General features: G+C 70.2%; 103 protein-coding genes and 3 pseudogenes (1 of these 106 only partly in view). 56 read left to right on the top strand and 50 right to left on the bottom strand.

The window, feature by feature from the left end:
* Positions 1 to 106: 106 nt before the first annotated feature.
* On the bottom strand, positions 107 to 907 hold the full coding sequence (locus E1288_RS06610) for a sensor histidine kinase (RefSeq protein ID WP_132482256.1): 801 nt from the start codon (positions 905 to 907) through the stop codon (positions 107 to 109).
* Positions 908 to 1,324: 417 nt separating this feature from the next.
* Here E1288_RS06610 and E1288_RS06605 point away from each other — a divergent pair, with 417 nt between their 5' ends.
* Positions 1,325 to 4,540, top strand: a complete 3,216-nt coding sequence (locus E1288_RS06605; RefSeq protein ID WP_132482254.1) for a right-handed parallel beta-helix repeat-containing protein — start codon at positions 1,325 to 1,327, stop codon at positions 4,538 to 4,540.
* Positions 4,541 to 4,956: 416 nt separating this feature from the next.
* A complete protein-coding gene (locus tag E1288_RS06600) occupies positions 4,957 to 6,102 on the top strand; it encodes a S8 family serine peptidase (protein WP_132482252.1) in 1,146 nt (381 codons plus the stop codon).
* 243 nt (positions 6,103 to 6,345) lie between these two features.
* On the opposite strand, the gene E1288_RS06595 is transcribed toward E1288_RS06600, so the two are convergent.
* Positions 6,346 to 7,269, bottom strand: coding sequence for a DMT family transporter (locus tag E1288_RS06595; RefSeq protein ID WP_132482250.1), 924 nt, complete (start codon positions 7,267 to 7,269; stop codon positions 6,346 to 6,348).
* A gap of 217 nt (positions 7,270 to 7,486) precedes the next feature.
* Here E1288_RS06595 and E1288_RS06590 point away from each other — a divergent pair, with 217 nt between their 5' ends.
* The 3 genes from E1288_RS06590 (at position 7,487) to E1288_RS06580 (ending at position 9,593) form a co-directional block, all read left to right on the top strand.
* A complete protein-coding gene (locus E1288_RS06590; protein ID WP_132482248.1) occupies positions 7,487 to 8,104 on the top strand; it encodes a superoxide dismutase family protein in 618 nt (205 codons plus the stop codon).
* 197 nt (positions 8,105 to 8,301) lie between these two features.
* The gene (locus E1288_RS06585) at positions 8,302 to 8,910 is read left to right on the top strand and encodes a TetR/AcrR family transcriptional regulator (protein WP_132482246.1); all 609 of its coding nucleotides are present in this window, start codon (positions 8,302 to 8,304) and stop codon (positions 8,908 to 8,910) included.
* Positions 8,907 to 9,593, top strand: a complete 687-nt coding sequence (locus E1288_RS06580; RefSeq protein WP_132482244.1) for a YqeB family protein — start codon at positions 8,907 to 8,909, stop codon at positions 9,591 to 9,593. The genes E1288_RS06585 and E1288_RS06580 overlap by 4 nt, the downstream gene beginning before the upstream one ends.
* 6 nt (positions 9,594 to 9,599) lie before the next feature.
* On the opposite strand, the gene E1288_RS06575 is transcribed toward E1288_RS06580, so the two are convergent.
* Complete coding sequence (locus tag E1288_RS06575; protein WP_456320499.1) at positions 9,600 to 10,622, bottom strand: WXG100-like domain-containing protein; 1,023 nt, start codon at positions 10,620 to 10,622, stop codon at positions 9,600 to 9,602.
* Positions 10,623 to 10,630: 8 nt separating this feature from the next.
* On the bottom strand, positions 10,631 to 10,945 hold the full coding sequence (locus E1288_RS06570; protein WP_132482240.1) for a hypothetical protein: 315 nt from the start codon (positions 10,943 to 10,945) through the stop codon (positions 10,631 to 10,633).
* A gap of 333 nt (positions 10,946 to 11,278) precedes the next feature.
* Here E1288_RS06570 and E1288_RS50320 point away from each other — a divergent pair, with 333 nt between their 5' ends.
* The 10 genes from E1288_RS50320 (at position 11,279) to E1288_RS06515 (ending at position 20,080) form a co-directional block, all read left to right on the top strand.
* Positions 11,279 to 11,491, top strand: coding sequence for a type II toxin-antitoxin system HicA family toxin (locus E1288_RS50320; protein WP_207954215.1), 213 nt, complete (start codon positions 11,279 to 11,281; stop codon positions 11,489 to 11,491).
* The gene (locus E1288_RS06555) at positions 11,488 to 11,862 is read left to right on the top strand and encodes a hypothetical protein (RefSeq protein ID WP_132482238.1); all 375 of its coding nucleotides are present in this window, start codon (positions 11,488 to 11,490) and stop codon (positions 11,860 to 11,862) included. The genes E1288_RS50320 and E1288_RS06555 overlap by 4 nt, the downstream gene beginning before the upstream one ends.
* An 83-nt stretch (positions 11,863 to 11,945) precedes the next feature.
* The gene (gene dusB, locus E1288_RS06550) at positions 11,946 to 13,085 is read left to right on the top strand and encodes a tRNA dihydrouridine synthase DusB (RefSeq protein WP_132482236.1); all 1,140 of its coding nucleotides are present in this window, start codon (positions 11,946 to 11,948) and stop codon (positions 13,083 to 13,085) included.
* Between the two features lie 78 nt (positions 13,086 to 13,163).
* Positions 13,164 to 13,559 carry a hypothetical protein gene (locus E1288_RS06545; RefSeq protein WP_235883378.1) on the top strand — a complete coding sequence of 132 codons (396 nt, stop codon included), beginning with the start codon at positions 13,164 to 13,166 and terminating at the stop codon, positions 13,557 to 13,559.
* 298 nt (positions 13,560 to 13,857) lie between these two features.
* The gene (locus tag E1288_RS06540; RefSeq protein WP_132482234.1) at positions 13,858 to 14,730 is read left to right on the top strand and encodes a GGDEF domain-containing protein; all 873 of its coding nucleotides are present in this window, start codon (positions 13,858 to 13,860) and stop codon (positions 14,728 to 14,730) included.
* A 254-nt stretch (positions 14,731 to 14,984) separates the two neighbouring features.
* The gene (locus E1288_RS06535) at positions 14,985 to 15,374 is read left to right on the top strand and encodes a hypothetical protein (protein ID WP_132482232.1); all 390 of its coding nucleotides are present in this window, start codon (positions 14,985 to 14,987) and stop codon (positions 15,372 to 15,374) included.
* Between the two features lie 397 nt (positions 15,375 to 15,771).
* Positions 15,772 to 17,598, top strand: a complete 1,827-nt coding sequence (locus E1288_RS06530; protein ID WP_132482230.1) for an LCP family protein — start codon at positions 15,772 to 15,774, stop codon at positions 17,596 to 17,598.
* Between the two features lie 99 nt (positions 17,599 to 17,697).
* Entirely contained in the window at positions 17,698 to 18,345 is a 648-nt protein-coding gene (gene phoU, locus E1288_RS06525) for a phosphate signaling complex protein PhoU (protein ID WP_132482228.1), read from the top strand.
* A 151-nt stretch (positions 18,346 to 18,496) separates the two neighbouring features.
* Positions 18,497 to 19,336, top strand: a complete 840-nt coding sequence (locus tag E1288_RS06520; RefSeq protein ID WP_132482226.1) for a helix-turn-helix domain-containing protein — start codon at positions 18,497 to 18,499, stop codon at positions 19,334 to 19,336.
* Positions 19,337 to 19,522: 186 nt separating this feature from the next.
* A complete protein-coding gene (locus E1288_RS06515; protein WP_132482224.1) occupies positions 19,523 to 20,080 on the top strand; it encodes a Uma2 family endonuclease in 558 nt (185 codons plus the stop codon).
* Between the two features lie 43 nt (positions 20,081 to 20,123).
* On the opposite strand, the gene E1288_RS06510 is transcribed toward E1288_RS06515, so the two are convergent.
* Positions 20,124 to 20,933, bottom strand: a complete 810-nt coding sequence (locus E1288_RS06510) for a helix-turn-helix domain-containing protein (protein ID WP_132482222.1) — start codon at positions 20,931 to 20,933, stop codon at positions 20,124 to 20,126.
* 106 nt (positions 20,934 to 21,039) lie between these two features.
* On the opposite strand from E1288_RS06510, the gene E1288_RS06505 reads away from it, so the two are divergent.
* Positions 21,040 to 21,396: a nuclear transport factor 2 family protein gene (locus tag E1288_RS06505; RefSeq protein ID WP_132482220.1), complete on the top strand. Its 357-nt coding sequence runs from the start codon at positions 21,040 to 21,042 to the stop codon at positions 21,394 to 21,396.
* 57 nt (positions 21,397 to 21,453) lie between these two features.
* Here E1288_RS06505 and E1288_RS06500 read toward each other — a convergent pair whose 3' ends face one another.
* On the bottom strand, positions 21,454 to 22,347 hold the full coding sequence (locus E1288_RS06500; RefSeq protein WP_132482218.1) for a TIGR03564 family F420-dependent LLM class oxidoreductase: 894 nt from the start codon (positions 22,345 to 22,347) through the stop codon (positions 21,454 to 21,456).
* Position 22,348: 1 nt separating this feature from the next.
* A complete protein-coding gene (locus E1288_RS06495) occupies positions 22,349 to 23,233 on the bottom strand; it encodes a zinc-binding dehydrogenase (RefSeq protein ID WP_165968006.1) in 885 nt (294 codons plus the stop codon).
* 87 nt (positions 23,234 to 23,320) lie between these two features.
* Here E1288_RS06495 and E1288_RS06490 point away from each other — a divergent pair, with 87 nt between their 5' ends.
* The gene (locus E1288_RS06490) at positions 23,321 to 23,908 is read left to right on the top strand and encodes a TetR/AcrR family transcriptional regulator (RefSeq protein WP_207954214.1); all 588 of its coding nucleotides are present in this window, start codon (positions 23,321 to 23,323) and stop codon (positions 23,906 to 23,908) included.
* A 76-nt stretch (positions 23,909 to 23,984) separates the two neighbouring features.
* Here E1288_RS06490 and pstB read toward each other — a convergent pair whose 3' ends face one another.
* The 5 genes from pstB to mshD form a co-directional block, all read right to left on the bottom strand.
* A complete protein-coding gene (gene pstB, locus E1288_RS06485) occupies positions 23,985 to 24,761 on the bottom strand; it encodes a phosphate ABC transporter ATP-binding protein PstB (protein WP_132482216.1) in 777 nt (258 codons plus the stop codon).
* Between the two features lie 10 nt (positions 24,762 to 24,771).
* Positions 24,772 to 25,686 (bottom strand): phosphate ABC transporter permease PstA, encoded by a 915-nt coding sequence (gene pstA, locus E1288_RS06480; RefSeq protein ID WP_132482214.1) that lies wholly within the window; start codon positions 25,684 to 25,686, stop codon positions 24,772 to 24,774.
* Positions 25,683 to 26,738, bottom strand: a complete 1,056-nt coding sequence (gene pstC, locus E1288_RS06475) for a phosphate ABC transporter permease subunit PstC (RefSeq protein WP_132482212.1) — start codon at positions 26,736 to 26,738, stop codon at positions 25,683 to 25,685. Before pstC ends, pstA begins: the two co-directional genes overlap by 4 nt.
* 70 nt (positions 26,739 to 26,808) lie before the next feature.
* Complete coding sequence (pstS, locus tag E1288_RS06470; RefSeq protein WP_132482210.1) at positions 26,809 to 27,924, bottom strand: phosphate ABC transporter substrate-binding protein PstS; 1,116 nt, start codon at positions 27,922 to 27,924, stop codon at positions 26,809 to 26,811.
* Between the two features lie 218 nt (positions 27,925 to 28,142).
* Positions 28,143 to 29,096 carry a mycothiol synthase gene (mshD, locus tag E1288_RS06465; RefSeq protein ID WP_397527796.1) on the bottom strand — a complete coding sequence of 318 codons (954 nt, stop codon included), beginning with the start codon at positions 29,094 to 29,096 and terminating at the stop codon, positions 28,143 to 28,145.
* 112 nt (positions 29,097 to 29,208) lie between these two features.
* Here mshD and E1288_RS06460 point away from each other — a divergent pair, with 112 nt between their 5' ends.
* Entirely contained in the window at positions 29,209 to 30,438 is a 1,230-nt protein-coding gene (locus E1288_RS06460) for an APC family permease (protein WP_132482206.1), read from the top strand.
* A 315-nt stretch (positions 30,439 to 30,753) separates the two neighbouring features.
* Here E1288_RS06460 and E1288_RS06455 read toward each other — a convergent pair whose 3' ends face one another.
* Entirely contained in the window at positions 30,754 to 31,497 is a 744-nt protein-coding gene (locus tag E1288_RS06455) for a winged helix-turn-helix transcriptional regulator (protein WP_132482204.1), read from the bottom strand.
* Between the two features lie 187 nt (positions 31,498 to 31,684).
* On the opposite strand from E1288_RS06455, the gene E1288_RS06450 reads away from it, so the two are divergent.
* The 7 genes from E1288_RS06450 to E1288_RS06425 all read left to right on the top strand — a co-directional run bounded on the left by E1288_RS06450 (position 31,685) and on the right by E1288_RS06425 (position 35,973).
* Positions 31,685 to 32,443 (top strand): alpha/beta hydrolase, encoded by a 759-nt coding sequence (locus E1288_RS06450; protein ID WP_132482202.1) that lies wholly within the window; start codon positions 31,685 to 31,687, stop codon positions 32,441 to 32,443.
* A 48-nt stretch (positions 32,444 to 32,491) separates the two neighbouring features.
* Complete coding sequence (locus tag E1288_RS06445; protein WP_132482200.1) at positions 32,492 to 33,295, top strand: LmeA family phospholipid-binding protein; 804 nt, start codon at positions 32,492 to 32,494, stop codon at positions 33,293 to 33,295.
* The gene (locus E1288_RS06440) at positions 33,292 to 33,735 is read left to right on the top strand and encodes a TlpA family protein disulfide reductase (protein WP_132482198.1); all 444 of its coding nucleotides are present in this window, start codon (positions 33,292 to 33,294) and stop codon (positions 33,733 to 33,735) included. Before E1288_RS06445 ends, E1288_RS06440 begins: the two co-directional genes overlap by 4 nt.
* 386 nt (positions 33,736 to 34,121) lie before the next feature.
* Positions 34,122 to 34,196, top strand: a complete 75-nt coding sequence (locus E1288_RS50315; protein WP_350945149.1) for a putative leader peptide — start codon at positions 34,122 to 34,124, stop codon at positions 34,194 to 34,196.
* A gap of 110 nt (positions 34,197 to 34,306) precedes the next feature.
* Positions 34,307 to 34,756 (top strand): DUF4395 domain-containing protein, encoded by a 450-nt coding sequence (locus E1288_RS06435; protein ID WP_132482197.1) that lies wholly within the window; start codon positions 34,307 to 34,309, stop codon positions 34,754 to 34,756.
* Between the two features lie 30 nt (positions 34,757 to 34,786).
* Positions 34,787 to 35,635, top strand: coding sequence for a sulfurtransferase (locus E1288_RS06430; protein WP_132482195.1), 849 nt, complete (start codon positions 34,787 to 34,789; stop codon positions 35,633 to 35,635).
* Between the two features lie 38 nt (positions 35,636 to 35,673).
* Positions 35,674 to 35,973: a DUF1416 domain-containing protein gene (locus E1288_RS06425; RefSeq protein WP_132482193.1), complete on the top strand. Its 300-nt coding sequence runs from the start codon at positions 35,674 to 35,676 to the stop codon at positions 35,971 to 35,973.
* A 64-nt stretch (positions 35,974 to 36,037) separates the two neighbouring features.
* Here E1288_RS06425 and E1288_RS06420 read toward each other — a convergent pair whose 3' ends face one another.
* Positions 36,038 to 36,784 carry a class I SAM-dependent methyltransferase gene (locus E1288_RS06420; protein ID WP_132482191.1) on the bottom strand — a complete coding sequence of 249 codons (747 nt, stop codon included), beginning with the start codon at positions 36,782 to 36,784 and terminating at the stop codon, positions 36,038 to 36,040.
* A 247-nt stretch (positions 36,785 to 37,031) separates the two neighbouring features.
* On the opposite strand from E1288_RS06420, the gene E1288_RS06415 reads away from it, so the two are divergent.
* A complete protein-coding gene (locus E1288_RS06415; RefSeq protein ID WP_132482189.1) occupies positions 37,032 to 37,673 on the top strand; it encodes an FABP family protein in 642 nt (213 codons plus the stop codon).
* Positions 37,674 to 37,753: 80 nt separating this feature from the next.
* Positions 37,754 to 38,266, top strand: a complete 513-nt coding sequence (locus tag E1288_RS06410) for a DinB family protein (RefSeq protein WP_132482187.1) — start codon at positions 37,754 to 37,756, stop codon at positions 38,264 to 38,266.
* A 177-nt stretch (positions 38,267 to 38,443) separates the two neighbouring features.
* Here E1288_RS06410 and E1288_RS06405 read toward each other — a convergent pair whose 3' ends face one another.
* Entirely contained in the window at positions 38,444 to 39,292 is an 849-nt protein-coding gene (locus E1288_RS06405; RefSeq protein ID WP_132482185.1) for an aminodeoxychorismate lyase, read from the bottom strand.
* 154 nt (positions 39,293 to 39,446) lie between these two features.
* Between E1288_RS06405 and E1288_RS06400 the strand changes: the two genes are divergently transcribed.
* From E1288_RS06400 to E1288_RS06385, 4 genes are all read left to right on the top strand, one after another.
* Complete coding sequence (locus E1288_RS06400) at positions 39,447 to 39,887, top strand: Fur family transcriptional regulator (protein WP_132482183.1); 441 nt, start codon at positions 39,447 to 39,449, stop codon at positions 39,885 to 39,887.
* A complete protein-coding gene (gene ygfZ, locus E1288_RS06395) occupies positions 39,884 to 41,026 on the top strand; it encodes a CAF17-like 4Fe-4S cluster assembly/insertion protein YgfZ (RefSeq protein WP_165968005.1) in 1,143 nt (380 codons plus the stop codon). The genes E1288_RS06400 and ygfZ overlap by 4 nt, the downstream gene beginning before the upstream one ends.
* A 127-nt stretch (positions 41,027 to 41,153) precedes the next feature.
* Complete coding sequence (locus tag E1288_RS06390; protein WP_132482181.1) at positions 41,154 to 41,714, top strand: RsiG family protein; 561 nt, start codon at positions 41,154 to 41,156, stop codon at positions 41,712 to 41,714.
* A 163-nt stretch (positions 41,715 to 41,877) separates the two neighbouring features.
* On the top strand, positions 41,878 to 42,687 hold the full coding sequence (locus E1288_RS06385; protein WP_132482179.1) for a methyltransferase domain-containing protein: 810 nt from the start codon (positions 41,878 to 41,880) through the stop codon (positions 42,685 to 42,687).
* 95 nt (positions 42,688 to 42,782) lie between these two features.
* Here E1288_RS06385 and E1288_RS06380 read toward each other — a convergent pair whose 3' ends face one another.
* Positions 42,783 to 43,670: a hypothetical protein gene (locus E1288_RS06380; protein ID WP_408013032.1), complete on the bottom strand. Its 888-nt coding sequence runs from the start codon at positions 43,668 to 43,670 to the stop codon at positions 42,783 to 42,785.
* Between the two features lie 237 nt (positions 43,671 to 43,907).
* Here E1288_RS06380 and E1288_RS06375 point away from each other — a divergent pair, with 237 nt between their 5' ends.
* Positions 43,908 to 44,096: a DUF3073 domain-containing protein gene (locus E1288_RS06375; protein ID WP_093264158.1), complete on the top strand. Its 189-nt coding sequence runs from the start codon at positions 43,908 to 43,910 to the stop codon at positions 44,094 to 44,096.
* A gap of 531 nt (positions 44,097 to 44,627) precedes the next feature.
* On the opposite strand, the gene purM is transcribed toward E1288_RS06375, so the two are convergent.
* From purM to E1288_RS06345, 6 genes are all read right to left on the bottom strand, one after another.
* Positions 44,628 to 45,740, bottom strand: coding sequence for a phosphoribosylformylglycinamidine cyclo-ligase (gene purM, locus E1288_RS06370; RefSeq protein WP_132482175.1), 1,113 nt, complete (start codon positions 45,738 to 45,740; stop codon positions 44,628 to 44,630).
* A 107-nt stretch (positions 45,741 to 45,847) separates the two neighbouring features.
* Positions 45,848 to 47,434 (bottom strand): amidophosphoribosyltransferase, encoded by a 1,587-nt coding sequence (gene purF / locus E1288_RS06365; RefSeq protein WP_408013030.1) that lies wholly within the window; start codon positions 47,432 to 47,434, stop codon positions 45,848 to 45,850.
* Positions 47,435 to 47,565: 131 nt separating this feature from the next.
* Positions 47,566 to 47,955 carry a sterol carrier family protein gene (locus E1288_RS06360; RefSeq protein ID WP_132482173.1) on the bottom strand — a complete coding sequence of 130 codons (390 nt, stop codon included), beginning with the start codon at positions 47,953 to 47,955 and terminating at the stop codon, positions 47,566 to 47,568.
* A gap of 302 nt (positions 47,956 to 48,257) precedes the next feature.
* Positions 48,258 to 49,058, bottom strand: a complete 801-nt coding sequence (locus E1288_RS06355; protein WP_132482171.1) for a helix-turn-helix domain-containing protein — start codon at positions 49,056 to 49,058, stop codon at positions 48,258 to 48,260.
* 303 nt (positions 49,059 to 49,361) lie between these two features.
* Positions 49,362 to 50,534 carry a S8 family peptidase gene (locus tag E1288_RS06350; protein ID WP_132482169.1) on the bottom strand — a complete coding sequence of 391 codons (1,173 nt, stop codon included), beginning with the start codon at positions 50,532 to 50,534 and terminating at the stop codon, positions 49,362 to 49,364.
* Positions 50,535 to 50,773: 239 nt separating this feature from the next.
* Complete coding sequence (locus E1288_RS06345) at positions 50,774 to 51,196, bottom strand: PRC-barrel domain-containing protein (RefSeq protein WP_132482167.1); 423 nt, start codon at positions 51,194 to 51,196, stop codon at positions 50,774 to 50,776.
* Between the two features lie 173 nt (positions 51,197 to 51,369).
* Here E1288_RS06345 and E1288_RS06340 point away from each other — a divergent pair, with 173 nt between their 5' ends.
* The 3 genes and pseudogenes from E1288_RS06340 to E1288_RS48630 all read left to right on the top strand — a co-directional run bounded on the left by E1288_RS06340 (position 51,370) and on the right by E1288_RS48630 (position 53,867).
* Positions 51,370 to 51,951, top strand: coding sequence for a type VII secretion system-associated protein (locus E1288_RS06340; protein ID WP_132482165.1), 582 nt, complete (start codon positions 51,370 to 51,372; stop codon positions 51,949 to 51,951).
* 24 nt (positions 51,952 to 51,975) lie between these two features.
* Positions 51,976 to 52,341: pseudogene (locus E1288_RS48635) on the top strand (trehalase-like domain-containing protein); the annotation flags it as partial.
* A 320-nt stretch (positions 52,342 to 52,661) separates the two neighbouring features.
* Positions 52,662 to 53,867: a glycoside hydrolase family 15 protein gene (locus tag E1288_RS48630; RefSeq protein ID WP_235883380.1), complete on the top strand. Its 1,206-nt coding sequence runs from the start codon at positions 52,662 to 52,664 to the stop codon at positions 53,865 to 53,867.
* 164 nt (positions 53,868 to 54,031) lie between these two features.
* Here the strand turns inward: E1288_RS48630 and E1288_RS06330 are convergent, their stop codons facing one another.
* Positions 54,032 to 55,954 (bottom strand): putative bifunctional diguanylate cyclase/phosphodiesterase, encoded by a 1,923-nt coding sequence (locus E1288_RS06330; protein WP_235883377.1) that lies wholly within the window; start codon positions 55,952 to 55,954, stop codon positions 54,032 to 54,034.
* A gap of 791 nt (positions 55,955 to 56,745) precedes the next feature.
* Between E1288_RS06330 and E1288_RS06325 the strand changes: the two genes are divergently transcribed.
* The 3 genes from E1288_RS06325 (at position 56,746) to E1288_RS06315 (ending at position 59,924) form a co-directional block, all read left to right on the top strand.
* Complete coding sequence (locus tag E1288_RS06325; protein ID WP_397527780.1) at positions 56,746 to 57,483, top strand: lysozyme; 738 nt, start codon at positions 56,746 to 56,748, stop codon at positions 57,481 to 57,483.
* Between the two features lie 199 nt (positions 57,484 to 57,682).
* A complete protein-coding gene (locus tag E1288_RS06320; protein WP_132482163.1) occupies positions 57,683 to 58,846 on the top strand; it encodes a pentapeptide repeat-containing protein in 1,164 nt (387 codons plus the stop codon).
* The gene (locus E1288_RS06315; protein ID WP_132482161.1) at positions 58,839 to 59,924 is read left to right on the top strand and encodes a pentapeptide repeat-containing protein; all 1,086 of its coding nucleotides are present in this window, start codon (positions 58,839 to 58,841) and stop codon (positions 59,922 to 59,924) included. Before E1288_RS06320 ends, E1288_RS06315 begins: the two co-directional genes overlap by 8 nt.
* 97 nt (positions 59,925 to 60,021) lie before the next feature.
* Here the strand turns inward: E1288_RS06315 and E1288_RS06310 are convergent, their stop codons facing one another.
* Both E1288_RS06310 and E1288_RS06305 read right to left on the bottom strand, forming a co-directional pair.
* The gene (locus E1288_RS06310; protein WP_132482159.1) at positions 60,022 to 60,240 is read right to left on the bottom strand and encodes a hypothetical protein; all 219 of its coding nucleotides are present in this window, start codon (positions 60,238 to 60,240) and stop codon (positions 60,022 to 60,024) included.
* A gap of 82 nt (positions 60,241 to 60,322) precedes the next feature.
* A complete protein-coding gene (locus E1288_RS06305; protein ID WP_132482157.1) occupies positions 60,323 to 60,556 on the bottom strand; it encodes a hypothetical protein in 234 nt (77 codons plus the stop codon).
* A 114-nt stretch (positions 60,557 to 60,670) separates the two neighbouring features.
* On the opposite strand from E1288_RS06305, the gene E1288_RS06300 reads away from it, so the two are divergent.
* Both E1288_RS06300 and E1288_RS06295 read left to right on the top strand, forming a co-directional pair.
* On the top strand, positions 60,671 to 61,507 hold the full coding sequence (locus E1288_RS06300; RefSeq protein WP_132482155.1) for a helix-turn-helix domain-containing protein: 837 nt from the start codon (positions 60,671 to 60,673) through the stop codon (positions 61,505 to 61,507).
* Entirely contained in the window at positions 61,507 to 61,752 is a 246-nt protein-coding gene (locus tag E1288_RS06295) for a DUF397 domain-containing protein (protein WP_132482154.1), read from the top strand. The genes E1288_RS06300 and E1288_RS06295 overlap by 1 nt, the downstream gene beginning before the upstream one ends.
* A 66-nt stretch (positions 61,753 to 61,818) precedes the next feature.
* On the opposite strand, the gene purL is transcribed toward E1288_RS06295, so the two are convergent.
* The 3 genes from purL to purS are packed head-to-tail and all read right to left on the bottom strand — an operon-like array spanning position 61,819 to position 65,017.
* Entirely contained in the window at positions 61,819 to 64,107 is a 2,289-nt protein-coding gene (gene purL, locus E1288_RS06290) for a phosphoribosylformylglycinamidine synthase subunit PurL (RefSeq protein ID WP_132482152.1), read from the bottom strand.
* Positions 64,104 to 64,781: a phosphoribosylformylglycinamidine synthase subunit PurQ gene (purQ, locus tag E1288_RS06285; RefSeq protein ID WP_132482150.1), complete on the bottom strand. Its 678-nt coding sequence runs from the start codon at positions 64,779 to 64,781 to the stop codon at positions 64,104 to 64,106. The genes purL and purQ overlap by 4 nt, the downstream gene beginning before the upstream one ends.
* Positions 64,778 to 65,017 (bottom strand): phosphoribosylformylglycinamidine synthase subunit PurS, encoded by a 240-nt coding sequence (purS, locus tag E1288_RS06280; protein WP_132482148.1) that lies wholly within the window; start codon positions 65,015 to 65,017, stop codon positions 64,778 to 64,780. Before purS ends, purQ begins: the two co-directional genes overlap by 4 nt.
* A 263-nt stretch (positions 65,018 to 65,280) precedes the next feature.
* On the opposite strand from purS, the gene E1288_RS06275 reads away from it, so the two are divergent.
* The 3 genes from E1288_RS06275 (at position 65,281) to E1288_RS06265 (ending at position 67,742) form a co-directional block, all read left to right on the top strand.
* A complete protein-coding gene (locus E1288_RS06275; RefSeq protein ID WP_132482146.1) occupies positions 65,281 to 65,685 on the top strand; it encodes a hypothetical protein in 405 nt (134 codons plus the stop codon).
* 559 nt (positions 65,686 to 66,244) lie between these two features.
* Positions 66,245 to 66,823 carry a Rossmann-fold NAD(P)-binding domain-containing protein gene (locus E1288_RS50110; protein WP_328592440.1) on the top strand — a complete coding sequence of 193 codons (579 nt, stop codon included), beginning with the start codon at positions 66,245 to 66,247 and terminating at the stop codon, positions 66,821 to 66,823.
* Between the two features lie 283 nt (positions 66,824 to 67,106).
* Positions 67,107 to 67,742 (top strand): MBL fold metallo-hydrolase, encoded by a 636-nt coding sequence (locus E1288_RS06265; RefSeq protein ID WP_132482144.1) that lies wholly within the window; start codon positions 67,107 to 67,109, stop codon positions 67,740 to 67,742.
* A 209-nt stretch (positions 67,743 to 67,951) separates the two neighbouring features.
* Here the strand turns inward: E1288_RS06265 and E1288_RS46770 are convergent, their stop codons facing one another.
* From E1288_RS46770 to E1288_RS06250, 3 genes are all read right to left on the bottom strand, one after another.
* Positions 67,952 to 68,359: an ATPase gene (locus E1288_RS46770; protein WP_165968004.1), complete on the bottom strand. Its 408-nt coding sequence runs from the start codon at positions 68,357 to 68,359 to the stop codon at positions 67,952 to 67,954.
* Between the two features lie 91 nt (positions 68,360 to 68,450).
* Positions 68,451 to 69,164, bottom strand: coding sequence for a DUF2334 domain-containing protein (locus E1288_RS06255; RefSeq protein ID WP_132482142.1), 714 nt, complete (start codon positions 69,162 to 69,164; stop codon positions 68,451 to 68,453).
* 173 nt (positions 69,165 to 69,337) lie between these two features.
* Positions 69,338 to 70,231, bottom strand: a complete 894-nt coding sequence (locus E1288_RS06250; RefSeq protein WP_132482140.1) for a phosphoribosylaminoimidazolesuccinocarboxamide synthase — start codon at positions 70,229 to 70,231, stop codon at positions 69,338 to 69,340.
* A gap of 104 nt (positions 70,232 to 70,335) precedes the next feature.
* Between E1288_RS06250 and E1288_RS06245 the strand changes: the two genes are divergently transcribed.
* Positions 70,336 to 70,986, top strand: coding sequence for a TenA family protein (locus E1288_RS06245; RefSeq protein WP_132482138.1), 651 nt, complete (start codon positions 70,336 to 70,338; stop codon positions 70,984 to 70,986).
* Between the two features lie 161 nt (positions 70,987 to 71,147).
* On the opposite strand, the gene E1288_RS06240 is transcribed toward E1288_RS06245, so the two are convergent.
* The gene (locus E1288_RS06240) at positions 71,148 to 71,750 is read right to left on the bottom strand and encodes a TetR/AcrR family transcriptional regulator (protein WP_132482136.1); all 603 of its coding nucleotides are present in this window, start codon (positions 71,748 to 71,750) and stop codon (positions 71,148 to 71,150) included.
* Between the two features lie 239 nt (positions 71,751 to 71,989).
* Between E1288_RS06240 and E1288_RS06235 the strand changes: the two genes are divergently transcribed.
* Entirely contained in the window at positions 71,990 to 73,399 is a 1,410-nt protein-coding gene (locus tag E1288_RS06235; RefSeq protein WP_132482134.1) for a DHA2 family efflux MFS transporter permease subunit, read from the top strand.
* A pseudogene (gene mca / locus E1288_RS06230) lies at positions 73,396 to 74,279 on the top strand (mycothiol conjugate amidase Mca). Before E1288_RS06235 ends, mca begins: the two are co-directional and overlap by 4 nt.
* A 154-nt stretch (positions 74,280 to 74,433) precedes the next feature.
* On the opposite strand, the gene purB reads toward mca, so the two are convergent.
* The 4 genes from purB to E1288_RS06210 form a co-directional block, all read right to left on the bottom strand.
* A complete protein-coding gene (gene purB, locus E1288_RS06225; RefSeq protein ID WP_132482132.1) occupies positions 74,434 to 75,867 on the bottom strand; it encodes an adenylosuccinate lyase in 1,434 nt (477 codons plus the stop codon).
* A 172-nt stretch (positions 75,868 to 76,039) separates the two neighbouring features.
* The gene (locus tag E1288_RS06220) at positions 76,040 to 76,705 is read right to left on the bottom strand and encodes a hypothetical protein (protein WP_132482130.1); all 666 of its coding nucleotides are present in this window, start codon (positions 76,703 to 76,705) and stop codon (positions 76,040 to 76,042) included.
* A gap of 93 nt (positions 76,706 to 76,798) precedes the next feature.
* Positions 76,799 to 77,629 (bottom strand): hypothetical protein, encoded by an 831-nt coding sequence (locus E1288_RS06215; protein ID WP_132482128.1) that lies wholly within the window; start codon positions 77,627 to 77,629, stop codon positions 76,799 to 76,801.
* Positions 77,629 to 78,171 carry an RNA polymerase sigma factor gene (locus E1288_RS06210; RefSeq protein ID WP_132482125.1) on the bottom strand — a complete coding sequence of 181 codons (543 nt, stop codon included), beginning with the start codon at positions 78,169 to 78,171 and terminating at the stop codon, positions 77,629 to 77,631. Before E1288_RS06210 ends, E1288_RS06215 begins: the two co-directional genes overlap by 1 nt.
* A gap of 340 nt (positions 78,172 to 78,511) precedes the next feature.
* On the opposite strand from E1288_RS06210, the gene E1288_RS06205 reads away from it, so the two are divergent.
* From E1288_RS06205 to E1288_RS06195, 3 genes are all read left to right on the top strand, one after another.
* A complete protein-coding gene (locus E1288_RS06205; RefSeq protein ID WP_132482122.1) occupies positions 78,512 to 78,778 on the top strand; it encodes a hypothetical protein in 267 nt (88 codons plus the stop codon).
* 67 nt (positions 78,779 to 78,845) lie between these two features.
* Positions 78,846 to 80,411: an ABC transporter transmembrane domain-containing protein gene (locus E1288_RS06200; RefSeq protein ID WP_132482119.1), complete on the top strand. Its 1,566-nt coding sequence runs from the start codon at positions 78,846 to 78,848 to the stop codon at positions 80,409 to 80,411.
* Positions 80,408 to 82,156: an ABC transporter ATP-binding protein gene (locus tag E1288_RS06195; protein ID WP_132482116.1), complete on the top strand. Its 1,749-nt coding sequence runs from the start codon at positions 80,408 to 80,410 to the stop codon at positions 82,154 to 82,156. Before E1288_RS06200 ends, E1288_RS06195 begins: the two co-directional genes overlap by 4 nt.
* Positions 82,157 to 82,357: 201 nt before the next feature.
* On the opposite strand, the gene E1288_RS06190 is transcribed toward E1288_RS06195, so the two are convergent.
* The 4 genes from E1288_RS06190 to E1288_RS06175 all read right to left on the bottom strand — a co-directional run bounded on the left by E1288_RS06190 (position 82,358) and on the right by E1288_RS06175 (position 84,813).
* A complete protein-coding gene (locus E1288_RS06190) occupies positions 82,358 to 82,942 on the bottom strand; it encodes a TetR/AcrR family transcriptional regulator (RefSeq protein ID WP_132482113.1) in 585 nt (194 codons plus the stop codon).
* Positions 82,943 to 83,070: 128 nt separating this feature from the next.
* Entirely contained in the window at positions 83,071 to 83,394 is a 324-nt protein-coding gene (locus E1288_RS06185; RefSeq protein ID WP_132482110.1) for a DMT family transporter, read from the bottom strand.
* A gap of 241 nt (positions 83,395 to 83,635) precedes the next feature.
* Positions 83,636 to 84,283: a hypothetical protein gene (locus E1288_RS06180; protein ID WP_132482107.1), complete on the bottom strand. Its 648-nt coding sequence runs from the start codon at positions 84,281 to 84,283 to the stop codon at positions 83,636 to 83,638.
* 14 nt (positions 84,284 to 84,297) lie between these two features.
* Positions 84,298 to 84,813 carry a SigE family RNA polymerase sigma factor gene (locus E1288_RS06175; RefSeq protein WP_132482104.1) on the bottom strand — a complete coding sequence of 172 codons (516 nt, stop codon included), beginning with the start codon at positions 84,811 to 84,813 and terminating at the stop codon, positions 84,298 to 84,300.
* A 162-nt stretch (positions 84,814 to 84,975) separates the two neighbouring features.
* On the opposite strand from E1288_RS06175, the gene E1288_RS06170 reads away from it, so the two are divergent.
* Both E1288_RS06170 and E1288_RS06165 read left to right on the top strand, forming a co-directional pair.
* Positions 84,976 to 85,998, top strand: coding sequence for a threonine aldolase family protein (locus tag E1288_RS06170; RefSeq protein ID WP_235883376.1), 1,023 nt, complete (start codon positions 84,976 to 84,978; stop codon positions 85,996 to 85,998).
* 19 nt (positions 85,999 to 86,017) lie between these two features.
* Positions 86,018 to 86,617, top strand: a complete 600-nt coding sequence (locus E1288_RS06165) for an HAD family hydrolase (protein ID WP_132482098.1) — start codon at positions 86,018 to 86,020, stop codon at positions 86,615 to 86,617.
* A gap of 57 nt (positions 86,618 to 86,674) precedes the next feature.
* On the opposite strand, the gene E1288_RS46765 is transcribed toward E1288_RS06165, so the two are convergent.
* The 6 genes and pseudogenes from E1288_RS46765 to purD form a co-directional block, all read right to left on the bottom strand.
* Positions 86,675 to 86,839 (bottom strand): hypothetical protein, encoded by a 165-nt coding sequence (locus E1288_RS46765; RefSeq protein WP_165968003.1) that lies wholly within the window; start codon positions 86,837 to 86,839, stop codon positions 86,675 to 86,677.
* A gap of 230 nt (positions 86,840 to 87,069) precedes the next feature.
* Complete coding sequence (locus tag E1288_RS06160) at positions 87,070 to 88,239, bottom strand: pyridoxal phosphate-dependent aminotransferase (RefSeq protein ID WP_132482095.1); 1,170 nt, start codon at positions 88,237 to 88,239, stop codon at positions 87,070 to 87,072.
* Positions 88,240 to 88,287: 48 nt separating this feature from the next.
* Positions 88,288 to 88,470 carry a PspC domain-containing protein gene (locus E1288_RS06155; protein ID WP_132482092.1) on the bottom strand — a complete coding sequence of 61 codons (183 nt, stop codon included), beginning with the start codon at positions 88,468 to 88,470 and terminating at the stop codon, positions 88,288 to 88,290.
* A gap of 35 nt (positions 88,471 to 88,505) precedes the next feature.
* A pseudogene (locus E1288_RS06150) lies at positions 88,506 to 88,679 on the bottom strand (transglycosylase); the annotation flags it as partial.
* Positions 88,680 to 88,816: 137 nt separating this feature from the next.
* Positions 88,817 to 89,365: a hypothetical protein gene (locus tag E1288_RS06145; RefSeq protein ID WP_132482089.1), complete on the bottom strand. Its 549-nt coding sequence runs from the start codon at positions 89,363 to 89,365 to the stop codon at positions 88,817 to 88,819.
* 171 nt (positions 89,366 to 89,536) lie between these two features.
* Positions 89,537 to 90,799, bottom strand: coding sequence for a phosphoribosylamine--glycine ligase (purD, locus tag E1288_RS06140; RefSeq protein ID WP_132482086.1), 1,263 nt, complete (start codon positions 90,797 to 90,799; stop codon positions 89,537 to 89,539).
* A 222-nt stretch (positions 90,800 to 91,021) separates the two neighbouring features.
* Between purD and E1288_RS06135 the strand changes: the two genes are divergently transcribed.
* Entirely contained in the window at positions 91,022 to 92,131 is a 1,110-nt protein-coding gene (locus E1288_RS06135) for a glycerophosphodiester phosphodiesterase (RefSeq protein WP_132482083.1), read from the top strand.
* Positions 92,132 to 92,295: 164 nt separating this feature from the next.
* Positions 92,296 to 93,909, top strand: coding sequence for a Na+/H+ antiporter (locus E1288_RS06130; protein WP_132482080.1), 1,614 nt, complete (start codon positions 92,296 to 92,298; stop codon positions 93,907 to 93,909).
* A 63-nt stretch (positions 93,910 to 93,972) separates the two neighbouring features.
* On the opposite strand, the gene E1288_RS06125 is transcribed toward E1288_RS06130, so the two are convergent.
* Positions 93,973 to 95,259 carry an adenylosuccinate synthase gene (locus E1288_RS06125; RefSeq protein ID WP_132482077.1) on the bottom strand — a complete coding sequence of 429 codons (1,287 nt, stop codon included), beginning with the start codon at positions 95,257 to 95,259 and terminating at the stop codon, positions 93,973 to 93,975.
* 103 nt (positions 95,260 to 95,362) lie between these two features.
* Between E1288_RS06125 and E1288_RS06120 the strand changes: the two genes are divergently transcribed.
* From E1288_RS06120 to E1288_RS06110, 3 genes are all read left to right on the top strand, one after another.
* Positions 95,363 to 96,064 (top strand): hypothetical protein, encoded by a 702-nt coding sequence (locus E1288_RS06120; protein ID WP_235883375.1) that lies wholly within the window; start codon positions 95,363 to 95,365, stop codon positions 96,062 to 96,064.
* Between the two features lie 258 nt (positions 96,065 to 96,322).
* Entirely contained in the window at positions 96,323 to 96,961 is a 639-nt protein-coding gene (locus E1288_RS06115; protein ID WP_132482074.1) for an HNH endonuclease family protein, read from the top strand.
* A gap of 157 nt (positions 96,962 to 97,118) precedes the next feature.
* Positions 97,119 to 97,409, top strand: coding sequence for a hypothetical protein (locus tag E1288_RS06110; RefSeq protein WP_132482071.1), 291 nt, complete (start codon positions 97,119 to 97,121; stop codon positions 97,407 to 97,409).
* Positions 97,410 to 97,412: 3 nt separating this feature from the next.
* Here the strand turns inward: E1288_RS06110 and E1288_RS06105 are convergent, their stop codons facing one another.
* The 3 genes from E1288_RS06105 to fbaA form a co-directional block, all read right to left on the bottom strand.
* Positions 97,413 to 98,516 (bottom strand): FUSC family protein, encoded by a 1,104-nt coding sequence (locus E1288_RS06105; protein ID WP_207954212.1) that lies wholly within the window; start codon positions 98,514 to 98,516, stop codon positions 97,413 to 97,415.
* 91 nt (positions 98,517 to 98,607) lie between these two features.
* Positions 98,608 to 99,018: a DUF3151 domain-containing protein gene (locus E1288_RS06100; protein ID WP_132482068.1), complete on the bottom strand. Its 411-nt coding sequence runs from the start codon at positions 99,016 to 99,018 to the stop codon at positions 98,608 to 98,610.
* A 112-nt stretch (positions 99,019 to 99,130) separates the two neighbouring features.
* Positions 99,131 to 99,240, bottom strand: partial view of a class II fructose-bisphosphate aldolase gene (fbaA, locus tag E1288_RS06095; protein WP_132482065.1) — the end only. 925 nt of this gene lie beyond the right edge of the window; the window shows 110 of its 1,035 coding nt (coding positions 926–1,035); its start codon lies beyond the right edge, outside the window; its stop codon occupies positions 99,131 to 99,133.

Raw genomic sequence — 99,240 nt, 5'->3', positions numbered from 1 at the left:
CGGCCCACCCCGGTGACCGGGCGCGATACCCCCGACCCCACGCGCCCGGTCACCGTTGACCAGACTCCGCAGGCCGTCGAGCCGCACCCGGCCGCCCGCCGCTACATCACGAAATGCCCGCCGGGACGCGGGCGATGAAGCGGCAGCCGTCGGTGACCTGGTCGATCCGGATGTCTCCGCCGTGCGCCCGGATCAGGCCACGGGTGATCGCCAGGCCCGTGTCGCCCGGCTCGGCGGAGTCGCCGAGGTCCATGAGCCCTCCGCAGCCGTCGACCACGATCACCTCGATCTCGTCGCCAGACACCACCGCCGTCACCGTCACCGGCTCGCCAGGCACCGTGTGCCGCACCGCGTGCATCACCAGGTTCGTCAGGGCCCGCGTCGTCACCGCGATGTCGACCAGCACCGGATCGGTCGCGCTGTCCAGGCCGACGCCGTGCAGCCGCACTCCGCGGTCCAGGGCGACCGGCAGTGCCGTCGCCAGCGCCGAATCCAGCAGGTCCGCCAGCCGGGTCGGCATCCGCTCCACCGGCGCCGCCTGGATCCTGGCCAGCTCGAAGAGGTCGCCGGTCACCCGGTTCAGCCGCTGCGCGCCGCCGACCAGGCTTTCCAGGTATCGCTCGGGTTCCTGCGCCACGCCGTCCTGCAGCGCTTCCGCCGCGGCGCGGATGGTCGCCAGCGGGGTGCGCAGCTCGTGGGAGATGGCGGTGATCAGTTCGCGCTGCGCGCGCCGCAGGTCGGCCCGGCCCTGCTCCGCTTCGATCAGCGCGTTGCTCGCGGCCGTGAGTTCTTGCCGCAGCCAGCGGAGTTCCGGCTGCGGGTAGCGGCGGGTCCAGCGGCCGAGCGCCCACCCGACCGCGCCCGATGCGAGGCACACCGCAGCCAGCGCCTTGCTCACCCTGGCCACGTCTGGTCACCCCTGAGATCTGTTCCTTCGGCGGCGGTGGCCGCTCGCGGTGCGGGTCGCGGCTCGCGCCGCCGCGGGTTCTCGTGGACCTGCCCGCGGGGTTCTCCGCGAGCGCGGTCCTTCCTGCTTTCGGGGATCCCACGCCGGGGTTCCGCCACCCGCACCGCTGCGCAAGCCACTCTCGAAACAGTCCTCAAGTGCGTTCGCCAGGTCCGGGTGGGACGGCCGGCTCTCCGAATCGTCCGTTCCATTTAACCTCCCGGCAACCACGCTCCGGGAGTCCCATGAAAAGGGGTCGGCGGGCGACGTTGTTGGGACTAACGCTCGCGCATCGCGCAGGGCAGGCTGGGAACACCGTTTCAACGCAAAGCGGGTTTAGCGGTCGTTGGATCCGCGCGGTCGATGGAGGAGAGTGGCGTGGCACGGCCTGTGCTTTCGGTCCGCCCGGAGGGGCCCGACGGTCATCGGACCATCACGGCGGCATTGGAGCAGGCCCGCCCGGGAGCGGTCATCTCGGTGCACCCAGGCCGCTACCAGGAGAACCTGGTGATCACCAAGGTCGTCACCATCACCGCCGCCGAGGGCTCGCGCACCGTGGAGCTCGTCCCGGTCCGCGGCAGCGCGGTGCGGGTGGTGTCCGAGGCCGTGCAGCTCAGCGGCCTGGTGCTGCGCGGCCGCGACCCCGAACTGCCCACTGTGGACGTTCCGCGCGGCCAGGCCGCGATGGACGACTGCGAGGTCACCGGCTCGGCCTGGACCGCCGTGCTGGCGCGGGAATCCGGCTCGCTGGCGATGCGCGACTGCCGGGTCACCAACTCCTCCGGCGCCGGCATCGTCGACACCTCCGAAGCGGGCAGCGTCGTCGAGGACAGCGTGATCGAGCACCTCGGCAGCTCGGCGATCGTGATCAGCGACCGCGCCGCGCCCACGATCCGCCGCTGCGTGCTCCGCGACAGCCGCGGCAACGGGATCTGCGCGAACGCCGAATCCCGCGGCACCGTCGAGGACTGCCAGATCTCCCGCACCGACAAGCCCGCCATCGCACTGGAAGGCTCCAGCAGCACCGCCATCAGCAACACCTCCGTCAAGGACGTGGCGATCGGCGCCTACCTGAACAGCACGGGCCGCCCGACGCTGCGGGACTGCTCGATCACCGGCACCCGGGAGCACGGCATCGTGGTGCTCGGCGGCAGCGAGCCGGTGCTGACCGGCTGCCGCGTCGGCCGCAGCAAGGCGCACGGCCTGCTGATCACCGACAAGGCCAAGGGCAGCTACGAACAACTGCGGGTGTTCGGCACCAAGCAGGCCGCCATCCACGTCGGGGAGTTGGCCGGGCCAAGCTTCCGCGAGACCACCGTGCACGACAGCACGAAGGAAGGCGTGGTGCTCACCGACGAGTCGGTCGCGGAGTTCGACCGGCTCGAAGTGCGCGACGTCGAGGGCACCGGGATCAGCGTCGGCGCCGGGGCGAACCCGATGCTGCGCCGCGTGACCGTGCAGGAGGCGCGCGGCGACGGGATCGCGGTGTTCGGCGGCGGGCACGGCCGGCTGGAGGAGTCCGAGATCGGCGACGTCGCCAAGGTCGGCCTGCGGATCGGCGAGGACGCCGACCCGTACGTCAGCGGCACCGTGATCCGGGCCGCCACCGGCGTGGCCGTGGAACCCGGCGGCACCGGCATGTTCCGGGACTGCGAGGTGCGCGACTGCACCGGCGACGGCGTGACCGTCGCCGACCACGCGGAACTGACCATGCTGCGCAGCAAGATCCGCAAGAACGACGGCCACGGCGTGCTGGTGAGCAACGGCGGCCGCGCCACGCTCGACGAGTGCGAACTGGTCGACAACACCCGCGACGGCGTCCGCGTCGAGACGACCGAACCGGTCTCGGTGACCAACTGCACGGCCACCGGCAACGGCGGCTCGGGCGTCAACACGCCGAACAGCACTAGCAGCGGCGGCGACCGGCTGGAGATCGAGAACCTGGACAGCCGCGACAACGCCAACACCACCGACGCCGAGGCCGGGCCGCTGGTCGAGCTGACCGCGCTGGTCGGCCTGGACGGGGTGAAGGAGCAGGTCACGACGCTGGTGAACCTGACGGAGATGGCCAAGCGCCGCGAGGCGGCCGGGCTGCCCGCGCTGCCGATGAGCCGGCACCTGATCTTCGCCGGGCCGCCCGGCACCGGCAAGACGACCGTCGCCCGCCTCTACGGCGAGGTGCTCGCCTCGCTCGGCGCGCTGCGCAGTGGCCACCTGGTGGAGGTCGCGCGCGCCGACCTGGTCGCGCAGATCGTCGGCGGCACCGCGATCAAGACCACCGAGGCGTTCAACAAGGCGCTCGGCGGCGTGCTGTTCATCGACGAGGCGTACACGCTGAACGCGCAGGAGGGCGGCGGCCCAGACTTCGGCCGCGAGGCGGTCGACACGCTGGTGAAGCTGATGGAGGACCACCGCGACGACGTGGTGGTCATCGCGGCGGGGTATTCCGAGCAGATGCAGGGATTCCTGGCGTCCAACCCGGGCCTGGCCTCGCGGTTCAACCGCACCATCGAGTTCGAGAACTACTCGGTGCCCGAGCTGGTCACCATCGTCGGGAAGATGTGCGAGGCGCACAGCTACGAGCTCGGCGAAGGCACTCGCGAGGCCCTCGAACAGCACTTCGGGCGGATGCACCGCGGCGCCGACTTCGGCAACGGCCGCGCCGCCCGCAAGCTCTTCGAGGAGATGATCGACCGGCAGGCCGTCCGGCTGGCCGCGCTGCCGGACGCCAACGGGCCGGAGCTGTCCCGGATGCTGCCCGAAGACGTGGGCGCCGAGCCGGAACCCGAAGCGGACGACAAGCCGTCGGCGCTGACCCGGCTGCGCGAGATGATCGGCATCGGCTCGGTGAAGTCGGCGGTGGAAGACCTGGTCAACCTGCTGGAGGCGAACAAGCGGCGGGCCGCCGCGGGCCTGCCGACGCCGAAGATCAGCAACCACCTGGTGTTCGCCGGGCCGCCCGGCACCGGCAAGACCACGGTGGCCCGGCTCTACGGCGAGGTGCTGGCCGGGCTGGACGTGCTGCCGACGGGCCAGCTGGTGGAGGTCGCGCGAGCCGACCTGGTCGGCAAGTACATCGGGCACACCGCGCAGCTGACCCGCGAGGCGTTCGAGCGGGCACGGGGCGGCGTGCTGTTCATCGACGAGGCGTACACGCTGACGTCCTCCGGCGGCAACGACTTCGGCCGCGAAGCGATCGACACGCTGGTGAAGCTGATGGAGGACCACCGCGACGAGGTGGTGGTGATCGTCGCGGGCTACCCGGCGGAGATGCAGGACTTCCTGGACTCGAACCCGGGCCTGGGCTCGCGGTTCTCCCGCCACGTGCAGTTCGAGGACTACACGGCATCGGAGCTGGTCAGCATCTTCGAGCGCACGGCGGAGACAAACGGCTACGAGTGCAGCGAGGCCGTCCGAGCGGCGCTGCTCGACCACTTCGAGCAGGTGCCGCGAGACCGGAACTTCGGCAACGCCCGCTACGCCCGCCAGCTCCTGGAGTCGACGATGACCCGCCAAGCGGGCCGCATCAGCACCCTCCAGTCGCCAACCCTCGAAGACCTCCGGAACCTCCAACCCTCCGACCTCCCACTCTGACCGGCAGAACCCCCGGGCCTGCACAAGAAACCCCGCAAGGCCCAAGCCCCCGTCCCGCGTCCACCAACACCCGGAAGCGAACGGCCTGTTCACTCCGCCTAGCGAGACAAACGGGCCGTTCACTCCACCCCCACCGCATCAGCCACCAACTTGAAGCGAACGGCCTGTCCACTCCACCTACCGAGACAAACGGGCCGTTCACTCCACCCCCACCGCATCAGCCACCAACTTGAAGCGAACGGCCTGTCCACTCCACCTACCGAGACAAACGGGCCGTTCACTCCGAACACCCCCGTGGGCTGGACGGAGTAAACGGGCCGTTCGCTCCGTCCAGTGGGGCGTACGGGCCGTTCGCTTCGGGGCGATCCCCTTTTCGGGACGTGTTGCCTTCGAGCGCCAGGGCATAGCTTCGAGGCGTGCGAACTTGTGCCAAGTGGGCGGCCGTTTTCGGGGTCATCTCGGTGCTTTCGGCTCCGGCGGCGAGCGCCGCGCCGGACCTGCCACCGATCACCCCGGTCCTGTCGAGCTACCAGGGCTGCCGCACGGCATCCACAGTGGACACCAATGACATCCCGTGGGCACAGGCGATGCTCCGCCCCGACCGCGCCTGGCAGCACGCGAACGGCGCAGGTGTGACGGTCGCGGTCGTCGACACCGGCGTGGACGCGACGTCCCCGGCCCTGGCCGGCCGGGTCGCCAACGCCGGGGAGGACTGCGTCGGCCACGGCACCTTCGTCGCGGGCCTGATCGCCGCCACACCCCGCCAAGGCGGCGGATTCACCGGCATCGCCCCCGGCGCGCGCATCGTGGCCGTCCGCGCCACCGACCAGGCGGGCAACGCCACGGCGGACGGCGTGGCCAACGGCATCCGCTCGGCCGTCGCGGGCGGGGCGCGGGTCATCCAGGTCTCGGCCGCGGTCACCGGGGGCAACGGCGCCCTCGCCGCCGCCGTCCGGGATGCCACGGCGGCCGGAGCCGTCGTCATCGCGCCCGCTTCGACCGGCGACCCGGACAAGGCGGTCCCGTCGTTCCCGGGCGCATATCCCGAGGTGATCGCGGTGTCGGCGATCGCCCCGAACGGCGCCCCGGTCCGCGCCTCGGCACCCGAGATCAAGGTCGACCTCGCAGCCCCGGGCGCGATGATGACCGGCATCGGCCCGCGCGGCAACGGCCTGTTCGTCTCGGGCGGCGACGCGGTGGCGGCGGCGCAGGTCTCGGGAGCCGCAGCGCTCGTCCTGTCGTACCGCCCGGCGCTGTCCCCGCAAGACGTGGCGCGCCGGCTGCGCGACACCGCCTACCCGCCGCCCGGCAACGCCCCGGACCCGCTGCTCGGCAGCGGAGTCATCGATCCGGAGGCGGCGCTGACGGCGGAATTCCCCACCGCAGGAGGAAAGCCGCCCGCCGTCCCGGCAGCAGTCCACATGCCACCGCCCGTGGACACAACGCCAGAGGTGACGGCGGCAGTGGTGGCAACGGCGGCGGCGGTCGTGATCGCGGCGGTGACGATCGCGGCGGTGATCATCCCCCGAGGCCGCAAGCGCGGCTGGCGCGCAGCCCCCTGAACCCGCCGCCCACACCTCCGGCGGCGAGTGCTGTCGAAACGCCGTTTTCGCGCGAAAACGGCATTTCCCACGCCTGCCGGGCGCCGGTTTCGCGCGAAAACGCCGCCCCGCACCCGGGCGGTGGCTCCACCACGTCGAGAACACCGGTCCGAACCGCCGCCACATCTGAGACCGCCGTAGCGCCCCAAGGAATCCATGGCCCGGCACCAGCAATCTCCGTCCAACGCGGACGGTCCGCTGTGGTCAGACCCGCGTCGGTTCCGGGACCTCGACGAGCTTCGTGGTGCTGACCCGCTCGTGCCAGCCGAGCCCGGCCACCATCGCCACCACGATCACGAACCCGACCCACTGGGTCGCGCTCAACTCCGCCCCCAGCACGAAGACGCCGACGATCGCCGCCGTCGCCGGGAACGACAGCTCGGCGAGCGTCGCCCGCGCAGCAGGAGTGGTGCTCAAACCGATGTAGTAGAGCCAAAGCGCGAGCAACCCGGGGATCAGCGCAAGCAGCACCAGCCCGAACGCGTTGTGCCAGCCCACCGCCACCGGCGACCCGCTGAACAGCAGGATCACCGACGCCGCCGGCAGCCCGATGGCGAACCGCAGGGTGGTGACGTCCCGAGCGGGAACGCTGCGGCTGACGAACCGCCCCAGCACCGTCCCGGCCGCCCAGAGCACCGCGGCGCCCAGCGCCAGCAGCGCGGGCACCACCTGCGAAACCTCGATGTGCAGCGGGTTCTTGAACGCCAGCAGCCAGGCCCCGATCAGGGCCGGGATCGCGAAGGCGAAGTAGCGCCCGCGCAACTTCTCGCGCAGCAGGGCGAACGAGGCGACGGCCGCGAAGATCGGTTGCAGCTTCTGCAGGACCAGCGGCGTCACCGGGTCGCCGTACTTGAAAGCGGTGGTGAACAGCGCGGTCGCGAGCGCGGACGAACCGACCCCGACGACGACGACCGCGACGCGTTCCCGCCAGCCGCAGGCCCGCAGCGCACGCAAAGCGCGCGGCAGGAACGGCGCCAGCAGCACCACGATGATCACGTGCTCCCAGAACACCACGCTCGCCGACGGCAGGCTCGTCGCGAGCGGCTGCCGCCACAGGGCATCGGTGCCCCACATCGCGGTGGCCAACGCCACCAGCCAGGTCCGATCCGCGCCCCGCGATAACCCCATGCCCACAATCTATGATCTCGCCCCGCCCGCCCGGTCGGCCGCTCGCCATCTGGGACGCGATCCGCGGCTTTCGTACCCCTGTTCATACGACAGGACATGCGCCACCCGCGGCCATACGCTCGATCCGGGCCACCGCTGGACGCCGGTTTCGGCGCGTCGGCGATCACGGGCAGAATCGGCGTCGATTCGGACAGTGACGACAAAGGACGGATACCTCATGCTTCACCAGAGCTCTCGCCTGACCGGCTCGGTCCTCGGCCTGTGCACGGCGGCCGTGCTGATCGCCGGATGCGGCGGCGGGCAGGCCCCTGCGCCGTCCGAGCAGCCCGCGACGCAGGAACACGGCGAGCACCAGGCGGCCAAGCAGACGTCGGCGACCTTCGAGCCGTACAAGGAGGGCGCCACCGCGATCACCTACAACCCCGAGCAGGTCCCGGCCGGTTCCCGCGTCGACCTGTCCTCGGAGCGTACCAACGGCCAGACCAAGATCACGGTGAACGTCGAGGGCCTGCAGCCGAACCGCGACTACGGCGCCCACGTGCACACCAAGCCCTGCGGCCCCACCGGCGAAGACGCGGGCCCGCACTTCCAGGAGAAGGCCGACCCGGTGAAGCCGTCGGTCGACCCGGCCTACGCGAACCCGCAGAACGAGGTGTGGCTGGACTTCCACACCGACGCCCAGGGCAACGGCACGGCCACCGCGGAGGGCAACTGGTCCTTCGACAACCGGCAGGACGCGAAGTCGTTCGTGATCCACGAGATGCACACCCACACGGAGCCCGGCAAGGCCGGCACGGCGGGCGGCCGCCTGGCCTGCACCAACGCCACGTTCTGACCGGACCGCGCTGCGGCGGAACGCAATTTCAATGGAAATCAGAGGTCCGATTTCCATTGAAATTGCGGAAACGGAACCAGGGTTCCGCGATACGAGAAGGTAGCTAGCGGGGCGCCTCGCGGCCATCCGACCGGAGGCGCCCTTCTTCCGATCCGATTCTTTAACTGATCACTCAGTTAATTTGCTAGCCTGGTGGCATGGCTCGAACAGTCGACCCGGAACGCTCCGCAGCGCGGCGCAAGGCGATCACGCAGGCGGCCGCGACGTTGTTCGCGGAGCGGGGCTTCGAGAACACGTCCGCGGCGGAGATCGCGAAGGCCGCGGGCGTCAGCTCGGGGAGCGTCTTCTACTACTTCGCCGACAAGCGCGCCGTGTTCCGCTCGGTGTTTGAACAGGACCTGCCCGCGTCCCGCGAGCTGGTGCGGCGGGGCACCGCGGGCGAGGACCCGGTTGCGTCGATCCTCACGATGGTGGACGAGCTGGCGGTCGAGGCGATGGATCCGATCGCCCCCGGCCTCCTCGTCGAAATCCTGCGGCAGGCCGGCAAGGACCCCGAGTTGGCGCAGGTCATCGGCCAGAACGCGGCGATCCTGCGCGCGGGGTTCGCGGAACTCGTCGAGCGCGGCATCCGCGCCGGAGCCATCGATCCGGCGCTGGATCCGGATGAGACGGCGGAGGCGATCGAGGTCGTCATCGACGGCGCCTTCGTCAACGCCGACCCCGACCGCGACCCGCGGCCGATGCTGCGCCGGATAGTCGCGAAATTGCTCGCCCACCCGTGCGAACCAGCTGGAGAACCCGCATGACCACCACCGGAACCTCCGTGACCCTCCGCATGCCCAACGCCGTGCTGTGGCTGCTCGGAATCGGCTGCGGCGCCGCAGGATTCGGCCTGGGATTCCTCGTCAAACCGGTCGTGGAGTGGATCGTCGACGCCGTGGGCGATGCGCCCGGCCCGCTGCGGCTGGCCGCCGCCCTGCCGACCGTCTGGGCGGTGCCCGTCCTCACCCTCGTCGGCCTCCTGATCGGCGCCTGGCTGGCGAGCATGGCGCAGAAGGAAGCCCTGGTGCTGACGGTCAACTCCGCGTGCGTCGGCCTGCGGCAGGACGGGGCCGACCGCCACATCCCGCGCGACGCGATCGGCTCGGTGTTCCTGGACGGCAAGGAACTGGTGTTCCTCGACGCGCAGACGAAGCAGATCGCCCGTCACAAGGCCTCCGACCTCTCCAAGACCGCCGTGCGCACCACCTTCGAACGCTTCGGCTACCCGTGGGCGGGCATGAGCGATCCGCACGAGCGGGAGTTCCAGCGCTGGACGGACGGGCAGCCGGGCCTCGACGAGCACGCCAACGGGCTGCTGCGCGCCCGCGCCCGGGCGCTGATCGACGAGCAGGCGGGCGCGGCTGCGGACCTGGCCGACCGGCTCCAGGCGGCGGGCGTGGTGCTCCGCGACCGCGACGACGCCCAGCAGTACCGCCAGATCCGCTGATCAGGGTCACATCGGACGGATCACGCCGGACCGGACCAGGTCGTCGTAGTTCGCGACGATCTCCTGCTGCACGATTTCGGGCGTGAGCTCCTCCGGCCCGTACTTCTCGTGCAGGTCGATGCCGAACTGCACGGCGGCCTGGTCCGTCGGGTCGGTCCGGTCCTGCGTGCCGTAGTCGGCGACGTTCGCGCCGGCGTGCAGCTCGTCCTCGCTGAACCCCGCCTCCAGCCCGACGTAGCCGTAGTGGATGTTCGACCACGTGTCGTACCGGATCTCGCCGGGCACCCCGGGAATGGGCGTGTACGTGTTGTCCTCGACCGTCATGCCCAGGATCTTCGACTTGTGGTCCCATTCCCCGCCGGGTTTGACGAGGTTGCCCCAGTCCACATAGGCGCCGGCCTTCTCCAGACCGCTCAGGACTCCGTCGGACCGGTTCTGCTCCTGCAGGTCGAGCACCCTGGAATCCTTGGAGTTGTTGACCATCTCGTCGGTCATGTACTCCACGATGTCGCCGAACTCCCCGAACGCGTCCCCGGGTTTGCGCTGACTGGTCACACCGGAATCGAGGTACTCGACGGCCTGGGTGGCGTCCGCCATGATCTGCCGGACCTTGATGGCCACGTCCGCGGCGAACGAGGCGAGCCTCTCCCGCATCTTCGGGAGCGCTCCGTACGCCTCGCTGTTGCTGAGGATGAGGTTGCTGATCTTGTTCTTGGTGTCCTCGACGATGTTCGCGAACAAGGCGACATGATTGCTCTGCTGCACACAACTCAGCCGCACCACACCGGTCGCGGCAACGATGTGGCCGACGTGCGTGGCGAATATATCTCCCGCCGAGTCCGGCCACGCCTCGCCGAATTCGCCGGAATGGACGGGCGGCGTGGTGAACGCCAGCGAGGCATCGCGCCAGGATCCGGCCAGGTCGCGCATGCGGTCCTGGTCGGTTTCGGGCCACCACCAGAACTCGGCATCCGTCGATTTCACGGCATTCCAGAGTCCGTTCGGATCGGCCGGTTCCGGGATGAACACGATCCCTCCTATCGAGGAAAGCAGCCGGTGGCGTCCTGCTGGGCGAGGAAGTAGAGCGCCACCGCGTCCGTGCCGTTCTTCCCTTGCGTGAGCCACCGCCCCGGCAACGGATCCGCCAGGGCCAGCACGGATTCCCGGGCTGGGCCGTATTCGCGCCGGAACGCACTCCCCAGCGGATCGCGGCCGATGCGCGACTCGCTCGCCTCGATCGCCGCCCGGTGCCGGTTCCACCCGGTCTGCATGTCCTCGCCGACCGCGGTGAGCACCCGGGACAGGTGCTCGAAGTCCTCGGGCTTCATGTGAATGCAGTTGGGATCCGCCATGTTTGAAAGCGTGAACCGCCGGAAGCCCCGCCGCGGGCGACTGACCGCTTCCGGCCAGGGCCGCGAATGATCGGGCGATCACCCGCGGGATAAACCCCGAACTCCCCGGCGCGGTGCGGCGGTCCGCAACAACCGGAGGACCGCGAGGGCCCTTTCGCCTCGCCTTCCCGGCATCAGCACCGCGACGACCCCGCGAGCAGAAAGACCAGCGCCGATGGCCCGTATCGGAGCAGCAGGGCCAGGTCTCGGCTGATCAACGTCGGCTTCACTCGATCGACTCGATCTATCTAGAGGGACTTTATATTGACTATCTAGCCCCCCTAGATTAGCGTCATGGTGTTCAAGCCGATGAAGCGAGCGGGTGTTGTCGCCGCCCTGATGTCCAACGGTTGCGAGCCTCTCCGCAATAGAGGAGGACACGAGGTGTACATGTGCCCCTGCAGACGACATCGCACCGCAGTTCCCAATCATCGCCTGATCACCGCTGGCGTCTGCCGCAGTATCGGCAAGCAGATGGCGTGTCTTCCGGAAGGATGGTTGCAATGAGAACGTACCGAGCAACGGCGCGCCGTGAAGGCAAGTGGTGGGTCGTCGAGGTGGACAGGGTAGGCGCCACGCAGGGTCGCTCCACGGCCGAAGCTCAGCGCATGGCGGCGGATCTGGTCGCCGTCATGGAAGAGATCCCGCTCGAAGAGATCAGCGTGCAGATCGAATTCGACCTTCCGGGCCCCCTGGGTGACGAGGTGAGACGCGCCAAAGAAGCGACCCGCGACGCCGACCAAGCGCAACGGAAGGCCGCGGAAAAAACGCGGCAAGTCGTGCGGCACCTGCTGAGCAGTGGGATGTCCAAGCAAGACGCCGCCCGCATCCTGCGCGTTTCGCCGCAGCGGATCAGTCAGCTTGTGAAGACCAGCTGACACCCGCCCGACCACAGGTTTCAGCCGCCACCCACGACGCAGGTCTCGACTGATCAGGAACCGGCGTCAGCGACAATGGCGGGATGACCGCGACGCTGAGCAAGCCCGCCTTGAAGATCGGCCCCTACGAGGTCGATCCGCCGGTGGTGCTCGCGCCGATGGCCGGCATCACCAACGTCGCCTTCCGGCGGCTGTGCCGGGAGTACGGCGCCGGGCTGTACGTGTGCGAGATGATCACCAGCCGCGCGCTGGTCGAACGGCACCCGAAGACGCTCGAGATGATCACGTTCGACGCGGACGAGCACCCCCGCTCCATGCAGCTCTACGGCGTCGACCCGGTGACCATGGGCAAGGCCGTGCAGATGATCGTCGACGAGAACCTCGCCGACCACGTCGACATGAACTTCGGCTGCCCCGTGCCGAAGGTCACCCGCAAGGGTGGCGGCTCCGCCCTGCCGTACAAGCGGCGGCTGTTCGCCGAGATCGTCTCGGCCGCGGTCCGCGCGGCCGAACCGGTGGGCGTCCCGGTGACGGTGAAGTTCCGCATCGGCATCGACGACGACCACATCACCTACCTCGACGCGGGCCGCCTCGCCGAGGAGAACGGCGCCGCGGCCGTCGCGCTGCACGGCCGCACCGCGGCCCAGCGCTACTCCGGCACCGCCGACTGGACCGCCATCGCGCGGCTCAAGGAGCACGTCAAGACGATCCCGGTGCTGGGCAACGGCGACATCTTCAGCGCCGACGACGCGCTCCGGATGATGGCCGAGACGGGCTGCGACGGCGTGGTGGTCGGCCGCGGCTGCCTCGGCCGCCCGTGGCTGTTCCGCGACCTGCAGGCCACGTTCGCCGGCCGGCCGATCCCGCCCGGGCCGAAGCTGGGCGAGGTCGCCGCCGTGCTCCGGCGGCACGCCGAGCTGCTCGCCGACCACATGGGCGAGGAGAAGGGCCTGCGCGACCTGCGCAAGCACATGGCGCAGTACCTGCGCGGCTTCCCCGTCGGCTCCGACCTGCGCCACCAGTTCGGCCTGGTGTCCAGCCTCGCCCAGCTCGACGACCTGCTCGCCGGGCTCGACCCGGACGTGCCGTTCCCGGCCGACGGCGAGGGCCCGCGCGGCCGCCAGGGATCGGCGGGCAAGGTCGTGCTCCCGGAGGGCTGGCTGGACGACCCGGAGGACGCCACCGTGCCGGTCGGCGCGGAGATCGACAGCAGCGGCGGCTGAGTGGCCGCGCAGCGCACCACGACCCGCGATTCCGTTGCGGCGCGCCGAATTCGCCACCGATCGGTTTTCCTCGTCGGCGTGTCGGCGCTGCTTTTCGCGGCCGGATGTGCCCAGCCGCCAACCGAATCCGAGTCGCTGCGACTGTCCGAGCAGTACTTCGCGGAGAACAACTCCGCTGCGGCGCAAGGACCCCAGGCGCAACAGGAGTTCTTCCGCCGCACGCAACATCCCGATTTCCAGGACCAGACCTGCGATCTCGGAACGATCACGGTCGAACTCGACCCGGCATTGTCGACGCTTCGGCCGGACCCGGGTTTCGCCCCGGACGGCGCCAAGCCGCGCGGCGAGATCTGGGTGGTCGGAGTCGAGGTGACCACCAGGTCGGCGGGCAGCACCACCGGCCACCAGATCGGTTCGCAACACCTGGTGCTGATGGACGGCCGAATGCACGGATTCGCGCCTTGTCCAAGCTGATAATTGTTGCGCGCTCAAGCGCTGTAACGCGAAGGACGGGCGTAACCGATGAACTTGCAATGCAGTGATGAGAAACACACACTGGTCTGCTCGTCCGTGCGGGTGGGTCCCATCCGTTTTGCTTCCACACACACCCCTCCGCCCGGTACACATCCAAGGCAGCTGCAGATTCGCGCGGCGCTCGCCAATTCGGACCAGGCCAGGGTCAGCCGGTCGAGCGAATTAGGGCGGTGCGCGAGTCAGAGCAGCTCAAGCGATCCGTCCCACCCGACGACACCACGGACGGGAGGTGAGTGCGATGACCGGGCTGCGCAACGGTTTCGCCGGGCCGGAGCCACTGCGTGACGACGAACCGCCCACCGCGCTGCCTCCTGGCAGGCGCTCCCGGCAGGACCTGGCCAACGGGACCGGGATGGCCGAGCTGCACGAATCGATCGCGAACCTGCTCGCGTCGCGCGGCCAGTGGCGGCAGGCGTACCACCACCTGCGGTCGGCCCTGGACCTCAAGTCCACCGCGGACCCGCCGCGGGTGCCGGAGCAGCTGCGGCACGAGGTCAACCGGCTGCGCCGCGAGCACGCCGAGGCCCGCGAGCAGAGCCTGCGGGACAGCCTGACCGCCAGCTACAACCGCCGCTACCTCGACGAACGACTGGCCGACCTGCTGGCCGACCACGTCGGCACCGACCACGGGCTGGCCGTGGCGCTGGTCGACCTGGACTGGTTCAAGCAGGTCAACGACACCTACGGGCACCTGCTCGGCGACCGGGTGCTGCAACGCGTCGTGGACCTGCTGCAGGAGGTGCTGCCGACCGGCGCGTTCTGCGCCCGCTACGGCGGCGAGGAGTTCGTCCTGGTGCTGCCGAACATCGAACCCGCGGCGGCCGTCGCGGTGTGCGAAACCGCACGCTCCCGGGTGGAGCGGTTCCCGTGGGCGCAGATGGCACCGGGGCTGCGGGTGACGGTCAGCGCCGGCGTGGCGCACGAGCACACCACGGCCGATTCCGCGCCGGTGTCGGCCGAGCAACAGCTGATCAGCGCGGACGCTCTGCTCTACGCCGCGAAGCAGTCGGGGCGCAACGCGGTCGCGTACCGGACCGGAGCGGAAGTCCGTTTGGCCGGAATTGCGGCGGGACGGCGCGGTGCCGCGGCTCGGCGGGGTGCCGGCTACTGATCGCGATCACGCGAAAGCACAGGGTGTATCCGAGAAACGTTTACTCCGGTCAACCTGCATAGCACAGTTGGCCGCATTCGACGAGGTCCAGGGCGTGATCGTGCACTGATTGTGAAGAAATTGTCGCCCACTATCGTCAATTCGGGCGATCGGCCGTACTATCTCGTAGGCGCCGACCGATACGCGTCGGGGGGTATCGAGCGCGTCGGCAGTAGTCGTAGACCGTTGGCTTTCGCAGGTGGGAGGGAAAACGCGTGCCGCAAGACCCCCGGCATGGCGAATTCGGGCACCGGCGTTCCCGCCCCGACGAGGACGTCGCCGACAACGCCACCGCCGCTTCGACCGGTCGACGCAGGCGCGCATTGAGCGACGACGGCACGGGCGGCACCCGCGTCATCGACCTGCTCTCCAAGCACGGCAAGGCCCCGGGCAACGGCTCCAACCACCGGCGCGCCGCCGAGCCGGAACCCCCGCAAGCACCCCAGGCACCGCAGCCGCCGCAGGCGTCGAAACCGCGCCGCGCCGCGCGACCGCCCCAGAACATCCCGCCGGGCCCGGCGGAGCAGTCGGACCCGCGCGGCTGGACCGCGCCGGAGGGCGCGTCGCGCCGCTCCCGCCCCGCGCCGCCGCCGCGCGCGCCCTGAGGGCCCTGCGCAGCCCGCCGACGGCCCTCCGGGCCGCGCTCGCCCGAACCTCGGCGGTGCCGCCGCAGCGTTCGCCGGCGGAGCGGCCGCGCGCAATGGCGCCCCCGCCGACCTCCCGACTCGCAACGGCGCCCCCGCCGACCTCCCGACTCGCAACGGCGCCCCTGCAGAGCCGCCTGTTGGCCGCAATGGCGCCCCAGCAGAGCCGCCTGTTGGCCGCAACGGCGCACCGGTCGAGCCGCCCGCCGGCCGCAACGGTGCTCCCGTAGAGCCGCCCGCCGGCCGCAACGGCGCTCCGGTCGAACGGCCGGGTCGCAACGGCGCCCCGGTAGAGCCACCGGCCCGCAACGGCGTGCCGGAGCGGCCCGTCGGCAACGTCGCTCCGATCGAGCCGCCCATGCGCGGCGGAGCCCCCGGCCAGCCGCCCGCCCGCAACGGCGCGCCCGCCGAGCCTCCCGCTGCCGAGCCGACCCGAATAACCCAGGCGCTGACCGGCGAGGCCGCCCCCGCGCCCGCCAAGCCGCCGCGCCGCGCCCCGCGCCCCGCTGCGGGCCGCCCGGTGCCGCCTCCGGTGAACGAGGACCTGGAAGCCACCACCCAGCACCCGGCCGTGCCCGCGGGCCCGCCGCAGGCCGAGAAGACCGCGATGGTCGCGCGCCCCAAGCGGGACGACAAGACCACCATCGCCAAGCCGGTGGCGCCGCCGACCTCGGACGCCGAGGAGACGGCGATCGTCGCGCCCGCCGAGCTCGACGGCCTCGACGACTTCGACGACTTCGATGACCTGGACGACGTCGACGACCTCGAGGACGCCGACGAGCCCGGCGAGACGGGCGAGGAGCGCAAGAACGACATCAAGGAGATCGACGCCACGCTGGCGCGGTTCTCCGCGGTCCACGACGAGATCGCCGCCGAGGAAGAAGCCCGGCGCAAGAAGTACTCGTGGCTGCTGGGCAAGCGCCGCGAGCCGGAGCTCGGCACCGACATCCCGTTCGACTTCGTCGAGGGACGCGACGGCCAGTCCCGGATGGAGTGGAAGAAGAAGCAGCGCAAGCGCCGCACGAACCTGATCGTGATGGCGGTGGCGATGGCCGCGTCGCTGACCGTGTTCCTAACCCTCGGCATCGCCTGGGGCGCCACCACGCTCTGGGGCCCGCCATCGGTCCAGGCGCTGGACCCGAACTCGGATTCCATCAAGGAGATCGCGAAGCAGACCGGCGACCAGAACTTCCTGCTGGTCGGCTCGGACACCCGGGCGGGCGCCACCGCCGAGGACGGCGTGGGCAGCGAGCAGGACGAGCCCGGGGCGCGCTCGGACACCACGATCATCGCCCACATCCCGGCCGACCGGAGCCGGGTCGTGCTGGTGTCGTTCCCGCGCGACCTCAAGGTCGACCGGCCCACCTGCGAGCGCTGGGACGCGACGACCGGCAAGTACACCGGCGAGCAGGTTCCGGCGGACAAGGGCGTGCGGCTGAACTCGGCCTACGCCGTCGGCGGTCCGCTGTGCACGACGAAGGTCATCCAGCAGATCTCCGGCCTGCGCGTGAACAGCTTCCTGGGCATCGACTTCCAGGGCTTCAAGTCCATGGTGGACGCGGTGCAGGGCGTCGAGATCTGCACCGAGAAGCCGATCATCGACTCCACGCTCGGCACCGTGCTTCCCCAGGCCGGCCGGCAGACCCTCACCGGCGAGCAGGCGCTGAACTACGTGCGCGCCCGCCACGTCAAGGGCGACCCGACCTCGGACTACGGCCGGATGCAGCGCCAGCAGCTGTTCCTGTCGGCGCTGCTGCGCAAGACGATGTCCAGCCAGGTGCTGCTCGACCCGGGCAAGCTCGGCGACTTCGTCAAGGCGGTCAGCGCGAACACCTTCGGCGAGAACATCGGCGTCGACCGGCTGATGGACCTGGGCCAGCAGATGCAGGGCCTGGACGCCAGCCGGGTGACCTTCATCACCGTGCCCACGACCGGCTACGCCGACGAGCAGGGCATGGAGGTGCTGCGGGAGGGCGACACCAAGTCGCTGTTCCAGGCGATCCTCGACGACGCCCCGATCATGTCGGGCAGCGGCGGGCCCGCGGCCGTCACCGCCACGCCCAGCGGCGGGGGTGCCGCGGCGGCGAACGGCCTGGTGCAGCAGCAGCCCGCGGACCCGAACCAGCCGCCGGCCGTGCCGGACGGGCTGTCCACGGTGAACGCCGGAACGGACCTCTGCGGCTGAACCGCTCCGAGCCGCGAGTACGGGTTCATCACGGCCCGTTCACCGCCGGTTCACCACAGGGCATTCTGTCCGATTCCGGCTGGAAGTACCCTGGTTGTCATGCGTGAGGTTTACCAGGAACAGCTCGGCGTGCTGGCCGATGAACTCGCTTCGATGTCGACCATGGTCGGCACCGCCATGGAGCGCGCCACCAAGGCTCTCCTGGAGGCCGACCTGTCGCTCGCCGAGCAGGTCCTCGACGAGGACGTGCAGGTGGACGAGGCACGGGCCCGCGTCGAGGAGCACGCCTTCGGCCTGCTGGCGCTGCAGGCGCCGGTGGCCGGCGACCTGCGCACGGTCATCTCCGCCATCCACGCCGCCGAAGACCTGGAGCGGATGGGCGATCTGGCGCTGCACGTGGCCAAGACCGCGCGCCGCCGCCACCCGAACGCCGTGCTGCCGCAGGACGTGCAGCCGTACTTCGCCGAGATGGGCCGGATCGCCGTCAAGCTGGCCGGCCGGGTCCGCACCGTGATCCGCACGCAGGACGTCGAGGCCGCGCGCGGGCTCGAAGAGGACGACGACGAGATGGACGACCTCCACCGCCACCTCTTCACCGTGCTGATGAGCCCGGAGTGGTCGCACGGGGTGGCGGCCGCGGTGGACGTCACGCTGCTGGGCCGGTTCTACGAGCGCTTCGCCGACCACGCCGTCTCGGTGGCCCGCCGAGTGGTGTTCGTCGTGACCGGAAAGATGCCGACCGGCTGAGCCATCGTCGCAGGTCACGAGCCACTTGGCCGGAAAAGTATTAATACTCGGTCTCAGTACTCGATGTTGCGATCGTCGTGTGCGATGCTCGTTCGGGTGAGAAGGTTCCGAACAGCTTCCGACGGGGTGTCCGGTGCGTAGGAGTCCGACCGTGCACCGACGGCGGCTGGGCAGCGAGTTGCGACGACTGCGCGAATCCGCCGGCCGCACGCACCGCGAAGTCGCCGCTCATCTGGACTGCTCCCAGGGCAAGATCAGCCAGATCGAACTCGGCCGGGTGCCGGTGCGCACCTCCGACGTGCGGCTGATGGCCGAGTTCTACGGCGCCACGACCGACCAGCTCTCGACGCTGGTGGACCTCGCGCAGGACTCCAAGCAGCGCGGCTGGTGGCAGCAGTACCCGAGCACCGCGCAGCGGCCCGGCCTGCAGACCTACCTCGGCCTGGAGACGTCGGCGAAGGCGGTCAGCTGCTACGGCTCGGATCCGCTGCCGGAGCTGCTGCAGACCGCCGAGTACAGCCGGGCCCTGCTGACCTCCGGCGCGCAGCCCTACGGGGCGGACGAGCTGCAGGAGCGGCTGACGGTGATCTCCACCCGGCAGCAGCGGCTGCTCGGGGAGAGTCCGCTGGAGCTGTGGGCGGTGCTCGACGAGGCGGCGCTGCGGCGCGCCGTCGGCGGCCCCGCGGTGATGCGCCAGCAGCTGGAGCACCTGGTGCTGCTGGGTTACCGGCGCAACGTCACGATCCAGGTGCTGCCGTTCCGCACCGGTGGGCATCCGCTGATGGGCGACCGGATCGCGGTGTTCTCCTTCCCGGACGACGCCGACCCGCAGGTCGTGCACCTGGGCGACTCGGCGAACTCCCGGTTCCTGGACAAGCCCGAGGACACGGCGGACTACCTCAAGTCCTTCGAGCAGGTCTGCACCCGCGCCCTGAACCCCAAGGACTCCAGCGCCTTCATCTCGGCCATAGCCGACGAATCCCCTGCCTAGCGCACGTTCGGTTTCCTCTGGTCAAATGCCATGCGCTGCACGTTCGGGCCGCTACCAGCGCCAAAAGGCACAGTACGGCCGCCAACACTCGGGCCTTTGCGTCGACGTCGCTTGCCGCAGCTGGGACACTGAGCCAGTGCAGAACCTTGCGGGTTCTGCACCTGCCAGCCAGGAAGGAGTCGAGCCGTGAGCCTCGCGCACGCCGTCCCCGCAGCGCTCGGGCCGCACACCGTGTCCGAGTGGCACGAGATGCCACAGCCCGGCAATGGGCGGCGGTTGGAGCTTCTGGCAGGCTGGTTGATCATGTCCCCTGCCCCGACCCGCCGGCACCAGCGCATCGGCGATCTCGTGCGCACCGTTCTCGAGGACACTTTCCCCGAGAACCTGGCGGTCACCGCCGCCGCGGTCGACGTTTCCACGCCCCGGCGCGACGGGCTGATTCCGGACGTCATGCTCATGACCCACGACACCGACGACGACCCGGCGCGAGCCGAAGACGTGCTCCTGGTCGTCGAAGTCTGGTCGGACGGCAATACCGCGCGGGAGCGGGTGGAAAAGCGCCATGCCTACGCAACAGCGGGCATTCCGTTCCTGTGGGAGATCACCTTCGACGCCACCACTGCCGAACTCGTCGGCCAACGCAACGACCACGGCCGATGGCTCGAACTCGACCGCCTCCCGCTCGGGCCTGACCCGATCGCGGTGACCGCCGCGCCGAAACCCCTCACGCTCGCACTGACCTGAGCCGGCGCGGCACAGCGGCCGACAGGAGTGAAGTCCCCCGATTTCAGGCAAATTCGGCGGATTCCGACCTGGATCGGAGGAAGTCCGCTGTGGACTGGTCTGCCGGGAAGAAGGACTCGATCGCCAGTTCCGCGACCGTCACGTCCAGCGGGGTGCCGAAGACCGTCGTCATGCTGAGCAGCGACAGCTCCCGGTCGCCGTGGCGGAGGCGCAGCGGCACCACGACATCGCTCGCCCCCGGTAGCTCGACCTCCGGTTCCGGCTGGTCGCACGGGTAGTCGCGGAGCTCCGCGAGCAGCTCGGCCAGGGCCGGGTCCGCGGTCGCCGCGGCCTGGCGGCGCAGCCGGCCGAGGACGTGGGCGCGCCACTCGCCGAGGTTGGCGATGTTCGGCGCCACGCCCTCGGGGTGCAGGCTCAGCCGGAGGACGTTCACCGGCGGTACCAGCAGATCCGCGGCCGCGCCTTCGAGGAGCAGCTCGACGCTGGCATTGCTCTCGACCAGCTGCCACGCCCGGTCGACGACCAGCGCCGGATAGGGCTCGTGCCCGGCGAGCACTTGGCGCAGCGCCGCTCGCACGGCCGCCAGCTCCGGCACGTCCAGGCCGCTCGCCGGGTAGGCCGGGGCGTAGCCGCCCGCCAGCAGCAGGCTGTTGCGCTCCCGCAGCGGCACGTCGAGCCGTTCGCTGAGCCGCAGGATCATCTCCTTGGTGGGCTTCGACCGGCCGGTCTCGACGAAGCTGAGGTGCCGCGTCGAGATGTCGGCGTCCAGCGAGAGCTGGAGCTGGCTCAGCCTCCGCCGCTCCCGCCATTCCCGGAGCAGCACACCCACCTGGCGCTGTTTCACCGTTGTCACACCACGACATTAGCCACCGGGGCCATTACCTCCCGGGTAATCGACGCGATGACCCCCGCATCGCACAGTGGTGCTCACCGAACCGCAGAACGGAAGGGTTTCCACCATGAACGAGCTCCTCGACCGCTACCTCGCCACCTGGAACGAGCGGGACGCCGACAAGCGCCGCGCGATGGTCGACGAACTCTGGGCCGACGGCGGCACCTACACCGACCCGCTGGCCGACGTGCGGGGCCGGGAGGCCATCGACGCGACGATCGCGGCGGTGCAGGCCCAGTTCCCGGACTTCGCGTTCCGCCCGGGCGAGGTCTTCGACGCCCACCACGACATCGCCCGCTTCACCTGGGAGCTCGGCCCGGCGGGCGGCGAAGCCGTGGTGATCGGCTTCGACGTCGCGGTCCTCGACGAGAACGCCCGGATCCGGGCGGTGCACGGCTTCCTCGACAAGGTCCCGGCGATGTGACGCGACCGGTCGTGAGTGGCTGTGGCCGCTCCAGCGACCATTGCCACTCACGACCGGTCAGGCCGCGCCGTTCAGGGCCGCCATGAGCCGCCGGGTCCGCCGCTGCTCCTCGTCGGCCCCGAAGGGCGCCGCGATGAGCTCGGTGGCTCCCGCCGCCGCGTAGCGGCGCAGCGCGCGTTCCACCGCCGCGTCGTCGCCGATGACGGCGACGTCCTCCGGGCCCGCGAGACCTTGGCGGTCCAGCACCGCCCGGTAGGCGGGCAGTTCGCCGGCGATCGCGAGTTGCGCGGCGAACCGTTCGCGAGCGTCGTCCACATCGGACACCACCGACACCGAGACCATCGCGACGACGCGCGGTTGTGCCGCAACCGCCCGGATCGTCGGCACGATGTGCTCGTCGAGAGCCCGCGGCCCGGCCCAGACCGTGATCGTGCCGTCCGCGAGCTCGCCCGCGATCCGCAGCATCGTCGGCCCCAGCGCCGACACCAAGAGCGACGGCGGCTCGGCGCCCGGGACCTCGACCCGCCCGGCCGCCCGCAGCGTCGCGCCGCGGAAGTCGACGGTTTCGCCGCGCAGCAGCGGCCCCAGCGCCGCCAGGTACTCCCGGACGTGCCGCGCGGGTTTGTCGTAGGAGTAGCCGAACTGGTCCTCGACGATCACCCGGTGGCTCGGCCCGATGCCGAGGTCGAGCCGACCGCCGGTGATCGCCTGCACCGTGAGCGCCTGACCGGCGAGCATCAGCGGATGGCGCGGATAGGTGGGCACGACCGCGGTGCCGAGCCGGATGCCCGGCACCTCCGCCCCGATCGAGGCCAGCGAGGTCAGCACGTCCCACGAGGCGTGCTGGCCCAGCCAGAAGCTCCCGAAACCGTCGGCCGCGGCGTCGCGAGCCACTGCCAGCAGTTCGCCGTGCGAGAGCTCCCGCTCGTCGACGCAAAGCCCGATCTGCATGTCAGCCCCTCACGTCCAGCACGGCCTTGCCCGAAACCCGCCGCTGCAGCAGCGCTTCGGCGGCCTCGTCGAGGCGTTCCCACGAGCCCCGCCAGCTGACCTCCGGCGAGATCCGGCCCGCCGCCAGCAGATCGGCCAATGTGGACAGATCTTCGGCGGGCGCGGCGACGTCGCCGAAGGTGTTCAGCGACTTCGACGGCCCGACCGCGAAGATCGAGTAGGGCTCGAAGACCGCCGGTTCGCCGGAGGTCCAGCCGATGTTCTGCACGCTCCCGCCCAGCTTGACCAGCTTCCAGGCGTCGACCAGCAGCTGTCCACCGACGTTGTCCAGCACCAGGTCGACCGGCCACACGCCGGTCAGGTCGGACACCACCTCGTGCGCGCCCAGCTCCGCCAGGCCGTCCTGCCTGTTGGCCTGTGCGATGACGTGCGCCCCGCCGATCGCCGCGAGCTGCACGGCGAAGCGCCCGACGCCGCCGGAAGCCCCCGTGATCAGGACCCGCTTGCCGAGGATCGGCGCGGTCCGCAGCGTGCGCAGCGCGGTCAGGCCCGCCATCGGCAGCGCCGCCGCGTCGGCCAGGTCCACCGCCGCCGGAACCTCCGCCACCGCGCCGGCGTTCACCGCCATGCGCTCCGCCCAGGCGCCCGCCCCGAAGGCGATCACCCGCGCACCGACCGGAGGGCTCCCCTCCGCCGCCCGCACGACGACGCCCGCGGCGTCGTAGCCGTGGACGGTGCCCGGGGCGAGCCGCCCGGCGAAGGCGATCTCGCCGTGGTTGAGCGAGATGTGGTGGACGTCGAGCAGCACCTGCCCGTGGTCCGGCTCCGGGACCTCGCCGAGGCGCAACTTCGCGGGTGCCGCCGGGTCGGCGACGAGTGCTCGCATGTTCCCTCCAAGCAGTAACCGGACCGTCGGTCCGTTTAATCGACGGTAGCATAGGCGGACCGACGGTCCGGTTCTTCAGGAGGGGATGTGCCGAAGCAGGAGCGAGCCGACGCGGCGCGCAACCGCCAGGCGGTGCTGGAAGCGGCCGAGCGGCTGCTGGCGGAGCGCGGCCACGTCTCGCTCGACGAGGTCGCGGCCGAGGCCAGGGTCGGCAAGGGCACGGTGTTCCGCCGCTTCGGCAGCCGCGCGGGCCTGATCAGGGAAATCCTGGAGGAGCGCTCCAGGGCGCTACGCGAGAACGTCACCACCGGGCCGCCGCCGCTGGGCCCGGGCGCGCCGCCCCACGAGCGGCTGATGGCGTTCCTGGCGGAGCTGACCGGCATCGGCGAGCAGAACGCCTCGCTCCTGTCGGCGCACGAAGCGGCCTGCGCCGACCACAAGCACGAAGACCCCAGCTACCGCTTCTGGGCCCAGCACATCGCGGACCTGATCACGGCGGAGCGCCCGGACCTGGACGCGGACTTCCTGAGCCACGCGATCCTGGCGACCTTCGACGCCGACCTGATCCGCCACATGCGGACCCGCGGCCCCGGCGCCTTCACGAGCGCAGTCCAATCCATGGTCACCGCACTGCTCGACACACCCCGAAAGCAACAAGACCCCAGTTTCAATTGAAACCAGGGTCCTGCTTCTGGCACCCACACCAGTTTCAATTGAAACTGGGACACCCGGGCAATTGAACCGGGGACGATCAGCCGAAGCGGCCGGAGATGTAGTCCTCCGTCGCCTTCTGCGTCGGGTTGGAGAAGATCTTGCCCGTCTCGTCGATCTCCACCAGCTGGCCCGGCTCGCCGACCGCGCGCAGGTTGAAGAACGCCGTCTGGTCGCTCACCCGCGCCGCCTGCTGCATGTTGTGGGTGACGATGACGATCGTGTAGTCCTGCTTGAGCTGCGAGATCAGGTCCTCGATCGCCAGCGTCGAGATCGGGTCCAGCGCCGAGCACGGCTCGTCCATCAGCAGCACGTCCGGCCGCACCGCGATCGCTCGCGCGATGCACAGCCGCTGCTGCTGACCGCCGGAGAGGCCGCCGCCCGGCTTGTTCAGCCGGTCCTTGACCTCTTCCCACAGGTTCGCGCCGCGCAGCGCCCGCTCCGCGACGTCGTCGAGCTTCTTCTTGTTCTTCTCGCCCGCCAGCTTCAGGCCGGCCACCACGTTGTCCCGGATGGACATCGTCGGGAACGGGTTGGCCCGCTGGAAGACCATGCCGATGGTCTTGCGCACCTGCACCGGGTCCACGTCGCTGGCGTAGATGTCCTCGCCGTCGAGCATCACCTTGCCCTCGACCCGAGAGCCCGGGATGACCTCGTGCATCCGGTTCAGCGAGCGCAGCACGGTCGACTTGCCGCAGCCGGACGGGCCGATGAACGCGGTGACGCTGCGGGCGGGCACCTGCAGGGTCACGTCCTGCACGGCGTGGAACTTGCCGTAGAAGAGGTTCAGGTCCTTGATGTCGAGACGCTTGGCCATGTTTCGGTCCCTACTTCGTCTTGATCGCGAGCAGCTTGGACAGCAGCGACGCGACAAGGTTGATCAGCATGATGACGAGCACGAGGGTCAGCGCGGCGCCCCACATCCGGTAGTCACCGGCCACCGTCCCGGTGCTGCGCTCCATGTAGATCACCAGCGGCAGCGACGCCATCTCACCTCCGAAGAGGTTGTGGCTGATCGAGCTCGAGTAACCCACCAAGATCAGCAGCGGCGCGGTCTCGCCGAGCACGCGCGCGAGGCCGAGCATCACGCCGGTCAGGATGCCGGACAGCGCGGTCGGCAGCACGATGCGCAGGATCGTCTTCCACTTGGGCACACCCAGTGCGTAAGACGCCTCGCGTAGCTCGTCCGGCACGATCAGCAGCATCGTCTCGGTGACGCGCACGACCACCGGCAGCATCAGCAGCACCAGCGACAGGGCCACCGCGAAGCCGCTGCGGCTGAACCCGAAGGTGGTGATCCACAGCGCGTAGATGAACAGGCCGGCGACGATCGACGGCAGGCCGCTGAGGATGTCGACCATGAAGGTCGCGATCCGCGCGAACCGGGACTCCCGGCCGTACTCGATCAGGTAGACGCCGACCATGATGCCCAGCGGCACCGAGATGACCGCGCACACCAGGCCCTGCAGCAGGGTGCCGATCAGGGCGTGGTTGATGCCGCCGCCGAAGTCGTTGGGCAGCAGCCCGTTGAACGAGTTCGTCCACCAGGTGGAGGCGAACATCGGCTTGAGGCCCCGCTCCAGCAGCGTCCACAGCACCCACAGCAGCGGGACCACCGCGACCACGAAGGCCGCCCCGAACAGCGTGGTGGCCAGGTTGTTCTTGAACTTCCGCCCGAAGCTGATGCGCTGGAACGCCGGTGGGGTGGCGAGCTGCTCCACGTCAGCGGTGTCGGTCCTCATGCTTTCCCCTTACCGCTGGAGTTCTCGATCCAACGGGCGAGCGCGTTGACCGCGAAGGTGATGATGAACAGCACCAAACCGGCCGAGATGTAGGCGCCGACCTGCAGGTTGTTGTTGAACTCCCCGGAGCCGAGCGCGATCTTGGAGGCGAAGGTGGCGCCGGCGTCGAAGACGCTGTAGTTCGGCGGCGCGGTGCTCATGCTCAGGATGATCGTCAGCGCGACGGTCTCGCCGAGCGCGCGCCCCAGACCGAGCATCGACCCGCCGATGAACCCGTTGCGGCCGAACGGGAACACCGTCGTGCGCACGACTTCCCACTGGGTGGCGCCGAGCGCCAGGGCGCCTTCGATGTGCATGTTCGGGGTGCGCTGGAAGACCTCGCGACTCACCCCGGTGATGGTCGGCAGGATCATCACGGCCAGCACGATGCCGGCGGTGAAGACGTTCGCGCCGGAGTCGGTCGGCGCGTTGCCGTCGGCGAAGATCGGGACCCAGCCGAGGTTCTGGTTCAGCCACAGCGCGACGGGCTTGAGCACCGGGCCCAGCACCAGGTAGCCCCACAGGCCGTAGATCACCGACGGCACCGCGGCGAGCAGGTCGACAATGTAGGCGAAGGGGCGGGCCAGGGCCCGCGGCGCGTACTGGGTGAGGAACAGCGCGATCCCGCAGGCGATCGGCATCGCGATGACCAGCGCGACCACCGAGCTGGCCACCGTGATCCAGGCCAGGTCGATGATGCCGAAGCTCATGTCGTTCGGGTTCGAGGTGTTCCACTCCCTGCTGAACAGGAAGTTCACCTGGTCGACCTGCAGCGCGGGGACGGCGCGGATCAGCAGGAAGATGCCGATCGCGGCGATGAGCGCGACCACGAACGCGCCGGAGGCGGTCGCAACCGTGGAGAACACCCGGTCGCCGATGCGGACCTTCGTGCCCGCGGTGGTTTCGGGAGCGGAAATGGGAGCCTCCGGTCCGGAACTGGGCGCCGAAGCGCCCCGCGGCGCACCGTTGTCGGTGTCCGCGGGGCGCTGATCGGCTCTAGTCGAGTCGGTCACTGCTGTTTGCAGCCTCTCACTTCGTCCGTTCGACCCTTGTTTCACCCTGGGTATGTGCGACCCGGGTTACTCACGAGATGGCGTTGACGGCAGTCAGGACCTTGTCCTTGAAGGACTCCGGCAGCGGCACGTAGCCGGCCTTCTCCAGCTCCGCCGGGTTGGCGTTGGCCGCGACCGTCAGGAACGCCTTGACGGACTTCGCGGTCTCCGCGTCGTAGCCCTTGGAGCAGACGATCTCGTAGGTGTTCAGCACGATCGGGTAGACGCCTGCGGCCTTGTTGCCGTAGATCGAGTCGAGGTTGACGCGCAGGTCGTTGCCCTCGCCCTTGATCTCGGCGTTCTCGATGGCCTTGCCGACGTTGGCGGTGGTCAGCTCGACCGGGCCGGCGCCGCTGTCGATCTTGGCGATGCTCAGGCCGAGGTTCTTCGGGAAGGACCACTCGACGTAGGTGATGCTGCCTTCGGTGGCCTTCACCGACTGCGCGACCTGGTCGCTGCCGTCGCGGCCCTGGCCGATGCCGGCGCCGCCCTGGAACTGCTTGCCCTTGCCGGTCCAGGTGCCGCCGGTGGCGGTGGTCAGGTACTTCTGGAAGTTCTCGGTGGTGCCGGACTCGTCCGAGCGGAAGAACGGCACGATGTCCTTGGCGGGCAGCTGCGCGTTCGGGTTCAGCGCCTTGATCGCCGGGTCGTCCCACTTCTTGACCTGGCCCTGGTAGATCTTGGCGATCACGTCGGCGTTGAGGGTCAGGTCGGTGACGCCGGGCAGGTTGTAGGAGATGGCGACCGGGCCGAACACCATCGGCAGGTTCCAGGCCGGGTTGCCCTGGCAGCGCTCGGCGGCCTTGGCGACCTCGCCCTTCTCCTCGCTCAGCGGCGAGTCGGAGCCGCCGAAGTCGATCTGGCCGGCGGTGAAGGCGGCGACGCCCTTGCCGGAGCCCGACTTCGTGTAGTTGAGCTTCTGGCCCGCGCACTTCAGGCCGTAGTCACGGGCGAAGACGTCCATGGCGTTCTTCTGCGCGGAGGAGCCCTCACCGGAGACCGGCTTGGTGCCGCACTCGACCTGGAGGGCGTCCAGAGCCGGGTTGCCGCCACCCTGCGGGGTGTTCTGGTCCGATCCGCAGCCGGCGAGCACGAGCGCGCCCGCGGCGAGAACGGCGAACGCAGCGCTGTGCCGCTTGATCTTCACTTCGTTCCTCCAGTTGGAAACCCTGCGGTTGCGCGGCCGAGCAGGCGCAGGCCCGTGTTTTGCCGCTCGCCAGGGACGCTAGGGAGTCGGGGTGGACGGCCTTCGCCATCGAAGTGAACGGGAGGTGAACAAGGCACGCTAAGTAAGCAGGCCCACAGTCGAACGGGGGATTGGCGGCCCGGTTCTCAGGTGACCCGGTGACTCAGGGCAAAGATCGATCAGCGCCCAAATTGCACGTCCGTGTCCCATTTCTCGAATCCCAACCGCTGGTAGACCTTGATGGCGGGCGCGTTGTCACCCTCGACGTAGAGCATCACCTGGCGGGATCCAGTGTCGCGGAGGTGACGCAATCCGGCCACCGTGAGTGACCGACCCAACCCGCCGCCCTGCGCGGCCGGATCGACGCCGACGACGTAGACCTCGCCCATGCCGCCGGGGTGGACCTTGGTCCAGTGGAAGCCCAGCAGCCGGTCCTTGCCGTCCACGGCGAGGAAGAACCCGGCGGGGTCGAACCACTCCTCGCGCTCCTTGGCCCGAAGGTCCTGCTCGGTCATGCCGCCCTGTTCGGGGTGCCAGGCGAACGCCCGATGGTTGACCTCGACCACGGAGGGTTCGTCCCGGCCGGCCCGGAAGGTGCGGATCCGCACGCCTTCCGCGAGCTCCGGCTCGGGCAGCTCCGGGGCGGCGAGGTCCCGGCCCATCCGCCACAGCTCGCGGGGCCGGCTGAGACCGAAGCGCTCGGCCAGCCGCACCGCGCCGGGGTGCTCGCCGTGCGACCAGATCCGCAGGCGGCCCAGGTCGGGCGCGGGTTCCGGGGAGAGCTCGGCGCGGTCCAGCAGCGCCTCGACCAGGCGGGCGCCGACGCCCTTGCGGCGGTGATCGGGGTGCACGGCCAGCTCGGCGACGAGCTGACCGGCGGTCTTCTCGTGCTCGGTGTCCAGGTGCGCGTACCCGATGAGGACGCTCCCGGCGTCGCGCACCACGAAGTGCTCGGAGCGCACGTCGGCCTGCACCGGCTCGATCTGGTGGATGACGTCGCGATGCGCCTTCAGTCGCAAGATCACGTGTTCGCCGACCGGGGCCACCCCGTCGGCCTGCTCGGCCTTGTCGAGGAGGGCCATGACCTCGGCCGCTTCACTGCTGTCCAGTCCGTTTCGCCAAGTCAGCTGCACGCCACCGACGTTACCCACGAACCTTGCGGTTGACGCGAGCAGAACGCTAAGACTTGTCCGCGAACTCCTCTCACCGGGCGGTGCAGGTGCCGAAACCCAGCAGGAACATCACGTGACCGAGCTCCGCCGACGCCTGAACACCGCGGACGCGGTGACGATCGGGCTGACGGCCATGATCGGAGCGGGCCTGTTCAGCGCCTTCGCCCCGGCGGCGGCAGCGGCCGGATCGGCCCTGATCATCGGCCTGGTCATCGCGGCGATCATCGCGTTCTGCAACGCGAGCAGCTCGGCGGTCCTCGCGGCCCGCTACCCGGCGGCGGGCGGCACCTACGTCTACGGCCGCGAACGGCTCGGCCCGTTCTGGGGCTACCTCGCGGGCTGGGGCTTCGTGCTCGGCAAGACGGCCTCGTGCGCGGCGATGGCCCTGACGGCCGCCGAGTACCTCGCCCCCGCCGCCGCCAAGCCCGTCGCCGCGGCGTTCGCCGCGGCTCTGGGCGCGGTGAACTACGTCGGCGTCACCCGCACCGCCAAGCTCGCTCGCATCCTGCTCGCGGTCACGCTCGCGGCGCTCGCGTGCACGCTGCTCGCGATCTGGCTCGGGGGTGCCTCGGCTGCCGCCTCGGCGTCCCCGTCGCCTGCGCCGCTGGGCGTCCTGCAGTCCGCCGGGCTGCTGTTCTTCGCGTTCGCGGGCTACGCCCGCATCGCGACGCTCGGCGAGGAGGTCCGCGATCCGCGGCGGACGATCCCGCGCGCGATCCCGGTCGCGCTCGGGATCGTGGTGTGCCTGTACTTCGTGGTGGCGGTTTCGCTGCTGGTGGCGCTCGGCCCGGCGGGCCTCGCGGCGTCGTCGGCTCCGCTGGCCGATGCGGTGCGCGCCGGCGGTTTGTCGCAGCTGGCGCCGGTTGCGGCGGTCGGCGCCGGGGTTGCCGCGCTCGGCTCGTTGCTCGCGCTGCTCGCCGGGGTGGGCCGGACGACGTTGGCGATGGCCCGGGAGCGCGATCTGCCCGCTCCGCTGGCCGCGGTGCACCCGCGCTTCGCGAGTCCGCACCGCGCGGAGCTGGTGATCGTCGCGGCTGTCGTCGTGCTGGTGCTCGTCACGGATCTGCGGGGTGCGATCGGCTTTTCGTCGTTCGGCGTGCTGGTGTACTACGCGATCGCCAACGCTTCGGCGTACACCTTGCCTAGCGACCAGCGCTGGTTCCCGCGCGCGCTCCCCGTGCTCGGCGTCGTCGGCTGCGTGGTTGTGGCGTTCGCGTTGCCGTGGGCCTCGGTGCTCAGCGGCCTCGCCTGCTTCGCGCTCGGCGCCGCCGTCTGGGCCTGGCGCCACCGCGCCCGCGCCTGACCTCGATCACCCCGCGTGGCCGTCGCTGGCCGCAGTCACCCTGGGCGGTCGCATTTCGCGAGAAGTTGACCATCATCCGAGCGCATGAAAATTTCTCGCGAAATTGTGCCCATCTGCGGCGAATCACCACCAAACAGTTCCGCAATGCGGAATTGAAGTTCGGAAGTTTCCGATTTTGCCTAAAATCGGACGCCCCAATTTTAGGCAAAATCGGGAACCCGGCACCGGACGAAGATCAACAATTCGACCGGGGATCGACCGGAATGCGCGAAGGCGCCTCCGGCCGGATCGGCCGGAGGCGCCTTCGCGGTTGGATCAGTACGCGTCGACCGTCTCGCGCTCGATCGCTTCGAGCTCCGGGTGCGCCTGCTCGGCCGCCCGCGCGGAGCCGCTGCGGCTCGGGCGGACGAACTTGTAGCCCACGTTGCGGACCGTGCCGATCATCGAGTCGTGCTCCGGGCCGAGCTTCGCGCGCAGCCGCCGCACGTGGACGTCGACCGTGCGGGTGCCGCCGAAGAAGTCGTAGCCCCACACCTCCTGCAGCAGCTGGGCCCGGGTGAACACCCGGCCCGCGTGCTGGGCGAGGTACTTGAGCAGCTCGAACTCCTTGTAGGTGAGCTCCAGCGCCCGCCCCTTCAGCCGCGCCGTGTAGGTCGCCTCCTCGATCACCAGGTCGCCGACGCTCAGCGAACCGTCGCCGCCGGAGCCCGCGCTGGTGCGCCGCGACACCAGCAGCCGCAGGCGGGCGTCGATCTCCGCCGGGCCGGTGGTCGGCAGCAGGATGTCGTCCACGCCCCACTCGGCGCTGATCGTGACCAGTCCGCCCTCGTTCACCAGGGCGACCACCGGCACGTCCCCGGCCGCCAGCAGGCGGCACAGGTCGCGCGCGCCGACCAGGTCGTTGCGGGCGTCGACGATGATCACGTCGTGCGCGCCGCCGGAGAGGATCGCGCCTGGATCTGCGGGCAGGGTGCGGACCCGGTGCGGCAGCAGCGCCAGCGCGGGCAGCACCGCTTCGCACTCGGATTCACTGGTAAGCAGGAGCAGTTCGGAGCTCATCAGAGGGGCCTCCGTCCCAAGGCGAGAAACACCGACGACCGGCGGGAGAGCGGCCATCCGCAATCGGGGGACGGCCCGGCGTCGTTGCCTGTGGATGGCAAGGAGAATAACCGAAATGCGGCGGAAAAACCCAGGTCCAACCGGCGGCATCACATTTGTGAACGGTGGGCGACCATTTGTTACGGGCATGTGTCGGGTGCGCCACGTCACGCTCACCGCCTCCGACGGCACGCCGCTGCGCGGGTTGCTCTACCCCGGCCCGGGCCTGCCTGCGGACCTCGGTTTCGTGGTCGGCCACGGCTTCACCAACCACGTGCGCAAGCCCGCCGTGCGGCGGGTGCTGGAACGGCTGGCGAGCCACGCCCCGGTGCTCGCGGTCGACTTCCGCGGGCACGGCCGCTCCGGCGGCCGCACCACCGTCGGGCCGGCCGAGGCGCTGGACATCGCCGCCGCCGTCGAGCGCCTCCGCGAGCTCGGCTGCCGCAAGGTGGTCACCGTCGGGTTCTCGCTGGGCGGCTCGGTGGTACTGCGGCACGCGGCGCTGTCCACGCCGCCGGACGCGGTGATATCGGTGAGCAGCCCGGCGCGCTGGTGGGTCCGCGATACACCCGCGATGCGCAGGGTGCACTGGCTGCTCGAGCAGCCGCACGGCCGCTGGAGCGCCCGGCTGCTCGGCGTCCGCCTCGCCCCGCCCTGGCCGGACGTGCCGATCTCGCCGATCGAACTGGCGTCGCGCATCCCGGTGCCGCTGCTGGTCGTGCACGGTGACCAGGACCACTACTTCCCGGTGGCCGATGCGGTGGCGCTCAGCGAGGCAGGCGGCGGCGAGTTCTGGCTGGTCCCGGGCATGCGACACGCCGAGAGCTCGACCAGCGCCGAATTGGTGGACCGCATCGCCGGCTGGGCGGCCGATACAGTGGGCCCACCCGATCGTGGTGGCCGCTAGGTCCCGAAGGCCACCGGCCCGCTGCCCCGACGAGAAACGGACCGCTCGGTGAAGAAGCTCGCCATCGCCCTCGTGATCATCGTCGGACTCCTGGTGGGCGCCGACTTCGGCGCTGCCGCGATCGCCGAGTACCAGGTGTCGAAGCGGCTCGCCGAGCAGATGCGGCTCCGCGAGAACCCGGACGTGCGGATCAACGGGTTCCCGTTCCTCACCCAGGCCATCGCGGGGAACTACCGCGACGTGCAGCTGGCCGCCAACGCGGTGCAGGTCGGGCAGCTCAACGAGGTCGGCATCGAGGCCGACCTGCACGGCGCGCGGGTGTCCACCGCCGACGTGATCTCCGGCACCGCCGACCACATCACCGTCGACCAGCTCATCGGCCGGGTGAAGCTGAAGGCCTCCGACATCGCGCGGCTGATCGGCATCCAGGACCTGACGATCGAGCCGGCCCCCAAGGACGCGCTGGCCGACGACGACGGCAACATCAGCAGCGCCGACGAGCAGCTCGCGGCGGGCACCGACGACACCAAGGCCGTGGTCCAGCTGGACGGCACCGTGAACATCGCGGGCTCCGACAACAAGGTGCGGGTCATCGCGGTCTTGTCCCTGGTCGACGACAAGATGAAGATCGAGCCGCGGAAGCTGGACCTGAACAACAGCGCGCTGGGCCGCATCGAGCTGCCGAAGCTGTTCGAGCAGTCGGTGCTCAAGCAGTTCAGCACCACCCTCGACCCGGGGATGCTGCCGTTCGAGATCAAGCCGACCGCGGTGCGCGTCGAGCGGGGCGCGCTGGTCATCGAGGGCATCGCCGAGAACGTCACCATCAACGCCGGCGGGGTGAGCACGGGGTGAACGCGGGTACCTGGGCACTGCTGATCGCCGTCGCCGTCGCCGCGGTGTTCGGCCTGGTGTGGCGGGCCAGGGAAGGCAAGGTGCGCAAGGCGACCGGCGGCGAGGAGAGCATGTTCGACAAGCTTCCCGAGGGCCTGCGGCAGCAGCTCGCCGACGCCCCGGACACCGACGCCAAGGTGACGCTGCTGCAGCTGTCCACCACGTTCTGCGCGCCCTGCCGGCACACCCGCATCCTGCTGTCCGACTTCGTCGGGCGCACCGAAGGCGTGCGCCACGTGGAGGTCGACCTCACGGATCACCCGGAGTGGTCGACGCCGCTGGGGGTGCACCGCACCCCGACGACGCTCGTGCTCGACGACGCGGGCCGGGAGCTGTTCCGCGTCGGAGGAGTCCCGCGCCGAGACGAACTCGCCACCGCCCTGCAACCCCACCTCGCGTGACCTCTGGCCCGCCTGGAGCTTCGCGGTTCGCGCTGGTCACGGGGCCGTGAGCGCTTTGGGTGCCATAGCGCCCCAAAACACTCACGGCCCCGTCCTCAACCGCCGCTGCGAAGCCGAACGCTGCCTGTCGAGGGCTGCCGCAAGCGGCGAAGCCGCTTAGCCCACCTACGCAACTCGCACCGCCGCGGGTTCTCAGACGTCGTCTGGCGAGGACAGCCCCGATGCCGTGTATTGGGCATACATAAATCGGGGATTCCACAGTCCAGACGACGTCTGAGGTTCCGCTACCCGCACCGCCATGCAAAACGAGCCTGGAAATCGATCCACGGCGTCTCACCCTTTGAACGACCTTCCCGCCGATCGGTCTAGCCGGTAACCTCCGATCCGTGCATGTACTGCTGACCCGGAGGCGCGCGGTGGATCTTTGCCGCGTGGGTAGCAGCCTGTGTTGCGGGCACTGACCGGGCGGTAGTACGTCTTGCACATCGCACGGCCGCGCCGCGGCTGGGGTGTGCTCTCCGAAACCGCCTGACGGACTCGGCAGTCGAAGTCCACTGAGTCAGGAGGCCCCATGTCCGCCGCAACGCTCGACCCGCGTGGCGTCCGCTTCACCGCCGCGATGACCAGCGTGATCCTCGCGCTCGGGCTGGTCACCGCGAGTTGGCGGGTGCTCGCAGCACAGATGGTGCTGTTCGGGATGTGCGCGTTCCTCGGAATGCGGCTCAACCCGTGGGGTTACGTGTTCCGGCAGGCAGTGCAACCGCGCCTCGCGCCCGTCGATCCGGCCGAACGCGAAGAACCGGCACCGGTCCGGTTCTCCCAGGGGGTCGGTTTCGCCTTCGCGCTGGTGGCCACCATCGGCTACGCCGCCGAGTGGACGGCGCTGGGCCTCGTCGCGAACGCGTTCGCCCTGGTGGCGGCGCTGCTCAACGCGGTGTTCGGCTACTGCCTCGGCTGCCAGATGTACCTCTTGCTCCGGCGCGTCGCGCCCGCCGGGGCGTCCACATCAGACACCCGCTGAACCACCGAAGATCAACGAAGGAGTCGCTCGATGAGCCGCGCAGAGGTCCTGGTTTCCACCGAGTGGGCCGAACAGAACCTGAACACCGCCGGCGTGGTGTTCGCCGAGGTGGACGAGGACACCACCGCCTACGACGGCGGGCACATCCCGGGCGCCATCAAGCTGGACTGGAAGAACGAGCTCCAGGACCACGTCCGCCGCGACTTCGTCAACCGCGAGGGCTTCGAGAAGCTGCTGTCCGCCAAGGGCGTCAGCAACGACGACACGGTGATCCTGTACGGCGGCAACAACAACTGGTTCGCCGCGTACGCGTACTGGTACTTCAAGCTGTACGGGCACGGTGACGTCAAGCTGCTCGACGGCGGCCGCAAGAAGTGGGAGCTCGACGGCCGCGAGCTGACCAAGGACGAGCCGAACAAGGCCGCGACCACCTACAAGGCGCAGGAGCCGGACACCTCGATCCGCGCGTTCCGCGACGAGGTCGTGGACGCCATCGGCAACAAGAACCTGGTCGACGTCCGCTCGCCCGACGAGTTCGCGGGCAAGCTGCTGGCCCCGGCGCACCTGCCGCAGGAGTCGGCGCAGCGCGCCGGGCACATCCCGTCGGCGATCAACGTGCCGTGGAGCAAGGCCGCGAACGAGGACGGCACCTTCAAGTCCGACGACGAGCTGACCGAGATCTACCAGGACGCCGGGCTCGACACGTCGAAGGACACCATCGCCTACTGCCGGATCGGCGAGCGCTCCTCGCACACCTGGTTCGTGCTCCGCGAGCTGCTGGGCAACGCCAACGTCAAGAACTACGACGGCTCGTGGACCGAGTACGGCTCGCTCGTCGGCGTCCCGATCGAAAACCCGGCCGAAGCGGCCAAGAACTGACCATCCCGGTCTCGTTTTCCAGGTGAGGAGAGTTGAGCATGAGCGGATGCGGAGCGCCGCAGCAGTCGGGCACGGCGGTCGCCGAGGACACCGACCAGGTCATCGTGACGGGCAAGGTGCGGGCCGGTAGCGCGCCGGTCGGCGGGGCTTTCGTCCGCCTGCTGGACTCCTCGGGCGAGTTCACGGCGGAGGTCGTCTCCTCCCCGGAGGGTGACTTCACCTTCTACGCCGCCCCGGGCGACTGGACGGTCCGGGCCCTCCACCGCGAGGGCAACGGCCAGGCCGCGGTCACCACCAGCGGACCGGGCGTGCACGCGGTGGACATCGCCGTCGCCTGAGTTCTTCCCAACGCGAAGGGCGCCCCGCACCGGTTCGGTGCGGGGCGCCCTTCGTCCACTGTGGTCAGCGGGCGGACTTGGACCGGAGGAGGGCGAAGGCCCGTTCGTCGCGGTCCTGGGAACGCGGGTCGGAGTCCTCCTGGCAGCCGACCGTCGTGAAGTCCACGACCTCCCAGCCGGTGCGGTCGAACAGCCGGCGCAGGCCCGTCTCGCTGAAGATCCAGAAGTTCGTCGCGTCGTTGTTGGCCTCGGCCGGGTCCAGCAGGTACGCCACCGGCAGCTGCTGGATCCGGGTGCCGTCCGGCGCGACCTGCGCGACCCGGGTCGACACGAAGCACAGGTCGGCGCGCTTGGCCAGCTCCTCCAGCACGAAGTACGGGTTCTTCAGGTGGTAGAGCAGGCCGAGGAAGAACACCGCGCCGTAGTGCTCGGCGGGCAGCCGGAACTGCGCGTCCAGGTCGATCTCGTGTACCTGCACGCCGGAGTCCAGCTCCTCGACGAGCCGGCGGGCGCCGCGCAGCCCGTTGAAGTTCGTCGGCGCGTTGTCGATCACGTCCACCTGGCAGCCCAGCTCGGCCTCCAGGAAGAAGCCGAAGTCGCCGTCGGCCGCGCCGATGTCCGCGATGCGGGTGCCCGCGATCCGGTCGAACACCGAGCGCTGCTCGCCGGTCAGCAGCACGTCCAGGTGGAAGATGTTCGCCATCGTGTCGTACGGGTACCAGCCGAAGTCGGCGGGCGCGATCTTGTCCTTGCGCGCCAGCAGATCCTCGCGGAAGGCCAGCGCCCGCTCGCGCAACGTCTCGAAGTCCATGTGATCCCCGTCCCTGCTGTCGGCCCGTCGCAGTTCGGCGCGGTATCCGCCCGCAGATCATGCCCGACGCCACACTCCGGACGGGCGCCGCGGTGGTTATCCTTTGCGCGTGGAACTTATCGACTTCCTGCACTACGGTCTCGTCACCCTCGTCGGGCTCGCCGCGCTGGCCACCATCTGGTTCGCCTGCTACGTGGTGTACCGCCTGCACAGCGACTGATCCGGGGCTCCCGGTAATCTCGACGCGATGACTGCTACGCCGAACGAACCACAGCGCGGCAGCGGCGACGCCGCGGTCGCCGCGGCCGAGGAGCGCGCCAAGCTGACCCGGGACCGCAACGTCCCGGAGTACGACGACCTGCCCGGCGTCGGCGACACCGCCAACCTGCGGATGGGTCCGTCGCTGAACGACGCCTGCCTCGCACTGCTGCCGCTGGTCGGCGTGTGGCGCGGCGAGGGCGAGGCGTCACACCCGTCGCTCGACGAGTCGTACTGGTTCGTCCAGCAGGTGACCATCGCGCACGACGGCCGCCCGTTCCTGACCTACGAGAGCCGCGCGTGGCGGCTCGACGGCGAGGGCGGCAAGGTCGTCGCGCCCGCGTTCCGCGAGGTGGGCTTCTTGCGCCCCCAGGCGGACGACACCATCGAGCTGATGATCCTGCACGAGACCGGCGTCGCCGAGATGTTCTTCGGCAAGCCGCAGGGCCAGACCACCTGGCACTTCGGCACCGACGCGGTCCTGCGCACTCCGACCAGCGAAGACGTCACGGCGGCCACCCGGCTCTACGGCGTCGTCGAAGGCTCGCTGGCCTACGTCGAGGAGCGGGCCACCTCGGAGCACGAGCTGCAGCCGCGCCTGTCGGCGAAGCTCGACCGCATCGTCGGCTGACGCTCCCGCTCGGCCGTTCCTTGTCAGACCCCCGGGCTACGTTCTGGTCAGCTGACCGACGAACCCGAGGCAGGCAGAGCATGACCAGCACCCTCACCGGCGAGCGCGCCGACATCCTGGAACTCCTGCGGGCGCACCGCGGCTTCCTGCGGCACACGGTGCAGAACCTCACCGACGAACAGGCCCGCCTGCGGCCGACCAAGAGCGAGTTGTGCCTCGGCGGGCTGATCAAGCACGTGACCGAGGTCGAGCGGAGCTGGGCCGACTTCATCCGCAACGGCCGCAAGTTCGACGCCTACGACGAGGCGGCGTTCGCCGAGCAGGCGGCGACCTTCCACCCGACCGACGAGGAAACGCTGGAATCGCTGCTGGCGGAGTACGCGGAGGTGGCGGAGCGGACCGACGAGATCGTCGCGACCCTGCCGGACCTGGACCTCTCCCACCAGCTGCCGGACGCCCCCTGGCAGGAGGAGAAGGGCCAGCGCTGGACGGTGCGCCGGGCGCTCCTGCACATCGCGGCGGAGACCGCCCAGCACGCGGGCCACGCCGACATCATCCGCGAGACCATCGACGGCCAGAAGACCATGGGCTGACCTAGTTGGACCGCAAGTTCCATTGAAATCGAAGGTCCAATTTCAATGGAACTTGCGGGAGTCATCCACAACCTTCGGCGTGTCGCGGACCGACACGCCCTCCAGCCGCAATTTCCATTGAAATCGAAGGTCTGATTTCCATGGAAATTGCGGCCGGTCGGCCACCGGTGCCGGTGATCAGTAGTTGGACTCGTAGAGGCGGTTGATCTCGGCGTGCAGGTCGGCATCGGTCTTGACCGCGGTGCCGTCGATGGTGTGCACCTGGGTCACCAGCCGGACGCTCGACGCCAGCCACACGCCGTCGCTTTCGAACAGCGCCGAGGCCGGGAACTTCGCCACCTCGGTCTTCCAGCCCGCCTTCTCCGCGGCGCGGAACAGCGCGCCCTGGGTGGTTCCCTTGAGGATGCCCGAGCTGGGCGGCGTGGTCAGCAGCGTGCGGCCCTGTGCGAGCACGACCGTCGAGGTCGGCCCCTCCAGCACCGAACCGTCGGTGGCGGTGAAGATCACCTCGTCCGCGCCGCGCGACTCGGCCTCCCGCATCGCGGCCATGTTCACCGCGTACGACAGGGTCTTCGCGGACAGCAGCAGCCAGGGCGCGCGGTCCATCAGGTCCGGCGCGTAGCCCCGCTCCAGCGTCACCGCCGCGACGCCCTCGGCGCGCTTGCGCAGCGTGTCGGGGCCGATCTGCATGCCCATCGCGAAGCCGTTGGGTGTGCCGTCGCCGCCGTCGACGCCGCGGGTGCACACGAGCTTCAGCGCCATCTGCGGGTCGGTGTCCCACGGCCAGTTGTCGATGACCGCCTGCACGACGCGCTCCCACGCGGCGCGCTCGGGCAGCCGCATCTGCATCAGGCCGGCGGAGCGCTCCAGCCGGTCGAGGTGTGGCCCGAGTTCCCTCGGCTTCCGGTCCGCGACCAGGATCGTCTCGAAGATGCCGTCGCCGCGCATCACGCCGAGGTCGTCGGCGCGGAACAGCGGCGCCTCCGGATCAACGAGGGTCCCGTCCAAAAGTGCCAGTACGCGCATGCCGGAAGCCTAGAACCTCCATGCCGACGACAACGGCCGCCCCGCGCCACGCGGCCGGCAACATCACCCGCCCCGCTCAACGAGCCGATCCGAGCATTCCGGCACGGAGTTACGATCGAAGGAACTACAAGCGCGCCGAGCACAGGAGCGGGCATTGAGCGACCAGGGATCGCTGCGCAGCACCTTGCACCAACGCGGCATGCGGATGACACCGCAGCGCCAGCTGGTGCTGGACGCGGTGCGCGAGCTCGGGCACGCGACGCCGGAGCAGGTCTGCCGGCGCGTGCAGGGCACCGCATCGACGGTCAACATCACGACGATCTACCGCGCCCTGGACCTGCTCGAGGAGCTGGGCCTGGTGCGGCACACGCACCTGGGGCACGGCGCGCCGACCTACTCCGTCGAGGAGCACGAGCACGTCCACCTGGCGTGCCACCGCTGCGGGACCATCGACGAGGTCTCGACGGAGCTGCTGGACGACCTGTGCCGCGACCTGCTCGCGCGGTTCGGGTTCGCCCTGGACGCCACCCACCTGGCCCTGTCCGGCACATGCCGGAACTGCCGCAACGCCGACGCCGCCGAGGAGCGCAGATGAGCTCACCCCTGTTGGACCTGCCGGGTGCGGTGCCCGCGCCGGACGATGCGGTGGACGCCGGTGTGCCCTGGCACTTCGGCGACCCGTTCGCCGAGCAGCGGTCGGCGACCCGCTCCGCGGTGCTGGTGGACCGCTCGCACCGGCAGGTCATCGCGGTGCCCGGCGAGGAACGGCTGAGCTGGCTGCACCTGGTGCTCTCGCAGCACCTGACGGAACTGCCGGACGGGCAGGGCACCGAGGCGCTGGTGCTGGACAGCCAGGGCCGTGTCGACTGCCACGTGCTCGTCGCGCACCTCGACGAGGTCGTCTACCTGGACGCCGATGCGGGGGCCCAGGCCACCAGCGCGTTACCGACGATGGGCGTGGACGGCAGGCAGTCGCTGCTGGAGTACCTCGACGCCATGCGCTTCTGGTCCAAAGTGGAGCCTCGGGACGCCACCGAGGAGTTCGCGGTGCTGACCGCCGTCGGCCCGGACGCGGGCGGCATCCTCGCCCAGTTCGCGCCGGTGCCGTCGAAGCCGTACGAGGTGAAACCCCTGCCCGGCGGCGGTTTCAGCCGGTACGTGCCGTTCCGCGCGCTGCCCACCATCGACCTCGTGGTGCCGCGCGCATCGCTGGTGGAGTGGTGGACGAAGCTGACCGACGCCGGCATCCGGCCCTCCGGCACGCTCGCCTTCGAGGCCCTGCGGGTGGAGGCGCTGCGGCCGCGGGTCGGGCTGGACACCGACGAGCGCGCGATCCCGCACGAGCTCGGCTGGGTGCACGTGGCGGCGCACGTGGCCAAGGGTTGCTACCGCGGTCAGGAAACCGTCGCCAAGGTGCACAACGTCGGCAAGCCGCCGCGGCGGATGGTGCTGCTGCACCTGGACGGCTCGGCGGAGATCCTGCCGGAGACCGGTGATCCGGTGTGGCTCGGCGAGCGCAAGGTCGGCCGGGTGGGCAGCGTGGTGCAGCACCACGAGCTCGGGCCGGTGGCGCTGGCGCTGCTCAAGCGGTCGGCGCCGGTGGACGGCGAGCTGGTCGCCGGCGATCCGGAACAGGATCGCGCGGTGGCGGCCGCGGTGGATCCGGACTCGGTGCCGCCGGACACCGGCGAGCCGCCGGGACGGATCGCGGCCCAGGGGCTGCGCGGCCGGTAGTTGACGAGGCGGGTATGCCTGGAGGCGCCACCCCTCGCGTGATCCAACGCGGCGGGGGAGCACCGTTGTTGCAACAACATCACCCGAACTGTTGGCGAACTGCACAGAATTGCCGGAGGATGGCCACGTGATCGAAGTCCGCCCGGGTGGACGGCGCCGAATCGACAGGGTCCTGGCCCCGGACTACACCAGCGAAATCGAACAGCGCACGCTCGGCGAGGTGCGCGCGTTGCGGGACGAGGCGGCGCAGGAGGAAACGGATCTCTCCTACCTGCGCCGGGTTCTGCATGCGCGGATCGACATCGTGCGCGCCGAGCAGCGGCGGCGCCGCGAGGGCGGATCCGCCTCGGTCGTCGAGCAGCTGGTGAACATCCTGTCGGACAACGCCGTCGGGCCGGCGGCCGGTTCCGGCCGCTACCAGACGACCGAGCCGTCGCGGGCCGAGGCGCACCGCAGGCACGTCGAGGCGCTGATCTCCGATGTCGACCTCTCGGACGTGATGTCGCTGTCGGAGGCCAAGCTCGACCAGGCCCTCGGCGCCTACACCGCGGAGGAGGACTCGGTGTCCCAGCGCCGCCGGGAGGTGCAGGGCGTGGTGGACCGGTTGAACGCGGAGATCGCCCGCCGCTACCGCGAGGGCGCGGCATCCGTGGACGACCGGCTCGCGGAGGAACGCGACCGGCCCTGACCGCCGAACGGCGTCCTAAGTAGACGCTCGGAACGCAGCTCGTGAGCGTTCGATCCGGTTCTTACCGGATCGAACGCTCACGAGTTTTTTTCTTCCCAACTGGGATTTCCCTGGAGTACGCTCACATATTGGTACTGATCTCCCATATGTTGAGATGGATGTCATGAGTGCGCAGCCGGACACCTACACCCACGGACACCACGAGAGCGTGCTGCGGTCGCACCGCTGGCGGACCGCCGAGAACTCCGCCGCCTACCTGATCCCGCACCTGCGGCCGGGCACCCGCGTGCTCGACATCGGCTGCGGGCCGGGCACCATCACGCTGGACTTCGCCGCCCTGGTCGGCCCCGGCGAGGTGCTGGGCATCGACAACGTCGACGAGCCGCTGGAGATCGCCCGCGCCGGAGCCGCCGAACGCGGCCTGGACAACATCGCCTTCGCCAACGCCGACGTCTACCGCCTGCCCTACGCCGACGACTCCTTCGACGTCGTGCACGCCCACCAGGTGCTGCAGCACCTGACCGATCCGCCCGCCGCCCTTCGGGAAATGCGGCGCGTGTGCAAGCCGGGCGGCGTCGTGGCGGCCCGCGACGCGGACTACGGCGGCATGCGCTGGTCGCCGGACAACCCGGGCCTGGACCGCTGGCTGGAGCTGTACCGGCAGGTGGCGCAGAGCAACCAGGCCTTCCCCGACGGCGGCCGGTACCTCAAGGCTTGGGCGCTGGAGGCGGGCTTCGAGGACATCACATGCACGGCTTCGGCGTGGTGCTTCGCAGCGCCCGAAGAGCGCTCCTGGTGGGGCAACCTGTGGGCGGACCGCATCCGCCGGTCGTCCTTCGCCGAACAGGCCCTCACCCACGGCCTGACGACGCGCGAGGAGCTGGAGGAACTGGCGGCGGCCTGGCACGCCTGGATCGCCGCCGAAGACGGCTGGTTCGCCGTCCTGAACGGCGAGATCACCTGCCGCCCCTGACCTTCGTCCGTGAGCGTTTTGGCTTGCTGTAGCGCCCCGAAACGCTCACGGACCCGCTAGCGCCGCCGCGAGGGAGGCGCGTGGTGCGTTCGTCGTCAGTTGTGGCGTTCGCGGGCCGCGAATTCCGCCCAGAAGTCCCGCAGGGTCTCGTAGTGGGTCGCGACGTCTTCGGCGTCGTCGGCTTCCATCGCGTCGACGATCGCGTGCACGTCCTCCGCCGACGTGTCCGCGTCCAGGTCGCTGGACGTCATCAGCTGCACCAGGCCGCCGTAGTCCAGCTCCACCGCCGAGTGCGGGTGGAAGCGCTCCAGCCAGCGGCCGGTCTCCCGCAGGATCCGCGTCGGCCCTTCCTCGCCGATGGACTTCCGGCCGATCGAGTGCGCCCGGGCGACCCGGCGCCGCGCGTCGGCCATCGCCGCCCGCCAGCACACCCGGCGCCGGCCCGGCTCGGTGAACACGCAGCGCTCCGCCGGATCGATCAGCACGAACCACGGCAGCGGGACGGTCCAGGTGGACGACAGCACGTGCACCCCGCCGCCCGCGAGCTCGCTGACCACCGCGGTGGCGCGCACCTTGGCCTTCTCCGCGGGCACCTGCAGCGCCGCGGTCCGCAGCGGGACCTCCGCATCGCCCAGGAAGCCGACCAGCGCCGCGGCGGACCGCCCGCGCAGGTCCAGCGGGCAGACCAGCGGGCCCGGCCCCACCGTGGCCGACGGCGCGCTCGGCACGTCCGCCGGATCGAGCACCAGCACGTCGCCGACGCCCGCGACCGCGCCGTCGGCGGTTTCGCCGGGCAGCAGCCGGGGCGGCGAGGCGAGCTGGCTGCGCAGCCAGACATCCTGCTCCCGCACTCCGGCGTCGAACGGGTCGACCGGCCCCTGCTCCACGGCCGCCTCGAGCTCCTCGCGCAGCGGCGAGTCGAAGGCCGACAGGGGCTCGTACACCCTCAGGTAGGCGACGAACGGCTCTGGCACAGCCAGCATCGTGTCATGCGTCCCGGGACCGCCTGCGGCTGGCTCTCCGGGCAGCGAAAACAGGTGCGGGAAGGGCCCTCGGAGGGGGAGAGTTGGACGTCACCCAAGACACGGGCACTCAGTCATGGCACCACGTCGCGTTGAACCGCCTCGACACGGTACGGTAGTTACAGGAAAAGTTGTCGAGATCATGCGGGGCCGACATTCCCCTGTCCGCCCCGCAACCCTGTGCGAGGGGGTCGAGCCATGGGGCGCGGCCGGGCTAAGGCCAAGCAGACGAAGGTGGCCCGCGAGCTGAAGTACAGTTCCCCGTCCATGGACATAGAGGCGTTGCAGCGCGAGCTGTCCGTCTCGGAGTCCGGCGAGTGGTCCCGTGAGGACCGCGATGACTCGCGCGACGATGGGTACGACGACTACGACTACGACCGACGTTGAAGCACTTCTCCACGGGGACAGCGGTTGAACGCTGTTCGCTCGATGGCGAGGTATGTCGGAGTCGTTCGTCTGACCCGATGTCAAGGAGCGGGTGGGGTTGACGAGTTCGCAAGTCCCACATAGGAGGAGCACCGCGAGTGGCGTTGCCGGGTTCACCGGCGACGCCACTCACGTCTGTGTGCTGCCGTCCGAAAAGGCCTGAGCGAGAAGGCGAACGCGCGCGCGGAAGTCCGGCGGGCAAGACGAAGCCGACGCGCGCGGGCCGCCTCTCGGCGGGTGACACTGCTGGGCTCCAGCCGAACGGTATTCCCAGCAGGCGATAGTTGGAGCCCGGGGGCACACGCGCACGCCGGCAATCGGTTCAACGACCGAAACCCCATCAGGATTCCCGGCCGCGATCACATGTTTCGGGCGCGGCCCGGGACAGAACCCGAACCGCGCCCGGCGTCAGCTAGATCTTTGAAGCGGCGTAGCCGCTTAGCTCACCTACGCAGCTTGCACCGCGCAAGACGAGCCTGGAAACAGGCTTTCTCAGAAGCGCGGGTGGTTGCCGCGGAGGATCACTCGGTCTTCTTCGGTGGTGCCTTCGACGGCGGGCTGCTTGGCGATCTCGCCGAGGACCCAGGCTGGCACGTGGCGGGCCGTGAGCACCGCGAGGGCGCGGTCCACGTCTTCGGCCGTCACCACCGCGACCATGCCGATGCCCATGTTGAAGGTGCGTTCCATCTCGTCGGCCTCGACCCGGCCGCGCTGGGCGATCAGCCGGAACACCGGGTCCGGCGTCCAGCTGCCCCGGTCCAGCACCGCGGTCAGGCCCGACGGGATCACCCGCGCCAGGTTCTGCGCCAGCCCGCCGCCGGTGACGTGCGCGAACGTCCGCACGCCCGCCTCCGCCGCCAGCGCCATGCAGTCCTTGGCGTAGATCCGGGTCGGTTCCAGCAGCTCCTCGCCGAGGGTCCGGCCGAACTCCTCGACGTGGCCCTCCAGCGGCATCCGGGCGATGTCCAGCAGCACGTGCCGGGCCAGCGAGAAGCCGTTGGAGTGCAGGCCCGACGAGCCCATCGCGATCACCACGTCGCCCGGGCGGACCTTGTCCGGGCCGAGCATCGCGTCCGCCTCGACCACGCCGACGCCGGTGGCCGAGATGTCGTACTCGCCGGGCGCCATCATGCCGGGGTGCTCGGCGGTCTCCCCGCCCAGCAGCGCGCAGCCGGCCTGCACGCAGCCCTCCGAGATGCCCTTGACGAGGTCGGCGATGCGGTCCGGCACGACCTTGCCGACCGCGATGTAGTCCTGCAGGAACAGCGGCTCGGCGCCGCACACCACCAGGTCGTCCACCACCATCGCGACCAGGTCGATACCGACCGTGTCGTGCACGTCCATGGCCTGCGCGACGGCCAGCTTGGTGCCCACGCCGTCCGTGGAGGAGGCCAGCACCGGCTCCTTCCAGCGGTCGAGCTTGAGCTGGAACAGCCCGGCGAAGCCGCCGAGCGAGCCGATCACCTCCGGCCGGGTCGCGCGCTTCGCCCACGGGCGCATCTTCTCGACCGCCTCGTCACCGGCCTCGATGCTCACGCCCGCGGCGGCGTAGGTGGCTTTCGGACTACCGGTCTGGGCAGACCCTGCGAGCAGGTCTTCGGACACGACTGGCTCCACATCTTGGTGCGAGTTTCGGTTCGCCGGACGCGCATGTGTAGCACGGACAACGCTACGCGCCGATGGCGAACCCGGGTGCGGGAACGGTGCGATTCTCAGGGCCGCTGCAGCGCGTCGGCCGCGCCGTAGCTGCTCGGCAGCACCGGTTCGGCCGGCCCTGCGACACCGCGTTCGGCCTGGCTGAGGCCCTCCAGCAGGTACTTGCCGATCCGGGCGTCCTCCGGCAGCGGGATCGGGTATTCCCCGTCGAAGCAGGCCGCGCACAGCCGGGTGCGGGGCTGTTCGGTGGCGGCGACGAGCCCGTCCAGCGAGACGTGGCCGAGGCTGTCCGCGCCGATGGAGCGGCGCACCCCGTCCATGTCCAGGCCGTTGGCGACTAGTTCGGCGCGGGAGGCGAAGTCGATGCCGTAGAAGCACGGCCACTTCACCGGCGGCGAAGCGATCCGGACGTGCACCTCGATCGCGCCGGCCTCGCGGAGCATCCGGACCAGGGCGCGCTGGGTGTTGCCGCGGACGATCGAGTCGTCCACCACAACCAGCCGCTTGCCGCGGATCACCTCGCGCAGCGGGTTCAGCTTGAGCCGGATGCCGAGCTGGCGGATGGTCTGCGACGGCTGGATGAAGGTCCGGCCGACGTAGGAGTTCTTCACCAGGCCGTTGCCGTAGGGGATGCCGGAGGCCTGCGCGTAGCCGATCGCGGCGGGCGTGCCGGACTCGGGCACCGGGATCACGAGGTCGGCGTCGACCGGGTGCTCCTTGGCCAGCCGGCGGCCGATCTCGACGCGGGTGCCGTGCACCGAGCGGCCGGAGATCGTGGTGTCGGGGCGGGCCAGGTAGACGTACTCGAAGATGCAGCCCTTCGGCTTCGGGCTGGCGAAGTGCTGGGAGCGCAGCCCGTCCCCGTCGATGGCGAGCAGTTCGCCGGGCTCGACCTCGCGGACGAACGACGCGCCGACGATGTCCAGCGCGGCCGTCTCGCTGGCCACCACCCAGCCGCGTTCCAGCCGGCCGAGCACCAGCGGGCGGACGCCCTGCGGGTCGCGCGCCGCGTAGAGCGTCTGCTCGTCGCAGAAGACCATCGAGAACGCGCCGCGGACCGTCGGGAACAGCTCCATCGCGGCCTGTTCGAGACCCTTGTCCACGGCGAGCGCGGCCAGCAGGCCGGTCACCAGGTCGGAGTCGCTGGTGGCCCGCTCGCAGCCGTTGGCCGGCGAGGACGTGTTGGCCGTGGTGTCGACGCCCTCGGCGACGACCCGTTCCAGCAGCTCGGCGGTGTTGACCAGGTTCCCGTTGTGCCCCAGGGCCAGACCGTTGCCGGTGGCCGTGGTGCGGAAGGTCGGCTGGGCGTTCTCCCAGCTGCCGCCGCCGGTCGTCGAGTACCGGGCGTGCCCGACGGCGACGTGGCCGCGCAGCGACGCCAGGGTCTGTTCGGTGAAGACCTGACTGACCAGGCCGAGATCCTTGTAGACGAGCACCTGCGAGCCGTCGCCGACGGCGATGCCGGCGGCTTCCTGCCCGCGGTGCTGGAGGGCGAAGATCCCGTAGAAGCTGAGCTTGGCTACTTCTTCGCCGGGTGCCCAGACGCCGAAGACGCCGCATTCCTCGCGGGGGATGTCGCGCTCGAGGCTGGAGAGGTCCGTTGGGGTACTTGCGTTTGCCGGTTCGGGCCGGTCGGTGACCACCGAGAACTCCCTGAAGGACGAAGCCGGAGTTACACCTCAGTGTAAACAGGTGGCAACCGGCCCAACTCCGCCCCGATGCGTGTCCGCCATCTCATCCTCGGACCGGCCGTTGACGCGACGTGCAGGTTCGGTCACGGCTCGTCGATCCGGACCAGCGGAAGCCACTGCGAGACGTCCGAGCGGGAACCGGAGGCGGTGAGCGCCCCGCGCTCCAGGGCGGCGGCCCAGTCGAGCCGCCCGGTCGCCAGCAGCAGCCAGGTGCGCGGGTCGGTCTCGACGACGTTCGGCGGCGTGCCACGGGTGTGCCGCGGGCCGGTGACGCACTGCACGGCCGCGAACGGCGGCACCCGGACCTCGACGCTGTTGCCGGGCGCGACCTGCTCCAACGTCCGCAGGCTCAACCGGACGGCGGCGGCGAGCTCGGCGCGCGCCGGCTGCGCCGCCACGCCGTCCAGCCAAGACCGAACGGCCAGCACGGCATCGCGCATTTCCCCGGGATCAACGGCACGGCGACTGGGCATGCCCAAAGCCTACGAACGCACCCGATACCCAAACCCCCGACTCCAGGCCCGGGACCCCACGCACCCCGACTCCCGACTCCAGGCCCGGGACTCCAGGCGCCAGGCACCCGACTCCGGGCCTCGGACTCCGGACTCCCGGCACCGGGCACGGGCCTCCTCGGGACCGGGGACACGCAATTTCAATGGAAATCGAAGGTCCGATTTCCATTGAAATTGCGGAAGTTGTCCACAGGCGTCGGCGTGTCGGGGTGCGACACGCCGATGATCCGCAGTTTCAATTGAAACTGCGGATCACCCCGGGCTCAGAGCCAGCCGAGCTTGACCGCTTGCATGCCCGCCTGGAAGCGGGTTTCCACGCCCAGCCTCGAGATCAGCTCCCGCACCCGGCGATGCGCCGTGCGCGCGCTGAAGCCCATCAGCCTGCCGATCGTGTCGTCCGTGGCGCCGGAGGCGAGCAGCGACAGGATCCACCGCTCCTCCTCCGTCGGCTGGAGCTCGTGCCCCGACAGGTCCTGGTCCGCGGTGAACGGCGCCGCGAAGCGCCACAGGTCTTCGAAGATCCTGGCGATCGCCGCCAGCATCGCCGAGCTGCGCACCACCACGGCGCTCTCCACCGAGGTCTCGCTCACCGTCAGCGGCAGCAGCGCGATCTCGTTGTCCACCATGATCAGCTTGGTCGGCGCCACGTGGATCACCCGCGCCTGCTCGCCCATCGCGACCAGCTTGGTGGTGATGTCCAGCTGCGGCGGGCGCGCCAGCGCGGACCGGTCGTAGAGCACTTGGTACTGGACGCCCTCGGCGAGCTTGCGCGATTCCAGCGAGTCCAGCGGACCCGTCGTCACGTACGGCGGCTTCGCCACGCCCTGGACCAGCTGCGTCGCATTGCGCTGCAGCTCGTACGCGGCCCAGCCGACTCGCTTGGCCCCGTGCACGACCTGCAGCACGCCGCCGTTGCCCGACTGGGCCCGGGCGGCTCGCGTCACCGACGCGACCTGCGCCCGCACGGCCCGCTCGGTCAGCGGCTCGGTCGTGGCGGTGTCCCTGGCCGGCTCGTCCACCGCAGTCGGCGACTGCGTCAGCTCCTCGGTGTATCCGGGTAACACGGCACACCCCTCCTCGATGTGCCCCCAGCAGCACCGATTAGGCATCGGCACCGCGACGGACACTGAAACACCCCCGTGTTGGCAACGTATCCACCGGGAACGACCGCAGGAACCGACTTTCGCCGGATGCAGCGGATCGACCTTCGATTGACCCCTTTTGGCCGCATCCCAAGATCACCCGAATGGAGCAATCGACGCCAGGCGGCCACTCGGCTGGAAAGCTCCCCGTGCGGCTCGACGTCAAGCGCGGACGGGCCCTTCCTGGCGATCCAGGAAGGGCCCGCGTGTCGCACTGCTACCGGATCAGAGGTCGCCGATCTGCAGCAGGTCGGTGATGGTGCCGTCCGGGGCGCTCTGGATCACGCCCTTCGAGGCCTGGCCCTGCAGCCCGGTGATGACGTCCGCGGGCTTCGCGTCCGGGTTGGCCTGCAGGAACAGCGCGCCGACGCCGGCCACGTGCGGGCTGGCCATCGAGGTGCCGCTCATCGTCTCGGTGCCACCGCCGGGCACGGTCGACACGATGTCCACGCCGGGGGCGTAGCCCTCGACGCTGGCGCCGAAGTTGGTGAACGAGGCGGAGCCGTCGGCGTTGTCCGAGGCCGCGGTGGTGAACACACCCTCCGCGCTGGCCGGGGACACGTTCTCGGCGTCCTGACTTTCATTACCGGCCGCCACCGCGAGGAAGACACCGCTGTTGACCAGGTTGGTCGCGGCCTCGTCCAGCGCCGGGTCCTTCGGGCCGCCCAGCGACATGTTCGCCACCGACGGGCCGGAGTGGTTCTGCGCGACCCAGTCGATGCCGGACACGACCTGCTCGGTGGTGCCGCTGCCCTGGTCGTCGAGCACCCGGACACCGACGAGCTTGGTGCCCTTGGCGACGCCGTAGGTGTCGCTGCCGATGGTGCCGGCGACGTGGGTGCCGTGGCCGTGCTTGTCGGAGCCGTCGCCACCGGTGGCGTCGAAGCCGATCTCGGCGCGCCCGCCGAAGTCGGGGTGCGACGGGTCGATGCCGGTGTCGATGATGTAGGCGGTGACGCCCTCACCGGTGCCCTTGGGGGCGTAGCTGTCGTCCAGCGGGAGCGCCGGCTGGTCGAGCCGGTCCAGGCCCCACGAGCCGACGGCTTGCTTCTTCGCCGGCTCGACCTGGATGCGGTAGCTCTGCGAGATGTTCTCGACCTTGCCGCTGGCGCGGACGGCCTCGAGCGCCTCGGGGCTCAGCTTCGCCGAGAACCCGTTGATCGCGGTGTTGTAGACGACGCGCGGCTGAACGCCGAGCTCTTCGGCGACGCCCTGCGCCGCGATGCCGTCCTTGAGGTTGACGATGTAGACGTCCGACTCCGCGCCCTGCACCTGTGCCTGCGGGTGCAGCGCCAGAGGCGCCAACTCGATCTGCGGCTGCGCGCCTGCCGGTGCACCGGCGAACACGAGCGCCGCCGCGGCAACCCCTGCCCCGGTGCCGTAAAGCAGCTTCCTCATGTGTCCCCTCCTACGTTCATTCGCTCGGGTGGGGCCGAGCGAAAGGCGGTTCACGGCGGAACGTAACCAGGGAAAACACTCGTCCGGGTGATGTTGGCGATTTGTCGCCACACAATCGGGCGACGGGGTGAACGAATTCCCAGCTCTGGGCGGACTACCGGGAATGAGCAGGTAAAACCGCACCCGCCGGGATTTCCGACGGGTGCGGCGATTTGTTCCCTCAAGCCTGATTTGCGCGTTTACGTAGCGGCTACCCAGCGTCGCAGGCGGAGGCGAACGGCCTCGACGTACTCGGGTTCGACCTCGGAAATCTCGTCGATCGACTCGGCGCCGTCGGGGGCGACGCCGTAGGTCATGCCGTAGTAGAGGTACAGCGCGCGCTCCTGCTCCAGCGGGAGATCGCCCTGCAGCAGGCTGACCCGCGGCGCGCGCCGGACCGCGTCCTTGTCGACCGCAACGGTGAGCGTGTCGCCGTCGAAGGCCGCGCCCTCCAGCGGCGCGAAGCTCTCGTTCGTCCCGAAAAGTCCAGTTTGGACGGTTATCCAAGCGGGCTGCTCGGTGTCGTCGTCGATGAACAACTGGCCGACGATGCCGATCCGCTGGCCCTCCGGATCGAAGACCTCGCACCCGAACATCCGCAACGCTTCCCGCTGGCCGATCATCGCCGCCTCCTCCCCCTCGCCCTCCCAGGTCAGTCTGCGCCCGGAACGGTCGCGGCGGCACCTCGGAACGGCTGCATCTCCGACCGTCCACCGAGTACTCCGCCGGGGCTGGCACCCTCGGAGGCGAGCCCCGGCACTCCCGCCGGGACCCGAACAGACCTACGGAGCTCCCGATGTCCCAGCCCGCCGACCGTCCCGCCCCGCCGATCAGCGCCGAAATGCGGGAGCACGCCAAGCAGAACCCCAACAGCTGGCTGTACATCGCCGATCCCGGCTACGCCGCCGACGGCGAGGAGGTCCCGCCGGAGGGCATCGTGGGCGCCTACCGCATCGACGCCGACGGCGAGATCGACGAAGACTTCCAGTTCAACGACAAGTACCAGCCGTCCGAGATGACGGCGAACCAGCTGGAACCGGCCAACGAGCTGGAACACGTGCTGGTGCGGATCGCCGCCGGCCAGCTGCCGGAGTCCGAGCTGCCCGCGGCGGTGCTCGACGGCGAGGTGCTGCTCTACGCGCCGAGCGCGGACGACCCGATGCTCTACACGGCGGAGCTGTCCGACGGCAGCCAGCTGGTGCCGGCCTGCACCTCGGCCGCCCGGGTTCCCGCGGACTGGCCGGGATTCCGCCGGGTGCCCGGGTCCGCGCTGCCGGACCTGCTCGGCGGGCTCGACTTGGGCCTGAACATGCACGACGCGATCCAGGCCGTGATCCCGAACCGCGTCCTGACCGAGGCCGCCGAGAATCGCGGCTGAGAGCGGTGGCCAAAGCCGGGTGAGATGCCTAGCCTCGGCAGGGTGACGGGCGATCAAGGACCAGGGCTCATCGAGGACTACGCCCTGCTGTCCGACCTCCGCACGGCCGCGCTGGTCGGCAAGGACGGCTCGATCGACTGGCTCTGCCTGCCCCGCTTCGACGCGCCGTCGTGCTTCGCGCGCCTGCTCGGCGACGGGCGGGACGGCCACTGGCAGATCGCGCCGACCGCGCCGGTGCACGAGGTTCGCCGCCGGTACCGGGACAACACCCTGGTGCTGGAGACGGAATTTCACACCGACGGCGGCGCGATCCGGTTGATCGACAGCATGCCGCCGCACGAGAAGAACCAGCACGACCAGCCCTGCCTGGTGCGGATCGTCGAAGGCATCGACGGCGAGGTGGACATCAAGCTCCGCTGGGTGGTCCGCTTCGCCTACGGCGACGCGGTGCCCTGGGTGCGCCGGGTGCGCGAAACCGAGCCGGTGCTGGACGAATACATCCTCGCCGTCGCCGGCCCGCACACCGCGGTGCTGCGCGGCGACGTCCTGCCGCAGCGCGTCGATCACGAGCGGGCGCACGAGGTGGTGCTCACGGTGCGCGCCGGGGAGCGGCTGTCCTGGGTGATGCAGTGGTCGCCGGACGCGTGGGACCTGCCCGCGCCGATGGATCCGGAGCAGGAAACCCAGGACAGCGAGGACTTCTGGCGGGAGTGGACCGGGAAGATCGATTACGACGGGCCGCACTCGGCCGCGGTGTACCGGTCGCTGGCCACCCTCAAGGCGCTGACCTACGCGCCGACCGGCGGCGTCATCGCCGCGTCGACCAGCTCGCTGCCGGAAGCCTGCCGGGCAACCGGAACTGGGACTACCGCTACTGCTGGCTGCGCGACGCCACCTTCGTCCTGCTGGCGCTGGACAACTTCGGTTGCTCCGAGGAGGCCGCGGCGTGGCGCGACTGGCTGGTGCGCGCGGTCGCCGGCGATCCCGCGGACCTGCAGATCATGTACGGCGTCAACGGCGAGCGGCACGTGGTGGAGTGGGAGGCCGACTGGCTGCCCGGCTACCGCGGCACCGGGCCGGTGCGGATCGGCAACGCCGCCTTCCGGCAGACCCAGCTCGACGTCTACGGCGAGGTGCTGGACATGCTGCACCTGGCCCGCGAGCGCGGGCTGCCGGAGAACGAGGAGACCTGGGCGTTGCAGCGCGGCATGCTGCGGCACCTGGAGAAGATCTGGCAGCAGCCGGATCGCGGGCTGTGGGAGGTGCGCGGCCCGGACCGGCACTTCACGCATTCGCGGGTGATGGTCTGGGTGGCGTTCGACCGGGCCGTCCGCGCCGTGGAGGAGGACGGGCTGCCGGGGCCGGTGCAGCGGTGGCGGACGATCCGCGACACGGTGCGCGCGGAGGTCCTGGAGCGGGGCTGGAACCCGGAGGTCGGCGCGTTCACCCAGTACTACGGCGGGACGACGCTGGACGCGGCCACGCTGCTGATTCCGTCGGTCGGGTTCCTCCCCGGCGACGACGAGCGGGTGGTGCGCACCGTCGAAGCCGTGCAGCGCGAGCTGCAGCACGACGGGGTGCTGGTCGACCGGTACAGCACCGATGATCGGCGCAGCGAGGTCGACGGGTTGACCGGGCGGGAGGGCGCGTTCCTGGCCTGCTCGTTCTGGCTGGTCGACGCGCTGGCCTACTGCGGGCGGCGCGCGGAGGCGGAGCGGATGTTCGCCGAGCTGCTGGACCTCACCAACGACTTGGGCCTGTACGCGGAGGAGTACGACGGTGCGAACGGCCGGTTCACCGGGAACTTCCCGCAGGCGTTCAGCCACCTGGCGCTGGTGAACTCGGCGGCTATCCTCTTCGGCGGCATCACCCGGGACCGCAAGAGCCGCCGCAACGGCCCCGCCACGACCACCTGAGCCCCGTACCTCGTGCAGTTTCAATTGAAACTGCGGATCATCGGCGTGTCGACCACGACACGCCGGTGCTTGTGGACGACTTCCCGCAATTTCAATGGAAATCGAAGGTCCGATTTCCATTGAAGTTGCGGCAGAACCCGGGGTGGCGGGACTCGGGTGGGGTGTCAGTCGAGGTGGTCGGTGATGAACGTCGTTATCTCCGCTGGGGATCCCGGTCGGGCGAAGAGGTAGCCCTGGCCCGTTTCGCAGCCGATGTCCGCCATCCGGCGGGCTTGGGCCTGGGTTTCCACACCTTCGGCCGTGACCGTCAGCCCGAGCGCGTGCGCCAGGTCCACCAGCGTTCCGACGATCCGCGCGTCGACCGGGTCGGCCCGCTCCGCGTCCCGCAGGCCCTCCATGAACGAGCCCGCGATCTTCAACTCGTGCACCGGGAGGTGCCGCAGGTAGGCCAGGTTCGAGTACCCGGTGCCGAAGTCGTCGATGGCGATCCGCACGCCCATCCGGGACAGCGCGCGCAGCGCGTCCAGCGGCTCGTCGGCGGTGCCCATGATCGCGCTCTCGGTGAGCTCCAGCTGCAGCCGCGACGGTGCCAGCCCGGTCTCGGCCAGGATCTCCGCCACGTCGGACACCAGGTTCGGGTCCCGCGACTGCCGGACCGCCAGGTTGACGCTGACGAACGGCGCCGCCGCCCCGAATTCGTCCTGCCACTGCTTCGCCTGCCGGCAGGCCTGCCGCAGCACCCAGCGCCCGAGCGGCACGATCAGCCCGGTCTCCTCGGCCAGCCCGATGAACCGGTCCGGCCCCAGCCGTCCCAGCTCCGGGTGCGCCCAGCGGACCAACGCTTCGACGCCGACGACGTTGAAGTCCCGCAGCCCGATCAGCGGCTGGTAGTCCACGTAGAACTCGTCGCGCTCCAGCGCGGCGGGCATCTTCGCCGACAGGTGGAACTGCGCGACCTCGGTGGCGTTGCGGTCCGGGTCGAACAGCGCCCACCGGCCCTTGCCCTCGGACTTCGCCCAGTACAGCGTCACGTCGGCGTCGCGCATCAGCTCGGCCGCGGTCTGCCCGGCCACCGGCCGCTCGACGATGCCGATGCTGGCCGACACGGACAGCTCGTGGCCGCCGATGCGGATCGGCCGGACCAGCGCGTCGAGCACGGTGTCGGCGACCTCGACGGCCTGGTCGGTGCCGAACGAGTTCTGGATCACGATCACGAACTCGTCGCCGCCCATCCGCGCGACGAGCCGGTCATCGCCGTGCACCGCGGTGGCGAGCCGGTCGGCGACCGCCCGCAGCAGGTCGTCGCCGACGTGGTGGCCGAGGCTGTCGTTGATGACCTTGAACCCGTCGAGGTCCATGTAGCACAGCGCCACCCGTTCGTCGGGTTCGTGCTGCTCGAGGATCGTGGTGAGCCGCTCCAGGAACAACGCCCGGTTGGGCAGCCCGGTCAGCGGATCGTGCATCGCCTGGTGACGCAGGCGTTCCTGCAGCATCCGCCGATCGGTGACGTCCTCGATCAGCGCGACCTGGTACAGCGGGAGGCCGTCCTCGCCGCGGACCAGGGAGACGATCAGCTCGGTCCACACGGTGCCGCCGTCGGGGCGGACGAACCGCTTCTCCACCCGGAACTGGTCGCGTTCGCCGCGGACCAGTTCCTCGTACAGCCGCCAGGTGCTGTCGGGATCGTCCGGGTGCATCATGTCCTGCACCAACATCCGGCGGAGTTCCTCGCCGGGCCGGCCCATGATCCGCACGAGCGAGTCGTTCACCTCGAGGATCCGGCCGTTCATGTCGCCGATCCCGATGCCGATCGCGGCCTCGGCGAAGATCGCGCGGAACCTGGCTTCGCTGGTGCGCAGCGCCTGTTCGACGGCATCGCGCGCGTCCAGCACGGCCTGCCGGATGGCCTCCTGCTCGTCCAGCGTCCGCTTGCGCGCGGCCTGCACGAAGCCGGCGCACAGCGCGCCCTGCAGAGCGGCGACGCGTTCGCGCCAGACCGGGCCGTCGTCCAGGTGAAGGACGTCGAGGATCTCGTCGCCGATGAGGTCGATCGTGCGGCCTAACGACTCCGCGCTGGTGAAGTGCACGGCGACCAGGTCGACGCCGACCGACCGCGCGGGGGGACGGGTCGAAAGGCTCGCCGAGCAGCACGTCGACCAGCCGGTCGGTGTAGCCGTACAAGCGGCCTTCGACCTCCGCGCTGGTCATCGGTACGTAACTGGTGCCCATCATGGCCTGCGCCCAAACGGCGGCAAAGCGTCGTCGATCGGCTCGGTTCACCTCGGCGACCACCTCGTGAGCGCTGGGCACCGGCGCTGTCCAGCCAGTCATGCCTGGGGCGCCCTCCACTCGTCCTACTCGCCTGGGCCGTTCGTTCGGAGCATACGACCGGACCGGTCCGGCGGTCGAACATCAGGTACGGCACCCGGGGTAGGCGCTCACCTCATTCGAGCAGGCCATACAGGGGGCCTCACCCGACGGACGACTACCGTCCGCAACCAGTCGATCACCGAAGCGCGGCTGCCGTGATACATCTGATGTTTTCGACGCACAGCCCCGCCGAGAGGTTGTGCGCGGCCCGGAACTCAGCCCCGGAGACCGCTCGGTTCACTCGCGGTGTCCGGATTGAGCCATTCTGGTTAAAAACTAACACAAGATCTACATCTTTGGAAAACCATTCGCCACACTTTCGGGGCAGGACGCGTGGTCCCCCGACGACGCACCGCAACTACACCCCCGAGAGGTATCGATGAACCTTCCGAGTGGACGTGGTCGCCGATTACCACTGGTCTCCCTAATATCGGTTGCCTGCGCAGGCGTTCTTCTCCTGTGCTCGCCCGCGCAAGCCAGCACACCCCTTCCGGGAAGGGAAAGCGCGATGAGCACGCAGGTGACCGGCGAACCACCGAGCGGAACCGAGACCGACACCCCGATGGGCTCGCAGATCCGCAAGCACGAGGGCGGCGGCGATGATCCGCTGCTCACCCCCGTCGTCGATCCGCTGGCCACGGTTGCCGGCATGGACGTCAGCGGCCACCAGGGCAACGTGGACTGGAACTCCTGGTGGGGCCAGGGCATGCGGTTCGCCTACGTGAAGGCGACCGAGGGCACCGGCTACAAGAACCCGTACTTCGCCCAGCAGTACAACGGTTCCTACAACGTGGGCATGATCCGCGGCGCGTACCACTTCGCGCTGCCGGACCGCTCCAGCGGCGCCGCGCAGGCCAACTACTTCGTGGACAACGGCGGCGGCTGGTCCAAGGACGGCAAGACGCTGCCGGGCGCGCTGGACATGGAGTACAACCCGTACGGCTCCACCTGCTACGGCAAGACCAAGAGCGGGATGACGGCCTGGATCAAGGACTTCAGCGACACCTACCACGCCCGCACCGGGCGCTGGCCGGTCATCTACACCAGCACGAGCTGGTGGAACCAGTGCGTGGACGGCGACTTCAGCTCGACGAACCCGCTGTGGGTCGCCCGCTACGCGAGCACCGTCGGCCAGCTCCCCTACAAGTGGGGCATCTGGACGATCTGGCAGTACACGTCGTCGCCACTGGACAAGAACACGTTCAACGGCGCTTACGACCGCCTCCAAGCGCTGGCCAACGGCTGACGCCATCACCCGCGCGGTGCCGGCGAGCCCGGCACCGCGTCGTGCGGTTCGGGACGGGTGGCGGTTTCGCGCGAAACCGTCGTTCGTCACGCGTGCCGGTGGCGGTTTCGCGCGAAACCGCCGCTTCTGAAACCCAGGCGAGGCACTGATTCCGCGCAATCTCCGAGTGTTGCGCTCCGCGCAGGGCAGAATCCCTCGCATGGGTGAGCGCAAGATCGGGTTGGTCGCGACCATCGCCGTCGCCGTCGTGGTGTTCGCCGGCGCCAGCGTCGCATTGCTGATCTTCGACCCGCGGACCACCGGCGCCGATGCCCTGCGAACCGGCGGGTTGGCGGCCGGATCGGTGGTCGCGCTCTACGCCCTGTGGCTCAACGACCGGCGCCGACGCGTCGAGGAGAAGCGGCAGGAGCTCGACAGCCAGCGGCAGGAGCTGGATCGGCAGCGTTACGCGCTCGAACAGCAGCGGCAGGCCCTGGAGGACCGGCGGACCGACCAGGATCGGGACCGCGCCGCCGATGAGCGCTTCGCGCGGTCGGTCGAGCTGCTCGGCAACGACGCCGACCAGGTGCGGGTCGGCGCCATGCACGCCCTCGCCGGGCTCGCCCGCAGCAACCCCGGCTACACCCAGACCGTGCTCGACGTGCTCTGCTCCTACCTGCGGCGACCGTTCGAGCATCCGAAGTGGACACCGGCCTCGGAATTGCCGGCGGATCCTGGCGAATGGCCGGAGGCCGGCCCCGAGCTGGAGGGCGAGCGGTACGTCCGGCAGACGGCGCAGCGCCTGATCCAGGACCTGTTGCCCAGCACCGCCGACCCGGATCCGAAGATCTACGAGCTCGACCTGACCAGGGCTTGGCTGGAGCGGTTCAACCTGTCCGACCGGGTCGTGGGCCGCATCGCCGCCTACCGGTGCCGGTTCCGGTACACGACGAACCTCAGCCGCGCCGTCTTCCACGGCCCGGTGCACCTCCGCGACGGCGTCTTCGTGGGGCGGATCAGGGCGGAGGAGACCAGGTTCCGGCATAAGCTGGAACTGCGCGGGATCGTCGCGCACGAGCCGGTCGGTTTCGACCGCGCCGAGTTCCACGGCACGGTGGAAATGCAGGAAGTCCGCTGCTCCGCGCATGTTTCTTTCGAGCGCGCGTCCTTCCACACCACGCTCGACCTCCGGCGCACGCACTTCGACGGCGGCGTCGACCTCCGCATGCGCGAGCCGTTGCCCAGCGTCTCGCTGTACCACACCGAGGTCGACACCTCGGTTCACGCGCAAGTGCCGGATGACTGGTTGCTCGTACCCCAGACGGATACGAATCGCGCTCACCTCTGGGTCCATGAGGTCAGGCAGAATCCCTCACGTGGGTGAGCGCAAGATCGGATTAGTCGCGACGATCGCCGTTGCTGTCGTGGTGTTGGTCGGCGTCAGCATCGGTTTGCTGGCCTTCGATCCCAGGACAACCGGCGCCGACGCGCTGCGGACCGGCGGGCTCGCGGCCGGTTCCGTCGTCGCGCTGTACGCGCTCTGGCTCAACGACCGGCGGCGGCGCGTCGAGGAAGAGCGGCACAAGCTCGAGAACCGCCGGGCCGACCTCGACCGCGACCGGGTCGCCGACGAGCGCTTCGCCCGCGCCGTGGAACTCCTCGGGCACGACGCCGACCAAGTTCGGGTCGGCGCGCTGCACGCCCTCGCCGGGCTCGCGCGGAGCAATCCCGACTACACCCAGACCGTGCTCGACGTGCTCTGCTCCTATCTGCGGCGACCGTTCTGGCACCACCGCCACACCGATGACGCCCCGGCGTCCGCCGGAACCCCCTTGAACACCGACGACGACGGGCCGGTGCAGTGGTCCCGGGACGCGAAGGACGGGGCCGAGCGGAAGCTGCAGGTGCGGCTGACCGCGCAGCGGCTCATCGCCGACCTGCTCCCGGCCGCCGGTGACGAGGCCGCTCCGGCCTACGACCTCGACCTCACCAACGCCTCGCTGGAGTACTTCGACCTGAGCGACCGGAAGGTCGGCACGTTGATCCTGCGGTACGGGATGTTGTTCAGCGACAACAACTTCAGCCGGTGCGAGTACCACGGGGATGTGTGGTTCACCGGCACGGCGGTCGGCGCCGGGCGGTTGTACGGGCGGTTCCGCTGCGACGACGCGGTCTTCCACCAGCGCGCCTGGTTCCCCGGGGTCGAGTTCAACGGCCGGTCGAGCTTCCGGCGGACCCGCTTCCACGGCCGGACGAGGTTCGCCGACAGCCGGTTCGCCGACTCGGTGGCGATGGAACGCGCCGAATTCCACGGCCCGGCCGACTTCCGCTCGGTCCGCTTCGAGCACGACGCCGATCTGAGCGGCACGACGTTCCACGACGAGGCCCAGCACACCGACATCACGACCAGCCCGGACCGCGAGGTCGTCCTCCCCGACGGCTGGAAGGCCGTGCGCGCGTAGCGCGAGAAGGGGTGGCCGGGCGCCGGGTCGGGGGCGGGGCGCCCGGCCACCATGCGGCCCGGCGAGGGGAGGGGGTTCGCCGGACCTGGTCTCGGGGTCAGATGCGCAGGCGCGCAAGGGTTTCGGCGTCCAGGAAGTGCCGCCCGGTGGACTCCGCTTCCCGTTGTCGCTCGGCCTCGACCTCTTCGATCAGCTGCCACACGTTCAACGCGCCATCGCCCGCGCCGGCGTGCTGCGCGCGCGGAGCGCGGACCAGCAACATGCTCGCGATCAGCACGTTCACCAGAACCAGAGTGCTCACCTGAAGCCAGAACATGGTTACTCCCTACCGTTGAAGTTGACGTTTCCGCTGCTCAGGTCTCGTGCGCACTTTGGATCGCCATAGCGCTCCAAAACACTCACGAACCCGGGGCCCACCGGCCGCTGACGCGCCGCCAGCAGTCCATGCAGGTGTCCTCGTTGATCCACTCCAGCTCCCGAGGCAGCCGCTGCACCTGCCACGCTTCGACCTCCACGCCGCAGAAGGAGGTCACCGCCGCATACGGCTCCGCCCGCTTCGCGGCCACGCCGAACGCATGCCGCCCAACCCCCACCGGCCGCCAAAACCAGTCCACACCAGCACTTTCGAACATCCCCGCCTCCTAGTTTGTTCTGAGACAAAGCTATGTCACCAGGTCTAGAAATAGTCCCAGGGACAAGCTGGGTTGACCACATCGAGTGATCACTGCACGACATAGGGTGAAGACATGGCGAACACCGCGAAAGCTCGCGTACTCGGCGCGGAACTTCGAGACCTCCGCAAGCAAGCTGGCCTCACCGTGCGCGGACTAGAAGAGCGCCTCAACTTCTCGCGTTCAACGATCAGCCGGATCGAGTGCGGTGAAAAGGTGCCGAGCGCCGAGGACCTCGGCGCCATGCTCGCCATCTATAAAGTCACGGGCACACGCCGAGACGAGCTGGTCGAGGCCGCCAAGGAAGCGGACCAACCGAACTGGACCGAGGTCGGCCCTACCGGGATCCCGCGTCAGCTCTCCGCGTTGCTGGAGTTCGAACGCGAAGCCACGCGTATCAGCGACCTTTCTTTGATCAGGGTGCCAGGCCTCTTGCAGACCGCGGATTACGCACGGGCCGTGTTTCGTGGAGGCGGGGTTTCGCCCGAGCGAATCGAGATGCTCGTCGCGATCAGGATGGGGCGGCGGGAAGTGCTGACACGGGCTTCGCCAGTCAAATTCGTTGCCCTCATTGACGAAGCCGTGCTCCGACGGCCGGTCGGCGGCAAGGAAGTCATGGCAGACCAGCTCAGGCACATCCTGAAGACCGCCGAGCTCGACACCGTCACGGTTCAAGTCCTGCCGTTTGAGCTGGGTGCCCACATTGGACAAGACGGGTCGCACATCTTGTTGGAGTTCGCGAAGGCCGACCCGATCGTTCATCTGGAGCATCGCCGCTCGGGACAGTTCCTAGACAAACCGGAAGACACGATCGATTTTCGCGACCTCACGGCTACGCTCCAAGCGGATGCGCTGGGAGCGGATCAGTCTGCGGCGTTGATCCGCTCCTACCTTGATGGTTTGGAGGCGTGATGACTGAAGAATTCATGCACTGGCGTAAGTCCAGCTACAGCGGTACGCAGTCCAGCTGTGTCGAGGTCGGCTGGCGAAAGTCCAGCTACAGCTGGCCGAACAACAACTGCGTCGAGATCGGCCTCGGGGTCGACGCCGTTGGGGTACGGGACACGAAGGATCGCGACGGTGGGCACTTAGCCGTGCCGGTGCCGAGCTGGCACCGGTTCATCGGCGCCGTCAAAGACGGTGCCTTCGACCGCTAGTGGATGCGCGAACGGCCCGTTCGCCTCGGTAGACGAGGTGAACGGGCCGTTCGCTTCAGCTCTGGATCAGCCGAACAGCTTGGGGAGGGTGCCTTCCCAGGCTTCGCGCAGCTCCGTCAGCGGGATGTCCGCCACGTCCTGGATGTCGAGCGACTGCGCGCCCGCGTCCGCGACGCCGACCTTGGCCCACGGGAGGCCTCGGGCCGAGCACATGTCCGTGAAGCGGAGCTCCTCCGTGCGCGGCACCGCCACCAGGATCCGGCCCGCCGACTCGGAGAACAGCCAGACGAACGGGTCCACGCCCTCCGGCAGGACCACCCGGGCGCCGCACTCGCCGATCAGCGCCGTCTCCACCAGCGCCTGCGCCAGGCCGCCCTCGGAGAGGTCGTGCGCCGCCGAGATCATGCCGTCGCGGGAACCCGCGAGCACGATCTCCGCCAGCAGCTTCTCGCGCGCCAGGTCGACCTTCGGCGGCACGCCGCCGAGGTGGTCGTGGGTGACGCGCGCCCACTCCGAGCCGCCGAGCTCCTCGTGCGTCTCGCCGAGCAGCAGCAGCGTTTCGCCTTCCTCGCCACCGATTCCGGTGGGGATGCGGCGGGTCACGTCGTCGATCGTGCCCAGCACGCCGACCACCGGCGTCGGCAGGATCGGCTTCGCACCGGTCTGGTTGTAGAAGCTGACGTTGCCGCCGGTCACCGGGATGCCCAGCTCCTGGCAGGCGTCGGCCAGGCCGCGCACCGCCTGCTGGAACTGCCACATCACCGCCGGGTCCTCCGGCGAACCGAAGTTCAGGCAGTTGGTGACCGCCACCGGCGTGGCACCGGTGGTCGCCACGTTGCGGTAGGCCTCGGCCAGCGCCAGCTGCGCGCCCGCGTACGGGTCGAGCCGGGTGTAGCGGGCGTTGCAGTCGGTGGCGACCGCGATGCCGCGCCCGGTCTCCTCGTCGATGCGCAGCACGCCGCCGTCCGACGGCTGGGCCAGCACGGTGTTGCCGCGCACGTACCGGTCGTACTGGTCGGTGACCCACGCCCGGGAGCACAGGTTCGGCGACGCCGCCATCCGCAGGATGGTCTCCCGCAGTTCGTCCGATGTGGACGGCCGGGTCAGCGTGTTCGCGCTGTCCGCGACGATCAGGTCCTGCTCGGCGGGCCGCTCGACCGGCCGCTCGTAGACCGGGCCCTGGTGCGCGACGGTCCGCGGCGGCACGTCCACCACGAGCTCGCCGTGCCAGAAGATCTCCAGGTTCTCGCCGTCGGTGACCTCACCGATGACGTTCGCGGTGACGTCCCAGCGGCGGCACACCTCCATGAACGCGTCCACGTTGGACGGATCCACGACCGCGCACATCCGCTCCTGCGACTCGCTGGAGAGGATCTCCGCCGGGGTCATCCCGGTGGCGCGCAGCGGGACCTGGTCCAGGTCGACCCGCATGCCGCCGTCGCCGGCCGACGCCAGCTCCGACGTGGCGCAGGACAGGCCCGCGCCGCCGAGGTCCTGGATGCCCACGACCAGTCCGGCGTGGTACAGCTCCAGGCAGCACTCGATGAGCACCTTCTCGGCGAACGGGTCGCCGACCTGAACGCTGGGCAGCTTCTTGCGGCCGCCGCCGCTCTCGTCGCCGTCGAACGTCTCCGACGCGAGCACCGACACGCCGCCGATGCCGTCGAGGCCGGTGCGCGCGCCGAACAGGATGATCTTGTTGCCCTTGCCGCTGGCGTGCGCCAGGTGCAGGTCCTCGACCTTCATCACGCCCACGCACATGGCGTTGACCAGCGGGTTGCCCGCGTAGCACTCGTCGAAGACGACCTCGCCGCCGATGTTCGGCAGGCCCAGGCAGTTGCCGTAGCCGCCGACGCCCGCGACCACGCCGGGCAGCACGCGCTTGGTGTCCGGCGCGTCGGCCGGGCCGAAGCGCAGCGGGTCCGCCACCGCGACCGGGCGGGCGCCCATCGCCATGATGTCGCGGACGATGCCGCCGACGCCGGTGGCCGCGCCCTGGTAGGGCTCGACGTACGACGGGTGGTTGTGGCTCTCCAGCTTGAACGTGACCGCCCAGCCGTCGCCGATGTCGACCACGCCGGCGTTCTCGCCGATGCCCGCGAGCATCTTCTCGCGCATCTCGTCGGTGGTGGTCTCGCCGAAGTACTTCAGGTGCACCTTCGACGACTTGTAGGAGCAGTGCTCGCTCCACATCACCGAGTACATGGCCAGCTCGGCGTCCGTGGGCCGGCGGCCCAGGATCTCGCGGATCCGGGCGTACTCGTCGTCCTTCAGCCCGAGCTCGCGGAAGGGCTGGTCGACGTCGGGTGTGGACTTCGCGTGATCGACGCTATCCACGTTCACGATGTTGGTCACGCTGCCACCAGTGCATCCAGAACGGACAGGAACATGCCGAGGCCGTCATCGGTGGGGCCGGTCAGCGGGTCGATCGCGTGCTCCGGGTGCGGCATCATGCCCGCGACCCGGCCGCGCGCGTCGGTGATGCCCGCGATGTCGCGCCGCGAACCGTTCGGGTTCTCGCCCGCGTAGCGGAACAGCACCCGGCCTTCGCCTTCGAGCTCGTCGAGGACGGCCTCGTCGGCCACGTAGTTGCCCTCGCCGTGCTTGATCGGGATCAGCAGCTCGACGCCCGCGTCGTAGCGGGTGGTCCAGGCGCTGCTGTTGTTCTCCACCTTCAACCACTGGTCGCGGCAGACGTAGTGCAGGCCCGCGTTGCGGGTCAGCACTCCGGGCAGCAGCCCGGACTCGCACAGGATCTGGAAGCCGTTGCACACGCCGAGCACCGGCATGCCCTTGCGGGCGGCCTCGACGACCTCGGTCATGACCGGGGCGAACTTGGCGATCGCGCCGCAGCGCAGGTAGTCGCCGTAGGAGAAGCCGCCGGGGACGACCACCGCGTCCACGCCCTTGAGGTCGTGGTCGGCGTGCCAGAGGGCGACCGGTTCGGCACCGGCACGGCGCGCCGCGCGGGCCGCGTCCACGTCATCGAGGGTGCCGGGGAAGGTGATGACGCCGATCTTCGCGCTCATGCTTCCACCCGGCGGACGGTCCAGTCCTCGATCACCGGGTTGGCCAGCAACGTCTCGGCGATCTTGGCGAGCGTGTCGTCGTCGACATCGTCGGCGACCTCCAGCTCGAACCGCTTCCCCTGGCGGACTTCGGTGATGCCGCCGAAACCGAGACGGGGCAGCGCGTTCGCCACCGCCTGTCCCTGCGGATCGAGGATTTCCTGCTTCGGCATGACGTCGACAACGACTCGGGCCACGGGTGCTGCTCCCGGTTTCCGTGCAGATCCGCCGGGACCCCGGCGGATGGCCAGCAGTACCGCCAAAGGGTAACTGAGCTGGGCGTTCACCCTGCCGGGTAGGGGCCGGAGGTGCGGCGTGGCTCACGACACCCTTCCCACTATGTGTCTTGCGCCACATTTTTCCACGTTGTCTAAACCTTTGGGCCGGTTGGCCGTCTATTACGACCGGGGCACCGAAAACCCGGGCCCCGCTTGCAGTTACCTAGGGGGAACGCACACCGATGCGCACAATCAAGACGCTGATGGCGGCCGGCCTGCTCGCCGGCCTCGCGCTGACCACCACCGTGCCGGCGACGGCAGCGCCGAGCCCCGGCCCGGCGGCCGTGGCAGCGGCCGAGGACGCACTGCTGACCGCCGACAAGTCGCAGGTCCGGGCGGGCAACACGCTGGTCCTGCGGCTGGAGCACGGCGCCGAAGGCGTCAACTGGATCTCGTCGGCGGCGTTCGTGCGCAACGGGGAGCACCCGTTCGGCGCGGACGAGGGCCTGGCCCAGGTCGTGAACGACCGCGACGGCAACGCCGAGGCGGTGGCCACCATCGCCGACGTCGCACCCGGCGAGTACATCGTGCACACCCGCATCGGCGGCGGCGCGGGTCCGACAATGAAGATCACCGTCACGAAGTGACAAGTCGGAAGATCACCGTCACGAAGTGACCGCTCGATGAGAGGGGCGTCGGGGACGCCCCTCTCGGGATTCAGCTGATCGCATAAACCCGTTCACCCGCAGCGAGAACCGTCGCGGTGCCCTAGCCGGCCGGGGCAGGGTGCCGATATGCGGATCCTGGTTCTGGGCGGAACGGTTTTCCTCGGGCAGGCGGTGGCGGCCGAGGCTCTCCGGCGGGGGCACGACGTCGTCTGCGCGGTGCGCGGCACGAGCGGCGACATCCCCGACGGCGCGAAGCTGGTGGTGGCGGACCGGGAGCAGGGCCTCGGCTCGCTCGCCGGGGAACGGTTCGACGCCGTGGTCGACGTGGCGCGGAACTACCGGTGGGTGCGGGACGCCCTCGACGTCCTGGGCGCGACGGCCGGGCACTGGACGTTCGTGTCCACCATCAACGTCTACGCCGACAACGAGACGCACGGCCTGAGCACCGACGCCGAACTGCTGGAGCCGATCACCGACTCCGACGACGTGAGCACGTCCGAGTCCTACGGCGGGATCAAGGTGGCCTGCGAGAAACGCGGTGCGCGCCGCGGTCGGCGACCGGGCCTTCGTGCTGCGCCCAGGCCTGATCACCGGGCCGAACGACCCCTCGGACCGGTTCGGCTACTGGCCGGCGCGGATGGCGCGCGGCGGTCGCGTGCTCGTGCCGGACGCCGGCCACCCGACCCAGCACGCCGACGTGCGCGACCTAGCGGCGTGGATCGTGGACGCCGGGGAGCAGGGCCTCACCGGCACCTTCGACGGCACGAGCCCGACCACGCCGCTCAACGAGCTGCTGGCGCAGATCGCCGAGCTGGTCGCGCCGCCGGGCACCGAACTCGTGGCCGTTGCGCCGGAAGACCTGACCGAGGCGGGGGTGCAGCCCTGGGCAGGCCCGAAGTCGCTGCCGTTCTGGCTGCCGGAAAGCCACCAGGGCATCGCCGCGCGCAACGCGCGCCCCAGCCTGGACGCGGGCCTGCGCATCCGGCCGCTCGCCGAGACGGTGTCGGCGGCGCTGGAGACCGAGCGCTCGCTGGGCCTGGACCGAGAGCGTCGAGCGGGGCTCACCCCGGAGGAAGAAGCCGAACTCCTCGCCACCCTCCCTCACCAGACCCGGTGATCTCGGCACCGTGCCAGACGTCGTCACCTCACCGCAGGTTCAGACGTGATGATCCCGGTGCAGTTTCAATTGAAACTGCGCATCATCGGCGTGTCGCACTCCGACACGCCGACGGCTGTGGACAACTCCCGCAATTTCAATGGAAATCGAAGGTCCGATTTCCATTGAAATTGCGGTCCACCGGGGGTGGGGAGTCGACGTGGGAGGTGGGTCGACGGCCTTCCTTCCGAGGTAGGTCGAGCGTGGAAGAGTGGACCTGCTCGCTCATCTAGGAGGAAACACCGTGCAGATCACCCACTTCGGACACGCGTGCGTGCTGATCGAGACCGACTCGGCGCGGCTGCTGATCGACCCCGGCACGTTCTCCGCCGACTTCGAAGACCTCCGCGACCTCGACGCCGTGCTGATCACGCACCAGCACTTCGACCACCTCGACCTCGACCGGCTCCCGGCCCTGCTCGCCGCCAACCCGAACGCCCGGCTGGTGGCCGACCCGGGCTCGGCGCCCGCGATCGCAGAGAAGGGCTTGGCCGCGACCACCGCGCGCCCCGGCGAGTCGCTGGAGCTGGGCGGCGCGTCGATCAACGTCGTCGGCGGCACGCACGCGGTGATCCACCCGGACATCCCGGTGATCGACAACATCGGCTACGTCGTCGACCACGGCGCCTTCTACCACCCCGGCGACTCGTTCTACGTGCCGGAACAGCGGATCGACGTGCTCGGCGTGCCGACCGGGGCGCCGTGGCTGAAGCTCTCCGAGGCGGTCGACTTCCTGCGAGCGGTGGCGCCGCGAGCTGCGGTGCCGATCCACGAAGCGGTGCTGGCGAACCCGAACATGCACTACCGCATGTTCGAACAGCTCGGCCCGAAGGACACGGCCCTCGAAGTCCTGGCCAAGGGAACCCAGACCTCGGTCTGACCCGGCAGCGGACGCCGGAGCGTCCGAGGCGGGCCCGCCGCAGGAGGCGCCGCTTTCGCGCGAAACCGTCACCCACCACGCGTGAGACCGCCGTTTTCGCGCGAAACCGGCATCCGGAGAACCGCTGCGCCCCGCAACGGGAGCGACCAGAGCGGCGATTTCGCGCAAAATCACCCCCGGCGTGTTGCGCCTCGTGGCGGGCCTCAGGTTCAGTCGTCGTCTCGGTCGTCGTTCTGGTCGGCGATGTCGTGGTGGTCGCCGGGCTGGTCGTCCAGGTGGTCGTCGTGGTCGTCGAAGCGGTCGTCCAGGTCGAGGCGGTCGTCCAGGTCGAGGCGGTCGTCCAGGTCGAGGCGGTCGTCCAGGTCGAGGCGGTCGTCGCAGTCGTCGAAGCGGTCGTCGACATCGTCGCGGTCGTCGTCGAACCGGTCGTCCGGGTCGTCGTCGAAGCAGACCGGGGCCGGTTGGGCGACCGGGGGCTGGTCGACCGGGGTCGCCGCCCGCGGGGTTTCGACCGTGCCGGTGCCCGCGGCGAGCGCGGCTCCGGTTCCGCCGAGGCCCACCAGCGCTACCGCCGCCACCGCCGCGAGCCAGGTCCGCTTCGTGTTCCGAATCCGCATCGTCCTCGTCCTCCATTGGCCGCTTTCGCCTGACGAGAACCAGCTTGGGCGCCCACCGTGAGGCGACCCTGAAGGTCGAATGAAGGGGTTCTCATCCGCGGGCCGACGTCGCGGAACGGCGGGCGAACGAGGCATAGGTGACCGGACGCGCGCCGTGGTGCAACGCCAGGTCCACGGCGTCCAGGAGCGCCTGCCTCGCGGCCGGTTTCCGCAGCTCGGCGGCGTCCATCGCGAGCCGGACCGGTCGCCCGCGGCGCGCCGCCCGCTCGACGCCCAGCACCAGCGCCCGGCACCACCACGGCTCCGCACGCTCGCCCGGGCCGAGCATCCGGATCCGCGCCCGGTGCACCTGGCCTGTCGTGAGATCCCGGACCCCTATCGCGTCCGCGCAGACGGAGAATCCACGCCGCTGCAGCGCGGTGACCGTGCCGGGTGAGGCGAGCCAGCGCGGCGGGATGAAGCTGTTCGTCCGCAGCCCGACCTGTTCGAGCACCGCCGACGCAGCCGCCAGCCGCAGCCCGGCTTCGTGCGCTGGCAGCTGGGCGGCCGGGGCGAGGCGGGCGCGCAGCCCCGGGGACAGGCGGGCGAAGCCGTGCAGGCTGATGGCGTCGCGCCGCGTCAGGCGCTCGGCCACCCAGTGCAGCAGCGGGGATTGCGGGTTCCGCGCCTCGAGGTGATCCGGGCGCGGCGAGATCAGCAGGGACAGCGGGACCTGGCGGCGGTCCAGTTCCGCGGCGAATTCCGCGCACTGGTCCAGCACCCGGAGCCCAAGGCCGGACAACGACACGACGAGCGGCGTGCTCACGGTCCCTCATTCCGCCTGGTCCGGGTGTCCACGACCTGACGGCCAGGTGTCGCCCCGGCGCAAATCCGGCGAACCTCCACGCCGCCACTTTCGGCAGGCCAGGCCCCGGCACGACGCCGACACGCCGACGCATACTCCGACCGGGGAAACCGGGCCTCCCGGGTGATGCGGGGTTACGGCGTGGGGGCGAGCCAGTCGGCGAAGGAGCGGCCGGTGATCCGCTCGTACGCCTCGACGTAGCGGGCGCGCGTGGCGTCGAGGACGTCGGCCGGCAGCGGGGGCGGCGGGGTGTCCGAGGCACGGTCCCAGCCAGACGTCGGCGAGGTCAGCCAGTTGCGCACGTACTGCTTGTCGAACGACGGCTGCACCTTGCCCGCCTCGTACCCGTCCGCCGGCCAGTACCGCGACGAGTCGGGCGTGAGCACCTCGTCGCCGAGCACCAGCGAACCGTCGCGGGCCAGGCCGAACTCGAACTTGGTGTCCGCGAGGATCACGCCGCGACCGCGTGCGTGCTCCGCCGCCCGGCGGTAGACCAGCAGCGTCAGGTCGCGCAGCTCCGCTGCGCGCTCCGCGCCCAGCTGCGCGGCGACCGCCTCGAAGCTCACGTTCTCGTCGTGCTCGCCGATCTCGGCCTTCGTCGCCGGGGTGAAAATCGGCTCCGGCAGCTCGGACGCCTCGACGAGCCCGTCGGGCAGCTGCACGCCGCACACCGCGCCGGTGCGCTGGTAGTCGGCGAGCCCGGAGCCCGTCAGGTAGCCGCGCGCCACGCACTCCACCGGCAGCATCTCCAGCCGCTTCACCAGCAGCGCGCGACCGCGCACCTCGCTGGGGATGCGCGGATCGTCGGCGGCGACCAGGTGGTTCGGCATCACGTCGGCGAGCAGCTCGAACCAGAACACGCTCATCGCGGTCAGCACCCGGCCCTTGTCGGGGATCGGGGTGTCGAGCACGTGGTCGTACGCCGAGATGCGGTCGGAGGCGACCAGCAGCAGGTGTTCGTCGTCCACGGCGTGCAGCTGGCGAACCTTGCCGGCCGCGATCTGGGGGTAATCGGCGAGTGCAACCACGTGCGGATTGTCTCGCACCGGGGCCAGGGCACTCGCACGCGGGCCGGTGGTAAGAACCGGCGTGGGCCGTCCGGACCAGCCCCGATCGAGCACAGGAGGACTTCGTGACCGAGACATTCACCGACTGGCTCCGCCAGCGCAGCGAGCCCGACTGGACCGCGGTCGTCACGCACCCGTTCACCGGGGCCCTTTTCGACGGGCTGGTGCCGGTCGAGTCGATGCGCTCCTACCTTGTGCAGGACTACCAGTTCGTCGACGACTTCCTGGCGCTGCTGGGTTCCGCGCTGGCCAAGGCGGATCGCTACTCGTCGCGGCTGGCGATCGCGGGCAGCATCGCCGTGGTCACCAGCGAGGAGAACACCTACTTCCAGCGCTCGCTCGACGCGCTGGGCGTCGGCGAGGCGGACCGGGTGCGCCCGGTGCTGGACGAGGCGACGGTGGCCTTCCGGGACTTGATGAGCGACGCCAACGCGAACGGCAGCTACGCCGAGGTGCTGACGGTGCTGACCGTCGCGGAGTGGACCTACCTGGAGTGGGCGATGCGCGCGCCGGCCTCGCTGCCGGAGAACTTCGTGCACGCGGAGTGGATCACGCTACACAATAACCCCGGTTTCCAGGGCTGGGTGCGGTGGTTGTGCGGCGAGCTCGACCGGATCGGCGCCGACCTGGACGAGCGCGAGCGGGCCCGCTGCCTGCGCGTGTTCCAGCAGGCGACCCGCTGCGAGCTCGACTTCTTCAACGCCCACTGGAAGTGACGGCCTGATCGGGGCCCGCGCGGTGTCGCCACCGGGTCTGCCCTGAAAGTGGCGTGGGCCTGCGGTGTGGGGTGGCGATTTCGCGCGAAATCGCCATCTCTCAGGCGTGGGGAACGTCGATTTCGCGCGAAATCGCCGCACAGAACAAGCACCCGAAAGGCTCACGCGAAGGCTCGTTGCAGGCCATCGAAGGCCTGCTCGGCGAGGGGTTCGATCGCCGCCGCGATCTCCTCGTGGTCCGCACCGTCGAGCGTTCTACGGAAGATCTCCTCCAGCAGCACGCGGTACACCGTCGTGGCCTGTGCCGCCAGCAGCTTCGCGGTGAACTCGGCGAGTTCCGGCGCCAACACGTCGGTCAGCGCCCGTTCCCGCTGCTCGTGGATCTCCCGCAGCCGGGCCTGCAGCGTCGGGCTTCCGCTGATCACGCGGACGAACTCCGCCCCGGAGAAGCCGATCAGCGCGTCGCGCCGGGCCAGCGCCTCGAAGTAGGCGCGGCGCAGCGCCGCCGGCGCCGACTCACCCGGCTCGCGCTCCAAGACCGCCTGCGCCGGCCCGGCGACCAGTTCCTCGTGCATGTCGAGGAGCAGGTCCTCCTTGCGCGGGAAGTGGTTGGTGACGGTCATCTTCGCCACCCCGGCCGCCGTCGCCACCTGCGCGATCGTCACGTTCTCGAAGCCGTGCTCGATGAACAGCCGCGTCGCGACGTGCGAGATCTCCTGCCTCGTCTGCCGCTTGCGCCGTTCCCGCAGTCCCTCCGTGCTCATGACTGGTCCGCCTCTCCGCGATCCACAGTGGTGGTTGCGTTCAGCCCAATCTCCCGTTGCGTGGTTTCTCGTGGCTGGTTTGCGTCACGGTCCCCTGGGGTGCGGTTGAGGAGGACTGAGGTTGACACAGGGCTACTCATGCCCGCCAGCCTAGTCGTCTAATTAGGTCACGCCCAAATAATATGCTTGACCTAATTATTGGTCCAACCTAAGTTGGCCTCTCGATGCGAGGAGGTGCGATGACGGTTGCGAAGGCCGCCCCGGCGGCGCGATCGGATGACGAGGTTCCAGCCCAGCTGTGGCGGATGGCCGGAGTCCTGCTGCTCGGCGCGGTGCTGGGCGGGCTGGACGCCACGATCGTCAACGTCGGGATCGACGCGATCGCCGCCGAGCTGCGCAGCCCACTGAGCACGATCCAGTGGGTGACGACCGGATACCTGCTGGCCGTGTCGCTGGTGATGCCGATCTCCGGCTGGGCGTCCGAGCGGTTCGGCGCCAAGCGGATGTGGCTGGTCTCGGTGGCCCTGTTCGTCGGCGGGTCCGCGCTCTGCGGCATCGCCTGGTCGACCCCGGCGCTGGTCGCGTTCCGCGTCCTGCAGGGCATCGGCGGTGGGATGATGCAGCCGATCGGCCAGTCGATGGTCGCCCAGGCCGCCGGGTCCAAGATCGGCCGCGTCATGGGCGTGACGTCGATCCCGGTGATGCTCGCGCCGGTGGTCGGCCCGATCCTCGGCGGCGCGATCGTGCAGAGCCTGGACTGGCGCTGGATGTTCCTGATCAACCTGCCGATCGGGCTCGTCACGCTGTGGCTCGCGGTGCGGGTGCTGCCGTCCGAGCCGGGCACCGCGAGCGGCAACCGGCTGGACGCCGTCGGCCTGCTGCTGCTCTCGCCCGGGCTGGCCGCCGTGGTGTACGGGTTCACCGCGGCCGGAGCTTCCGGCGGTTTCGGTTCAATGTGGACGGTTGCTTCGCCGGCCGCAGGCGCGGCTTTGCTGATCGGCTACGGCGTGCACGCACTGCGGGGCCGGGGCACGCCGCTGATCGACCTGCGCCTGTTCGCGCGCCGGGGATTCGCCGCCGCCACCGGCAATTCGTTCCTGCTCGGCGCCTCGCTCTACAGCTCGATGCTGCTGATTCCGCTTTACTACCAACAGGTCCAGCACGTCGGCCCGCTCGCCGCCGGGCTGCTGCTCGCGCCGCAAGCGCTGGGCACCGCGATCACCACGTTCGCGGCCGGGCGGCTCTCCGACCGGATCGGATCGCGACCGCTGCTGGTCACCGGCATCCTCGTGGCCCTGGTCGGAACGGTGTCGTTCACCCAGCTCGCCGCCCAGCCGCCGGGCTGGTTGCTGACCGCTTCCCTGCTGCTGCGCGGGATCGGCATGGGCATGACGATGGCCCCCGGCATGGCCGCGGTCTACCGGAGCGTGCAGCGGCACGAGGTTCCCCGCGCGGCCAGCGCGTTGAACGTGCTCAACCGGATCGGCGGATCGCTGGGCACCGCACTGCTGGTGGTGGTGCTGCAGGGCTCGTCGGCGCCGGAACCGGCGGCCGCGTTCGGCGACACCTTCTGGTGGGCGTTCGGCATCACCGCGTTGAGCCTGGTCCCCGCATTCCTGCTGCCCGCCGCGAAGAAGGAGCCGAAATGACCTTGCGCCTGATGAGCGTGCACGCCCACCCCGACGACGAATCCAGCAAGGGCGCCGCCACCCTGGCCCGCTACGCGGCCGCAAGAGCGGAAGTGCTGGTCGTGACCTGCACCGGCGGGGAGCGCGGCGACGTGCTCAACAAGCGGCTGGACCGCCCCGAGGTGCGGGCGGACCTGGCCCAGATCCGCAAGCGGGAGATGGCCGCCGCCGCGGAGATCCTCGGCGTGCGGCAGCGGTTCCTCGGGTTCGTCGACTCCGGGCTTCCCGCCGACGGCGAGCCGCTGCCGGACGACTGCTTCGCCGTCCAGCCGCTCGACGTCGCGGCCCGGCCGCTGGTCGCCGCGATCCGCGAGTTCCGGCCGCACGTGGTCATCACCTACGACGAGACCGGCGGCTACCCGCATCCCGATCACATCAGGACACACGAGGTGACCGCCGCCGCCTTCGAGGCCGCCGCCGACCCGGCGCGCTACCCCGGCGACGGACGACCGTGGCAGCCGCTGAAGCTGTACTACCAGGCCGCGCTGTCCCGGGCGTGGTTCGAGGCGCTGGACGAGGCGATGACGGCGCGCGGCCTGGAGTCGCAGTCGCGCCGGTGCTCGCCGACTGGCCGGACACCGCGCCGAACCTGGCCGTCACCACCCGGATCCGGTGCGCGGAGCACTTCGAGACCCGGGACCGGGCGGCGCTCGCGCACGCCACGCAGATGGACCCTGACCACCCGTTCTTCGCGCACCCGCGCGAAGTCGAGCGGGAGGTGTGGCCGACCGAGGACTACCACCTGGCCCGCAGCCTGGTCGAAACGACGTTCCCGGAAGACGACCTGTTCGCCGGGATCACGTTCCAGGCCAGGTCTCGTGAGCACTTTGGATCGCCATAGCACTCCAAAGTGCGCACGAGCGGTGCGTCCGGGCCGGTCGGGGCCGCAATTTCAATGGAAATCAGAGCTCTGATTTCCATTGAAATTGCGGTGGGGGACCCGGCGAAGGGTTCTTCAGCCGGATTCACCTGCCGTCGGAGTGGATTCGCCGCCGTCAGAGGATGTCGGCGGGGGTGTAGGCCGCCGCCTCCGGGTGGCGGGTCGTGATCTTCTCGACCTGGTCGACGATGGCGCCGACCTGGGCCGCCGCCGCTCCCGTGAAGGCGAGGCGGTCCGCCAGGAGGGCGTCCAGCTCCGCCCGGTCCAGCGGGAGGCGGTCGTCGGCCGCCAGCCGGTCCAGGAGGTCGTTGCGCTCCGCGCCCTGCTCGCGCATCGCCAGCGCGACCGCCACCGCGTTCTCCTTGATCGCCTCGTGCGCGGTCTCCCGGCCGACACCGGCCCGCACCGCCGCCATCAGCACCTTCGTGGTGGCCAGGAACGGCAGGTAGCGGTCGAGCTCGCGGGCGACCACGGCGGGGAACGCGCCGAACTCGTCGAGCACCGTCAGGAACGTCTCCAGCAGGCCGTCGAAGGCGAAGAACGCGTCCGGCAGCGCCACCCGGCGCACCACGGAGCAGGACACGTCGCCCTCGTTCCACTGGTCGCCGGCCAGCTCGCCGACCATCGACACGAAGCCGCGCAGCACCACCGCGAGGCCGTTGACCCGCTCGCAGGACCGGGTGTTCATCTTGTGCGGCATCGCGCTGGAGCCGACCTGGCCCGGCTTGAAGCCCTCGGTCACCAGCTCGTGCCCGGCCATCAGCCGGATCGTGGTCGCCACGTTGGACGGCGCGGCGGCGAGCTGGGCCAGCGCGGTGAGCACCTCGAAGTCCAGCGAGCGCGGGTAGACCTGGCCGACGCTGGTCAGCGTGCTGCCGAAGCCGAGGTGGCCGGCCACCCGGCGCTCCAGCTCGGTGAGCTTCGCCGGGTCGCCGCCGAGCAGGTCGAGCATGTCCTGCGCGGTGCCGACCGGGCCCTTGATGCCGCGCAGCGGGTAGCGCGCGAGCAGCTCCTCCAGCCGGTGGAAGCCGACGAGCAGCTCGTCGGCGGCGGTGGCGAAGCGCTTGCCGAGCGTGGTCGCCTGGGCGGCGACGTTGTGCGAGCGACCGGCCATGACCAGCTCGCCGTACTCGCCGGCGAGCTTGCCGAGCCGCGCCAAGACGGCGACCGTGCGGTCGCGGACCAGCTCCAGGCTGAGCCGGACCTGCAGCTGCTCGACGTTCTCGGTGAGATCCCGGGAGGTCATGCCCTTGTGGATCTGCTCGTGGCCGGCGAGGGCGTTGAACTCCTCGATGCGGGCCTTGACGTCGTGGCGGGTGACGCGCTCGCGGGCGGCGATGGAGTCCAGGTCGACCTGCTCCAGCACCCGCTCGTAGTCGGCGACCGCGTTCTCGGGGACCTCGATGCCGAGGTCGGCCTGGGCGCGCAGCACCGCGAGCCACAGCTTGCGCTCCAGGATGATCTTCTGCTGCGGGGACCACAGCTCGACCAGCTCGGGCGAGGCGTAGCGGGCGGCGAGGACGTTCGGAATGCTGGGCTTGACCGTCACGAACAGCCAGGATACCGGCGCCCCGCCTCCGTTCGGCCCACCCGGTCGCGCTGCGCCGGAAGCCGTGTCCGACCGCGACTCGTGGGACGCGTGAGACGAGGCGGAGGCACCTCGGGGGACCGCAGTTTCAATTGAAACTGCGGTCCCCTGGCGCCATTCGGGCGGTGGGGGGTCAGTGCAGGGCGAGCTCGGGGTCGGTGGCGAGCACGTCGAGCTGCTCGTAGGGCACCGCGACCTCCGGGCGCGTCGTCGGGTCCTGCTGGTCGTCGATGATCGGGTCGTAGTTGTAGCTGCTGACCATCGTCACGCTGCCGTCGAGCATGTAGTGGTCCGCCGACGCGACCACATGGCCGTCGCTCTCGAAGCGCCGGTGCACCAGCACCGAACCGTCTTCGAGCAGCCGGCCTTCGCAGAAGGTCACCGGCGTTCCGCCCGGGTTCTCGCACGACTCCTTGGGCGACTTCTGCACCACACCCGGCGCGTTGTACTGCATGGTCACCCCGGTGCGGCCGATGGAGTCGCGGAAGACGGTCGTGCCGTGCAGGAACTGCGTGTCGCTGAGCTGCTGGGGCTTCGGCGTCACCGGGTCCACGGCGTGCGGGACGACCGTCGGGAACACCGCCTCCATCCGCTTCTGCAGGGCGGTCGCGTGCTTGTCCAGCTCCTCCGGCGGGTAGTTCGGCGGGGTCGTTCCCGCCGGGGGCCACTGGATGTCCGGGACGTCCGCGGCGCCTTCGGCGGTCGCCGAAAGCGGCAGCGCCAGCAGCGAGGTGGCGGCCAGGGTGACAGCGGCGGCCAACCGGCCGAGCCGGGAACCGCGGTGGGTCGTGGTGCGCATTCCTGCATTTCCCTTCATTTTTCGGACGAAGTCCACCCGATCGGACATTTCTGCCGAGCCGGCGATTCGAATTGGAAAGCGGTTCGCCGGACGTCAGTCCTTCAGCGCGATTTCCCGATCGGTCGCGATCAGGTCGAGGCGATCCACGTGCAGCTGCCGGTAGGCCCCCAGGCCTGCGGCCTCCGGGCCGGCGGTGTGCGACGCGGTGGCCGAGACAACGGTGCCGTCGGTCCGGAAGTGCCGGACGATGTGCGTCGTCGGCCCGTCCTCACCCACGGAGGCGAGGGCGGTCGCGCCTTCCACGAGGATCGATCCGTCATCGAGGACGCGCGTGGTGCAGCCGAGCAACACCTGCGTCGGCTCGCCGTCTCCGCACGACTGCGCGAGCTGGACCGGCGCCGTGCCCGGTCCCTGCACCACCACCGTCAGCTGCATCGGCAGCCGGACCTCTTCTCCCATCGCCACCAGCGCGTACTGGAAGCCGGCCCGCACCACGACGGTCGCGGGCGCCTCGGTACCGAGGCCCGGTCCGAGGCCGTGCGGCTGGGTGGTCGTGACGTTGAAGGCCGCGGTGTCGACCTTGGGGATGATTTCGGCCAGGTGGCCGCGGATCCGCTCGCCCTCGGCGATCAGCTGCGATTCGGGCAGGTTCATCGGCGCAATGCCCTTCGGCGGCCACTCGATCGGCTTGACCGCACTGACCTGCGGTGCCGCCGGGACGATCGGCGTCGGGCCGGTCATCATGCCCGGCACGGCGGCCGCGCCGGCCAAGACGACGAGGGTCGCCGCCACGGCGCCGATCGTGGCGCGCCGCCTGCGCTGCCGGCGCTTGCCCTCGGCGACCAGGTCGTCCGGCGAGAAGCCCAGCGGTGGCTCGTCGTCGACGGCGGCCCGCATTCCCTCGCGCAGCAGTTCTTCCTGCATCACTCGCTCCTCCTCGCGGCCGTCGAGGCCAGGTCGGGATCGGATGTGGTGATGGCCGCGCGCAGGTTCTCCAGTCCACGCGACGCCTGGCTCTTGACCGTGCCTTCGGAGCACCCGAGGGCCGCGGCGACTTCGGCGATGGACAGGTCCTCCCAATAGCGCAGGACGAGCACCGCCCGCTGCTTCGGCGGGACCTCGGACAACGCTCGCAGCAACAACTCCCGGCTCCACGAGCGCAGTCCCGCCTCGGCTGGATCGGCCGTGTCATCACCGGTTTCCGGCAGCGAGCCATCCCGCCGCTCCGCGCGCCGCCACGGCCGGCGGCTCTCGTCGAGCCACACCCGCAACAGGGTCTTGCGCGCATACGAGTCCACTGTGGACATGTTGACCCGCTTCCAAGCCCGGTAGAGCTTGAGGAGCGTGTTCTGGGTGAGGTCTTCGGCGAAGTGCCAGTCCCCGCACAGCAGGTACGCCGAGCGGCGCAGCCACAGCGCACGCGCCGCGGCGAACTCGCGGAACTCCTGTTCCCGTTCGGCCCGCATGGAATCGGTCCCCTTTCGCGCTACCGCCGTTGTCTACGGAGCCGGGCCGCGCGGGGTTGCACGAACGCGCAACCTGATTTCGATCCCCGAGGATCACCACGACCGCATCCTGGCCGCCGCCCCGATCGGTCCAGCACCGCACGTGCGACCGCTCCGCGCCGATGCACGTGCACTCGCATTCCGGCAGGTAATCCCGTTGCACGGCACGAAATTCGCGATCGATACCGGATCGGTGCATTAATTCGGCCCTAAATGACCCAACCCCCGCTGGACGGCGGCAAATCCCGACCATATCGTTGGTGCACCACCGGGTTGATGCGAACAAAGGGACTCCGAACGGATGGCCATCGACGTGTACCGCGATGAGCGGCAGGACGTGTTCTGGATCGTCGGCATGGGCCTCACCCTGAGACACGCCACCACGTTTCGCCCCGGCGCCGTGTACGCGGGGCAGTCGATACCGGCGCTGTGCGGCGCCGCGCTGAAGGTTCCGCAGCCCACGCCGAGCGGGCGCGAACCGAACTCGAAACCGGTCACCGACAAATGCCGGGAATGCTCGCGGGAAGCCGCCGAGGGCGATTTCGCGGAAACGACCTGGGACTTCTGACCGACCCGCGGACCGGCGGAAAATCGGTCGACCGGGCCCCACGGCGCGAACTACCGTCGATGTCACCATGGCTTCGCGCGGTTCGAGTGCACCCCGGTTCCTGTGGTCCCTGCTGGCGCAACGGCCGGGACTGCTGACGCTTGCGACCATTTCCGGTGCGTTGTGGATGCTGCCGACGGCGCTGATGCCGCTGGTGGTCGGCCGCGCGATCGACGAGGGGATCCGCGACGGCGTCGACGGCGCGCTGCTGGGCTGGGTGCTGGTCGTGGTGGCGCTCGGCCTCACGCAGATGGCCACCGCCGGCACGCTGAACTGGGCCTCGCACACGCTTTGGCTGCACGGCGCGGCGGGATCCCAGCGGATCGTGCTGGGCCACGTGATCGGACTCGGCGGCACGCTGACCCGCAAGGTCCGGGCGGGCGAGGTGGTCACGGTCGGCGCGACGGACATCTACCGCATCGGCGGGGTGTTCGAGGTGATCGGGCGGGCCACCGGATCGCTGGTCTCCTTCGCGGTCGCCGCCGCGGCGGTGCTGTGGATCTCGCCGGTGATGGGCGTCATCGTGCTGATCGGCGTGCCGCTGGCGACCGTGGGCATCGGGCCGCTGCTGGCCCCGCTGCGCCGCCGCGAGGAAGCGCAGCGCGAGGAGTTGTCGCAGGTCAGCGCACAGGCCGCGGACATCGTGTCCGGGCTGCGGATCCTGCGCGGCGTCGGCGGCGAGTCCCGCTTCCACGCGCGGTTCGTCGACGCCTCCCAGCGGGTCCGGGTCGCCGGGGTGGCCGCCGGGCGGATCGAGGCGCTGCTGGCCGCCGCGGAGATCCTGCTGCCCGGCCTGGTCACGGTGCTGGTCACCTGGATCGGCGCGCGGCTGGCGCTGGACGGCGACATCAGCGTCGGCGAGCTCGTCGCGTTCTACGGCGTGTCGGCGTACCTGGTCATCCCCGTCCGCACCGCCACCGAGGCCGCCTACGCGTTCGCCTCAGCGCAGGTCGCGGCAGGTCGGATGGGCTCGCTGCTGCAGTTGGAGCCCGAGCCGGCGCCGCCGGAGCACCCGAAGCCGCTGCCGCCAGGTCCGCTGGATCTGGTCGACGAGGCGAGCGGCCTGCGCATCCCGGCGGGCGAGCTGACCGTGATCGACGCCGGCGAACACGCGGAGGCCCTCGCGGAACGCCTCGCCGGTGCGGCGATCGCCGGCGGCGTGCCACTGCGCGACGTCGAGCCGGACGAGGTGCGCCGTCGAATCGTGTTGGCGCACAACCAGGACCAGCTGTTCTCCGGACCGGCCCGCACCGAGATCGACCTGGAGTCCGATGTGGACGTCGAAAGCGCGTTGCACGCGTCCGATGCGCACGACGTGATGTCGGCCCTGCCCGCCGACGGGCTGCTCGACGAGCGCGCCCGCTCGCTCTCCGGTGGTCAGCGGCAGCGCCTGCTGCTCGCCCGCGCGCTGTGCTCGGACGCCGACGTGCTGATCCTGGACGAGCCGACCTCGGCGGTCGACGCGCACACCGAGGCGAGGATCGCCGAGCGGGTCGGCGAGTTGCGCCGCGGACGCACCACCGTGGTGCTGAGTCAAAGTCCGTTGTGGATGGCCGTGGCGGATCAGGTGCGGTACGCGGGAGCCGACGCATGAGCACGAAACTGCCGCTGGCGGGCGGAGCCGCGGTGCGCCGCTGGATGTGGCGCACGCTCCTGGTGCACCGCCGCCACTTCGCCGCGATGATGCTGCTGTTCGGCCTGACGACGCTGGTCGGGCTGATCGGGCCGCAGATCCTCGGTTCCCTCGTCGACTCGGTGGTCACCGGCACCACCACCGGATACGTCGACCTGCTCGCCGCGGTGTTCCTCGTGGTGCTGGTGGTGCAGGCGCTGCTGGCTCGTTCGGCCCGGCTGCGCGCGACGATGCTCGGCGAGCACCTGCTGGCGGAATCGCGCGAGAGCATGGTCGGTCACGCGCTGCGCTTGCCGCTGGGCACCGTCGAGGCGGCCGGCACCGGCGACCTGCTCAGCCGCGCGACCACGGACGTCGACCGGCTCGACTACACGATCCGCAACGCCGCGCCCGAGATCACCACGGCGCTGATCACCATCGTGCTGACCGGCACAGCGATGATCATCACGTCGCCGCTGCTCGCCTGCGGGATGCTGATCGCGGTGCCGCTGATGGTCTTCAGCACCCGCTGGTACTTCCCGCGTTCGCTGCCGAACATCGAGCAGATCGCGGCGAACTGGTCGGATGTCCAGTCGAGCACGCACGAATCCGTCGAGGGCGCGCGGGCCATCGCGGCCCTGCGGCTGGGCGCGCGCCGCCGGGCGCGCAACGAGCAGGTGCTCGGCCGGGCCGCCGCGTCGGAGAAGCGGCACCGGTACCTGCTCACCGTGTGGCTGCCGTTCCTGGAACTGTCGTACGTGCTGCCGATCGGCGCGATCCTGCTCATCGGCGGCTGGGCGTACCAGGCGGAGCTCGTCGAGCTCGGCACGATCATCACCGTCGTGCTCTACGCGCAGGCGATGTCGAACCCGTTCGACGAGCTGTTCATGTGGCTCGAAGAGCTGCAGACCGGGCACACGGCGCTGCAACGCATCCTCGGCGTCCGCGAGATCCCGGTGGCTGACGACGACGCGTCCCGCCCCGGGGAGGAGCCGGGTCGCGACCTGGTGATCCGCGACCTGCGCTTCTCCTACCGGGAGGACCGGGAGATCCTGCACGGCGTCGACCTGACCGTCCCGGCCGGTCAGCGGCTGGTGATCGTCGGCCCGTCCGGCGCGGGCAAGTCGACGCTCGGCAGGCTGATCGCCGGCATCAGCCGGCCGGACTCCGGATCGGTCGCCTTCGGCAGCACGGAGATCACCGACCTGCCCGCCGCGCGGCTGCGCCGCGAGGTGGTGCTGCTGACCCAGGAGCACCACGTCTTCGCCTGCTCGCTGCGGGAGAACCTCGCGCTGGCCGACGGCGACCCGAACGACGACCAGCTGACCGACGCGCTCAAGGCGGTCGGGCTGCACGACTGGGTGTCGGCGCTGCCGGACGGGCTGGACACGGTCCTCGGCGCGGGCGGGCACCCGGTCCCGGCGGCCCGCGCGCAGCAGCTCGCGCTGGCCCGGGTGCTGCTGGCCGACCCGCACACGGTGGTCCTCGACGAGGCGACATCGCTGCTGGACAACGTCACGTCGCGGGAGCTCGAACGGGCGCTTTCGACGCTGCTGGCGGGGCGCACGGTGATCGCGATCGCGCACCGGCTGCACACCGCGCGCAACGCCGACCAGGTGGCCGTGATGTCCGATGGGCGCATCGTCGAGCTGGGCAGCCACGAGGAGCTGCTCGCCGCCGACGGCTCGTACGCGAGGCTGTACCGGGTGGCTCAAAGAAGGGTTTAAAAGTGGTTTCCGTAGCGGTGCGGGTAGCGGAACCTCAGGCGCCGCCTCGCTGTGGGATCCCCGACATCATGTATGCCCAATACACCACGTCGGGGCTGTCCTCTCCGAGAGCCCTTTCGGGCGGGCACAGCCTGAGAACCCGCGGCGTGCAAACTGAGTCCCACACCGCAAGCGGCTACCGCCGCTTATAGAAAGTGCATCTCAGCCGAGCTGAGAGCGCAGCATCCGGCGCGCCGCGCCGCGGGGATCCGGGTCGCTTTCGATCAGCGCGTTCACCACCGCGCCGTCCACCAGCGCGATCAGTTCGAGCAGCCGTTCGCGGCCGACCTCCATGCCGCTGCGGGCGAAGATCTCCGCGAGCAGTTCGTGCAGTTCGGCGCTGAGCTCGCGCATCAGCGGCGCCAGGTAGGGGCGGCGGGGCGAGCCGACCAGCCGCTCGTAGCGCAGCAGCACCGGCTCCGCGCCGCCGTCGCGCGATCCGGTGCCCAGCAGGAGGTCCAGCAGCAGCTCGATCACCGCGTCGGTGCCGCGCGGGCGCTCGGCGAGCTCGTCGAGCCGGGCCCGGCCGGTGGCGAGCTCCTGCCGCGACTCGTACTCGACGGCGGCGCTGACCAGGTCGTCCAGCGACGAGAAGTAGTAGGTGGTGGAGGCCAGCGGCAAGCCGGCGCGCTCGGCGACCGCACGATGCCGCACGGCTTCGAAGCCGCCCTCGGCCAGCAGCTGCGCGGCAGCCACGACCAAGGCCTGCCGCCGCCGCTCGCCCTTCGGAGTACTGGCCGCTGTCATATCTGCCGATCCTATTCGTCAGCGAGCACGGCGTGGTCACGCGAACGGTCGTGAGCGGCAATGGCCGCCTGGGCGACCACAACCGCTCACGACCACCGGCGCGATTTCGCGGGAACCCGTCCGTGGGGTCAGTGGCCGCCGCCCGCGAGGTTCAGGCCGATCACGCCGGCGACGATCAACACGATCGAGACGAGCTTCATCGCGGAGACGCCGTCGCCCAGCCAGACCATGCCCACGATCGCCGTCAGCGCGGCGCCGATGCCGGTCCACACCGCGTACGCGGGGCCCGCGGGCAGCGTCCGCATCGCGTACGCCAGGCCCGCGAAGCTGATGGCGGCCAGCACGAAGAACGACACCGTCGGGATCAGCCGGCTGAAGCCGTGCGAGAGCTTGAGCGAGATCGCCCAACCCGCCTCGAAAATTCCCGAAACCATCAGAATGATCCAGGCCATCATTGCTGGTCGCCCTTCCCTCGATCCGGCAGCCGGGCCGCTTACCCGCTGTCTGGTACTAACGTACCGATAATCTGGTACATCCGTACCGTTCTGGTGAGCGATACCACCACATACCGGACACGAGGGACGCGCGGAGAACCGTTTCCGCAGTTCAGAGCCCGTGTGTCGTTCGTGCTGCCATAGCCGCACAAAACGCGCACGGGCGCTGATCAGGCCGAACGATCGCGCTGCCGAACGATCAGAACTGGTCGGCCAGGCCGCCTGCGATCGACGCGATCCGCGCGCCGTACGGCGCCGCCGGGGAGCCGGCGTCCGGATCGCTGAGCACGACCACCAGCTTGCCGCTGCGCGCCTTGCGCACCGACTGCTCGGTGCCGTCCGGGCGCCGCACGTCGCCGGGCGTCGCCTGCTCCGGGGACACCGCGCCAACCGGGCTCACGATCACCGTGACGCTGCCCGACGAAGACCCGTCGCGCAGCATGAACGAAGCCGTCTTCGCGCCGGACGGGCACGGGTCCGGGGCGACCGGCGCCATCCCGGCGGCCTCCGGCAGCTGCTTGGTCACCGCCGCCGCGAGCTGCGCGTCCGGCCCGCACCGGCCCGAGCGGTCACCCAGGACGCCCGGCCCGTCGACGCGCGGGGAGATCGACGCGGTCTCCGGCCGGCTCGCGACGTTGCTGCTCGACGACGAGCCGAACATGCCGGTCCCCAGGCCGACGCCGCCCACCAGCACGGCGGCCGCGACCACCGTGCCGCCCAACGCCGCCATCCGGCGGCGCGCCGTGATCCGCCGCGATGCCTGCGCCACGTCGCTCTCGTCGAACGACGCCGGAGGCACGGACCGCACCGAATCGCGGAACAGCTCCTCGAGCTTGCGTTCGTCCACCTACCCGCACCTCCTCACGCCGACCGCAGGTCGCCGAGCTCATCACCCAGCGCTTCCCGCAACGCCGCCAGCCCCCGGGCGGACTGGCTCTTCACGTTGCCTTCGCTGCACTTCATGACTGCCGCCACCCCCGCGACGTCCAACCCCTCCAGGAATCGGAGCACCAACACCGCCCGCTGCTTCGGCGGCACCTTCTGCAGGCCCGCGAGCAGGGTCTGCTTGGTCGCCACCGAGTTGTCCACGTCCGGCGAGTCCACCGGCCGGTCCGGCAGCACCTCCGCGGCGCGCTCCCGCCGCCACGGCCGCCTGGACTCGTCGATCACCGCGCGGGTCAGGGTGCGACGCACGTACGCGTCCAGTGCGCCCTTGTCGCGGACTTTGCGCCAATGCCGGTGCAACGCGATGAACGCGGTCTGGGCGAGATCGTCCGCGCGGTGCCAATCACCGCACATCATGTACGCCATTCGACGCACCGCCTCCCGCCGAGCCGCGAAGTACTCCGCGAACTCCTGCTCTTCGCGCTGGTCCACGCGGAACTCTCCGCTCGTTGTGCCTGCACCTGTACGGACGGAATCGCCGGCCGCGGCCGTTGCACGGCCCCGGCGATCCACCTGTGATTGATACCGCAGCCGCCGCAGCGATGTCAGCAGGGTTGCTCCCCGAACCCGGTGCCGATGTGGTGTGATCTGTTCGTGACCAACACGGCGCCGATCGACCTCCGTTCCGACACGGTCACGCGTCCCGACGAGCAGATGTCCGCGGCCATGGCCGCGGCCGAAGTCGGCGACGACGTGCTCGACCACGACCCGACGATGCGCGCGCTGGAAGAACGCGTCGCGCAGCTGCTCGGCACCGCTGCCGCCCTGTGGGTGCCCAGCGGCACGATGGGCAACCTGATCGCCCTGATGCTGCACCTGAAACGCGGGGACCGGTTCCTCGCGCCGCGCGGCGCCCACGTGCTGAACCACGAGCTCGGCTCCGCGGCCTGGCTGGCCGGCGGCATGCCGGAGCCGCTGGACTGGAGCGCCGGACCGGGACGCCCGACGGCCGAGGCGGTGCGGGCCCAGCTGGGCGGCGCAGCGGCCTACGACATGCTGCACACCACGCTGTTGTGCCTGGAGAACACGCACAACGGCGCGGGCGGCGCGGTCGTCCCGCCGGATGAGCACGTCATGCTCGCGGCGGCCGCGCGCGAAGGCGGACTGAAAGTCCACCTCGACGGCGCCCGGCTCTGGAACGCCTCGGTCGCGCTCGGCGTCCCGCCGGCCGCGCTGACCGTCGGCGTCGACACCGTGCAGGCCTGCCTGAGCAAGGGGCTCGGCGCGCCGGTCGGCTCCGTCGTCGCGGGCAGCGAGGAATTCATCGGCGAGGCCCGCCGGGTGCGCAAGATGCTCGGCGGCGGCGTCCGGCAGGGCGGCGTGCTCGCCGCGGCCGGGCTCGTCGCGCTGGACCGGCTCGACGCGCTCGCCGAGGACCACGACAACGCCCGCGCGCTCGCCGATGGACTCACCGAGCTCGGCTGGGACGTCACCCCACCGCAGACCAACATCGTTCTCGCGGCGGTTCCGGACGTGCAGCTGACCCTGCGACGCTTGCAGGCGATCGGGGTGCGGGCGGTGCCGATGAGCGGGCAGGTCCGGTTCGTGACGCACCGCGACGTGTCCAAGACCGACATCGAGGAAGCGCTCCGCAGGATCGGCGGAGCCCGGCTGTAGGACTCCCGTTGGAGGGCTCGTGGTGCGTTGGATCGTGTTCGACTACGGCGAGGTGATCAGCCGGCGCACGGCTGCGCTGCCCGACATCGCGGCGCTGCTCGGGGTCGAGGCGCCGGAGTTCGAGCGGGCCTACTTCGCTGAGCGCATCGCCTACGACCGGGGTCTGTCCGATGTGGAGTACTGGCGGGCGGTCGCGGCGCGGCTGGGCAAGGAAGTCGACGCCGAGCTGTCCGTGCAGCTGACCCGCGCCGACGCCGGCGGCTGGCTGGAGACCTCACCGGAAACCCTGCAGCTGCTGGAAGACCTGCACCGGCAGGACGTCACGATGGCGGTGCTGTCCAACGCGCCGTCGTCGTTCGGGCGCGCGGCGGAGCAGGAGAGCTGGGCGAGGCTGTTCAAGCACCTGATCTTCTCGGGTGACCTGCGCCTGGTGAAGCCGGACGCGGCGATCTACCGGGTGCTGCTCGAAACGCTCGACGCGCCGGCCGCGGAGTGCCTGTTCTTCGACGACCGGCAGGAGAACGTCGACGGCGCCCGCGAAGCGGGCCTCCACGCGGAGCGCTGGCAGGGCGCGGACGCGGCCCGCGCAACCCTCCGGGCCCACGGCATCCTGCCCTGAACGCGCGAAGGGCGCCTTCGTCCAGATCGAAGGCGCTCTCGCTCCCCACCGAGTGGTTCAGGATTTGATCTGCTTGCGGTCCCGGGCCCAGCCGATCGCGGCGGTGGCGACGAACAGCACGCCGCCGATGACGGCGAGCCAGAACAGCCCCTTGATGACGAAGCCCGCCACCGAGATCACCAGCCACAGCAGCAGCAGTCCGCCGATCACTTTCCACACCATCGCACGCACCTCAGCTCGACCACGCTGTTCCCCGTCCTGACTCCAGCCTGCCAGATCATCGGCCCGAATCGGCCTGCCGAAGCCGATACCGGGGAAAACTCAGGGGTTCCCGGAGGCCGCCGGACCCTCCGCCCGGTCACGACGCCGCAATTTCCATTGAAATTGGACCTTCAATTTCAATGGAAATTGCGGCCCTCCTGACCAGGGTGGTCGGCCCGGACGGGTGGTGGTCAGCGGGGGAGCCAGCGGGCCAGGCGGTCCAGGGCTTCGGCGATGTCCTCGGTGCTGCCCGCGAAGGACAGCCGCACGAAGCGGTTGCCGAGCACCGGGTCGAAGTCGACGCCCGGCACCACCGCCACCCCGGTCTCGTCCAGCAGCCGCCGGCAGAACGCCGTCGCGTCGTCGGTGAGGTGCCCGATGTCCGCCCAGGCGTAGAACGCGCCGTCGGCCGGGGCGACCCGGGTGATGCCGAGCTCGCCGAGGCCGCTCAGCAGCAGCTCGCGGTTCGTGCGGTAGCGCTCGACGTGCGCGTCGACCTCGGCGTAGGCGTCCGGGGAGAACGCCGCGACCGCGCCGTGCTGGGACAGCGCGGGCGGACAGAGCGTGAAGTTCCCGGTCAGCGAGTCGACCGCGCGGCGCAGCCGCGGCGGCACCAGCATCCAGCCCAGCCGCCAGCCGGTCATCGACCAGAACTTGGAGAACGAGTTCACGACGATCGCCTCGCGGGAGAACTCCCAGGCCGAGTGCAGCGGATCCCCGTAGCTGAGGCCGTGGTAGATCTCGTCGCTGATCAGCTGCACGCCGTTGGTCCCGCACCACCGAGCCAGCCCGGCCAGCTCGTCGCGGGAGAGCACCGTACCGGTCGGGTTCGCCGGACTCGCCACGATCAGCCCGTGGATCGGCTCGTCGAGCGCCTCCAGCATCTCCACGGTCGGCTGGAAGCGGGTCGTCTCGTCGCACGGCAGCTCGACGACCTCGCAGCCCAGCGCCGCCAGGATGTTCCGGTAGGCCGGGTAGCCGGGTCGGGCCAGCGCGACGCGGTCCCCGGCGTCGAATGCGCTGAGGAACGCGAGCAGGAAGGCACCGGAGGCGCCGGTGGTCACCACGACGTCGTCGGCCTGCACCGCGAGCCCGTAGGCGCGGTCGTAGTGCCCAGCGATCGATTCGCGCAGCTCGGGCAGGCCGAGCTGCTCGGTGTAGCCGAGCGCGTGGTGCTGCACGGCCTGCGCAGCGGCGTCGCGCACGGCCTTCGGCGCGGGCGTGGCGGGCTGGCCAGCGGCCAGCGAGACCACGTCGCCCTTCGTCCGCTGCCGCGCGGCGGCCGCCGACAGGACCTCCATGACTTGGAACGGAGCGACGTCGGCGCGCTGTGCGACGCCCAGAACCGCAGGATCGAGCATGCGCTCAGCGTGCCAGGCGCGGGAGCGACTCGGACACCCAGGCCCCGGTCACTCGGTCTTGGTGAACGTCCACAGCAGGAAGTAGGCGATCAGACCGGCACCGCCCGCACCGGAAGCCAGCACGAAGAGCAGCCGCACCAGAAGCCTCGGCAGCCCCAGCCGGTCCGCGATGCCCGCGCACACCCCGGCGATCCACGATCCGCGCTTGGGACGGGTGAAGCGTTCAGCCATGCCCACCACGCTAGGGGGACGCCCCGAGAACTCGATCAGTAGCCCTGGTAGCCACCGCCGTCGGCCATGGACTTCAGGCCCGGGTCCCCCTCGAAGCCGCCGTAGCGGTCGAAGGTGTAGCGGACACCCGCGATGATGTTGTCCACCGGGTTGTAGATGTCGTCGTGACCGGGCAGCTTGTGCGCCTGGAACGTCGGGTCGATGCACTGCCCCCCTGGGCGTGCTCCTTCATGGCCTTGGTGATGGCGTCGTCGCGCTGTGCGACGCCCGGAACCGCGAGATCGAGCATGCGCTCAGCGTGCCAGGCCAATGTCCGACGTAGACCTGATAGCCCTGGTCAGCGTGGCTAGTGAGGATCAACGCATTCTGCCTGGACGAGTTCATAACGATCGTGGGACAGCACGATCAGGCTCTTCGGCCCCGGTTCCTCTGGCCCCCTGGGGTCTCTGATAATGCCTTCCAACTCTGCCGGAATTGCCTCCGGACTACCGTCGTAGAACGACACGATCTGGTCGTTGTCGACGTCCAACGGCGCTTGCGCAACAGTTCCCTGGCTGTAGAACCGATAACGCAGCGAAAGCCTGGTGCATTCGGATTCGATTTGCTGCGCGTTGGTGAACTTCGACGCCATCGGTACATCTGGAATCGCATACTCGGTCACCGTGACGTCTGAGAATCCGTCTGCACCCGTACCCGGCACCGGTGGCCAAGAGCAGGAACCGAACTTTTTCTCGACGACACCAGGCGCGACCTCTCGACCACGGACGTACGGCGCAGCGTACTTATGCTGGCATTCCTGGACATGCTCGGCCGGGCTACTCGGTTCCACCAACTGAGCGACCGCCACCGCAGCACTGATGACCGCAACCAGCAAACCGGCCAACCCGATCACCACGTTGGAACGGTCGCGTTTCGCCTTTTCAACTCGGGCGGCACGACTCCATCCGGCGACCTTAGGCCGACGTCTTCCCCCCCGGTTCTCTTGCACAACCAGAAGTTTCGCAACGCAGCGAGCGTAGCGGGACCGCCATCCGGACTCGCGCCAGTAGCCCTGTCGGCTAATGGCTTACGCGTCGGGGATGGCGATCTCGCCCTCGACCGCGCGGAGCGCGATGTCGGTGCGGTAGTGCGAGCCGGGCAGGTGCACGCCGGCGACCCGGCGGTACGCCGCCTCGCGGGCCGACGCCAGATCCTCACCGGTGGCCACGACCGACAGCACGCGGCCGCCGGCGGACAGCACCGCGCCGTCCTCGCGGCGCCGGGTACCGGAGTGCAGGATGCCCTGCGCGTCGCCGCCCTGGATCACGTCGTCGACGCGCGGCCGCCCGGGATAGCCCTCGGCGGCGATCACGACGGTCACCGCGGCGCCGGGCTCCCACTCCAGCGGCGGCTGCTCGGCGAGCTCACCGCGCGCGACGGCGTTGAACAACGACGCCAGCGGGGTGTGCAGCAGCGACAGCACGGCCTGGGTCTCGGGGTCGCCGAAGCGGCAGTTGAACTCGATCACCTGCGGGCCGCTGGAGGTCAGCGCCAGCCCCGCGTACAGCAGTCCGGAGAACGGCGTGCCGCGGCTCGCCAGCTCGTCGACCGTGGGCTGCACGATGGTGCGCACCACGTTCTCCACCAGGTCGTCCGGCGCCCACGGCAGCGGCGTGTAGGCGCCCATGCCGCCGGTGTTCGGGCCCGCGTCGCCGTCGCCGACGCGCTTGAAGTCCTGCGCGGGCAGCAGCGGAACCACCGTCGTGCCGTCGACCAGGCAGAACAGCGAGGCCTCGGGGCCGTCCAGGAACGACTCCAGCAGCACCGGGTGTCCGCCGTCGAGCAGCTTGAGCGCGTGCGCGCGCGCCGCGTCGAAGTCGCCGGTCACCAGCACGCCCTTGCCGGCGGCCAGGCCGTCGTCCTTGACCACCCAGGTGGGGCCGAAGTGGGCCAGCGCGGCGTCCAGCTTCGCCGGGTTGTCGACCACTTCGCTGTGCGCGGTCGGCACCCCGGCCGCGAGCATGACGTCCTTGGCGAACGCCTTCGAACCTTCGATGCGCGCGGCCGCCTTCGACGGGCCGAAGCAGGCGATGCCCGCCGCCCGGACGGCGTCGGACGCGCCCGCGACCAGCGGCGTCTCGGGGCCGAACACGACGAGGTCGGCCTTCCACCTGGTGGCCAGCTCGGCCACTTCGGCCGGCTTCGCGACGTCGACGCCGTAGGTCTCGGCGAGCGCAGCGGTGCCGGCGTTGCCCGGCGCGCAGGCCAGCGCGGTCACGGACGGGTCGCGGGACAGCGCCAGCACGATCGCGTGTTCCCGGCCACCGCCACCGATCACGAGGATTCGCACAAGCCGTGAGCGTAGAGCGTGCGGCACGCCACGTTGGCGGTGCCCCCGCCGTTTTTGGCGCGAATGCCTCGCCGGGGGTAGCTCATCCGGTCGATCCCGGTAGTTCACCCGGCCGTTGTCGCGGGGTTGCCCGGTCTTGCGCGAATGGTCGATTGCGGCGGTCAGTGTTTTGCCCGAATGTGCAGCGTTGATCGACATGCTGCGCGAGACACAGGAGGGCACATGACCATCCGGGTACGCCTGACGGCGCTGTCCGTCGCGGGCGCAGCGGCGCTCGGGCTGATCACCGCGCCCGCCATCGCCGCACCGAGCCGGCCGCAGGACACCGACCAGGTGGCGGTCTTCGGGCACCGCGGCGCCTCCGGGTACCGGCCGGAGCACACGCTGGCCTCCTACGAGCTGGCCGCCCGGATGGGCGCCGACTACATCGAGCCCGACCTGGTGTCCACAAAGGACGGCGTGCTGGTCGCGCGGCACGAGAACGAGATCGGCGGCACCACCGACGTCGCCGAGCACCCCGAGTTCGCCGGCCGCAAGACCACCAAGGTCATCGACGGCAGCTCGGTGACCGGCTGGTTCACCGAGGACTTCACCCTCGCGGAGCTCAAGACGCTGCGCGCCAAGGAGCGCATCCCGGACGTCCGGCCGAACAACACGATCTACGACGGCCGCTACGAGGTGCCGACGTTCCAGGAGGTCCTGGACCTGCGCGCCCGGCTGTCCCGGGAGCTCCGCCGCGACATCGGCGTCGCCCCGGAGACCAAGCACCCCAGCTACTTCGCCAAGCTCGGCCTGGCGCTGGAGCCCGGCGTCGTCGAGGCGCTGACCCGCAACGGCCTGAACCGGCCGGACGCCAAGGTCGCCGTGCAGTCCTTCGAGGTGGCCAACCTCAAGGAGCTCGACCGGTCGCTGCGGGTGCAGCTCGTACAGCTGATCAGCAACTCCGGCGCGCCGCAGGACTTCGTCGAGGCCGGCGACCCGCGCACCTACGCCGACCTGGTCAAGCCGGCGGGCCTGCGGGAGATCGCGGCCTACGCCGACGTGATCGGCCCGGACACCAAGGTGATCCTGCCGGTGAACGCCGACGGCTTCCTCACCGCGCCGACCACCGTCGTCGCCGACGCCCACGCGGCCGGCCTCGAGGTGGTGCCCTACACGGTCCGGGCGGAGAACAAGTTCCTGCCCGCGGACTTCCGCTCCTCGGCCGACCCGGCCGCCTTCGGCGACGTCTTCGGCTTCTTCCGGGCGCTGTTCGAGCAGGACATCGACGGCATCTTCAGCGACCACCCGGACATCGCGGTCACCGCCCGCGACGAGTTCGCCGACCGCTGACGGCCGCCCCGAACGCCTTCGGGGACCGCAGTTTCAATTGAAACTGCGGTCCCCCTGGTTTCGGGGCCGGTTTCAATTGAAACTGCAGTCGACACCGCCACGAGCCGCCGGCCGCGCCGGGCCATCCGGACGCCTAACCTGTCCATGATGGACGGGGGTGCCCGGTGGCCCAACTGCTGCTCGTGCTGATCGGCGCGCTGCTGGTCACCGCGGTCGCGCGCAGCCGCGAGATCGCCGCCCCGCTGCTGCTGGTCCTGGTCGGCCTGGTCGTCTCGCTGATCCCCGGCACCGCGCGGCTGGAGATCGATCCGGAGCTGCTGCTGACCGTGGTGCTCCCGCCGCTGCTGTACGCCGCCGCGCTGGAGAGTTCCTACACGAACTTCCGGGCCCGGATCGCGCCGATCGTGCACCACGGCGTGCTGCAGGTCGTCGCCACGTCGTTCCTGGTCGGCTGGCTGGCCTTCACGCTGATCCCGGAACTGCCGCTGAAATCGGCGATCGTGCTCGGCGCGGTCATCGCGCCGCCGGACGCGGTCACCGCCGCCGCGATCGGCCGCCAGCTGAAGCTGCCGCGCGGCATGATGACGGTCCTCGGCGGCGAAAGCCTGATCAACGACGCGGCGGCGCTGACCATCTACCGGATGGCGATCGCCGCGGTCGTCGGCACCACGCCGACCCTGGCGCAGGGCGCGCTGGTGTTCGTGCTGGCCGTGGTGGCCGGCGTCGGCCTCGGGCTGGTGTTCGGGATGCTCGCGCAGGTCGCCCGGACCCGCGTGCCGGACGTGCAGGTGGCGACCGTGCTGGGCGTGCTCGTGCCGTTCATCGCCTACCTCACCGCCGAGCAGCTGTACGGCTCCGGCGTGCTCGCGGTGGTCACCGCCGGGCTGTACGTCGGCCACAACCAGCCGCGGGCGCGGGCCGCCGGACGCCTGCAGGAGCACACCGTCTGGGCGTCGATCAACCTGCTGCTGGAAAGCCTGGTGTTCGCCTACATCGGGCTGCAGCTGCAGACCGTCATCACCACCATCGTCACCTCCGGCCGCAACCTCGGCCTGGTGCTCGCGTCCGCGCTGATCATCCTGGCCACGACGATCGTGGTGCGGATCCTGTGGATGTTCGGCTCCAACTACCTGCCGGGCCTCGCGCACCTGCTGGCCACCAGCACCAAGCACGGCGTCCGGTGGCGGCGCACCGCCGTGCTGTCGTGGGCCGGGATGCGCGGCGTGGTCACGCTCGCGGCCGCGGGCGCGATCCCGCACACCACCGGCACCGGCGAACCGTTCCCGGCGCGCGAGCTGATCCAGTTCATCGCGTTCGTGATCGCGGTCGGCACCATCCTGCTGCAGGGCACCACGCTGCCGTGGCTGATCCGGAAGCTCGGCATCGCCGACCCGGAGGAGGCCGCGCGCGACGACCAGGCGGAGGCGGAGGCGCGGGTGACCGCGACCAACGCCGCCCTGCGCTACCTGGACGGGCTCACGCCCGAGGACCTGCACACCAGCCCTGAGCACTTCGACCGGATGATCGGCCGGATGAAGGCCCTGGTGGAGCACCAGGGGATGGCCGCGGCGGAGCAGGTCGGGCGCACGCCCGACGAACGGGCGGACACTGCGAGCAAGGCGTTCTCCGACCTGCGCCGCGAACTGATCGAGGTGCAGCGTTCGGCGATGGCCGACGAGCGGGACGCGGGCAACGTCGACGACGAGGTGCTGCGCCGCGTCCTGCGCGAACTGGACCTCCAGGAAGCCGCCATCGACAGCTCCTGGCGCAACCGCTGACCCGGGTTCCCGCAATTTCAATGGAAATCGAAGGTCCGATTTCCATTGAAATTGCGGTTCAACTCACGCCATCGTGTGGCGGACGATGGTCTGGTCCCGGCCGGGGCCGACGCCGACCGCCGAGATCCGTGCCCCCGCGAGCTCCTCGATCCGCGCGATGTAGGCCTGCGCGTTCGCCGGCAGGTCCTCGAAGCTGCGCGCCCCGCTGATGTCCTCCCACCAGCCCGGCATCTCCTCGTACACCGGCACCGCGTGGTGCACGCCGGTCTGCGTCATCGGCATTTCCTCGACCCGCTCGCCGTCCACGTCGTAGGCGACGCAGATCGGGATCGTCTCCAGCCCGGACAGCACGTCCAGCTTGGTGAGGAAGTAGTCGGTGATCCCGTTGACCCGGGTCGCGTAGCGCGCGATCACCGCGTCGAACCAGCCGGTGCGCCGCGAGCGGCCGGTGGTCACGCCGAACTCGCCGCCCTGCTTGCGCAGGTTCTCGCCGGCCTCGTCGGTCAGCTCGGTCGGGAACGGGCCGGCGCCGACGCGGGTGGTGTAGGCCTTCAGGATGCCGATCACCGCGTTGATCTTCGTCGGGCCGATGCCGGAACCGGCGCAGGCGCCGCCCGCGGTCGGGTTCGACGAGGTGACGAACGGGTAGGTGCCGTGGTCGACGTCCAGCAGGGTGCCCTGCGAGCCCTCCAGCAGCACCGTCTCGTCGCGGTCCAGCGCCTTGTTGATCAGCAGCTTGGTGTCGGCGATCCGGCTCGCGAACTGCTCGCCCTGGGACATCACGGTGTCCACGACCTCGTCGACGTCCAGGGCGCGGCGGTTGTAGACCTTGACCAGGATCTGGTTCTTGATGTCCAGCGCGGCCTCGACCTTCTGCCGCAGGATCTTCTCGTCCAGCAGGTCCTGCACCCGCACGCCTACCCGGGCGATCTTGTCCTGGTAGCAGGGCCCGATGCCGCGACCAGTGGTGCCGATCTGCTTCTTCCCCAGGTACCGCTCGGTGACCCGGTCGATGGCCACGTGGTACGGCATGATCAGGTGCGCGTCGGCGGAGACCAGCAGCCGCGAGGTGTCGACGCCGCGGCCCTCCAGCCCGGCCAGCTCCTCCAGCAGGACGCCCGGGTCGACGACGACGCCGTTGCCGATCACGTTGGTCACGCCGGGGGTGAGGATCCCCGACGGGATGAGGTGCAGGGCGAAGTCCTGCCCGTCCGGCAGCACCACGGTGTGACCCGCGTTGTTGCCGCCCTGGTAGCGGACGACCCACTGCGCCTGCTCGCCGAGCAGGTCGGTCGCCTTACCCTTGCCTTCGTCGCCCCATTGGGCGCCGATCAGCACGATCGCCGGCATGTGAAACTCCAACCTGGACTGGGTGGTCGCCAGCGTGACCGCACGCTTCGCCCGCTCCCACCACGGGGTATGCCGGTCGATCAGGGTAAACCAGGAGCGAAACGTGAGTACCACCGCATTGTCCTGCGGAAACGTCGAGCGCGCAGCGCGCCCGTCCGGTGACGGTGTGCAATGGTTCGACGTCCCGGCGGCACCGGCCCGCGCCGACCTGGACCCGCTGCTCGCCGACGCCCGGGAACGGCTGGTGGTGCACGGCACCGACATCGACTTCGCGTCGGTGGTGCTGCGCCTGCTCCGCAAGAACCGGCTGGCCGACCTGGTCGTCGGCTACGTCCCGGTCGCCGACTCGCCGGCCGCCCGGCTGTGGGGGCTCCGCCCCGGCGACTTCGACCGCGCGCTGACCGCCGCGCCGCGACCGGCGGCGCTGATCCGGGACGACTCGGGTGGCGTGCTGCTCGGCGAGGGCTCGATCGAGCCGATCACCGGGCAGGTGTACTGCGACGACGAGCAAGTGCTCAACGGCGCCGCGACCAGCATCACGATCTCGCCGGACCCGGAGGCCGCGCCGCTGCCGGAGCCGACCTCCGATCCGATGAACGCCATGCTCGACCCGGCCGCCGACGGGATCCTGGTCACCACCGTCCGCCGTGGCCTCCTGCGCAGCCGGCGCACCGTCGCGCGGGGGCGCGCGGTGCAGGCGTCGTTCCGGTCGGCGACTGTGCACCACGACGGCATCACCCACCCGCGCCCGATGGAGAAGTGGGTCTGGTACCGGCACACCGAGGACCTGCGACTGGCCCGCTGACCGCCGGGGCAGATTCCAATTTTGCCTAAAATCGGAATCCGTCATTTCCGACAAAAGAGATTCCCGATTCCGCCTGGAAACGGGCGTCCTCGACCCGCCGCGGGCCCTCCGGTCGGTGCGAAATTCACCAGTAAGTGGCACGATCGGTGGCGATTTCACGCCAAGTCACCCGTTCGCCACTCTCCGGCATTGTCCCGGCCAACTGCGTGGGCAATGGTCAGCACGGACATCGGCGAGACGCCCATGCGGAGGGAAGCCATGACAGGCCACCGATCGTTGCGCGCCACCCTGACCGCCCTACCCCTGGCTGGAATCCTCGGCCTCGCGCTGGCCGTGCCCGCCGGCGCCGAGCCGCCCGGCATCCCGGACCCCGCGACGGCGAAGTCCGAGCTCACGAAGCTGACCGTCGCCCCCGAAGGCTCGATGGACGGCTACAGCCGGGAGAAGTTCCCGCACTGGATCGAGGGCCCGGACAGCTGCAACACCCGCGAGGCGGTGCTCAAGCGCGACGGCAAGGACGTCGAGACCGGCTCGGACTGCTACCCGACCTCCGGCAGCTGGCTCAGCCCGTACGACGGCGAGACCTGGACCCAGCCGTCCGATTTGGACATCGACCACATCGTGCCGCTGGCCGCCGCGTGGCGCTCCGGCGCGGCGGAGTGGACCCAGGACCAGCGCCAGGCGTTCGCCAACGACCTGGAGGGCCCGCAGCTGATCGCGGTCACCGACAACGTCAACCAGGCGAAGGGCGACCAGACGCCGGACGAGTGGCTGCCGCCGCTGGCCGGCTACCACTGCACGTACGCGTCGATGTGGGTCGGCACCAAGCACAAGTACGGCCTGACCGTCACCGACGCGGAGAAGTCGGCGCTGCAGAAGGCCCTCGACGGCTGCTGATCCGGCCGCGGTGCCCCGTGCGGGAGCGGGGCACCGCCGGTTTCGCGCGAAACCGGCGCCCCCCACGCACGCCCGGTGCCGGTTTCGCGCGAAACCGGCGACCGACCGCGCCGCTGCTGGCAGGACATACTGGGGCAGCCGCGAGGAGGGCCGTTCCATGTCAGACCACGCAGAGCCGGACCGCTCGACCGCACCGGAGCCTGCGGTGCGGCGCTCCGAGGTGACCGCGCCGCCGGGCGGGGTGATGACCGACGAGGTCGGGGTCATCACCGGCGACCTGGAGCTGGCCACCGAATGCGCCGGCGGCGACGTCACGGTATGGGTGCGCTACGCGGGCGCAGCGGAGTGGTACCGGCTCTCGGCGGCCGACTGCCACCTCCACGACCCGCGCGATCACGAAGCCCTGCACAACGCCCTGATCGCGGTCCTGAACCGCCCCGCGGGCTGACGCTCAGCCGGACTTCTCCTCCGGGTGCAGGGGCGGCAGGGCGGCGATCGCCTCGGTCCGGCTGAGGCCGGTGGCCTGCAGGAGGTCCACCGCGATCGAGCGGACCTGCAGCACCACCACCTGCATCGAGAAGTCCCCCTCGCCGAGGAGTTCCACTGTGGACTTCTTGGCGACGGATCTGGCCGCCGCGCGGGTCTGCAGCGGATCGACGCCGCTGGCCAGCTCGTCGCGCAGCAGAACCACGGCGCCCGCCAGCTCCTCCAGGAGCCCCGGCAGCGGGCGCGGCACCGGCTCGCCGTCCCGCAACGCGGCGAGCGCCCGGCGCGCGAGCACGCGCGTGTTGCGCAGCGCGCGGTCGATCGGCGTCGCCGCGGTCTCGTAGCGCTCCAGGTCGCCGCGCCGCCGCCACCGGATGGGCGCGAACCGCGCGATCTCCTGCCCGGCCTCCAGCGCCGCGCGGAGCTCCTCCACGTCGTGTTGACTCTTGCGCGCCTTCGCCAGCACGTCGGCGGCGAGTTCGATGTCCTGCCGCGCCACCGCGTTCCCGACGCCGCGGAGCGCGTCGGCGAGGGCGCCGAGCACGAGCCGCCCGTTGCGGTGCGCCACGGCGAGCGGGTTGGCGGGCAGCAGCGCGGCGACGATGAAGCCGACCAGCCCGCCGATCGCGGCGTCGAGCATCCGCGTCAGCCCGCCGGCGGTGGCCGGCGGCAGCAGCGTCGCGACCAGCACCGACGACGACGCGGCCTGCAGCACGATCACGACGCCGCTGTCCAGCAGCACGGCGGTGCTCATGGCCAGCGCAACGACCAGCGCGATCTGCCAGCTCCCCGTGCCGATGAACGAGATCAGGATGTCGCCGACCCCGACGCCGATGCTGACGCCGACGACGAGTTCCAGGGCGCGCCGCATCCGCTGGCCCAGCGAGACGCCGAGCGAGATGACCGCGGCGATCGGCGCGAAGAACGGCGCCGGGTGGCCGAACAGGTGGTGGGCCAGGAACCACGCGAGACCGGCCGCGATCGCGCACTGGGCGATGGGAACTCCGGTGCGCATGAGGCGGCGCAAGCGGCGGACGAGTTCCTCGCGCAGTCGGTGCACGCTCCGCATTGTCCGACAGATCGCGGTGCAATCCGAGTGCCGCCGCAGTGATCCTCACTCGATCTGCGCGACCGGGCGCGGGGCCCGGTCGCGCAGCGGCTCAGGCCAGGCCGGTCGCGTCCAGGGAAGCCGGGTCGCTGTCGGCGAGCAGCTGGCGGCAGCGGTCGAACTCGTCGGCCTCGCCGATCGCCCTCGCGGCCTTCGCCAGCGCCGCGATCGAGCGGAGCACGCCCTGGTTCGGGGCGTGCCGCCACGGCACCGGGCCGAAGCCCTTCCAGCCGGCCTTGCGCAGCGCGTCCAGGCCGCGGTGGTAGCCGGTGCGGGCGTAGGCGTAGGCGGCGATGTGCTCGTCGGCGTCGAGCGCGGCTTCCGCGAGCGCGGCCCACGCGGCGCTGAAGGTGGGGTGGTGCGCGGCGACCTCGGCCGGGTCAGTGCCGGCGGCCAGCTCGCCCTGCGCGGCCTCGTTCTCCGGTAGCAGGGTCTCCGGCGGTTCCAACAGGTTCCTCGTCATGCCCCAATCCTTCCAGGTACGACGACGGCCCGTCCGCCACCAGGCGAACGAGCCGTCGCAGTCCGAGGGGTGCCGACTTCTCGCGAAATCGCGCGCCCTCCAGGTGAAAAGATCAGCCGGCGAGCATGCGGCCCGCGGACTTGAGGTTCTCGCAGGCGTGGGCGACGCGGGCCGCCATCGCCTGCTCGGCGACCTTCAGGTAGCTGCGCGGGTCGTAGGCCT

This window comes from Saccharopolyspora elongata, assembly GCF_004348985.1.
Lineage (GTDB): Bacteria > Actinomycetota > Actinomycetes > Mycobacteriales > Pseudonocardiaceae > Saccharopolyspora > Saccharopolyspora elongata.
The sequence above is the reverse complement of the archived record's forward strand: the minus strand, read 5'-3'. Positions and strand labels throughout refer to the sequence as shown.

What these genes read in the sequence shown, in the direction of transcription:
- E1288_RS06410 (WP_132482187.1), top strand. Translation starts at nt 37,754, where the DNA reads ATGACCAGCACCCTCACCGGCGAGCGCGCCGACATCCTGGAACTCCTG.
- E1288_RS06580 (WP_132482244.1), top strand. Translation starts at nt 8,907, where the DNA reads ATGACCACCACCGGAACCTCCGTGACCCTCCGCATGCCCAACGCCGTG.
- E1288_RS06345 (WP_132482167.1), bottom strand. Translation starts at nt 51,196, where the DNA reads ATGATCGGCCAGCGGGAAGCGTTGCGGATGTTCGGGTGCGAGGTCTTC.
- E1288_RS06275 (WP_132482146.1), top strand. Translation starts at nt 65,281, where the DNA reads ATGCGCACAATCAAGACGCTGATGGCGGCCGGCCTGCTCGCCGGCCTC.
- E1288_RS06325 (WP_397527780.1), top strand. Translation starts at nt 56,746, where the DNA reads ATGAGCACGCAGGTGACCGGCGAACCACCGAGCGGAACCGAGACCGAC.
- E1288_RS06200 (WP_132482119.1), top strand. Translation starts at nt 78,846, where the DNA reads ATGGCTTCGCGCGGTTCGAGTGCACCCCGGTTCCTGTGGTCCCTGCTG.
- E1288_RS06210 (WP_132482125.1), bottom strand. Translation starts at nt 78,171, where the DNA reads ATGCGGGCCGAACGGGAACAGGAGTTCCGCGAGTTCGCCGCGGCGCGT.
- E1288_RS06215 (WP_132482128.1), bottom strand. Translation starts at nt 77,629, where the DNA reads ATGCAGGAAGAACTGCTGCGCGAGGGAATGCGGGCCGCCGTCGACGAC.
- E1288_RS06425 (WP_132482193.1), top strand. Translation starts at nt 35,674, where the DNA reads ATGAGCGGATGCGGAGCGCCGCAGCAGTCGGGCACGGCGGTCGCCGAG.
- purQ (WP_132482150.1), bottom strand. Translation starts at nt 64,781, where the DNA reads ATGAGCGCGAAGATCGGCGTCATCACCTTCCCCGGCACCCTCGATGAC.
- E1288_RS06380 (WP_408013032.1), bottom strand. Translation starts at nt 43,670, where the DNA reads ATGCTGGCTGTGCCAGAGCCGTTCGTCGCCTACCTGAGGGTGTACGAG.
- E1288_RS06235 (WP_132482134.1), top strand. Translation starts at nt 71,990, where the DNA reads ATGACGGTTGCGAAGGCCGCCCCGGCGGCGCGATCGGATGACGAGGTT.
- E1288_RS06375 (WP_093264158.1), top strand. Translation starts at nt 43,908, where the DNA reads ATGGGGCGCGGCCGGGCTAAGGCCAAGCAGACGAAGGTGGCCCGCGAG.
- E1288_RS06155 (WP_132482092.1), bottom strand. Translation starts at nt 88,470, where the DNA reads ATGGCTGAACGCTTCACCCGTCCCAAGCGCGGATCGTGGATCGCCGGG.
- E1288_RS06125 (WP_132482077.1), bottom strand. Translation starts at nt 95,259, where the DNA reads ATGCCGGCGATCGTGCTGATCGGCGCCCAATGGGGCGACGAAGGCAAG.
- E1288_RS06455 (WP_132482204.1), bottom strand. Translation starts at nt 31,497, where the DNA reads ATGAGCTCCGAACTGCTCCTGCTTACCAGTGAATCCGAGTGCGAAGCG.
- E1288_RS06195 (WP_132482116.1), top strand. Translation starts at nt 80,408, where the DNA reads ATGAGCACGAAACTGCCGCTGGCGGGCGGAGCCGCGGTGCGCCGCTGG.
- E1288_RS46765 (WP_165968003.1), bottom strand. Translation starts at nt 86,839, where the DNA reads ATGGTGTGGAAAGTGATCGGCGGACTGCTGCTGCTGTGGCTGGTGATC.
- E1288_RS06220 (WP_132482130.1), bottom strand. Translation starts at nt 76,705, where the DNA reads ATGCGCACCACGACCCACCGCGGTTCCCGGCTCGGCCGGTTGGCCGCC.
- E1288_RS06555 (WP_132482238.1), top strand. Translation starts at nt 11,488, where the DNA reads ATGAGAACGTACCGAGCAACGGCGCGCCGTGAAGGCAAGTGGTGGGTC.
- E1288_RS06385 (WP_132482179.1), top strand. Translation starts at nt 41,878, where the DNA reads ATGAGTGCGCAGCCGGACACCTACACCCACGGACACCACGAGAGCGTG.
- E1288_RS06295 (WP_132482154.1), top strand. Translation starts at nt 61,507, where the DNA reads ATGACTGAAGAATTCATGCACTGGCGTAAGTCCAGCTACAGCGGTACG.
- pstB (WP_132482216.1), bottom strand. Translation starts at nt 24,761, where the DNA reads ATGGCCAAGCGTCTCGACATCAAGGACCTGAACCTCTTCTACGGCAAG.
- pstA (WP_132482214.1), bottom strand. Translation starts at nt 25,686, where the DNA reads ATGAGGACCGACACCGCTGACGTGGAGCAGCTCGCCACCCCACCGGCG.
- E1288_RS06500 (WP_132482218.1), bottom strand. Translation starts at nt 22,347, where the DNA reads ATGCAGATCGGGCTTTGCGTCGACGAGCGGGAGCTCTCGCACGGCGAA.
- dusB (WP_132482236.1), top strand. Translation starts at nt 11,946, where the DNA reads ATGACCGCGACGCTGAGCAAGCCCGCCTTGAAGATCGGCCCCTACGAG.
- E1288_RS06300 (WP_132482155.1), top strand. Translation starts at nt 60,671, where the DNA reads ATGGCGAACACCGCGAAAGCTCGCGTACTCGGCGCGGAACTTCGAGAC.
- E1288_RS06585 (WP_132482246.1), top strand. Translation starts at nt 8,302, where the DNA reads ATGGCTCGAACAGTCGACCCGGAACGCTCCGCAGCGCGGCGCAAGGCG.
- E1288_RS50320 (WP_207954215.1), top strand. Translation starts at nt 11,279, where the DNA reads ATGGTGTTCAAGCCGATGAAGCGAGCGGGTGTTGTCGCCGCCCTGATG.
- E1288_RS06360 (WP_132482173.1), bottom strand. Translation starts at nt 47,955, where the DNA reads ATGCCCAGTCGCCGTGCCGTTGATCCCGGGGAAATGCGCGATGCCGTG.
- E1288_RS06160 (WP_132482095.1), bottom strand. Translation starts at nt 88,239, where the DNA reads ATGCTCGATCCTGCGGTTCTGGGCGTCGCACAGCGCGCCGACGTCGCT.
- E1288_RS06350 (WP_132482169.1), bottom strand. Translation starts at nt 50,534, where the DNA reads ATGAGGAAGCTGCTTTACGGCACCGGGGCAGGGGTTGCCGCGGCGGCG.
- E1288_RS06595 (WP_132482250.1), bottom strand. Translation starts at nt 7,269, where the DNA reads ATGGGGTTATCGCGGGGCGCGGATCGGACCTGGCTGGTGGCGTTGGCC.
- E1288_RS06590 (WP_132482248.1), top strand. Translation starts at nt 7,487, where the DNA reads ATGCTTCACCAGAGCTCTCGCCTGACCGGCTCGGTCCTCGGCCTGTGC.
- E1288_RS46770 (WP_165968004.1), bottom strand. Translation starts at nt 68,359, where the DNA reads ATGCGGATTCGGAACACGAAGCGGACCTGGCTCGCGGCGGTGGCGGCG.
- E1288_RS06540 (WP_132482234.1), top strand. Translation starts at nt 13,858, where the DNA reads ATGACCGGGCTGCGCAACGGTTTCGCCGGGCCGGAGCCACTGCGTGAC.
- E1288_RS06135 (WP_132482083.1), top strand. Translation starts at nt 91,022, where the DNA reads ATGACCATCCGGGTACGCCTGACGGCGCTGTCCGTCGCGGGCGCAGCG.
- E1288_RS06115 (WP_132482074.1), top strand. Translation starts at nt 96,323, where the DNA reads ATGACAGGCCACCGATCGTTGCGCGCCACCCTGACCGCCCTACCCCTG.
- E1288_RS06110 (WP_132482071.1), top strand. Translation starts at nt 97,119, where the DNA reads ATGTCAGACCACGCAGAGCCGGACCGCTCGACCGCACCGGAGCCTGCG.
- phoU (WP_132482228.1), top strand. Translation starts at nt 17,698, where the DNA reads ATGCGTGAGGTTTACCAGGAACAGCTCGGCGTGCTGGCCGATGAACTC.
- E1288_RS06530 (WP_132482230.1), top strand. Translation starts at nt 15,772, where the DNA reads ATGCGCGGCGGAGCCCCCGGCCAGCCGCCCGCCCGCAACGGCGCGCCC.
- E1288_RS06105 (WP_207954212.1), bottom strand. Translation starts at nt 98,516, where the DNA reads ATGCGGAGCGTGCACCGACTGCGCGAGGAACTCGTCCGCCGCTTGCGC.
- E1288_RS06240 (WP_132482136.1), bottom strand. Translation starts at nt 71,750, where the DNA reads ATGAGCACGGAGGGACTGCGGGAACGGCGCAAGCGGCAGACGAGGCAG.
- E1288_RS06405 (WP_132482185.1), bottom strand. Translation starts at nt 39,292, where the DNA reads ATGCGCGTACTGGCACTTTTGGACGGGACCCTCGTTGATCCGGAGGCG.
- E1288_RS06100 (WP_132482068.1), bottom strand. Translation starts at nt 99,018, where the DNA reads ATGACGAGGAACCTGTTGGAACCGCCGGAGACCCTGCTACCGGAGAAC.
- E1288_RS06185 (WP_132482110.1), bottom strand. Translation starts at nt 83,394, where the DNA reads ATGGCCTGGATCATTCTGATGGTTTCGGGAATTTTCGAGGCGGGTTGG.
- E1288_RS06505 (WP_132482220.1), top strand. Translation starts at nt 21,040, where the DNA reads ATGAACGAGCTCCTCGACCGCTACCTCGCCACCTGGAACGAGCGGGAC.
- E1288_RS06305 (WP_132482157.1), bottom strand. Translation starts at nt 60,556, where the DNA reads ATGTTCGAAAGTGCTGGTGTGGACTGGTTTTGGCGGCCGGTGGGGGTT.
- E1288_RS06420 (WP_132482191.1), bottom strand. Translation starts at nt 36,784, where the DNA reads ATGGACTTCGAGACGTTGCGCGAGCGGGCGCTGGCCTTCCGCGAGGAT.
- E1288_RS06340 (WP_132482165.1), top strand. Translation starts at nt 51,370, where the DNA reads ATGTCCCAGCCCGCCGACCGTCCCGCCCCGCCGATCAGCGCCGAAATG.
- E1288_RS06430 (WP_132482195.1), top strand. Translation starts at nt 34,787, where the DNA reads ATGAGCCGCGCAGAGGTCCTGGTTTCCACCGAGTGGGCCGAACAGAAC.
- E1288_RS06450 (WP_132482202.1), top strand. Translation starts at nt 31,685, where the DNA reads ATGTGTCGGGTGCGCCACGTCACGCTCACCGCCTCCGACGGCACGCCG.
- E1288_RS06190 (WP_132482113.1), bottom strand. Translation starts at nt 82,942, where the DNA reads ATGACAGCGGCCAGTACTCCGAAGGGCGAGCGGCGGCGGCAGGCCTTG.
- E1288_RS06415 (WP_132482189.1), top strand. Translation starts at nt 37,032, where the DNA reads ATGACTGCTACGCCGAACGAACCACAGCGCGGCAGCGGCGACGCCGCG.
- E1288_RS06320 (WP_132482163.1), top strand. Translation starts at nt 57,683, where the DNA reads ATGGGTGAGCGCAAGATCGGGTTGGTCGCGACCATCGCCGTCGCCGTC.
- E1288_RS06310 (WP_132482159.1), bottom strand. Translation starts at nt 60,240, where the DNA reads ATGTTCTGGCTTCAGGTGAGCACTCTGGTTCTGGTGAACGTGCTGATC.
- E1288_RS06570 (WP_132482240.1), bottom strand. Translation starts at nt 10,945, where the DNA reads ATGGCGGATCCCAACTGCATTCACATGAAGCCCGAGGACTTCGAGCAC.
- E1288_RS06495 (WP_165968006.1), bottom strand. Translation starts at nt 23,233, where the DNA reads ATGCGAGCACTCGTCGCCGACCCGGCGGCACCCGCGAAGTTGCGCCTC.
- ygfZ (WP_165968005.1), top strand. Translation starts at nt 39,884, where the DNA reads ATGAGCTCACCCCTGTTGGACCTGCCGGGTGCGGTGCCCGCGCCGGAC.
- E1288_RS06435 (WP_132482197.1), top strand. Translation starts at nt 34,307, where the DNA reads ATGTCCGCCGCAACGCTCGACCCGCGTGGCGTCCGCTTCACCGCCGCG.
- E1288_RS06205 (WP_132482122.1), top strand. Translation starts at nt 78,512, where the DNA reads ATGGCCATCGACGTGTACCGCGATGAGCGGCAGGACGTGTTCTGGATC.